A 115,343-nucleotide genomic window follows, 5' to 3' on the forward strand; every position below is an offset into this window, starting at 1 on the left:
ATCGCCGATGGTAGTGTGGGGTTTCCCCATGTGAGAGTAGGTCATCGTCAAGATTGAATTCCGAAACCCCTGTTTGCTAACGCAGACAGGGGTTTTGTCGTTTCAAGGGACACCGGAAATCTGTCTTCAAACCGCTCTGCGTGCCTTGCTGCTCTGACGAGCCCGCCACTTGCGCCACCAGATGTAGACGCCAGTCCCCGACAATCCCGCAATCAGAACACCCAATATCGCGATCATCACTTGTCCAGTGAAGCCTATGATCCGCCCCCCATGTATCGGCAACTGCAACCGATAAAACCGCTCTCCCAACGTCCCTTCTCCTGCAATCTCTTGCCCCAATAATCGTCCGTCCGTACCGTGGAAGAACAACCAGGATTTGCCGTGGGCCTCGGTGTCATGCTGTCCGAACCCCGCACCGTAGAAGTTGTACTCAAAGCTGTAATACAACTCGCCGATCGCTGCTGTCAGCCCCAACCTTTTTCCCTCCTGCTGTGCCCTTTCGTACGCCTGTTGATAACTCAATCGGGTGATCCCCAGATCTTCGGCAGGCATTCGCCCTCGGGCTTCATACACGCTCGGTTCAATCGGAGAAAACAACGACACCACTGGTTTGAAGACCTGGCTCGGCAGGTTCATCGCTACGCTGCTGACGGCGATCGGCAGTAATAACAACCACAGCCACAAGCCCCCCGCCCGATGTAGATCGAAGTTAAGCCGATAGGCATGCCCGCCTTTGATCTTCCAGGCGCTCGACCACTTCTTCCAGAACGGTTTACCCCGCGGCAACGTCAACCAGAGAGCGATGAAGCAATCGATCACCCAGGCGATGGCCACCAACCCCATCAACAGCAAACCCCAGTTACCGGGCAGGGTCAGGTTGTAGTGAAACTCAAGAATGAACGGGACGAAATTCTCACGCTGGAAACAGCACTCGCCCCAGTAACGCTGGCCTTTCTGTTCGCCACTGACCGGGTCGAGGTAGAACACCTGATTGCGTTCTTTAAACGGTTCGCCCGTCGCCGGATCTTTACGTGGAACCGTCGCAAGCATTGCCGTGTGGCCTTCCTCGTTCGGGTACTCCATGTACCAGACTTGCAACTTCGGATGTACCGATTGCACCGTTTCGACCAGCTCACCGGGCGGTAGACGTTCTCCCTTGGCCGACGCCTCGTAAAACTCCGGATTCAACCACTCATCCAGCTCATGATTGAACGCCAGAATGCTCCCGGTGATCCCGGCCAGCAGCAGAAAAACCGCCGTGGCCAACCCGATATACCGGTGCAACAAAACCAGAAACGAACGCATGGAAACTTTCCCCTCAGATACGACAAAGCCAGCCCCTGATTTCAGGGGCTGGCTTTTTTATGCACAAGACAATGGCTTAGAACTGGTAACTGACCGTGGCGGCGACGTTGCGCTCTTCGCCCATGTAGCAGAAGTCGAGACTGGCGCAGGAGGCTACGTAGGATTCGTTGGTCAGATTGTTCGCATTCAGGCGTACGTCGACACCCTTCAGACCGACCTTGCCGAGGTCATAACCGACTGATGCATCGAACAATGTGTAGGACGGCACCTTCATGGTGTTCTCTGCATCCGCCCAGCTATAGCCGACATAACGCACACCGCCGCCCAACCGCAGTCCATCGAGTGCCGCGCTGTCGAATTTGTAGTCGGCCCACAGCGATGCCATGTGCCGCGGAGCCTGAGTTGGCGAGTTGCCCTTGTTCTCGATCACATTGGTCGGTGTGCCCAAGGTGCTGATCATCGACTTCGAGTATTCAATGTCGGTGAAGGTGTAGCTGCCCAGAACTTTCAGGCGATTGGTCAACTGCATGTGCGCTTCCAGTTCCAGGCCCTGAGAGCGGACAGCGCCTACAGCGCGATAGAAGTTTTCCTGCGGCAGTTTGGTCGCCAGGTTCTCCTGATCAATGTGGAACAAGGAGGCGGTGAACAGATTGTCGGTACCCGGCGGCTGATACTTCAGGCCTGCTTCCCACTGTGTACCGTCAGTCGGTGCGAGAGGATTGCCGGCGCTGTCCGCGTAGGAATTCGGATTGAACGACTCGGAATAACTGACGTACGGCGCGAGGCCGTTATCGAACAGATACAGCGCGCCGGCACGGCCAGTGAGCTTGGTGCGTCGATCGTTGATCTCGGTGCCGACCGGACGGCCCGCTTCGGCGATGCGGTTTTCGTCGGAGGTTTCCACCCAGTCCTGACGCAGCCCCAGAGAGAAGCGCCACTTGTCCATCTCGATCAGGTCTTGCAGATAAACGCCGGTCTGCTCCAGTCGCCGCAGATAGCTGGTTTCGCCGTACGGCGTGATAGTGGAATTGCCATACACCGGGTTGAACGCATTGATCGGCGCCAGGCCGCCACTGGTCCAGTCGACCACGGTTTTGCGTCGCTGGTAATCCGCCCCCATCAGCACTGTGTGCTTGGTCGCACCGGTGAAGAATTCGGCCTGGAGCATGTTGTCGACGATGAACGCGTGCAGGCGCTCGTCACCGCCGGTGTAGTAGCGATTCAGTTCGTTGCTGGTCGGCGACGTCCAGCCATAGGCGTACACCTGATCCATATTCACTTTGGAGTCGAGGTAGCGGAAATTCTGCCGCGCGGTGAAGACGTCGTTGAAGCGGTGTTCGAACTGGTAACCGAACGACTGCTGATCACGGGAGTAACCATCGATGCTCGGCTCGCCTTCGAAGAAGTGTGGCGAGATGCGATTGCCGTTGCGCTGATGAATCGTGCCGTCGGCCGGCACGCCACCGTGGTAACCGCCATCCGGGTCATGCTGCAGATACGCTTGCAGGGTCAGGGACGTGTCTTCACTGAAGTCGATGCTGACGGTGGGCGCGAGGGCGAAGCGCTTTTCCTTGTTGTGGTCGAATTGTGTGTCGGACTGATCCGTCAAACCGATCAGACGATAGGCGATGCGCTTGTCGTCATCGACCGGTCCGCTGAAGTCAAAACCGACACCACGTTGGCCCTGAGTACCCACGGTGGCTTGAACCTGGTGATAAGCCTCGTACAGCGGCTTCTTGCTGGTCAGCGCCACCAGACCGCCCGGCGAACTGCGGCCGTAGAGCACCGACGACGGGCCCTTCAGAATATCGACGCGCTCGAGGAAATACGGGTCGACCTGCATCGTACTGTAAGTACCGCTGTCGCCCATCGACTTGAGGCCATCGAGGTAAATGTTATCCACCGAACCATCGTTGAAGCCGCGCATCGCCACATAGTCGTAACGGTGCGTGGCGCCGTAAGGATTGGTCAGCACGCCGGGGGTGTAACGCATGGTCTGGGACACGGTTTGCGAGCCCTGGTCATCCATTTGCTCGCGGGTGACCACGGACACGCTTTGCGAAGTTTCCAGCAGCGCGGTACTGGTCTTGGTGGCGATCTGGCTGTGCGTCGCGTTGTAGCCATCCATGCTGCCCAGCGCGTTGCCGAGGGCGAAGCCTTTGATGTCGGTGGTCGGCAGGGCCAGCGCTTCGGTTTCCGCGATGGTGCGCAACACATAGCTGCTGCCGTCCTGGCTGACCGCCTCCAGACCCGAACCACCGAGCAGATGACTCAGCGCCTGATCGGTCGAATACTCGCCCTGCACGCCGGGTGATTGTCGGCCTTGAGTCTGCTGTGGTGTCATCGACAAGGTGATGCCGGCTTGGCGTGCGAACTGGTTCAGCGCATCGCCCAGCGGTCCGGCGGCAATGTTGTAGCGATGGCTGCCGACCTCGCTGGCATCGGCCGCGAGGCTCAGGCTTGGCAATACGCCAATGCCCAATGCGGTCGAAAACAGCGCCGCCCGAATAGCGTGGCGCAACAGGCCCGATTCGTCAGAGAAATTCAGAGGGTTCTTACAGATAACGCGCGCAGTCATTGTCGGTTTCCGTAGGCAGTCGCGATGGCTGAGTTGAAGTGCTTACTGACTAAGCCGGACTTGCCGCGAAAACCCGCCAAAATAATTTCAGGCCACAGACTCCAGCGTCACCCACCAACGGGTGCGGTAGCGCACTTGCACCGGCAGGGTCTGCGGCAGGATCGCCAGCAGCTTGTCGGTGTCCTCAAGCCGGAACACACCGGACAGGCGCAGATCCGCAATGTCCGACGCACAACTCAGAAAGCCCTGACGATACCGCCCGACTTCGCTGAGAATGTCGCCCAGCCGCATGTTGCGCGTCACGATCAGCCCGTCGACCCAGGCACCGGCGTCCATGTCCAACGGCGACGCGGGACGAATTTGATGTTGATCGACCAGATAGCTCTGACCGGCGATGGCCTCCGTCGAGTTGCCTGCGGAGTGAATTGCGACCCGGCCACTGGTGACGCTCAGGCGCGTGCATCCATCTTCCTGGCGCAGAATGAATCGCGCCTTGAACGGCTCGTAACTGCCATGACGACTCTGCACCCGCAGCGGTCGATCAATCGGCGCACCTTCATCGGCGCCACCGCAGGTGACGATGATTTCGCCACGGGTCAGCCTGATCAGCCGTTGCTGTGCGGTGTAATCGAGATCCACGCTGCTGGCGGTGTTGAGTTCGATCCGCGTGCCGTCCGGCAACTGGAAGCCACGGCGTTCGCCGGTGGCGGTGGCGTAGTCGGCGCTCCACTGTTGCCAGGCGGACGTGTCCCTGGCCAGCCATCCCGCCGAGCCCATCAACAGCGCGCCGGACAACAGCTTCAATGCCTGACGTCGCCCCAGCCCCTGCGCACTGTTTTCCAGCGTGTTGAATGCCACCTGCGCACCGGGCACGGCGCGCAGATTCTGGGTCAGTTCAGCTTGCAGAGACTGCACCCGTTGCCAGGCCAGTTCGTGATCATGGTGCTCGGCGCGCCATTGTTCGCACTGGCGATTCAGGCGCGGGTTGCCGTTGTTATTACGCAGGCGCAGGAGCCAATGGATGGCCTGTCGGACGACTTGCTGCGGTGGCTCGGCGCGTCGGCCAAGCGAGAGGTTATCCACCGGCATCAGCTTTCGTACCGCAACACGTAGCAGTGAAACAGGGCGTCGGCGACGTAGCGTTCCACCGAGCGCAGAGACAGGCCCATCTGCTCGGCGATCTGCTTGTGGGTCAAACCTTCGCACTGAGCCAGCAGAAACGCCTGACGCACTTTCGGCTTCAAGCCTTCAAGCATGCGGGCAATGCTTTCGAGCAGTTCGATCACCAAGGCGCGGGATTCGGCACTCGGGGTTTCGGCTTCAGGCAAATGGGCGATGGTTTCCAGATAGGCGCGTTCAATTTCTTCACGGCGCCAATGATCGATCACCAAGCCCCGAGCAATCGTGCGCAAGAATGCGCGAGGTGCCTTGAGCTCCCGACGCTCGGTGCGCTGCAGCAGGCGCACGAACGTGTCCTGAGCCAGATCCGCCGCATCGGCGGCATTGCCCAGTCGCGCGCGCAACCAGCCGTTGAGCCACCCGTGATGACTACTGTAAAGCGCCTGTACTGCAAACTCAGGTGAGGACATGAATGCGACAGCCCGAACGTCACAAATGATAATTAGTCGCATTGTCATCAAGGGTTGCGGAATTTGCAACCTGCGGTGCAAAACGGTCATCAAAAAGGCCAAGGCGACCGCTCTAATACGCCGTTCGGCGGGAATCTGGCAGAAATGTCGTCCATTTCCCACAAAGCCCTAAGTTTTCTCCTAAGCGTGCCGACAGACTGGTGAGACATGCGTGCACCAAATTAGAGCAGCCGTCAGAACGCTGCCTGCGCTGTACATGGAATGTTGCATCCGGAACGCATCCCCACTTTTCGCATAAGAAGTCCCATGAAATGAATCTCAAGTTCAGCCATAAAATCCTGCTGGCCGCCTCGGGCGTTGTGGTCCTGGCGTTCGCGCTGTTCACTTTGTACAACGACTATCTGCAGCGAAATACGATTCGCCAGAACCTCCAGTCCTCGGTCCAGCAGGCCGGTGACCTGACCGCCAGCAGTGTGCAGAACTGGATGAGCGGGCGGATTCTGGTACTGGAAAACCTCGCACAGAACGTCGCTCATCAAGGCAAGAACGCCGACTTCCCGGGCCTGGTCGATCAACCGGCCTTCACCTCGAACTTCCAGTTCACCTACGTCGGCCAGGCCAACGGTGTGTTCACCCAGCGCCCTGACGCGAAGATGCCGGATGGCTACGACCCGCGTCAGCGCCCGTGGTACAAGCAGGCCGTGGCCGCTGACCAGACCATGCTGACCCCGCCATACATGGCTGCCGTTGGCGGTCTGGTGGTGACCATCGCCATGCCGGTGAAAAAGAACGGCGAACTGCTCGGCGTAGTGGGCGGTGACCTGAGCCTGGAAACCCTTGTAAAGATCATCAACTCGGTGGACTTCGGTGGCCTGGGCCACGCGTTCCTGGTCAGCGGTGACGGTCAGGTAATCGTCAGCCCGGACAAAGACCAGGTGATGAAGAACCTCAAGGACATCTACCCGAACGCTGGTGTGCGCATCGAGAAGGGCAATCAGAACGTGGTGCTCAACGGCCAGGAACGCATCCTGTCGTTCACCCCGGTCACGGGTCTGCCGAATGCCGAGTGGTACATCGGTCTGTCGATCGACCGCGACAAGGCCTACGCCGCACTCAGCCAGTTCCGTACTTCGGCAGTGATCGCGATGTTCGTCGCGGTGGGCGCGATTGCAGTGTTCCTGAGCCTGCTGATCACCGTCCTGATGCGTCCGCTGATCACCATGGGCCGCGCGATGCAGGACATCGCCCAGGGTGAAGGTGACCTGACCCGTCGTCTGGTCGTGGAAAGCAAGGACGAGTTCGGCGAGCTGGGCAGTTCGTTCAACCAGTTCGTGGAGCGGATTCACGCCTCGATTTCCGAAGTGTCTTCCGCGACCCGTCACGTACACGACCTGTCGCAACGGGTGATGGCATCGTCCAACGCCTCGATCATCGGCTCCGACGAGCAAAGCGCACGCACCAACAGCGTGGCTGCGGCGATCAATCAACTGGGTGCCGCCACTCAGGAAATCGCCCGCAACGCCGCCGACGCTTCGCAACACGCCAGTGGCGCGAGCGAGCAGGCCGATGACGGTCGTCAGGTGGTCGAGCAGACGATTCAGGCCATGACCGAGCTGTCACAGAAGATCAGCCTGTCGTGCACCCAGATCGAAACCCTGAATGCGAGCACCGACAACATCGGCCACATTCTCGATGTGATCAAAGGCATCTCCCAGCAGACCAACCTGCTGGCGCTCAACGCGGCCATCGAAGCGGCCCGTGCCGGTGAAGCCGGGCGCGGTTTTGCGGTGGTGGCGGACGAGGTGCGTAACCTTGCTCACCGTACTCAGGAATCGGCGGAAGAAATCCACAAGATGATCACTTCGCTGCAGGTCGGCTCCCGCGAAGCGGTGACCACCATGAACGCCAGTCAGGCGTCCAGCGAGGAAACCGTTGAAGTGGCGAACCAGGCCGGTCTGCGACTGGTCAGCGTGACCCAGCGCATCGGCGAAATCGACGGCATGAACCAGTCGGTGGCAGCGGCCACAGAAGAACAGACTGCGGTGGTGGAAACCCTCAATGTCGACGTCAACCAGATCAACCTGCTGAACCAGCAGAGCGTGGCCAACCTCAATGAAACGTTGAAGGATTGCGATGCGTTGTCGCAGCAGGCCAACCGTTTGAAACAGCTGGTCGACAGCTTCAAGATCTGACATCAAGTCAGACCGCGTTATCGTTCATCGCGGGCAAGCCCGCTCCCACAGGATTTTCGGCGCACACAACATTTGTGATCGATCGGGAACCTGTGGGAGCTGGCTTGCCAGCGATAGCGGTGGCTCAATCACCGCAGAACTGAAGCCTTACACAAACAACTTCAGCACATTGCCCATCGCATCATCGGCGAATCCCTGAACGAAATCCTTGAATCCCGGCAGCGCCTCGGGCCCACCGCTGGCCGGCTCGGCAATGATCGTCCAGGTTGCCCGCGACTTGCCCGCGCCCAGCGATTCCACATTCATCGCCGCCCACAGATTGGCCACGCCCAGGGTGTTGTAGATCGTGGTCCAGGTCATGCTCAGCGCCTGGTCGTCCCGGGAGTTGAGTTGCTCGACCACGACGTTGCCATCCTTGAAGAACTTCTTGCGCAGCGAAGACACGCCTTCGCCGGTCATTTCGATGTGCGACAGGGCCGGAATGAAACGGTCGAAACCGTCGAATTTGCCCACTACTGCCCACACCTGTTTGGCGTCCACCGGTACTTCCACCGAAGACAATACGTGGCAGCCGTGAGGGTTTTTGATCAGGGTGTCGGGTTGCAGATTGCTCATGGTGTTGCTCCTTGGTTGATGAGTCAGATGAAGTTGATTTCTTTCAGGTAGTCGCAGCCGCGACGCAGCAGCGCCGGGGATTTTTCCGGGTAGTGCGCGCCCATCTGCTGCACGCCGGCCTGGGCGTTGGCGTGGCCGATCAGGGAGATGTCGCCGATGTCTTCCTCAAAGCCGTTGAGGTAGAAACCGAGCACGCCGAACAGCGCGTTGTCGGCATCGACCCGGCCCAGTTGTTGTTGCCAGTCGGCGACGCTGACCAGCGAAAACTCGCTGCCGGTTTCGCGGAACGACGCGACGTAGGCATCCCAGCTCAGAGGCTCCGGGTTATGCAGGTTGAACACCGCCCGTTCGGCCGAGTAACGGCTGGCGTGGAAGGCGATGAAACGGGCGAGAAAGTCCACCGGCATCAGGTCGAAATTCAGCGCGAAGGCCGGCACCTGACCGAGCTGGATCGAGCCCTTGAGCATCAGCATCAATCGGTTCTTGTGCGGCTGGCAGACGCCGCTGAGGCTGTTGAAACTGATGTTGCCGGGCCGATACAGATTGACCCGCACCCCACGCTCCCGGGCCCGTTCGAGGATTCGCTCGCCGACCCATTTCGACAGGTTGTAGCCGTTGCGGATGTAGATCGGCGGCGTCGGTGCGGCGGGCAGTTCCAGCACCCGGCCTGCGTCGTCGACGGTGCTGGAGGCCGACAGCGTCGAGACGAAATTGAACACCTTCTTGCTGCGCCCTTCGCACAGCCGCAGCAGTTCGAAAATCGGCTCTACGTTGTCCGCCGCCAACGACTCGTAATCGAGCACGTGATTGACGTTGGCAGCGTTGTGCACCAAGGCGCCGAACTCGCTATCCAGTCGCTCGAAATCGTCATCGGCCAAGCCCAGTTGCGGCCGGCTGATGTCCGCCGAATAGACCCGCACCCGGCTCAGGTCCAGATGCTCCAGCCGGTTCTCGCGCAGCGCTTGGGCAAAGCGCTGCGCCGCGGTTTGCCCGCCGCCATCGCGCACCAGACACGCCACCTCGCTGGCGCCCCATCCCAGTAGCGCTTCGACGATGTGCACACCGACAAAACTGTTGGCGCCGGTGACGATCACCTTGTGCACATCGCCCATGCGGCTGATCGGCAACGGCTCGATGTCCAGCGCTCGTTCGGCGTCGGCCATCGCCTGGGCGCTGAGCACCGCGCTGTCATCGGTGCCGCGCACCAGGGTGGCGAGCTTGGCGATGGTCGGCAGTTCGATGAAGCGATTGATCGAAATGCTGCGACCGAATTCCTCCCGCAGCCGCAGGAGCATGCGCGACAGCAGAATCGAGTGACCGCCGAGATTGAAGAAGCTTTCGTCGGTGGAAATATCGCTGGTCGGCAGTTCCAGCAACTCGCTCCAGATCTCCAGCAGCAGCGCTTCGTCGGCGTTGGCCGGCTGGCATTTCGGGCCGCTGTCCTGCACGCTGACCGGCAGTTCCAGCAAGGCCTTGCGGTCGACTTTGCCGTTGGCGGCGAACGGCATGTTCGGCAGTTCCGTCCATGCCACCGGTTGCATGTAGTCGGGCAAAAACTGCTGCGCGTGAGCTTTCAAAGACTCGCGCGCGGCATCCGATTGCGGCTGGGCGAGGAACGCCAGAATTCGCCGCTGACTGTCGATCACCACCGCGATTTGCCGATACAGCTGACTCTCGCGCAGGCAGCGTTCGATCTCTTCCGGCTCGACCCGGAAACCGCGGATCTTCACCTGATTGTCGCGGCGCCCGCACAGCTCGATGCCATCCTCGCCCCACTTGGCCATGTCGCCGCTGCGGTAGGCGCGCAGACGCTGGCCGTCCGGCAACGCCAGGTCCAGATAGCGCTCGGCGGTCTGCTGCGGATTGTTCAGGTAACCCAGGCACACGCCGGGGCCGACGATGAACAGCTCGCCCACCGTTTGCTCCGGCACCGGTTGCAGGTCGTCATCGAGTATCAACACCTGACTGTTGGCAATCGGCCCGCCGAGGGTGCGATTGCTGTCGCCCGGTTGCAGTTGCCGCGCGGTAATCAGCACCGTGGCTTCGGTCGGGCCGTAGAGGTTGTGCAGCTTGCCTTGGCGGGTCAGTTGCTCGATCACGAACGGCTCGCAGACGTCGCCGCCAGTCATGATTTGCCCGACGCTTTGCAGTTGTTCCAGCGGCAGGATGCTCAACAGCGCCGGCGGCAGGAACGCGTGGGTCAGTTGCCGACGGCGAATCAGCGCCACCAGTTGCAGCGGATCGCGGCGCTGGTTGTCGTCGGGCACCACCAGTTCCGCGCCTTCGAGCAAGGTCGGGAAAATGTCGATCAGCGACGAGTCAAAACTCAGCGACGAGAACTGCAGCACCCGGCTCTCGGCCCGCAGCTGCACATAGTCGGCGTACCACGCGGTGAAGTGCGCGAGGTTCGCCTGGCTCAGCAACACACCCTTCGGATGCCCGGTAGTGCCCGAGGTGTAGAGCGCCATGCACGGCGCGTCGAGCGCCGGTCGCTGGCGCATCAAAGATTGCGACAGGTCGGCGTCAGTGCTGTCGATGCTGCTGACATCCAGCCCCGGCATCGAACCGCTCAGCGGGTGTTCGCCGTCGTGCAGCAACAGCACCGCCCCGGCGTTTTCCAGAATGTACTGCTGGCGCTGAAGCGGATGACTCGGTTCCAGCGGCAAATACACCGCGCCGCTGCCGAGAATTGCCAGGATCGAAGCAAACAGCGCATCGCATTTCGGCAGGCAAATCCCCACCACCCACGGTTGCGGTCGTGTTTCCAGCATTGCCAGCAAGCGTTGCTGGATTGCACGGCTGTGATCATGCAACTGGCGGTAGCTGATCGACTGCTCGGCGAGGTGCAGCGCCGGGCGTTCAGCGTGCTCGATCAGACTCTGTTGCAGCCGCTCGATCACGGGACTCTGCGCCTGTTGCAGCAGCCCCGGATTGGCCGTGGCATTAAGGCGATGGACGTAAGCCAGGCCGTCGAGAAACAGCAGATTTTCCACCTGCTCGAAGTCCGGCGCACGGGCCGCTGTCGCGTGCTGGAAATACTCGGCATCGCGGGAAAAACGACTGACCAGCAGCGCCACTTCGTCCACCACCTGCGCCAGTGTTCGCAGGCGCAGCGCCTGACCGTTGCCGGACGGTTCGTCGGCGATGGGCACGCGGCTCAGCAGTGTCGTGTTGCACACGCACAGCAGATCAAGCACCGGCAAACCGCCGACGCCCGTTGCACCGATACCCAGACGCAAGTTCAGGTGCGGTGTCGGGCCGTGATCCTGCGGCGCAAGACTGCCGTCATCGATCACCAGGTCCACCGACACAGCAATCTCTGTCAGCAATGAATGACCGTGTTGTTCCAGCTCCTGCGCCAGGTCGGTCAAGGCCTGGCTGCGGCCCCTCAGGAAAATGTCGAGACGTCTCATGTCAGCCTCCTTGTCAAACCAGGTAGTCGCGCAGGGCGTGCTGCACGCACGGTGTGTCGAGCAGCGAACTGTTGTGAAAAAACCGCACGATGTTGCCCACCAGCGGGTGGTGGCGATTGATCGGGAAGGCCAGCCCGGCCATCTCGTCTTTCAGTGCGCGGCGGGTGGCGTCGTTGACCGGCAGGGCGTCGATCAGGCGCAGGTCGAAAGACTTCTGGATGTCGTTGGTCAGGTAATGGCCGATGAACACCGGCAGGATCTGCGCGATGCAGTCGCGGTCCGCGTCGCTCGCGGTGTGCCAGTAGATGCGCACCATCCGCGCCCAGAAACTCGAGTGCCGTCCCTCATCGAGCAAGTGATCAGCCATCAGGCCCTTGATCGACGGCTTGACCGTGTCGTCCCGGGCGAACGCCGCGACGTCGCCAGTCACGGTGTTCTCGGCGATGGCCACGCAGATCAGTTCCACGGCGCTGCGCAAGTGTGGCGGGGCCAGTTCGACGGCGGCCGGAATCGCCCGGCTCAGTTCGATTTCATTCGGCAGCTCGATCGGCTCGATGCCGGTCATGGCCACGGTCTGTTGCATGAAATCCATCGCCACCAGCGCGTGGTAATCCTCGTCCACCACCACGGTCATGGCGTCGTAGCGACAGGCGAACGGGAAGGCCACGGCGAAGCGGTTCTTGGCGATGCTGCGGGCGGTCTTGTCGACGATCTCGGTCTCGAAAATCACCACGTCGTTGATGAATTTGTACAGCGTCTGCACCAGGGCGAAATCACGCTGCTGCGGGCATTCGCGCAGGAAGGTTTCGCTGAGCACCAACGGCTGGCGGCTGAGCGGATAGATCAGCCGCGCATCGTCCTCCAGCACGCGGCGTGGCCGGGTGCGGATGGTCGCGCGGCTTTCCCAGGCATCGGCGAAAGACTGATAGTCGGCGGCATTCATTGGGCCACCTCCGCCAGCGGTTCGCGCATGCTCAGGCGCAGGCCGTCCCACAGGGCGATGCGGCTTTCCACGGCGGCGATGGCGCTGGCGTAGACCTCGGCTTCGCGCTGCGGGTCGCCGTCCACCAGTCGGTCCAGCAGTTGCTCTGCGGCCGGGCCGTGGTCTTCGGAGTCGACTTCGATGTGTCGCTCCAGGTAGTAGCGGAAGGTCGGCGCCTGTTCGACGCCGATGCCCCAGGCATCGAGCATGCGCTGGAACATGGTCGGGATCACGCTCTCGCGGCCGTGCAGGAATGCGGCAGCCACGCTGTGCCCCGGCGCATGCAGCGCGGTGTGCAACGTGTCACGGACGAACCGCGCCGCCGCCGGATCGACCTCGACGCTTTGCAGGGCGACGTCGTAACTCACGCCTTCCTGCTGCAGCGTGACGAAGCGTTCCACGGCTGTCGTGTCCGCACCGACTTCGCGCATCGCATCGAGGTACAGTTCGAAGTGACTGTAATGCCCGTGTGACAGCCGATCGTCAGATTCTTCCCCGAGCACGATTTCGTTGATCAGTCGTGCGGCGTGCGAGTCCCGTGGTGGCAACCACGGCAGACGGGTGCAGGTCAGTTCCTGCTGCAGACGCTTGGTCAGTGACATGAAGTCCCAGACGGCAAATACATGGGACTCCATGAACCGGCGCAATGTCGCCAGTGAATCGATTTCAGAGAAGATTGGGTGAACGCTAAGTTCGGCTTTTTTGAGTGTAAGTTGCTCTTTGGTTGGCATGGTTGCGAGACTCTGGCTAATAGGGGAATAGGGATTTTTCAACCATTTGCTAACTACGGTGAACAAGTTTCTCCAGGCGAACGACAGCCTCATTCGGATTCGATGAAAACAGGCAATGTCTGAAGGGCCCGGGACAGCGGAGGACGGTAAAAGCCGTCAAAAACGAGGCCGTACTGCAAGGTTGCGCCGGGTTTGTGATTTCGGATCCAAGCTCGGCGAAGAAAAACTAATACATCGCAAAACAACTTAACAAGTTTATTTTTAATTATTTTTAGTTGGCTGTTTTTGAAGTGTGAGTGGGTCTGATAAAACTTGTAAGTTAAGTTTTATTTGGGCGTAGTTACTCCTTCCGGCGGTTAAGGGCCAAAATTGAACGACAAGAGTGAATGCCTCACTCGAAGTAACTTTTAAATTAATTAATTGAATAGATATGAGGGGATGAAGTCGGGCTGTAACGGCGCCGTTTCTTCCTGTTCCCGTGACAAGGCTCCTTCCGTAGGTTCCTGGTGCGGGGACTGCTGCCGGGGCGGCGCGTCCCCGTTCTATATTGGGTTGGCGATTCAAGGGTGCGCGTAAATCGGCGCCGCGGCTATCGTCGAAAATGACTTCCTTGCGGTGCAAATTCCGGGCTGTTCAAAGCAGAAGGGAGGTTAGAGCGCAGGCGTCGATGTGCCACGGCAAATGACCGCGAGCGGAGGGGGGATTTGTAAGCGGGTTATTCGCCGGGTGAGTGGAGGCTCACCCGGGAGGGAGGATTCAGTGCGCCGCTTTGCGGCTTTGGGCGGCGGAGCTGGCGAGGTAACGGGTGATCACCTCGACGCCGCGATTGAGGTGCTGCTCCAGCAGTGTCACGGCGTGCGTGGTGTCACACTCTTTCACCGCCTGCAATAGCGCGCGGTGATCGTCTTGGGAGAGTTTGCCCAGGCCCATGGCCTCGAGGTTGAAGCGCAGGAAGCGTTCTTCTTCATTCAAGCCGTCTTCCACCAGCCGCAACAGCCGGCCATTGGGCGCCTTGCTGTAGAGCGCCATGTGAAACAGACGGTTTAGCCGACCGATTTCGGTGTAGTCGTGTTCGTTTTCCAGCTCTTCGATGAAGCTGGCGGCGCGCTCGTGGTCGGCCGGGGTCAGCAGCGGGATCGACTGGCGCAGCGCTTCGGACTCCAGCAGGATGCGCAGCTCATAGGTTTCCGTTGCATCGCCCTGGATCAACGGCGCGACCACGGCGCCCTTGTGGGCAGTGACGTTGAGCAGGCCCTGTGCCTCAAGCTGACGCAAGGCTTCGCGCACCGGCATGCGGCTGACACCGAACAGGTCGGCCAGATCCTGCTGGCGCACGGCGGTGCCGCAGGGCAGGCGGCCGTCGAGAATCGCGGCGCGCAGGGTTTCTTCAATGACCGAGCGCGCCAGATGCGCGGGAATCGGGCCGTCGACTTTGATGCTGTGGAGTGGCTTGGGCTTCTGGGTCACAACTGCACACCCTATGACTGCGGATTTGGATCCAAAGGACACTAGTGATTGCTCTACAGGTTGTCAAACCGTGTAGAAGAACCCTGTCACATCTGAAGTTTAGCGCGCCAGCGATGATCTCAGGATGCCATTGTTTTTTGCTGGGCTAACCTTCACCATCAAGCGCTTTCCTCTCTACCCTGGATGCCTTGCATTGGCGGTACGTTTCGCGATCCCACGGATTGCGCGCTGGCTTGCCGGCGCGCTGCTGCTGGCCGGCATTATGCTGGGCGGCCTGCATGCCGATTGGGATTTTTCCGCGATCAGCCGCAAAGCCACGGCGCTATACGGGCCATTGGGCGCCGGGCAACAGCGGATCGACGCCTGGCAGAATCTGTTGGCCACGCAGAAGCAGGTCAGCGAGATGGAAAAGCTCAAGGTGGTGAACCTGTTTTTCAACAAACAGATGCGCTACGTCGAAGACATCGATCTGTGGCACGAGGTCGATTATTGGGAAACCCCCATCGAAGCCTTGTGGAAAGGCGCCGGCGACTGCGAAGACTATGCGATCGCCAAGTATTTCAGCCTGCGCCACCTCGGTGTGGCCAGTGACAAGTTGCGCATCACCTACGTCAAGGCCCTGCGCCAGAACCGCGCGCACATGGTCCTGACTTACTATTCCAGCCCTGACGCCATGCCGCTGGTGCTCGACAGCCTGATCGACCCGATCAAGCCGGCCGCCGAGCGGACCGATTTGCTGCCGGTCTACTCTTTCAATGCCGAAGGGTTGTACCTGCCGGGAGCGAAGGGCAACAAGAAGGTCGGTGACACCAAACGCCTGTCACGCTGGCAGGATGTGTTGAAGAAAATGCAGGCCGAAGGATTTCCGGTCGAGACGACTAACTAGGAGCACGCGCTCAGATGTCTTTGTTCAAACAGCTGTTGATCGCTATCTGTCTGTTCCTGGTGGTCGCCTTCACCGGCAGCTTCATGGTCAGTCTGGAGAGCTCGCGCACCCAGTACGTCAACCAGTTGCGCTCCCACGCCCAGGATGCGGCCACGGCGCTGGCGCTGTCGTTGACGCCGAACATCGATGACCCGGCGATGGTCGAGCTGCTGGTCAGCTCAATCTTCGACAGCGGTTACTACTCGAGCATCCGCGTGGTCGACCTGAAGACCGACCAGACCATCGTCGAGCGCAACGGCATTCCGGCGGTCACCAACGTTCCGGACTGGTTCGTCAAGCTGATCGGCCTGGAGCCGGCCGGTGGCGATGCGCTGGTCAGCCGTGGCTGGGAGCAGGCGGCGCGGGTCGAGGTGGTCAGCCATCCGATGTTCGCCTTGGCCAAGCTCTGGCAGAGCGCACTCGGCAGCCTTGGCTGGCTGCTGGTCTGCGGCGCGGTGAGTGCGGTGCTGGGCGCGCTGTTGCTGCGTCGGCAATTGAAGCCGCTCGATTACATGGTCAAGCAATCCCACGCCATCGCCCGTCGTGAGTTCCTCAGCCTGCCGGACCTGCCGCGTACGCCTGAATTGCGCCGTGTGGTGCTGGCGATGAACCAGATGGTCGAGAAGCTCAAGGCGCTGTTCCAGGAGCAGGCCGAACGCAGTGAAAAACTGCGCACCGAGTCCTATCAGGACAACCTCACCGGGCTGGCCAACCGGCGTTATTTCGAGATGCAACTGAATGCGCGGGTGAGCAACCCGGAGCAGGCCAGTTCCGGTTATCTGCTGCTGTTGCGGGTCAAGGATCTGGCTGGCCTGAACCAGCGCCTTGGTGGTCAGCGCACCGATGAATTGTTGAAAGCGGTCGGCGAGCAGCTGTCCCGCGAGTGCGCCAAATACCCGGAAACCCAGAACCTCGTCACCCGTATCCGTGGTGGTGAATTCGCCGTGCTGGCGCCGGGGCTGACCCGCGAAGAGGCGCTGCAACTGGCGCAGAATCTCGACAGTGCCCTGAGCAGCCTGCACGCGACAGGCGCCACCGACGTGGCCGCCGTGGCTTCTATCGGCCTGGCACCGTTCGCTCACGGCGATTCGCCGCAAGCGGTCCTCAGTCTCGGCGATCAGGCGCTGGCCCAGGCCGAAGGGCAGGGCGAGCAGAACTGGGCGTGCCTCGATCAGAGCCTGGTGGCAGACGTCGGTGACGATCACCACGCCTGGCATCGCTTGCTCGATCAGGCGCTGAACCAGCGGCGTTTCGAGCTGTTCTTCCAGCCGGTGGTGGCGGCGCAGGACACGCAACTGGTGCTGCATTACAAGGTGCTGTCGCGCTTGCTCGACGAGCAGGGCCAGACCATTCCCGCCGGGCGCTTCCTGCCGTGGCTTGAGCGCTTCGGCTGGACCGCGCGACTGGACCGGTTGATGCTCGAGCGGGTGCTGGAGCAGATGGCCGGACATGAAGAATCCCTGGCGCTGAACCTGTCCTCGGCGACCCTGGCTGATCCGCAGGCGTTGAACAAAGTGTTCGAGATTCTGCGGGCACATTCCAACCTCGGTGCACGCCTGACCCTGGAAATCGGCGAGGAACAATTGCCGGAGCAAGCCGTGCTGGAACAGTTGACCCGGCGCCTGCGCGAGCTTGGATTCTCCCTGAGCCTGCAGCGCTTCGGCGGACGCTTCAGCATGATCGGCAACCTGGCGCGGCTGGGGCTGGCGTACCTGAAGATCGACGGCAGCTACATCCGGGCGATCGATCAGGAAAGCGACAAGCGCCTGTTCATCGAAGCGATCCAGCGTGCGGCGCACAGCATCGATCTGCCGCTGATTGCCGAGCGAGTCGAGACGGAAGGGGAATTGTCGGTGATCCGCGAGATGGGGTTGTATGGGGTTCAGGGGCAGCTGTTCGGTGAGCCCAAGCCCTGGAGCTGACTGATCGCTCCCACGCAGAGCGTGGGAACGATCGACTGTAGGCAAATCAGATCAACCCGCCCTCATCCTCATCGATCAACTGACTCAACCCGCCCAGCGCTTCCCGCGCCTGGGTCCGGTCCATCAACTTGGCCTGGGCCGCCGGCGGCAAGTCGGTGACGCGGATCACGCCTTTCTGGGTCAATACCTGAATCAGGTCGTCGAGTACCCGGATCATTTCCAGGTCGCTCTGCTTGAGCTGTTTGAGGCTGTTCTCCACGGCCTCGTTGGCGTACCAGGCCTGGATTTCATGGTGGTCGGCCGGCAGCGTTTCCGTGGCCTCGGCGTAGGCCGCAGCTTCCACGCGAATCAACTGACCCTGCGCATCGCGTTGCACGTAAAACATTGAGCATCCCTCGGAAATGGACCAGCGTCATGCTGTCAGCAGCATAGCCAACTGCACGCGAGTATGCGGTGCGCCGACGCAATCGTCACCGGTTCAAGTGCCGCAAACGTGACGACCGCCCCAGTGGGGCGGCCGTTGTTCACGCATCAGCTGTTGTTGTGGTCGACCTTGATGGTCGGATCGCTGCCGGCAATCAGGTTGTGAATGTTGGCACTCGACCAGTTGTTGCCTTCCAGTTTGATCGTCACGTCCGGTGTCGCGGCTGCGGCATCGCCCGAGTTGAACTTGCCGCCCGAGTTGACTTGCAGCGACGACACGCCGTCGACCGTGGTGATCTTCAGGAAGTTGTCGATGGTGCTGCCGGTCTCGCCCTGCAACAGGTCGCGCAGGTCGATGCGGTCGCCTTCGCTGGCCTTGAAGTCCTTGATCACGTCGTTGCCGGTGTCGCCCGCCTTCCAGACGAAGGTATCCGCACCGGAACCACCGATCAGGATGTCGTTGCCCGGACCGCCGATCAGCGTGTCGTTGCCGGTGCCGCCGAGCAGGATGTCATTGCCCTTGCCGCCGTCGAGCAGGTCGTTGCCGCCCGAGCCGAACAGGATGTCATTGCCCGCGCCACCCAGCAGTGTGTCGTTGCCGTCGTGGGCACCGGACACATCGAACGCCTGATAGTGCTCGGTGATGTACTGGTGCACGTTGCTGGTGGTGACTTTGCTGACGTCGACCCCGGTTTCCTTGGCCACGAACGCCTGCATCGCCTGGTAACCCTCGCCGGCAATGCCGTTGAAGCTCACCAGATCGCCGAACAGGATGTCGTTGCCATCGCCACCGCTGACGGTGTCGTTGCCCGGCATTGTCGCTTCGGTATGACCGATGATCGAGTTGGCCAGGTCCTTCGGATCGATGTTGGTCTGCGGGTTGTGATCGGTATCGTACGGTTTCAGGTCGTTTAGGCTGACACCGCTGTTGATGCCGATGGCTTCCACGTTCGACAAACCGTTGAGCAAGGCGAAACCGCTGCTGGCGTTATCGGTGGTCGTCGTCGTGGTGCTGTTGCCGTTGCCCGCCAGGCTCGAGATCTCGTAGGTACCGTCACCCTGAGCGTGGATGGTACCCAGGCTGTTCCAGCTCCAGCTGCCGTTCTTGTACGTCTGCAATACCACGGCGCCGGCAGTGTTGATGCTCAGGTAGTGGGTGTTGTCGATGTAGGTGCTGAAGCTGTCGCCCAGTTTGTAGTTGCTGGTCTTGACCACGTCATCGAGTTTCACGTTGCCGTACAGCGTCGGGTTGGTCTGCTCGTTGCTCTGGTAGTACGTCGGCTGGCCGTCGGTGATGAAGTACGTGAGGTTCTTCGCCCCGGTGTTGGCCAGCGCTTCGGCGCTCTGGAAGAAGTTCGCCGTGGCCTTGAACACGTCCTCGTAGTTGGTACCGCCGCCGGACGACATCGAGTCCAGCACGGCCTTGAGCAAGGTCAGTGCGTTCGGGTCGTTGAGGTTCACCGATACGGACTTGTTGACCTGGGTATCGAAGTCCACCAGGAAGATGTTCACCGTGCCGGAGTTGCTGCCCAGACTCTGCTTGAGGGTGTTGAATACCGACGTCAGCGAGTCCTTGGCGGCGTTGATCGACGAAGCGCTCATGCTGCCCGAGCTGTCGACCATGAACGCGATGTTGTAGTTGGTGCCCGGCACCACGGTCAGGCCGCCGATGTCGGCGACGATGATGTCGTTGCCGTCGGTGCCGGTGACGGTGTCGTCCGCCGAAGTGGCGACCACCGCGTTGTACACCGCCGGCACCACGGTGACCGGGATGGTCGCGGTGGTGCTGGCCGAGCCGCCTACCTGCTCGGTGGAGGTCGAGGTCACGGTCAGGTTGAACTGGCCGTTGTAGTAGGTCGGCGGGGTCACGGTCAGGGTGCCGAGGTTCCAGCCAGTGACGTTGGCGTCGCCGCTGGTGGCGGTCACGGTGAAGCTGTGGCCTGCGCCGTCGCTGAGCACCGAGCCGACCGGCGCACCGCTGATCTTGATGCTCAGGGTTTCCGAGCCGTCGGTGTCGGTCAGCGCGGTGCTGATCGACGACAGTTTCACGGTGGTGCCTTCGGCGCCGGTGTTGAGCTTGTAGCCGTCGTAATAGCCTTCGCCGTTGCTGCCGTGCAGATCGGAGACGGTCACGCCGGCATTCACCAGATCCTGCACGCCGGTGTAGATCGGCACGCCGGCACTGCTCAGGTCGATCGGCGTGCTGCCGTTGACCGACAGGTTGACGTCGTAGCTGCCCGGGCCGCTCTGGTTGTGGTGGTAGATGTCCAGGGTGTAGTAGCCGCTGGTGGTCGGGGTGAACGAACCGTTGAGGTTGCCGCCCGCGCCCCACGTCGTGGACGCCACGTTCTTGCCACCGATGGTCACCAGCAGGCTGTCATCACCGGTACCGCTGAAGGTGTAGGTCTTGCCGGCTTCCAGATAGATCAGGCCCGAGGTTTTCGACGCGGTGCCGGCGGCCACGCTGCCGTCGGACTGCACGTTGTTCACGGTACCGCTGGTGTTCGGCTTGCCCGCGCCGTCGATCACGTTTTTCAGGGTGGTCGAATTCGCGCCGCTGCCATCAGTGCCAAGGCCCGACAGACCGGTCCAGACTTCCTTGATCAGCCCGGTGGACTTCACGCTGTTGTCGGCGACCGACAGGGTCGGTGCATCCGCCACCGGGGTGATGTCGATCTTGATGGTGCCGGTGTTGCCCAGCAACTGACCATCGGTTGGCTGGAACTTGATCTGCGCGTAGTCAGCCTGGTTGTTGCCCAGGCCGGTGCCACCGTAACCGTTCACGCCCGACTCGTTTGCATCCGGCAGGAAGCGCAGCTTGCCGGCGTCGATGTCGGCCTTGCTGAAAGTCTGGTTGTTAGCGACATCTTTCCAGGTAGAACCGTCCAGGTATTGCAGTTTGCCTTCGCCCGGCAGTTGGGTGATTTTCACGCCCAGGCTGCTGGCCGGGCTGTCGACGTCGCTGACGCCGAAGGTCGACCAGCCGAGGATCAGCGGGGTGTCTTCGGTGCCAGTGACGTTGACCGGTGCAGCGACCGGAGCGTCGTTGACTGCCACTACGTTGACCGTGGTGGTCGCGACGTTGGAGTAGTTGCCGCCATCGGTCACGGTCACGGTGATGATCCGCGGCACGGTGCTCGGGTCTTCACTGCTGTTGGTGAAGCTGATGTTCTTGATGGCCTGCATGTAGTCGGCGAGCGTCGCGTTGCCCGACAGGGTCAGGGTGACGGTGCCGTTGGTGCTGTTGGCATTGATGGTGATGCCGTTGACGCTGTTGCCCAGATTCAGCGCATCGCCTTCCTGACGGTTGGTCAGCACGACGGTGGCGCCGGTCAGCATCGTGCTGTCCGGGTCGGTGATCTTGATATCGGTGTCGGCAATCGACACACCTGCGCCCGGGGTGTTCTCGGTGAAGGTCACCTTGTAGTCGGCACCCGTTGCACCGCTGGAGTTGTTGGCGTCGAGGTCGATGACCGGCGGTGCATCGTTGTCGATGATCGAGGTGCTGACGCTGCCATTGGTGCTGCTGACCGCCAGGTTCTCGAAGTTGCCGCCGGTGGCCGAGTCGATCTTGACCACGAAGTTCTCGGTGCCTTCGGTGATCTTGTCATCGATGGTCGCAACGTTGAACTGCGCACTGCTGGCACCTGCCGGGATCTTCACGGTGTACACGCCGGTGAAGTCCGAACCGTCGGCAGCGGTGCCGCTGTAGACGATTTTCAGGGTGACTTCGGTCTGTGCCGGGTTGGTCAGGCTGACGGTGTAGGTTGCGGTCTGACCTTCAGTCACCGAGGTGCTGCCGGTGATGCTGACGGTGGTGGTGTCGATGGTATCGGTGACGCTGGTCACGGCTGGTGTGTTGCTGGTCACCAGGTTCTCGAAATTGCCACCGGTGGCATTGGTGATCGTGGCCTGCACATTGCCGGCGTCTTTGTAGACGTCGTCAGCTGGCGCAGGAACGGTCACGGTGCCGGTGGTTTTGCCGGCGTCGATGGTGATCACGGCGCCGTTCGACAAGGTCACGGTGACTGGCGAGCCAGCGGCGTTGGTCAGCGTCGCGGTGTAGGTGATCGAGCCGCCTTCGGCCACAGTGCCGGTCGCGCTGAGCGACAGGTTGGTGGTGTCGATGGTGTCGGTGACGGTGGTGCTGACCGGCGTCTTGTCGGCGACCAGGTTTTCGTAGTTGCCGCCGGAAACGTTGGTGATCGAGTTGGTCAGCGGAGCGTGGCCGGTCAACACGTCGTTTGGCGCGGTGGTGGTCACAGTGCCAGTGGTTTTGCCGACTTCGATGGTGATCGACTGACCGTTGGCCAGGGTCACGGTCACAGGCGAGCCCGTCACTGGCGCGCCGACGGTTGCGGTGTAGACAACGTTGCCACCTTCGGCTGCCGTCGTGGTCGCGGTCAGCTTCACGGTGGTGGTGTCGATGGTGTCGGTGACGCTGGTCACGGCTGGTGTGGTGCTGGTGACCAGGTTCTCGAAGTTGCCACCGGTGGCGTTGGTGATCGTGGCCTGCACGTTGCCGGCGTCCTTGTAGACGTCATCGGCTGGCGCAGGAACGGTCACGGTGCCGGTGGTCTTGCCGGCGTCGATGGTGATCACCGCGCCGTTGCTCAGGGTCACGGTGACTGGCGAGCCAGCAGCGTTGGTCAGGGTCGCGGTGTAGACGATGGAACCGCCTTCGGCCACGGTGCCAGTTGCGCTGAGCGTCAGGTTGGTGGTGTCGATGGTGTCGGTGACGGTGGTGCTCACCGGTGTCTTGTCGGCCACGAGGTTTTCGTAGTTGCCGCCGGAAACGTTGGTGATCGAGTTGGTCAACGGAGCGTGGCCGGTCAACGCATCGTTCGGTGCGGTGGTGGTCACAGTGCCGGTGGTTTTGCCGACTTCGATGGTGATCGACTGACCGTTGGCCAGGTTCACGGTGACCGGCGAGCCAGTCACTGGCGCACCCACGGTGGCGGTGTAAGTGACGGTGCCACCCTCGGCCGCTGTTGCGGTCGCGGTCAGCTTCACGGTGGTGGTGTCGATGGTGTCAGTGACGTTGGTCTCGGCCGGTGTGTTGCTGGTCACCAGGTTTTCGAAGTTGCCACCGGTGGCCGACTTGATTGTTGCCTGAACAGTGCCGGCGTCTTTGTAGACGTCGTCGGCAGGTGCTGGAACGGTCACGGTGCCGGTGGTCTTGCCGGCGTCGATGGTGATCACGGCGCCGTTCGACAAGGTCACGGTGACTGGCGAGCCAGCGGCGTTGGTCAGCGTCGCGGTGTAGGTGATCGAGCCGCCTTCGGCCACAGTGCCGGTCGCGCTGAGCGACAGGTTGGTGGTGTCGATGGTGTCGGTGACGGTGGTGCTGACTGGCGTTTTGTCGGCGACGAGGTTCTCGTAGTTGCCGCCGGAAACGTTGGTGATCGAGTTGGTCAGCGGAGCGTGGCCGGTCAACGCGTCGTTCGGCGCGGTGGTGGTCACAGTGCCGGTGGTCTTGCCGACTTCGATGGTGATCGACTGACCGTTGGCCAGATTCACGGTTACCGGCGAGCCAGTTACCGGTGCACCCACGGTGGCGGTGTAAGTGACGGTGCCACCCTCGGCCGCTGTTGCGGTCGCGGTCAGCTTCACGGTGGTGGTGTCGATGGTGTCGGTGACGCTGGTCACTGCTGGTGTGGTGCTGGTGACCAGATTCTCGAAGTTGCCACCGCTGGCGTTGGTGATCGTGGCCTGTACGTTGCCGGCGTCTTTGTAGACGTCGTCGGCAGGTGCAGGAACGGTCACGGTGCCGGTGGTCTTGCCGGCGTCGATGGTGATCACGGCGCCGTTCGACAAGGTCACGGTGACTGGCGAGCCAGCGGCGTTGGTCAGCGTCGCGGTGTAGGTGATCGAGCCGCCTTCGGCCACAGTGCCGGTCGCGCTGAGCGACAGGTTGGTGGTGTCGATGGTGTCGGTGACGGTGGTGCTGACTGGCGTCTTGTCGGCTACCAGGTTTTCGTAGTTGCCGCCCGTTACGTCGGTGATCGCGTTGGTCAGCGGCGCATGGCCGGTCAATACGTCGTTCGGCGCGGCGGTGGTGACGGTGCCGGTGGTCTTGCCGACTTCGATGGTGATCGACTGACCGTTGGACAGGGTCACGGTGACTGGCGAGCCGGTAACCGGTGCGCCAACCGTCGCGGTGTAAGTGACGGTGCCACCTTCAGCCACGCTGGTGGTGGCGGACAGTTTCACGGTGGTGGTGTCGATGGTATCGGTGACGCTGGTTACCGCAGGAGCGGTGCTGGTGACCAGGTTTTCGAAATTGCCGCCGGTGGCATTGGTAATCGTGGCCTGTACGTTGCCGGCGTCTTTGTAGACATCGTCCGCCGGGGCAGGAACGGTCACGGTGCCCGTGGTTTTACCGGCCTCGATGGTGATTACGGCGCCGTTGCTCAGGGTCACGGTTACCGGAGTACCCGCAGCGTTGGTCAGTGTGGCGGTGTAGACGATCGAACCGCCCTCGGCGACCGAGTTGGTAGCGCTGAGGGACAGGTTGGTGGTGTCGACCGTGTCGGTCACGGTCGTGCTGACCGGGGTTTTGTCGGCCACGAGGTTTTCGTAGTTGCCGCCGGAAACGTTGGTGATCGCGTTGGTCAGCGGCGCGTGGCCGTTGAGCGCATCGTTAGGCGCCGTGGTGGTCACGGTGCCAGTGGTTTTACCCACTTCGATGGTGATGCTCTGGCCATTCGACAGGTTCACGGTCACTGGCGAGCCAGTGACTGGGGCGCCCACGGTCGCGGTGTAGGTGACAGTGCCGCCTTCAGCCGCCGACGCGGTCGCGGTGAGTTTCACCGTGGTGGTGTCGATGGTGTCGGTGACCTGGGTCACGGCCGGAGCGGTGCTTGGTACCAGTTTTTCGAAGTTGCCACCGGTGGCATTGGTGATCGTGGCCTGCACGTTGCCGGCGTCCTTGTAGACGTCATCGGCTGGCGCAGGAACGGTCACGGTACCAGTGGTTTTGCCCGCTTCGATGGTGATCACGGCACCGTTCGACAAGGTTACGGTCACTGGCGAGCCAGCGGCGTTGGTCAGTGTCGCGGTGTAGATGATCGAACCGCCCTCGGCGACCGAATTGGTGGCGCTGAGGGTCAGGTTGGTGGTGTCGACGGTGTCGGTGACCGTGGTCGAAACCGGGGTCTTGTCGGCAACGAGGTTCTCGTAATTACCGCCGGTTACGCCGGTGATCGCATTGGTCAGCGGCGCGTGGCCGGTCAACGCATCGTTCGGCGCGGTGGTGGTCACGGTGCCAGTGGTCTTGCCGACTTCGATGGTGATCTGCTGACCGTTGGACAGGCTCACGGTAACCGGAGAACCCGTCACCGGTGCGCCAACAGTAGCGGTGTAGGTGACGGTGCCGCCTTCAGCCGCCGACTCGGTCGCGGTCAGTTTGACCGTGGTGGTGTCGATGGTGTCGGTGACATTGGTTACGGCTGGCGTAGTGCTGGTCACCAGGTTTTCGAAGTTGCCACCGGTCGCGGACTTGATTGTCGCCTCCACGGTGCCGGCGTCCTTGTAGACGTCGTCGGCTGGCGCAGGAACGGTCACGGTGCCGGTGGTTTTGCCGGCCTCGATTGTGATCACCGAGCCGTTGCTCAAGGTCACGGTCACCGGGGTGCCGGCCGGATTGGTCAGGGTCGCGGTGTAGGTGATCTGGCCACCTTCGGCCACGGTGCCGGTCGCACTGAGCGACAGGTTGGTGGTGTCGATGGTGTCGGTGACGGTAGTGCTGACCGGGGTTTTGTCGGCCACGAGGTTTTCGTAGTTGCCGCCGGAAACGTTGGTGATCGCGTTGGTCAGTGGCGCATGGCCGTTCAGCACATCGTTCGGTGCCGTGGTGGTCACGGTGCCGGTGGTTTTACCCACCTCGATGGAGATTTGCTGACCGTTGGCCAGGGTCACGATCACTGGCGAGCCAGTCACCGGCGCGCCCACGGTCGCGGTGTAAGTGACGGTGCCACCTTCAGCCGCGGTTTCGGAAGCGGTCAGCTTCACGGTCGTCGTGTCGATGGTGTCGGTGACTTCTGTTACGGCTGGAACGGTGCTCGGAACCAGGTTCTCGAAGTTGCCACCGGTTGCATCCTTGATGGTGACTTCGACCTTGCCGGCATCCTTGTAGACGTCATCGGCAGGGGCCGGAACGGTTACGGTACCGGTGGTTTTACCGGCTTCGATGGTGATCACGGCGCCGTTCGACAGGGTCACGGTCAGCGGGGTGCCAGCCGGGTTGGTCAGGGTAGCGGTGTAAACGATCGAGCCGCCTTCGGCCACGCTGTCGGTCGCGGTCAGCGACAGATTGGTGGTGTCGACGGTGTCGGTCACGGTGGTGCTGACCGGCGTTTTGTCAGCGACGAGATTTTCGTAGTTACCGCCGCTCACGCCGGTGATCGCGTTGGTCAGTGGCGCATGACCGTTGAGCGCATCGTTTGGCGCAGTGGTGGTGACGGTGCCAGTGGTCTTGCCCACTTCGATGGTGATCGATTGACCATTGGCCAGGGTCACGGTGACCGGCGAGCCAGTCACCGGAGCACCAACGGTGGCGGTGTAAGTAACGGTGCCACCTTCAGCGGCCGTTTCGGAAGCGGTCAGCTTCACGGTCGTCGTGTCGATGGTGTCGGTGACTTCCGTTACGGCTGGAACGGTGCTCGGAACCAGGTTCTCGAAGTTGCCACCGGTGGCGGTCGAAATGGTTGCTTCGACTTTGCCCGCATCTTTGTAGACGTCGTCTTTCGGTGCGTCGACGGTCACGGTGCCGGTGGTTTTACCGGCCTCGATGGTGATCACGGCACCGTTGGACAAGGTCACGGTCACTGGCGTGCCCGCCGGGTTGGTCAGTGTGGCGGTGTAAACTATCGAACCGCCCTCGGCCACGGAGCCAGTGGCGCTCAGGGTCAGGTTGGTGGTGTCGACGGTGTCCGTCACGGTGGTGCTGACCGGCGTCTTGTCGGCCACGAGGTTTTCGTAGTTACCGCCAGTCACGCCAGTGATCGCGTTGGTCAGCGGCGCATGGCCGTTGAGCGCATCGTTCGGCGCAGTGGTGGTCACAGTGCCGGTGGTTTTACCGACCTCGATGGTGATTTGCTGACCATTGGCCAGAGTCACGGTAACCGGAGAACCTGTCACCGGAGCACCAACAGTTGCGGTGTAGGTGACGGTGCCACCTTCAGCAGCGGTTTCGGTCGCCGTGAGTTTCACCGTTGTGGTGTCGATGGTGTCGGTGACGTTGGTGACGGCTGGAACGGTGCTCGGCACCAGGTTCTCGAAACCGCCGCCGGTGACGGTCGAAATGGTCGCTTCGACTTTGCCCGCATCCTTGTAGACGTCATCGGTTGGCGCCGGGACTGTGACGGTGCCCGTAGTCTTGCCGGCTTCGATGGTGATTACTGCACCGTTCGACAGGGTTACGGTCACCGGGGTGCCGGCCGGGTTGGTCAGGGTTGCGGTGTAGACAATCGAACCACCCTCGGCCACCGAATCGGTGGCCGTCAGGTTCAGATTGGTCGTGTCGACGGTGTCCGAAACCGAGGTATTTGCCGGTTTGCTGTCGACCGCCAGGTTTTCGTAGTTGCCACCGGTGGCCTTGTCGATGGTCACGCTCAGCGAGCTGCCGCCCGCCAGCGGGCTGTTCGGTGCGACGAAGTTCACGGTGCCGGTGGTTTCGCCGACGGCGATGGTGATGGTCTGGCCGTTGGACAGATTCACGACGAGCGGCGAACCGGTCACTGGCGCGGTGACGGTCGCGGTATAGACCACGGTTTCGCCTTCGGCGACGTTGGCGGTAGCGGTCAGCGACACGGTGGACGTGTCGATGGTGTCATTGACGGTGGTGACCGCCGGGGTGGTGCTGGTGACCAGGTTTTCGAAGTTGCCACCGGTGGCGGTCGAAATGGTCGTTTCGACTTTGCCGGCGTCCTTGTAGACGTCGTCCTTCGGTGCATCGACGGTCACGGTGCCGGAGGTTTTACCGGCCTCGATGGTGATCACGGCGCCGTTGCTCAAGGTCACGGTCACCGGAGTGCCGGCGGCGTTGGTCAGGGTCGCGGTGTAGGTGATCTGGCCACCTTCGTTGACTTCCGGGGTGGCGCTCAGGGTCAGGTTGGTGGTGTCGACGGTGTCGGTCACGGTGGTGCTGACCGGCGTTTTGTCGGCGACCAGATTCTCGTAGTTGCCACCGCTCACGCCGGTGATCGAGTTGGTCAGCGGTTCGTGACCGTTGAGTGCGTCGTTCGGGGCGGTGGTGGTCACGGTGCCGGTGGTCTTGCCGACTTCGATGGTGATCGACTGACCATTGGCCAGGGTCACGGTCACAGGCGAGCCGGTGACAGGGGCGCCGACCGTGGCGGTGTAGGTAACGGTGCCGCCTTCAGCAGCCGACTCGGTCGCTGTCAGCTTGACCGTGGTGGTATCGATGGTGTCGGTGACTTCGGTGACGGCTGGAACGGTGCTTGGCACCAGGTTCTCGAAGTTGCCACCGGACGCATCCTTGATGGTCACTTCGACCTTGCCGGCATCCTTGTAGACGTCATCGGCAGGAGCCGGAACGGTCACGGTGCCGGTTGTTTTACCAGCGTCGATGGTGATGACCGAGCCATTGCTCAAGGTTACGGTCACCGGCGTGCCGGCCGGGTTGGTCAGAGTTGCGGTGTAAACGATCGAACCGCCCTCGGCTACGGTGCCAGTGGCGCTCAGGGTCAGGTTGGTGGTGTCGGCAACGTCGGTAACCGTGGTCGAAACCGGAGTCTTGTCGGCCACCAGATTTTCGTAATTACCGCCGGAAACGCCGGTGATCGAGTTGGTCAGTGGTGCATTGCCGGTCAACGCATCGTTCGGCGCGGTGGTGGTCACGGTGCCAGTGGTTTTGCCCACTTCGATGGTGATCGACTGACCGTTGGCCAGGGTTACGGTGACTGGCGATCCGGTTACCGGAGCGCCCACAGTTGCGGTGTAGGTGACGGTGCCGCCTTCAGCCGCCGACTCGGTCGCGGTCAGTTTGACCGTGGTGGTATCGATGGTGTCGGTGACTACGGTGACGGCTGGAACGGTGCTTGGCACCAGGTTCTCGAAGTTGCCACCGGACGCATCCTTGATGGTCACTTCGACCTTGCCGGCGTCCTTATAGACGTCATCGGCCGGTGCTGGAACGGTCACAGTGCCGGTGGTTTTGCCCGCTTCGATGGTGATGACGGAGCCGTTCGACAGGGTCACGGTCACCGGCGTGCCGGCCGGGTTGGTCAGGGTCGCGGTATAAACAATCGAACCGCCCTCGGCCACCGAGTCAGTGGCGCTCAGGGTCAGGTTGGTGGTGTCGACGGTGTCGGTGACGGTGGTCGAAACCGGGGTTTTGTCGGCCACGAGATTTTCGTAGTTACCGCCGGACACGCCAGTAATCGAGTTGGTCAGCGGGGTGTGACCGTTCAACGCATCGTTCGGCGCGGTGGTGGTCACGGTACCGGTGGTCTTGCCGACTTCGATGGTGATGGTCTGACCGTTGGCCAGGGTCACGGTGACCGGTGAGCCGGTGACCGGGGCACCAACGGTGGCGGTGTAAGTGACAGTGCCGCCTTCAGCTGCCGCTTCGGTCGCGGTCAGTTTGACCGTGGTGGTGTCGATGGTATCAGTGACTTCCGTTACGGCTGGAACAGTGCTCGGCACCAGATTCTCGAAGTTGCCACCGGTTGCATCCTTGATGGTGACTTCGACCTTGCCGGCGTCCTTGTAGACGTCGTCTTTCGGCGCATCAACGGTCACGGTGCCGGTGGTTTTACCGGCCTCGATGGTGATGACGGAGCCGTTGCTCAACGTCACGGTCACCGGCGTGCCGGCCGGGTTGGTCAGAGTGGCGGTGTAGGTGATCGAACCACCTTCGGCCACGGTGCCAGTCGCAGTCAGCGTCAGGTCGGTGGTGTCGACGGTGTCAGTCACGGTGGTGCTGACCGGAGTCTTGTCGGCCACCAGATTTTCGTAGTTGCCGCCGCTCACGCCAGTGATCGAGTTGCTCAGCGGTGTATGACCGTTGAGCGCATCGTTCGGCGCAGTGGTGGTGACGGTGCCGGTGGTCTTGCCGACTTCGATGGTGATGGTCTGACCATTGGCCAGAGTCACGGTGACCGGCGAACCCGTCACCGGAGCGCCAACAGTGGCGGTGTAGGTGACAGTGCCGCCCTCGGCCACGGACGTATCGGCGCTCAGCTTCACGGTCGAGGTGTCGATGGTGTCAGTGACTTCGGTAACGGCCGGAACAGTGCTCGGTACCAGGTTTTCGAAGTTGCCACCAGTTGCATCCTTGATGGTCACTTCGACCTTGCCGGCGTCTTTGTAGACGTCATCGGCTGGCGCCGGAACGGTGACGGTGCCGGTGGTTTTGCCTGCTTCGATGGTGATCACCGAGCCGTTGCTCAGGGTCACGGTCACCGGAGTACCTGCCGGGTTGGTCAGGGTGGCGGTGTAAACGATCGAACCACCTTCGGCCACAGTACCGGTAGCACTGAGGGTCAGGTTGGTGGTGTCGACAGTGTCGGTGACGGTGGTGCTGACCGGCGTCTTGTCGGCTACGAGATTCTCGTAATTGCCACCGCTCACGCCGGTGATCGCGTTGGTCAGCGGCGTATGGCCGTTCAACGCATCGTTAGGCGCAGTGGTGGTCACGGTACCGGTGGTTTTGCCGACTTCGATGGTGATCGACTGACCGTTGGCCAGGGTCACGGTCACAGGCGAGCCAGTGACCGGGGCACCAACGGTGGCGGTGTAAGTGACGGTGCCGCCTTCAGCAGCGGACTCGGTCGCGGCCAGTTTGACGGTCGAGGTGTCGATGGTGTCGGTGACTTCGGTCACGGCCGGAACAGTACTTGGCACCAGATTCTCGAAGTTGCCGCCAGTGGCGTCCTTGATGCTGACTTCGACTTTGCCGGCGTCTTTGTAGACGTCATCTTTCGGCGCGTCGACGGTCACGGTACCGGTGGTTTTACCCGCTTCGATGGTGATGACGGCGCCGTTGCTCAACGTCACGGTCACTGGAGTGCCGGCCGGATTGGTCAGGGTGGCGGTGTAGGTGATCGAGCCACCTTCGGCCACGGTGTCGGTCGCGGTCAGCGTCAGGTTGGTGGTGTCGACAGTGTCGGTGACGGTAGTAGAAACCGGGGTCTTGTCGGCTACGAGATTCTCGTAATTGCCACCGCTCACGTCGGTGATCGCGTTGGTCAGCGGCGCGTGGCCGTTCAACGCATCGTTCGGCGCGGTGGTGGTCACGGTACCGGTGGTCTTGCCGACTTCGATGATGATCGACTGACCATTGGCCAGGGTCACGGTCACAGGTGAACCCGTCACCGGAGCGCCGACGGTAGCGGTATAAGTGACAGTGCCACCTTCCGCCGCCGACTCGGTCGCGGTGAGTTTCACCGTGGTGGTGTCGATGGTGTCAGTGACTTCGGTAACCGCCGGAACGGTGCTCGGAACGAGATTTTCGAAGTTGCCGCCGGACGCATCCTTGATGGTCACTTCGACTTTGCCGGCATCTTTGTAAACGTCATCGGCAGGTGCTGGAACGGTCACGGTGCCAGTGGTTTTACCCGCTTCAATCGTGATGACGGAGCCGTTGCTCAACGTCACGCTCACCGGCGTACCCGCAGGATTGCTCAGCGTCGCGGTGTAAACGATCGAACCACCCTCCGCCACGGAGCCGGTAGCGCTCAGGGTCAAGTTGGTGGTGTCGACGGTATCGGTAACGGTGGTGGAAACCGGGGTTTTGTCGGCCACGAGGTTTTCGTAGTTGCCGCCGGTAACACCCGTGATCGAGTTGGTCAGCGGCGCCTGTCCGTTCAGCACATCGTTTTGTGCAGTCGTGGTGACGGTGCCGGTGGTTTTGCCGACTTCGATGGTGATCGATTGACCGTTGGCCAAAGTGACAGTCACTGGCGAGCCTGTGACCGGTGCGCCGACCGTGGCGGTATAGGTCACGGTGCCGCCTTCGGCGACCGAAGTATCAGCCGTCAGTTTGACGGTCGACGTGTCGATGGTGTCGGTCACTTCGGTGACGGCCGGAACGGTGCTTGGCACCAGGTTCTCGAAGTTGCCGCCGGTGGCGTCCTTGATGGTCACTTCGACTTTGCCGGCGTCTTTATAGACGTCATCGGCTGGCGCCGGAACGGTCACGCTGCCGGTGGTCTTGCCCGCTTCAATGGTGATGACCGAGCCGTTGCTCAACGTCACGGTCACCGGCGTGCCGGCCGGGTTGGTCAGAGTTGCGGTGTAAACGATCGAACCGCCCTCGGCTACGGTGCCAGTGGCGCTCAGGGTCAGGTTGGTGGTGTCGGCAACGTCGGTAACCGTGGTCGAAACCGGAGTCTTGTCGGCCACCAGATTTTCGTAATTACCGCCGGAAACGCCGGTGATCGAGTTGGTCAGTGGTGTATTGCCGGTCAACGCATCGTTCGGCGCGGTGGTGGTCACGGTGCCAGTGGTTTTGCCCACTTCGATGTTGATCGACTGACCGTTGGCCAGGGTCACGGTGACAGGCGAACCGGTTACCGGAGCGCCAACAGTGGCGGTGTAAGTGACGGTGCCACCTTCAGCAGCGGTTTCGGTCGCTGTCAGTTTGACCGTGGTGGTATCGATGGTGTCGGTGACTTCGGTAACCGCTGGAACAGTACTTGGCACCAGGTTCTCGAAGTTGCCACCGGACGCATCCTTGATGGTCACTTCGACCTTGCCGGCATCCTTGTAGACGTCATCGGCCGGTGCTTGAACGGTCACGGTGCCGGTGGTTTTACCAGCGTCGATGGTGATGACGGAGCCGTTGCTCAACGTCACGGTCACCGGGGTGCCGGCCGGGTTGGTCAGGGTCGCGGTATAAACAATCGAACCGCCTTCGGCCACGGAACCGGTGGCGCTCAGCGACAGGTTGGTGGTGTCGATGGAGTCGGTAACAGTGGTGGTCGCTGGCGTCGTGTTCGGCACCAGGTTCTCGAAATTGCCGCCGGTAGCACCGGTAATCGTGGTGCTGACGGTGCCGCCGTTGTTGTAGACGTCATTCGGCGCGGTCGGCACGTTGACGCTGCCGGTGGTCTGGCCGGCGCCGATGGTGATGGTCGAGCCGTTCGACAGGGTGACGGTCACCGGCGTTTGCGCCGGGTTGGTCAGGGTCGCGGTGTAGGTGATCTGGCCACCTTCGACCACGGTGCCGGTGGCGGTCAGGGTCAGATTGGTGGTGTCGACCGAATCGACAATGTTGGTGACGGCCGGCGTCGGGTTCGGCACCAGGTTTTCGAAGTTGCCGCCCGTGGCACCGGTGATGGTGGTGGTGACGGTGCTGCCATTGTTATAGACGTCATTCGGCGCGGTCGGCACGTTGACGGTGCCGGTTGTCTGGCCGGCGCCGATGGTGATGGTCGAGCCGTTGGACAGGGTGACGGTCACCGGCGTCTGCGCCGGGTTGGTCAGCGTGGCGGTGTAGGTGATCTGGCCACCTTCGGTCACGCTTGGGCCGGCCGTCAGGGTGACGGTGGTGGTGTCGATGGTGTCGGTGACCTGGGTCGTGGCCGGGGTGGTCGGCGGGGTCACGGTGATGCCGTTGCCGCCGGTGGTGCCGGTGACGGTCACGTCGATCTGGGTCGGGTCGTTATAAACAGTGTCGTTCGGTGCCAGTGGCACGTTGACGGTGCCGGTGGTGGAACCGGCCGGAATCACGATCACCGCGCCGTTGGACAGGGTGATGGTCAGGTCGGTCAGCGGCGCCTGGGTCAGGGTCGCGGTGTACACCAGAACGCCGCCTGCTTCGGTGATGCTGGGCGTGGCGCTGAGGCTCAGGGTCGATTCGCGCAGGGCGTTGGCGGTGGTGTCGGTGGTCTGGCCGCCGGTGATGTTCTGTGCAGCCTGGCCGGCAGCGTTGATGCCTGCGGTCGGGAAACCAATGGTCGGGTCGACGCGGCCGGCGGTCGCATCGAGCATCACGAAGCTGTGACCGCCGCCGGCGGCACCACCAGTCCCTGCGGCGCTCGGGCCAGCCGCAGTGGCGTCAAGGGCGGTGGTCGGGTCGACGCCGGCGGCGATGGCTTGTTGCAGCTCTTCTACCGACGGCGCGGCTTGCGCGGTGGCTTCGGCCAGATCAGTGCTGGAGTCCGGAGTGTCGGCGCTCCACTGAGTGTCACGGCCCAGATCGATCGTGCGGCCATCGGCCAGTTCCAGGGACACGGCGCCGGAAACACCGGTGTCGACCTGATCGCCGGCAAACAGCCGGTCGCCTTCAACGAGTACGCGACGGACGCCCTCCGGGGACACCACGAAAACCTGACCGACAATGCTTTTGACGATGGCCACAACACTGCTCATTGAAGACTCTCCGGGTGTCACGTTCAGTTGACTTCCATAGACCTGATGGCGGTCTGCGCCGATTCAGTCTGGACGTACTTTTAGAAAAAGATGAAACAAAGTTGACGCTGCAATTCGTCAATATTTTGGCTAGATTCTTTCGCGATTAACTTTATGCCAAACTATTGACCTTCTGGGTGCCATCCTAAACAATCGTCCCGGTAATGTCACATTGATATTTATGCGGCGACCTGCCCTTCAGCGTGTGATCCAGTTCCGGTTTTAAACTTTCCGACATACGGTCATTCCGGTTGCCATCTTCCGACGCAGCTCAATATTTTGCTGTGATTCAAGACAAGAAGTTCTGGGAAATCTTTACCATGCGTTCGCACTTGTTCAAGGCCTTACCCTTCGCTCTCGCCGCGTCTTTCGTACAAGCACAATCCTTACCAGAAGCCATGCAGCAGGCGCTGGATGTCCATCCGGAAATCCAGGCAGGGGTCAACAGTCGGCTGGCCGCGGATTATCAATTAAAGGCTGCAAAAGGTGGATACCTGCCCAAGGTCGATCTGCTGGGCGGTTATGGCCGTGAAGGCACCGACAGCGTCACCACCCGTGCCAATGGTGGCGGCAATCACTGGGAAACCCTGAACCGCAGCGAGTCAAGTTTACGTCTGTCGCAAATGGTTTTTGACGGTTTTGCGACGTCCAGCGAAGTGGGGCGTCAACAAGCCACCGTCAACTCCCGCGCGTATTCCCTGCTCGGCACTTCCGAACGCACCGCGCTGACCGTGGCCCAGGTTTACCTGGATGTACTGACCCGTCGCGAGTTCGTGCGTCTGGCCGAAGAAAACCTCAAGAGCCACCAGCGCATCTACGACCAGATCCAGCTGCGCACCCAGCGCGGCGTCGGCAGCGGTGCCGACCTTGACCAGGCCGAAGCGCGGATGGCCCAGGCCCGCAACAACCTGATCACCGAGCAGACCAACCTCGCCGACTCGGAAACCAACTTCCTCAGCGCCGTCGGCCAGATGCCCGATCAACTGGAGCGTCCGGCGCCGTTCATGGCGATGATGCCGGCCAACCTGAATGAAGCGCGCCAGCAGATGCTGGAAAACAGCCCGATCCTGCGTTCGGCCGAGTCCGACATCGCTGCGGCCGAGAAGCAATACGAGACCGCCAAGTCGACCTTCTACCCGCGCTTCGACGCCGAGCTGGGCCGCACCGCCGACAACGATCTCGACGGCCAGAACGGTCACAACAACGAATGGCAGGCCATGCTGCGCATGCGCTTCAACCTGTATTCGGGCGGCAGCAACAAGGCAGATCTGGAATCCAAGTCCTACCTGTCGAACCAGGCGCTGGACATCCGCAACAACGCCCTGCGTCAGTTGAACGAAGAACTGGGCCTGGCCTGGAACGCCCTGAACAACGCCAATGCCCAGGTGCCGATCGCTCAGCAGTACGTTGATCACAGCACCTCGGTGCGCACCGCTTACCAGCGTCAGTTCAGCCTCGGTGAACGCACCCTGCTGGATTTGCTCGACAGCGAAAACGAGTTGTTCACCGCTTCGCGGCGTCTGGCTGAAATCAAAAACATTCAGTTATTTACTCAGTACCGAATCAAGGCGACCATGGGCGAATTGCTCAAGAGCCAGGGAGTGGTCGCACCCTTGGCATCCGTTGTGCAGAACGACGTGAAGCCCAAGGTCCAGCTGCCTGGGATGAATTGAGTTGTCCCTTTTCAACTGCTAAAGAGTGTCGAGCGTGGAATCAGAAGTCAGTCGAGTTCATCTCAGTCATGATCCACGCGCGTTGCACGACGATCCGTTACTGGATGGTCTGCTCGCTCTCTGCATGCTGCATCAGAAACCCGCCAGCGCGGCAATGCTGACCACCGGCCTGCCGCTGCCCAAACAACGCCTGAGTGTCGAGCTGCTACCCCGTGCAGCGGCGCGCGCCGGGCTGCAAGGGCGGGTGCTGCAGCGCAAGCTCGAAGAGATTCCGGCGATTGCCATGCCGGCGCTGTTGCTGCTCAAGGATGGCCGCAGTGCCGTCCTGCTCGGCTGGCAGGGTGAGAGCGACGCGCGGGTGCTGCTCAGCGAAAGCGACGGCGGCGAATCCCTGGTGAGCCGCGAGCTGCTGGCCGACGACTACACCGGCAAAGTGTTTTTCGCCCAGCCCCAGCACAAATTCGACGTCAACCACGGCACGCTGATCCCGCGTGCGCGCTCGTGGTTTCGCGACACCCTCAAGCGTTCGCGCTGGCTCTACGCCGACGCCATCGCCGCCAGTTTCCTGATCAACATCATCGCCATGGCCGCGCCGCTGTTCGTGATGAACGTCTACGACCGCGTGGTGCCGAACCAGGCCGAAGCGACCCTGTGGGTGCTCGCGCTGGGCATCACTGGCGCCTATCTGTTCGACCTGATCCTCAAGAGCCTGCGCAGCCTGTGCCTGGATCTGGCCGGCAAGAAAACCGACCTGATCATCTCCGCCACGCTGTTCGAACGCATCGTCGGCATGGCCATGAAATACCGCCCGGCGCGGGTCGGCAGCTTTGCCCAGAACATCCACGAGTTCCAGAGTCTGCGCGACTTCCTCGCCTCGCTGACCCTGACCAGCCTGATCGACCTGCCGTTCACCCTCCTGATCTTCATCGTCATCGCCATTCTCGGCGGGCATCTGGTGTGGATTCCGGTGCTGGCCTTCCCGATTGCGCTGCTGATCGGCTACGCATTGCAGAAGCCGCTGGTGGCAACCATGGAACGCACCATGGCCCTCGGCGCCGAGCGTCAGTCGAGCCTGATCGAAACCCTCGCCGGCCTCGACGCGGTGAAGGTCAACAACGCCGAAAGCGAACGCCAATATCAGTGGGAGCAAACCATCGGCACCCTCAGCCGCCTCGAGCTGCGGGTGAAAATGCTTTCCGGTCTGGCGATGAACATCACCCTGCTGATCCAGCAGCTGGCCGGGGTGATCATGATCGTCTTCGGCGTGTACCAGATCATCGCCGGCAACCTGAGCATGGGCGGCCTGATCGCCTGCTACATGCTCAGTGGCCGCGCCCTCAGCCCGCTGGCCTCGCTGTCCGGTCTGTTGACCCGTTACCAGCAGGCGCGGGTGACCATGACCTCGGTCGACCAGATGATGGAGTTGCCGCAAGAGCGCAATTTCGAAGAACGCCCGCTGAGCCGCAAGGTTCTGCAAGGCGCCATCGAATGCCGCCAGCTCAGCTTCACCTACCCGGAGCAACAGAATCCGGCGCTGAAGAACATCAACCTGGTGATCCGTCCCGGCGAGAAGATCGGCATTATCGGCCGCAGTGGCTCGGGCAAAAGCTCATTGGCGAAATTGCTGGTCGGCCTGTATCAGCCGGACGACGGTGCGTTGCTGGTGGACGGCGTCGACATCCGCCAGATCGACGTCAGCGAGCTGCGCTACAACATTGGCTACGTGCCGCAGGACATCCAGCTGCTGGCCGGCACCCTGCGCGACAACCTGATTTCCGGCGCCCGCTACGTCGAGGACGAGCTGGTCCTGCAGGCCGCTGAACTGGCCGGCGTCCACGAATTCGCCCGCCTGCACCCGCAGGGTTATGAGCTGCAAGTCGGCGAGCGCGGGCAGAACCTGTCCGGCGGTCAGCGCCAGAACGTCGCCCTGGCCCGGGCGCTGTTGCTCAATCCGCCGATCCTGCTGCTCGACGAACCGACCAGCGCCATGGACAACACCGGCGAAGAACGTCTCAAGCAACGCCTCGCAGCAGTGGTGGAAAACAAGACCGTGGTGCTGGTGACGCACCGGGCATCGCTGCTTTCGCTGGTCGATCGCCTGCTGGTGGTCGACCGAGGGCAGATTCTCGCCGATGGCCCGAAAGCGGCCGTGATGGAAGCGTTGAAGAAGGGGCAGATCAGTGTTGCTTAAGTCGGGTTTCAAGGATTCGATCCGCCGCTACTTCAAGGGCTCGGCATCGCTGCAGGGCCAGCCGCTGCCGGAGGTCAACAAGGCTTTGATCGAAGACGCGCCACGAGTGGTGCGGCTGACGATCTGGGCGATCATCGGTTTCTTCGTGTTCCTGATGCTGTGGGCCAACTTCGCCGTCATCGACGAAGTGACCAAGGGCGACGGCAAGGCGATTCCGTCGTCGAAGATCCAGAAAATCCAGAACCTCGAGGGCGGTATCGTCTCCGAGCTGTTCGTCAAGGAAGGCCAGATCGTCGAGGCCGGCGCACCGCTGGTGCGGCTGGATGACACGCGTTTTGCCTCCAACGTCGGTGAAACCGAAGCTGATCGGCTGTCGATGTTGCTGCGGGTCGAGCGCCTGAGCGCCGAGGTCGAGGACCGTCCGCTGAATTTCCCTGAGGACGTGCTCAAAGCCGTGCCGGGTCAGGCGAAAAGTGAAGAATCGTTGTACATCAGCCGTCGTCAGCAACTGCACGACGAGGTCGGTGGCCTGCAGGAACAGTTGATCCAGCGTCAGCAGGAACTGCGCGAATTCACCTCGAAGCAGGCGCAATATCGCCAGCAACTCGGCCTGCAACGCCAGGAAATCAACATGTCCGAGCCGCTGGTGGCCCAGGGCGCGGTATCGCCGGTGGAAGTGCTGCGACTCAAGCGTGCCGAAGTGGAAACCCGTGGTCAGCTCGACGCTACCACCCTGGCGATCCCGCGTGCCGAATCGGCGATCAAGGAAGTGCAGCGCAAGATCGACGAGACCCGCGGCAAATTCCGCAGCGAAGCCCTGACTCAGCTCAACGAGGCGCGCACTGATCTGAACAAGGCCCAGGCCACCGGCAAGGCGCTGGAAGATCGGGTCAGCCGGACGCTCGTCACCTCGCCGGTGCGGGGTATTGTCAACAAGATGCTGGTCAACACCATCGGCGGCGTGATCCAGCCAGGCAGTGACTTGCTGGAAATCGTGCCGCTGGACGACACGTTGCTGGTCGAAGCCAAGATCCGCCCGCAGGACATCGCGTTTCTGCATCCGGGCCAGGAAGCCACGGTGAAATTCACCGCGTATGACTACACCATCTACGGCGGTCTGAAGGCGAAGCTGGAACAGATCGGCGCCGACACCATCACCGACGAAGACAAGAAAACCACCTACTACGTGATCAAGCTGCGCACCGAGCGCAGCCATCTCGGCACTGACGAGAAGCCGCTGCTGATCATCCCGGGGATGGTGGCGTCGGTGGACATCATCACCGGCAAGAAGACCGTGTTGAGCTATCTGCTCAAGCCGATCATCCGGGCGCGGGCCGAGGCGTTGCACGAGCGGTAAATCTTCATTGGCCTTTCGGGCCCCATCGCTGGCAAGCCAGCTCCCACAAGTTCCGCGGTGAACACACAAACGTGGTCCACTCTAGGTCCCTGTGGGAGCTGGCTTGCCAGCGATGGCGTCAGCTCGAACACCACATCCCTGTCAGTAAGTGACACAAATGGTCACTCACCATCCAGTCCATTCCTAAGCAATCGCCATATCGTTATTCGTTAACGGTATTTAATTTCCAATTCTTATATCTATAAAGTCAGCCTCCTGCGTACCTGCCGACCAATCGGCGCGCCGCACGACACGAACCAACACGCAATCCAGCGTGAGTTTCTGATCGACGCGCGCGCCCTTGAGCGCGCCGTGCGTGGGAGATTGATTGATGTCCGCAGCTACTGCTACCCCAAGCGCCGCGACTGCCGCGCCGCAAACCTTCGAGATTCGCCCGTTCAGCGGAGCCGTCGGCGCCGAAATCATCGGCCTCGATCTGACCCGTCCGGTCAACGATGAAGACTTCGCCCGCATTCACCGCGCGCACCTCGATCACCATGTCGTGGTGTTCCGCGACCAGCGCATCACCCCGCAACAGCAGATCGATTTCAGCCGCCGCTTCGGCGTGTTGCAGATCCACGTGCTCAAGCAGTTCCTGCTGGCCAATCACCCGGAAATCCTCATCGTTTCCAACATCGTCGAAAACGGCCAGAACATCGGCCTCGGTGATGCCGGAAAATTCTGGCACTCGGATCTCTCCTATAAAGAACTGCCGAGCCTCGGCTCGATGCTGCACGCCCAGGAGCTGCCGTCCGAAGGCGGCGACACCCTGTTCGCCGACATGCACAAAGCCTGGGACAGCCTGCCCGACGCGCTGCGCAAAGCGGTCGAAGGCCGTTCGGCTGCGCATTCCTACACCGCGCGTTACAGCGAAACCAAATTCGAAGGCAACTGGCGCCCGACCCTGACCCCGGAGCAATTGGCTCAAGTCGCCGAGGTCGTGCATCCGGTGGTCCGCACCCATCCGGAAAACGGCCGCAAGGCGTTGTTCGTCAGCGAAGGTTTCACCACCCGCATCGTCGGCCTGCCGGAAGACGAGAGCAAACAACTGCTCGATGAGCTCTACGCCCACAGCGTGCTGCCGCAGAACATCTATCGCCATCAATGGCAGCCCCACGACCTGGTGTTCTGGGACAACCGCTCGCTGATCCACCTTGCCGCCGGTTGCCCTGCGCACCTGCGCCGCAAGCTGTATCGCACCACCATCCAGGGCGACGCGCCTTTCTGATTCGCCGGAGATCCGATCATGTCCAAACGTCTTCCATTCGCGCCGCTGGCGGCGGCCATCGGCCTCGGTTTCAGCCTGATCACCGGTAGCCTGGTGGCGCCGACCGTGGCCCACGCCGAAGGTGAAATCCGCATCGCCGAACAGTTCGGCATTGTCTATTTATTGCTCAACGTGGTGCGCGATCAGGGACTGATCGAGAAGTACGGCAAGCAGGAAGGCCTCGACATCAAGGTCGACTGGACCCAGTTGTCCGGCGGCGCGGCGGTCAACGATGCGCTGCTCTCCGGTTCCATCGACATTGCCGGCGCCGGCGTCGGGCCGTTGCTGACCATCTGGGATCGCACCCACGGCAAGCAGAACGTCAAAGCCGTGGCCTCGCTGGGCAACTTCCCGTACTACCTGGTCAGCAACAATCCCAAGGTCAAAACCATCGCCGACTTCACCGAGAAGGACCGTATCGCGGTGCCGGCGGTTGGCGTTTCCGTGCAGTCGCGTTTCCTGCAATACGCGGCGGCCAAGCAGTGGGGCGACAAGGAATTCAATCGCCTCGACAAGTACACCATCGCCGTTCCGCACCCCGACGCCACCGCTGCGTTGATCGCCGGCGGCACCGAGCTGACCGGGCACTTCTCCAACCCGCCGTTCCAGGATCAGGCGCTGGAAAATCCGAACGTGCACGTGGTGCTCAATTCCTATGACGTGCTCGGGCCGAACTCGCCGACCGTGCTGTTCGCCACCGAGAAATTCCGCAACGAGAACCCGAAAACCTACAAGGCGTTTGTCGAAGCCCTGACCGAAGCCGCGCAATTTGCGCAGAACGATAAAGGCGCGGCGGCGGACACTTACATCCGCGTGACCAAGGCCAAGATCGACCGCGCCGCGTTGCTGAAAATCATCGACAACCCGCAATTCGAATTCAGCGTCACGCCGAAAAACACCTACCCGCTCGCCGAATTCCTCTACCGCGTCGGCGCGATCAAGAACAAACCTGAATCGTGGAAGGACTACTTCTTCCAGGATGCCAAACCGCTGCAAGGGAGCTGATCGCCATGAACGCCCCTTTGCAAGGCCACGCGGCCAGCAACCCGATTGCCACGGTGCAGGCGCTGCTGGCGGTCGATCAGGTCAGCCTCGAATACCGCACGCCGCAGCGCGTCGTGCGGGCCACCCATCAGGTCAGTTTCGAAGTCGATCAACAGGATCGCTTCGTGCTGCTCGGTCCTTCCGGCTGCGGTAAATCCACCTTGCTCAAAGCCGTCGCCGGGTTCATCGCGCCGTGCGAGGGCGAGATCCGTCTGCAAGGCCAGCGCGTCGATGCGCCGGGGCCGGACCGGATCGTGGTGTTTCAGGAGTTCGATCAACTGCCACCGTGGAAAACCGTCAAACAGAACGTGATGTTTCCGCTGCTGGCTTCGCGCACGCTGAAGAAAAAGGAAGCCGAAGAGCGCGCGCTGCATTATCTGGAAAAAGTCGGTCTGGCGGCGTTCGCCGATGCCTATCCGCACACCTTGTCCGGCGGCATGAAGGCGCGGGTGGCGATTGCCCGGGCGCTGGCGATGCAGCCGAAAATCCTGCTCATGGACGAGCCGTTCGCCGCGCTGGACGCCCTGACCCGGCGCAAGATGCAGGAGGAATTGCTGCTGCTCTGGGAGGAGGTGCGTTTCACTTTGTTGTTCGTCACCCACTCGATTGAAGAAGCGCTGGTGGTCGGCAATCGGATCCTGCTGTTGTCGCCGCATCCGGGGCGGGTGAGGGCGGAAGTGCACAGTCATCAATACGATTTGCACAGCCTCGGCGGTGTGGCGTTTCAGGAATCGGCGCGGCGCATTCACCGTTTGCTGTTCGATGAAGGGCAGTCGCCGGAAACCGAGCGCGAACTGGATTTCACTGATATCCGCATCGCTTATTGAGCCGCCTGGAGGATTGCCCGATGAGCCATTCATCATCCGTACGTCAAGCATTCGAAAACGATCTGCAACCGCTGACCAGCGTCCCGGTGGAGCGCGAGCTGCCGCTGGGCCAGCGCCTGTGGCAACAGGGCTGGCTGCGCAAAAGCGTGATCCTGATTCTGCTCGCTGTGCTCTGGGAAGTGGTGGCCCGGGTGCAGAACAACGATTTGCTGTTGCCGAGTTTCTTGCAGACCAGTCATGCGCTGTATGACGGCCTGCTCAGCGGCGAACTGCTGGGCAAGGTGTGGATCTCGCTGGTGGTGCTGATCAAGGGTTACCTGATCGGCATCGTCCTCGCCTTCGCCCTGACCACGCTGGCGGTCTCGACACAGTTAGGCCGGGATTTGCTGAGTACGCTGACCTCGATGTTCAACCCACTGCCGGCGATTGCGCTGTTGCCGCTGGCGTTGCTGTGGTTCGGCCTGGGCCAGAACAGCCTGATTTTCGTGCTGGTGCATTCGGTGCTGTGGGCGTTGGCGCTGAACACTTACGCCGGGTTTCTCGGCGTCTCGGAAACCCTGCGCATGGCCGGGCGCAACTACGGCTTGAAGGGCATGCGCTTCGTGTTGTTCATCCTGATTCCGGCGGCGCTACCATCGATCCTTGCCGGGCTGAAAATCGGTTGGGCTTTCGCCTGGCGCACCTTGATCGCCGCCGAACTGGTGTTCGGTGCCACCAGCGGAAAGGGTGGCCTGGGCTGGTACATCTTCCAGAATCGCAATGAGTTGTACACCGACAAGGTGTTTGCTGGTCTGGCGGTGGTGATCCTCATCGGCTTGCTGGTGGAAAACCTGGTGTTCGACACGCTGGAGCGGGTGACGGTGAAACGCTGGGGGATGCAGCGCTGATTTTCTGATCTGCTAGCATTGCATGCGAATCAATCCTGATCGGTCACGAGTGCTCAGCATGCAACTCCCGGACATGAACCTGTTGGTCGCCCTCGACGCCTTGCTTGACGAGGGCAGCGTGGTCGGCGCCGCGCGGCGGATGAACCTCAGCCCGGCGGCCATGAGCCGCACGTTGACGCGGATCCGCGAAGCCATTGGCGATCCGATTCTGGTGCGTGCCGGTCGCGGTCTGGTGCCGACGCCCAAGGCGATGGAGCTGCGCGAGCAGGTACGGGATGTGGTCGAGCAGGCGGCGCTGCTGTTTCGCTCGGCCGATGCGGTGGAACTGGGCACGTTGCGCCGGCGCTTCAGCATTCGCGCCAACGATTTTTTCGTCGGCGTGTACGGCGGCAAGCTGTTCGACACCCTCGATCAACTGGCGCCGCACTGTGAGTTGCGTTTCGTTCCCGAGGGGGATGGCGACGATGAAGCGCTGCGCGAAGGGCGCATCGACCTGAGTGTCAGCAATACGCGCCCGGTGACGCCGGAAGTCAAAGTGCAGAACCTGTTTTCCACCCACTTCGTCGGTCTGGTGCGCGAGGATCATCCGCTGCTGGACGGCGAGATCACGGCCGAACGCTATGCCGGGTTTTCCCACATCAGCATGTCCCGCCGGGGCATCGCCCGTGGCCCCATCGACACCGCTTTGAATGCCCTGGGGTTGGAGCGGCGGGTGGCAGTGATTGCGCCGAGTTTCCACGCGGCGATGTTCGCCCTGCCGGACTCCGACCTGATCCTGCCGGTGCCCAAGGAAGCGCTGCTCAGCGTGCGGCGGCTGGGCTTGAAGCTGCGCTCGTTCGACCTGCCGATCCCGCTGCCGACGCTGATGCTGACCCAGGCCTGGCACCCGCGTTTTGACAAGGACCCGGCCCACCGCTGGCTGCGGGAAACCCTCAAGACCTGCTGCGACGAAACCTGGCTGGCGGCACAGCCCTGACAATTGCGTCCGGTGCACTTATAAACTGCCAAGAAGTCAATTTTCGTCAGCACTAAGCCCTACTACCATGCTCCGGTATTTTTCCCTCCGGAGTTTGCCTGCATGACATCCCTGACGGTCACGGCGCCGATTGCCGCTGCCGCTCCGATGGCCGCCGCGCCACCGGTGTTCGGGGCGCGGATCATCATCGGTCTGGTCGGTGTGCTGCTGGCGGTGCTGGTGTCGGGTCTCAACGAGATGGTGACCAAGGTCGCCCTGGCCGACATTCGCGGCGCCCTGAGCATCGGTTACGACGAAGGCACCTGGCTGGTCGCCAGCTACACCGCGACCTCGGTGGCGGCCATGGCATTCGCGCCGTGGTGCTCGGTGACCTTTTCCCTGCGTCGCTTCACCCTCTGCGCCATCGGCGCTTTCACCCTGCTCGGGGTGCTCTGCCCGTTCGCCCCGAGCTACGAAAGCCTGCTGCTGATGCGCATCCTGCAAGGCCTGGCTGGCGGTGCGTTGCCGCCGATGCTGATGACCGTTGCGCTGCGATTCCTGCCGGCCAACATCAAGCTTTACGGCCTCGCCGGTTACGCCCTGACCGCGACTTTCGGTCCTGGTCTCGGCACGCCGCTGGCCGGGTTGTGGACCGAATACGTCGGCTGGCAGTGGACGTTCTGGCAAATCATCGTGCCGTGCCTGATTGCCATGGCGATGGTTGCCTGGGGCATTCCACAGGATCCGCTGCGTCTGGAACGCCTCAATTCGTTCAACTGGAAAGGCCTGCTGCTGGGCTTTCCGGCGATCTGCATGCTGGTGATCGGCCTGTTGCAGGGCAATCGCCTGGACTGGTTCGAGTCGAACCTGATCTGCGCTTTGCTCGGCGCCGGTTCGCTGTTGCTGGTGGCGTTTCTGATCAATGAATGGTCGCAGCCGATTCCGTTTTTCAAGTTGCAGATGCTCGGCATCCGCAACCTGTCGTTCGCGCTGATGACGCTGGCCGGGGTGCTGGTGGTGCTGCTGGCGGTGGTGCTGATTCCATCGAGTTACCTGGCTCAGGTTCAGGGTTACCGGCCGGTACAGACTGCGCCGATCATGCTGATCGCGGCATTGCCGCAACTGCTCGCGCTGCCGCTGGTGGCGGCGTTGTGCAACCTGCGCAGGGTCGATTGTCGCTGGGTGCTCGGCATCGGCTTGGGCATGTTGACGCTCTCGTGTCTGGGCGGATCGCAGCTGACCTCGGAATGGATTCGCGACGATTTCTATGTCCTGCAATGGCTGCAGATTATCGGCCAGCCGATGGCGGTGCTGCCGTTGCTGATGCTGTCGACCGGCAGCATCCAGCCACAGGACGGGCCTTTCGCCTCGGCGTGGTTCAACACCGTAAAAGGTCTGGCGGCGGTGGTCGCCACCGGCGTGATCGAGGCGCTGACCACTTCGCGCCTGCATTTTCATTCGACGATGCTGGTCGATCGCCTCGGCAACTCACCGCTGGCCGCAAGCAATGACCCCGGCCTCGCCCATCGTCTGCACGAACAGGCGGTGGTGCTGACTTCTTCGGATCTTTATCTGTGCATGGCCGGCGTCGCGGTGGCGCTGATCCTGCTGATTTTCTGGCTGCCGACGCGGATCTATCCGCCTCGCGCGCCAACCTGACTGGAACAGAAGGTTTTTTATGACGACTCAAGCAAAGCAAAAACTCGCGGTGGCTGTGGCCGCTGCGCTGGCGGTCGGTGTGCTGGTGTATCTGGCGATGCCCGGCCTGTTCGGCAAGCGCACTCAGCAGAACACCAACGACGCGTTCGTCTCCGCCGATTTCACCCTGGTGGTGCCGCGTGTGGCGGGGTTCATCAAAGAGGTGCTGGTGGAAGATAACCAGCAGGTCAAGGCCGGGCAGTTGCTGGCGCTGATCGATGACCGCGACTTGCGCGCCGCTGCCGAAGCCGCCGATGCGCAAACCCTCGTCGCCCGCGCGCAGTTGCAGAACGCCAAGGCCACCCTTGAGCGCCAGTCCTCGGTGATCGCACAGGCGCAGGCGTCGGTGGTGTCGGCCAAGGCTGAAATGGCTTTCGCCCAGCAGGAATTGAACCGCTATAACCACTTGGCTGGCGTCGGTGCAGGCACCGTGCAGAACGCGCAACAGGCGCGCACCCGGATCGATCAGGCCTCTGCGCGGCTGGACACGGCCACCGCGAAACTGGCAGCGGAACGCAAGCAGGTGGAAATCCTCACGGCGCAGCGCGATGCCGCCGAAGGCAGTTTGAAACACGCGCAGGCCGCGCTGGAAATCGCCAGTTTCGAGCTGTCCTACACGCGCATCACCGCGCCCCAGGACGGCATGATCGGCGAGCGTGCCGTACGAGTCGGCGCCTACGTGACACCGGGCAGCAAGCTGCTGGCGGTGGTGCCGTTGAAGCAGGCCTATGTGGTCGCCAACTTCCAGGAAACCCAGCTCACCGACGTGCAGCCGGGGCAGGACGTTGTGGTGCGGGTCGACAGCCTCGGCGGCGAAGCCCTCACCGGCCGCGTCGAGAGCATTGCCCCGGCCACCGGCGTGACCTTCGCGGCGGTCAAACCGGACAACGCCACCGGCAACTTCACCAAAGTCGTGCAGCGGATTCCGGTGAAGGTCCTGCTGGATCCGGGTCAGCCGCTGGCCGAGCGCTTGCGGGTGGGGATGTCGGTGGAGGCGAGCATTGATACCAACAGTTCGGCGACGTCGGTGCGTGAGGTGACGCAGCGATGAAACGCTTTCAGTCCCTGACAGTGGTCCTGAGTCTGTCGGCATTGGCGGCCTGCACCGTCGGCCCGGACTTCCAGAAACCCCAAGCCACGCAGATTGCCGAGTGGGCCAAACCGTCAAAAAGCGCCGTCAGCCAGGCCGTCAGCGAACCCTTGAACGAGCGCTGGTGGGAGGTCTTTCACGACGCACAACTCTCGGCCCTGACCCAGCGCGCCTTGCGCAGCAACCTCGACCTGCAACTGGCCAGCAGCCGCCTGCAACAAAGCCGCGCCGCCCGTCAGGTGATCAGCGCCGACCGTTATCCAACGACCGCCGCCACCGGCAGCTACGCCCGCAAACGCAACAGCGGCGAAGGCTTGAACGACCCGTCCGGGCACAACGGCGATTCCGCCTTCAACCTGTGGGATGCCGGTTTCTCGGCCTCCTGGGAGCTGGATTTCTGGGGCCGCGTGCGCCGGGAGACCGAAGCCGCCGACGCCAATCTCGAAGTCGCGGAAAACGACCGTCGTGGTGTGCTGTTGGCGGTACTCGCGGACACCGCGCAGAACTACATCCAGCTGCGCGGCGTGCAGAACACCCGCGCGGTCACCGAGCAGAACCTCGACGTGGCGCGGCACAGCCTGAAGCTCTCGCAACTGCGCCTCAACGATGGCGTGGCCACCGATCTCGACGTCGCCGAAGCGGCCGCGCAAGTGGCGGCCATCGAATCGCGGTTGCCAGCACTGGAGCAACGTCAGGCACAACTGATCAATGCCATCAGCCTGTTGATGGGTGAACCACCGCAGGCCCTGACCAAAGAGTTATCCACAGATGCCCCGGTGCCACAGTCGCCGCTGACCGTCGCCATCGGCCTGCCGTCGCAACTGGCCGAGCGCCGCCCGGACATCCGCCAGGCCGAAGCCCGTCTGCATGCCGCCACCGCCAACATCGGCGTGGCCAAGGGCGATTTCTATCCGCGCATCACCCTGTCCGGCAACCTCGGCTCGCAAGCCATGCAACTCAGCGATTTCGGTTCCTGGGGCTCACGGGCCTTCGGCATCGGCCCGCAATTCAGCCTGCCGCTGTTCGACGGCGGCCGCTTGCGCGGCGTGCTGCAACTGCGCGAAGCCCAACAGCAGGAAGCGGCGATCGGTTATCAACAGACCGTCCTGCGTGCCTGGCACGAAATCGACGACCAGCTGACCGCCTACAACGCCAGCCAGCGCCGCCGCGACAGCCTCGCCGAAGCCGTACGCCAGAACCAGATCGCCCTGCGCACCGCGCAACAGCAATACGTCGAAGGCGTGGTCGACTTCGTCAACGTCCTCACCGTGCAAGGCGCACTGCTCGCCACCCAGGAACAATGGGTGGACAGCTCCACTGGCGTTTCGCTGGCGATGGTCGGGTTGTACCGGGCGTTGGGTGGGGGATGGGAATCGGTGTATCCGGTGGGGGAGATGGCGCAGCGTTGATTCTCGCACCCGAATGATGGCCTTTAGCTTGACGCTAATCGCCGCTGTCGTAGACTCCGAGCATCCGTCAGGGAGTAACGGTTATGCGGCGTTTTCGTGGTTGGGTTGTCGGATTGACCTTTGTAACGTGTGCAGTTCAGGCTCAAACGCCCGCGCCAGACGATCCGCTGCTGGATAACGGCGGGGCGGCGAATGCGTCGGCCAGCAGTGAGGCGCGCGGTGTGTTGCGGGCGCGGGATCAGGCGACGCTGGCCAGCGAGTTGTCCGGGCGGATCGTCGAGTTGCCGTTCAGCGAGGGCGAGTCGTTCAAGAAGGGCGATACCCTGGCAAAGTTCGACTGTTCGGCCTATCAGGCCCAGTTGAATGCCGCGCAAGCCGCCAGCCGTGGTGCCGGCGAAGAGCTGGCGCACAACCGGCAACTGGCGGCGCTCAATTCCGTCGGGCGTTTCGAGGTGGCCCGGGCCGAGGCCAAGGTCAGCGAAACCCAGGCGCAATCTCAGGTTTATCAAGTCCAGGTCAAACGCTGCAACGTGGTTGCGCCGTTCGACGGGCAAGTGGTCGAGCGCAAGGTGCAACGCTACGAAAGCGTGTCGGCCGGGGCTCCGCTGCTCGATGTGGTCGACAACCGCACCCTGGAAATCCATCTGCTGGTGCCGTCGCGCTGGATGGCGAAGCTCAAGCCTGGCCAGACTTTCAGCTTCGTACCCGATGAAACCGGTCAGCCGATCGACGCCACGGTCAAACGCCTTGGCGCGCGGATCGATGAAGGCAGCCAGACCCTGTTGCTGGTCGCAACACTCCCCGAAGCCAAGGGCTTGCTCGCCGGCATGAGCGGCACCGCGCGTTTCCCGGAGCTTAAGTGAACGCCCCGGTGAGCGGCGCCGCCGAACAGGTGTTCGCGCGGTTTCTCGATCTCGAACGGCAGACCCGCGCTGCCCATGACATTTCGCAACTGGCCTACAGCCTGGTCAATGACGGTCAGTCTCTGTTCGGCTTTCGCCATGCGGCGCTGTTGATCGCTGGCAAGGTGCAGGCGGTGACCGGGGTCAGCGCGGTGGAGCCGAATGCGCCGTTCGTGGCATTCGTCGAGCAGGCCGTGGCGCAGTTGTTCAAGCAGGCTGTGCTGAAACAGGCGCGGGTGATCACGCCGGAAATGGTCGGCGAATCGATTCAGGCCGACTGGCGCAGTCTGTCGGCCATGCAAGTGTTCTGGCTGCCCTTGATCGACCGACAGGGCCAAGTGTTCGGCGGTTTGTGGCTGGCCCGTGATCTGCCGTGGAACCCTTCCGAACAAGTGCTGCTGTCGCAACTGGGCGACACCTACAGCCATGCCTGGCTGGCGTTGCAACCGCGCAAGCCGTGGCGCCTGCGCTGGACTCGCAAACGCCAGGTGGCGCTGGTCGCCGTGTTGTTGCTCGGGCTGTTGATCCCGGTGCGCCAGTCGGTGCTGGCGCCCGCCGAAGTGGTGCCCCAGGGCGGGCGGGTTGTCGCCGCACCGCTGGACGGGGTGATCGCCGAGTTTCTGGTCAAACCCAACCAGAGTGTGAAAACCGGCGACCTGTTGCTGCGTTTTGAAAGTACGACGCTGAAGGCTCAGGCCGATGTCGCCGAGCGTGCGCTCGGGGTCGCCGAAGCTGAACTCAAAGCCAACTCCCAACGTTCGTTCGTTGATGCCGAATCCAGCTCCCGGGTCGACCTGCTGGCCGCCCGCGCCGAACAGAAACGCGCCGAACGCGACTACGCCCGCGAACTGCTCAACCGCAGCGAAGTGCGCGCCGAGCGCGACGGCATTGCGGTGTTCGCCGATGCCGAGCGCTGGACCGGCAAACCGGTGCAGACCGGCGAGCGGCTGATGGAAATCGCCGACCCGAGCCAGGCCGAACTGCGTATCGAACTGGCGGTGGGCGACGCGATCTCGCTGGAGCCGGGCGCCGAAGTCGCGCTGTTTCTCGACAGCGACCCGTTGCAACGCCACCTCGCCACCCTCGAACGTTCGGCCTACGAGGCGCAGCCCACCGCCGGCGGCCAATTGGCCTATCGATTGGACGCCAATTTCGCCGACGCCCCGCCGCGTATCGGCCTGCGTGGCACTGCGAAAATATTCGGCGACCGCGCACCACTGGCCTTGTACCTGCTGCGGCGTCCGCTCGCCGGGCTGCGCCAGAGCGTAGGCCTGTAAATGACCCTGCCGAGCCTGCGTGCCGACCTGCAATTGTCGCCCGCGGCGCCAGCCCTGGACGGTTCGCCGCGCTGGACCCTGGCCGACCCGGTGCGCGGGCGCTACTTCAAGCTCGGCGCGGCGGCCATGCGCCTGTTGCGTCACTGGTCGCTGGGCGATCCCGAGCAAGTGCTGCGTGCCGCCAACCGCGAACCGGGTTTGCCGCTGGACGGCGTCGAGCTGGAGCAACTACTGACGTTCCTGCGCGGGCATGACCTGATCAGCGCCCTCGACGATCAGCAACGCGCCAGTTACTCACTCAAGGCCCTCGCGCAACGTCAGAGCCTGTGGAAAATCCTGCTCCATCAATATTTGTTTTTCCGCATTCCGTTGTGGCGGCCGGATGCCTTTCTCAATCGGGCGTGGCCGTGGCTGGAGCGCTTCGGGCCAAGGGTTTTGCGCTACGGTCTGCCGGCGACCCTGGCGCTCGGGGTGTTTCTGGTGTCGCGGGACTGGCAGCGCTTCGTCGGCACCTTTCCGCATCTGTTCAGCCTCGGCGGCGCGATCGCGTTCGGCATCGCGCTGTTTTTTGCCAAGCTCTGTCACGAATTCGGTCATGCATTCATGGCCAAGCGCGCCGGGTGTCGCGTGCAAAGCATGGGCGTGGCGTTCATGGTTTTGCTGCCGATGTTCTACACCGATGTCAGCGATGCCTGGCGGGTCAATGATCGACGTGCGCGACTGCTGATCGGTGCCGGCGGGGTGCTGGCGGAGTTGCTGTTGGCGAGCATCGCGCTGCTGGTCTGGTCGTTCCTGCCGGACGGGCCCGGTCGCACGGCGGCGTTCATGCTCGCCAGCGCGACCTGGATCACCACGCTGGTGGTCAATCTCAACCCGTTCATGCGATTTGATGGCTACTTTCTGCTCAGCGATTTGTGGGAGGTCGACAACCTTCAGGGCCGCGCCTTTGCCTTTTGCCGCTGGCGCCTGCGTGAGTTCTTGTTCGGCTATGGCGCGCCGGCGCCGGAGCCTTGGTCGCCGACGATGCAGCGGCGTTTGCTGATCTGGGGGTATGGCTCGTGGTTATGGCGTGCGGCGTTGTTTTTCGGGATCGCGCTGGCGGTCTATCACCTGTTCTTCAAGGTGTTGGGGATCTTCCTGATGCTGGTGGAACTGGTGTGGTTTATTTTCCTGCCAATCATGAGTGAGTGGCGCCAGTGGTGGAGCCGCCGCGAACAGGCTCACGGCCCCCGCGTGGTGCTCAGCAGCCTGGCGGTACTTGGCCTGTTGCTGGTGCTGATCGTGCCGTGGCGCAGCTCGGTCGAGTTGCCGACGATGCTCGAGGGCGGTCGCGCCAGTGCCTTGCACGCACCGACGGCGGCGCGGGTCAAAGCCGTGAGGGTGGCGGATGGTCAGACCGTGGCTCAGGGCGGCGTGCTGATCGAATTGGAATCGCCGGACCTCGATTCGCGACAGGCCATCGTCCGCCGGGAAATCCGCATTCAGCAATTGCTGATGCGCCGTCAGGCCGGCCGCAGTGAAACCGCTGCCGACGCCGGAATCGTCGAGCAGCGTCTCGCCGAAGCGGTGGCGGAATACCGTGGCCTGACTGCTCAACGTGAACGCCTGCTGTTGCGCGCACCTCATGCGGGCACCGTGCGTGATCTGCTGCCGAACCTGACGCCGGGCCGCTGGCTGTCGAGCAAGGACGCGCTGGCGCGGGTGGTCGAAGACGGCACGCGCCTGCGCGGTTATCTGGCCGAGGCCGAACTGTGGCGAGTCAAGCCCGGCGCCACCGGGCGGTTTATCGCCGATGACCCGATGCATGCCGCCCTCTCGGTGCAACTCAATGAAATCGACACCAACGGTGTGGCCTATGTCGATCAGGAAGCGCTGACTTCCGATCACCACGGGCCGATTGCCGTGCGCCGCGATCAGCAGCAACGGGCGGAACCGGTGCAGGCGCAATACGGCGTGCGTTTGACTACGCTGGATCAGGCACCGACCCCGGTGCAGCCGCTGCGCGGCGTGGTGGTGTTGCAGGGCAGCGGCGAATCGGTGCTCGGCGTGGCCTGGCGCCGGATGGCGGCGCTGGGGGTCAGGGAAAGCGGTTTCTAGGGAGCGTGAAGATGACGGAAAACCTGGCGGCGGACGGATTGGTGGTGCGGCCTTCGCGGGCGTCGGACGGGCCGTTTCTGCAAAGCTTGTATCAATCGGCGCGCCCGGATCTGCAATGGATCGATGGCGAGCAGGAACAGGTGCAGCAAATTGTCGCCCAGCAATTTCAGGTGCAGGAGCAGGGCATGGGGGAAAACCATCCCAACGCCATGCACTACATCGTGGAAAAACTCGGCACGGCCATCGGCGCACTCAGCACTGATTTCGGGGCCAATGAAATTCGTGTGTTGTACCTCGCCTTCATTCCCCAGGCCCGAGGCAAGGGCTACGGGCGAACCGTGCTGCAAGGCGTGCAAAAAGCCGCGCAGCAAGTGCGCTGCCCGGTGGCGACGGTGGTCTGGGCCAACAACCCCCATGCGCGCCAGCACTACCTGGCGCTGGGGTTTGCGGTGGAGGAGCGCAACCCGGCGGCGGAGCGGCTGGTGTGGTATCCACAGGCTTGAGTCAGATGATCGAGTCAATGTCGAAAGTGTGGGGCGCGCCGATTCTGTGGCCGTAGAGCGTTACCAGCAGCGGGTCATCCTCGGCGGCTTCCGGTGCCATGGCGAGCTGTTCTTCTGCCTGGTTTTCCCGGTGCAGCTGCCAGCGCGGCAGGCTTTCGGCCAGACGTTCCGGTTGTTCTGCCAGCGATCCATAAACATCCGTGGTCGTCAGGCGCCGGTGCCGCAGACTGGCCAGCCGTTCGCGGGTCGTGCGGATTTTCTCGATTTCATGATTGAGCGCTTCGACGATGTTTTGCCTGCTGCGTACATAGCTGTCCGGCCTTCCCGGCAAATTGTTGCGCTGGCGGCGCAACTGATCGGTGATGCGCTGCAGGGCCGACTCAACCAATGCGAATTCTCGCTCGGTAACCAGCGTGCGGTTTGACTCCTGTGCCTCCTGCCAACGCCGCAACACCGCCCAGCACGCCGGGATGTAGGCCCCGGTCATCGAATGGTGCCCGGCGTCGAAGATCTGCTTGAGCAACGTCGGCCGATCCGGCAGGCCGTGCCGCTGCCGGATCGCCACGTCGCAGGCTGCGTGCTGGGTGATGGTGTCGCAGCCCGGCTCCCAGAGAATTGACGATACCTGCTGGCGGCCGAACTGCACCGGCATGGCGTGTCGCAAACGGCCGTGGTGGTCGTAGGCTTCCCCGGTCAAGTTGGTGATGCCCGCGACGAACACCGACAGACCGAGCGGGACATTCACGAAGGTCAGCGCTGCCCCGGTGCCGTAGATATCGGCCTTGGTGTTCATCCAGCTGCCGGGCACGCTGGGCACCGGGTCGTTGTGGTTGACCATGCGGTGATGCACGAGATCGGCTGCGCCCTTGACGAAATCCGCGTCGCCGGCGCGGGGGGCGCCGTAGGTGTAGAGCTGGATGTTGTAGTTGAACCCGGCTCTTCGGCGAAGCATTTCCGAGAGCAGTAATGTGATAGCACCTCCGAGGCTGTGGCCGCAGATCAGGAGTGTTTGGCCGGTGTAGAACTTTTCGAGGTATTTGACGGCGAAGTCATAGGCTTTTTGCGCGGCTTCGTAAAAACCCCGATGTACCTTGCCGTCGCCTTCCTCGAACGGCACTTGAAGGGCGTCTGCATCACGTAAACCGTCGGCGATTATCTCGGCGGTGCCGCGAACGGCGATCAGGATCAGTTCGTCGTTGTGGGTGATGAAAGCTTGGGTGTCTGTACTGTCTTTACTACCGATGTCGTCGAGGAAGTGAACGCTGGCCGGGTGCTCAGGATCACGTTCTGGCGTATGTCTGTTGACTGCATAGAGGTTCGGGTCAAACGGGATGATTTCCAATCTTGCAGAATACGGAACATCTTCGTAGAGCGGGTAATAGGCTTTGGTCTGGGCGCTGTCGACTTTCCACAGTTCTTCCCCCTTGGGCAGTGCATCGCCGAACCAGTTGCCGACGCTGGGTTGCAGTGGGAACTTAACGGATCTGGATTCGACGGAAGGGACTTTGGGTTTCTGGCCGAAAGGGCAGTAACTCAGGGTTGCCATCAATGCGAGCTGGTACAGGTTGAGTGCACAGAATGCCGGAGCTGTGGATAACATCGGACGCAACGCACGTAACGGTCGCACTTCCAGAATGGTGTGACGTTGCGGCATCAGGGCGACCCCGAGTTTGCCGTGTTCGCGCATGATGGCTGCGCACCCGGAATCGAGGGGGTAATCGCGATAAACCTCCGGTGGAAGGTGGGAGGCATGTCTGACCAGGTGACGGACTTCGACTTGAAAGTAATCCCCACCGTCTGCGATTTCGGGGCGCTCACGCGTGCGAGTGGCACCCAGATTCAGGTAGCGGGTTTTCTCGGCTCGTACTTGGAGTTCGGTGATTTTGAGAGGGTAATACTGCCTTTCAATCATGCGCAGATATACCTCTTCGTCCCCTTCGTAAGCTTGCTCGAAGAGTAGAGAAATCGGTCCGGCAAAATGGTTATCTACTTTTCCAATTCCTTTGGTATCCAGGCAGCCGGCGTATTTGTATCCCTCCGAGTCGGTTACAACATAGGCTAAACCGGCATAGGGTTCGCCTGAGCAATGCTCATCGACCAGCTGAAAACTTGTCCATTTTCCACCTGCGGGGCAAGTCAACATCCGGCTGCCCAAAGGTGATTCCAAATCCTTTTCCAATAATGTCATGGCGCGATCTCCTTATTCTGTGCAGCCCGAATAGATGGTGCAGATACGGCCATCCGGCATGGTGAAAGTGCTGAAATCGGTGTAGTTACCGCGGCAGAAAGCATCTTGGTCTTCAAACCTTTTGCCCATGCACCGTTTCCAGCCATTTGGAAACTTGACCCATGTGTCTCTGAAGTAGGGCTGTTCTTCCCTCGCCAGCTTGATCTTCATCCTCACCGTCTTGCCCGGCAGTTGATCTAGCCCATAAGCGGCGTAGGTCTTTCCTTTCCCACGCTCTCCTTGGGCATCAGATGTCTTGCAATCAAGGATCTTGACGATGCGGCGTTGTGCGCCAGCTGTCCGGAACCACCATTCACATTGACCGTAAAAAGTACTTTCACCTGCCTCATTGAAAGTGCCTTTGTACTGCTCCTCTATATCGTTCCCCAAAAAGACCATGCCTTCGTCACCCCCAAAATCTCCCCGTGCTTTGTAGTAACTCGCGTTGATCTCCAGCGCGATCCTGCTGATTACCAACGGACACCCCTTAACAATCTTGCGAATCGTGATCTCGGCATCAGGCTTGTAGTCCGTTCGCCACTTGCTGTTGAACACCGGCGCAAGGTTGTCGCGTCTGTCGAGGGTGCAGGTCTTACCTTTCTCGGGTACGTAATAAACCGCTGCGACGTAGGCAAACCCCGGTGGTAGATCGGCTGTGAATTTGAAGGTGTTGGGCGGTTCGGTCTTACAGCTTGCGATCAAGACAAGGCAGCAGCCCAAAGTTGCAACACGCCGCGTGAGTCTGGTTTTCAGGGCAGTCAGCGCTGGTGATTGCAGATCCTTTTCAAATGAAGTCATGGCGAAATCTCCTTATTCCGTGCAACCCGGATAAATGGTGCAGACTTGGCCATCCGGCATGGTGAAAGTGCTGAAATCGGTGTAGTTGCCGTAACAAAAGGCGTACTGATCCTCAAAGTTGTCGCCCATACAGCGTTTCCAGCCGTTAGGGACCTTGACCCAGGTGTCCTTGATGGCCGGTCGCTCTTCTGCTGCTAAGGTGATCTTCATCCTCACGGTTTTGCCCGGAAGTTGATCGTGGGTGTATGCCGCAAACGGGCGGCCCGGCTCTGGCTTACCCAGAGCATCAGTTTCTTTACAGTCGAGTAGTTTTCTTAGAATTCGTGGCTTGCCTGAAGTACGAAAAAGCCACTGACATTCGCCGTAGAAAACGCTTAAACCCTGATCGTTGAAAGTGCCTTTGTAGCGATCCTCCAATTCAGGCCGTATAACAACAGCGGCACTCTCAGCGCTGATGTCGCTCCAGTCCTTCCCATAGGCGGCTCTGATATCCAGATCAATTCGACGTATTACCATCGGGCAACCATTGATGGTCTTTCGGATGACAATTTCGGAAACAGGCTCGTACTTTTCTCGCCAGTTTCTGTTGAATCTGTTGGCTGTTTTGCGAATTTCTATGGCTCTGCAGGTTTCACTACTATTGATCGGTTCATACTCTGCGAGGGCTTCATAGGCGAACCCTGGCGGTAGCTCTGCCGTGAATGTGAATGTATTTGGCGGTTCGGTTTTGCAGCCGGTCGTGAGGGCAAGACAGCAGAGCAAAGTCGCACTGCGCAGTGCGAGTCTGATCATCGGTGAGGTCAATGTTGGAGATTGCAGATCCGTTTCAGGTGATGTCATGGCGAAATTTCCTTATTCCGTGCAACTTGGATAAATGGTGCAGACTCGGCCATCCGGCATGGTGAAAGTGCTGAAGTCGGTGTAGTTGCCGTAACAAAAGGCGTACTGATCCTCAAAGTTGTCACCCATGCACCGTTTCCAGCCATTTCGAATTTTTACCCAGGTATCCCTGATGGCCGGTTGCTCCTCCGCTGCCAATTTGATCTGCATCTTTATGGTTTTACCCGGTAGTTGATCTAGCCCATAAGCGGCGTAGGTCTTTCTTTTCCCACGCTCTCCTTGGGCATCAGATGTCTTGCAATCAAGGATCTTGACGATGCGGCGTTGTGCGCCAGCTGTCCGGAACCACCATTCACATTGACCGTAAAAAGTACTTTCACCTGCCTCATTGAAAGTGCCTTTGTACTGCTCCTCTATATCGTTCCCCAAAAAGACCATGCCTTCGTCACCCCCAAAATCTCCCCGTGCTTTGTAGTAACTCGCGTTGATCTCCAGCGCGATCCTGCTGATTACCAACGAACACCCCTTAACAATCTTGCGAATCGTGATCTCGGCATCCGGCTTGTACTCCGTGCGCCACTTGCTGTTGAACACCGGCGCAAGGTTGTCGCGTCTGTCGAGGGTGCAGGTCTGGCCTTTTTCGGGTACGTAATGAACCACTGCGACGTAGGCAAACCCCGGTGGTAGATCGGCTGTTAATTTGAAGGTGTTGGGCGGTTTTCCCTGGCAGCCCCCCAGTGCCGCGAAGGCGCTGATCAGGACGATGCTCTTGAGCTGAATCTTCATGAAGGCATCTCCCCGCTCCAGCTCTTCGAAAGCAGGTAAACCCGATCAAAGTGTTCATCCGGCGTTTCGTCCGGTCGGGGTTGCCAGTGAGGCGCAAGGGTCGGGGTGTGCAGGCTCTGGATCAGCAGAAATTCCAGCCGCTCCGGCGCCAGCCAGCCCCAGGCCTGGGCCTGAGCCAGTCGCTCACGTAGCCAGATGTGCGGATCCTGCGAGCCCGCCAATCCGGCGTAGGCCTGCACATGCTCGGCCAGCAGAAAGCGGTGGGCGTTGGCCAGCCGGATTTCCATGGTTTGCTCGTCGGGCATCGGCTGGTGCAGCCAGGGCGGCGAGTCCGGCAGCGGGTAAGTGCCGGGCGCAGGATTGTCAGTGCTCTGCCAGTGCGAACCCTGCCAGTAACACACGCTGATCGCCGGCCCGAGATACGCCGGTAGCGCCTCGGGCGGCAGATGCTCCAGCGCTCGGGCCAGTACCCGGTTGTCGTGAAAGCGGTACAGCGCCTGATGCGGACGGGTGCCGACGAGCAGCCGCTCCTGCCAGTGCCTGACCCATGCCTTCAGTTCGCCCTGGCCCAGGCTGGCGAGCCAGCCCCAATGGCTGTCGGGCCTGTCGAGCAGGGCGTCGAGGCGACGGTCGTCGGGCTGGTCGAAGGTGAACAGGAACGGGCCGGTGTCCGCCAGTTCGGCGACCACGGTTTCACCGTAGACACTGGCGTACTGCTCGTAACGGCTGCTCTTCAGCCAGCGCTGGCGCATGTCGCGTTCGTTCTGCGAGTCGAGCACCAGGCACAGGAGACGATCGGCATGGTGCTGTTCAAACAGCCAGCGTTGTACAACCGGGTCGGTCATGCAGCGGCCTCCGCAATGGCGCACTCGCCCGCGCGGCAGGCTTCGCAGATCGGGCAGAAATCCGCGCCCAGGTTTTTGCTCGCGGCCATCAATGCCTGTTGTGAGGGCGCCACCAGTGGCGGCAAGGGCGCGGGCGCCGACAAGTCTTCAATGCCTTCGGGCTGCAACAATCGGGCGCGCAGGAACGGTATGGGCACGCCGCCGATCAGCAGGTCGCTGCTCCCGAAAAGACCGCCGTGATCCAGCACGAAATGCTCGCCACCGACTTTCAGGCTGATGCTCTTTCCAGCCTCCAGCACCAAATGATCCCCGGCACTGAAACAGAGCTGCCGCCCTACTTCCATCGTCAGTGATTGCCCGATCCGGGTGTGACTGCTGTCGCTGACGTGCAGATGATCGCTGGCCTTGAGATGGGTCTTGCGATGACCGGTGAGGGTGCGGTGTTCTTCTGCGTGCAGCAGGCTGACGCTATTGCCACGGATGCTTTCCCGACGTTCGTTGCCGACCTCCAGGTGACTGTCGTGCTCGATCTTCTGCTGCAGATCGCGCTGGGCGCGCAGATAGATCAGTTCCTGACCGGCGCGGTCTTCGATCATCAGTTCATTGAAGCCATTGCTGTCGGGCGTGCTGCGGGACCGGAACACGCTGCGGGTCTTGTGCGCCGGCAATTCATAGGGCACCGGGTTGGCGCTGTTGGCCAGGCAACCGCTGATCACCGGATGGTCGGGATCACCGTTGAGAAACGTCACCAGCACCTCCATGCCCACGCGCGGAATGATCACGCTGCCATGGGCGTTGCCGGCCCAGTTCGTGGTGGTCCGCAACCAGCAACTGCTCTTGTCGTTGTGCCGGCCTTCGCGGTCCCAGAAAAACTGTACCTTGACCCGGCCATAGGCGTCGCAATGGATATCTTCGCCTTCCGGGCCGGTAACCACGGCAGTCTGAGTACAGCCGATGGAAGGTTTGTCGTAGCGCAATGACGGGCGATAGATCGCATCCCATGGCGTGACTTCGAAATGGTTCCGATAGCCCTGGACGAAGTCGCTTTGATCCTTCACGGCGATGTCGCTACCGCTTTCTTCAAGTACTTGAGGCTGTTTGCCTTCGTGACGGATTCCGGTCAGCAGCCAGAGGTCATCCAACGCGGGGTCGGGATGTTCTGACAGCGACAGAAAATGCCCCGACACCAGCGCGGGTTCGTCGCTGTCGCCTTCGCCCGTGAGCTCATCGCTGCGATGGCGTTCCAGAGCCCGCCGGCTCAGCAGTTTGCCGTGCTCACGGTTGAGGACCCGGTGCGGATACAGGTAGTCCTCCAGATCAGGCTGGCGGGGTTCGTTCGGTATTCGCGCCTCGGACTCCAGCACGAGGTGCGCCTTTTTGAAATCGTAGGCGCGCCGACGGGTGCGATTGGTGCGGGTATTTCGCCCACACTCGAAACGGTGAATCACCGGCCTGTCAGCCACCATCGCGTTGCGCTTTTTGAATGGTGTCGGCCGGGCCAGTCTGGGAAATACGGTCTGATCATCGCCAAATACCAGCAGGTGCCTGTCGAGGCTGTGGCGAAAGTGATAGTGCAGGCCGTCCTCCTGGCACAGGCGCTGGATGAAATGCAGATCGGACTCGTTGTATTGCACGCAATATTCGCGATCCGGCAGGGCCTGGCCGATCTGAAACAGATAGCCATCTGCGTGGATGCCATGTTCCCGAAGAATTTGCCCGATGATTTGCGCAATGCTCAGGTTCTGAAAAATCCGCTGATTGAAACGATGGCCCAGGTTCGCCAGGCATGGCGCGAGGGTCAGGTGGTATTGGGTCAACCGGTGCCCGATATCGCCCCGGCCAATGTGCTGGATCTGTCCATGGACGCCATGCCCGTTGTCATCGAAGGCCAGAAAGGCCTGCCGGTGCATGAGGTCGGGAAGATCGATGTCCGGTCTCGAGCTGACCAGTTTGACGTTGAAGCAATATGGCTGGCTGATGGATTCGGTGCCGGTGAAGGACAGCACCTGCAGATCGTGATCGAGGTCGTCGGTATTGAGGCGCAAACGAGCATTGGCATTGAACATCCGTTGTTCCTTGTCCTGTGACAGATTCGGAACAACGCTAACAAGATGGCCAGCGAATTTATGTCGGACGTTTCCCAAGCAAATGGGTTTAAAAACACGGCCTACAAGGGCTGCGGCTTAATCCTACTGACATGTCCTACGTGGTTTTACACTTTGTCGAATCAGTTGAAGGAAATGCAGAAATAGCCCAACTGCGGATCCCGTCCCAGCGCCGGCACCCGCGACACGAAGATGTCCTCTACCCGACCGAGTTCCGGCAAGTCCAGCGCGCATAAACCGTCGACAAACTCGGTCGGCACCAGGCTGTTGAATTCCAGGCAGAAGGGCATGCGTTCGCTGTAGCGGGTTTTCGCCGCGGGAACCTCATCAAGGTATTCGATCCGAATCGGCAAGGCCGTGCCATCGGGCAGGTAAAGCGTGCGTTGCTGTCCCAGCAACGGCTGGACATGTTGGATCTGCACCGCTTGCAGCATGGTTTGACTCCATTGAAAAAAGAACGGCCGGGGGCCATCAAGCCCCCGGCGTTTACTCAGTTGCGCGACGGGAACAGACCGTTCAGGGCAATGCTGAAGTTAAGGACCAGGGCCGGGTTCAAGACCTGCATTGGCTGACTGCCGCCAGTGGAGGAAATGTCTCCGGTAACGGTGGTGGTCACACCCTTGAGCGGTACCGGTGTGGCACCTTGGGCGTCGGAATAGATATTCGCCGAACCAGGGCCGCCGCTGGACGCGCCGATGTACGAATTGGTGGCGGTCGGCACAGTCGCCGGATTGCTGGCGGGTACTGCCAGCGAAAGGGCCGTGTTGGCCGTCAGGCCGGTCATGGCGTGGGTGTGATTGGGCATGTTGGCGATGGTGGCGGTGACGCTTTCCGTGCCGTACACCTGACCGATGACGCGCGGTGTCAGGCCCAGGCCGGTGCCTTGTGCGACGGGCACGCGACCTTGCAGGTTGGGCAGTTGAAAGTTGGTCGTGCCATTGCCGCCGTAGAAAGTGCCCAGTAAGGCGAACAGCGCCTGGTATTGCGAGATGCCCAGGATTTGCCCGTTGCACAAGGCCCAGCCACTCGGGGCGAAGTTGAAGGCAAACGGTTGAATCGTACCCATAAAGACTTCCATGGTTCCTCATCCTTCTGTTGTGTGGTCGGCGCGCCGCGCGGTCGCCCTTGTTGCCGGGCCGGTCGAAACGTTGTGCTGACTCCTTCCTTTTGCGCGGGCAGGTCACGCCACGCCGTAGCGTAGACCCGGATCGACGGACTTGCCGGACGTCGTCGTGGCCGCGCGTCGACTTCGGTGCTGGCCTACAGTGTTGGCAGTTGATGACGCAATTGTGTTCGCAAAAACGCTGAGGGGAGGTTGATGGAGGTCCTTCGCGAGACACCGCTGGGAGATACTCAGGATCCGTTCGCTGCACCGAATGCCGGTGTCCGGCGCCTGTTGCGCTGGGCGCGCGAGCACTGGTTGATACCGATCCTGCTGCTGGCCACGGTGGTGCGCTTTTATGATCTGACCGCTGCCGCGATCTGGGGCGATGAAGGTTCGAGCCTGCTGCTGGCGCGCTATTCGCCGGGCGGGATCTGGACGCATGCCGCGTTCGATGTGCATCCGCCGCTGTACTTCATGTTGCTGCACGGCTGGATCGGGCTGTTCGGCGACGGCCTCCTGGCCATTCGCAGTTTCAGTGCGCTGGCCGGCATCGCCACGGTCGGGCTCGGCGTGAGCCTGGTCGACCGCCTGGCTACTCGCCGCGCGGCGATCATCGCGGGGGTGTTGCTGGCGCTGCTGCCGACGGCGGTGCGCTACAGCCAGGAAGTGCGCATGTACGCGTTGCTTGGCTTGCTGCTGATCGGTGCGACGCTGGTGCTGGTCAAGTGGATCCGGCGCCCGCAGCGTCACCGCTACCTGCTGATCTATGCGCTGCTGATGACGGCGGCGTTGTACACCCACTATTTCGCCGTGCTGGCGGCGCTGAGCCATTGGCTGTATCTGGGGTTGATCCGCCTGTTGCCGGGTTATCGCCTGAAGCATCTCCAGCGCAAGGATTGGTGGCTGGCCAATCTCGCCATCGTCGTGCTCTACCTGCCGTGGCTACCGAACCTGATCGACCTGCTGCAACACATGGACGCGCTCAAGGCCGGCGGCGATGTGGGCTGGGAAGATCCGGTGACCCTGTCTTCGCTGCCGTCGATGATCTGGCTCTGGTTGATTCAGGACGAGGGCGAACATCTCCCGTTGCTGCTGTTCGGCGGTGTGCCCCTAGCTTTGCTGGTGCTGGCGGCTGTCGCTGTCGCCCGGGATCGCAGCGTGAACCATGGCAGCGTACTGCTGGCGGTCTACACCGGCGTGCCGTTGTTGCTGGTGTTCGCCGTGTCTTTCATTACGCCGATGTTCATCGAGCGTTACCTGACTGCCTACGCGCTGGGACTGCCGATGCTGGCGGCGCTGGCCATCGACCGTCTCTACAGCAGCGTGCGCGTGCTGGCGATGGCGGTGCTGCTGTCGCTGGTCGGGGTCGAGATGATCGGGGTGAACAACAACGCCACGGTCGACCGCAACGACCAGTTCAACGTCATGGTCGATTACGTCAACCGCCACTTCGCCAGCGGCGACCGGATCGTCACCAGCGACATGCTCTGGTACCTCAGTTACGTCTATTACAACCGCACTGAGGCTCAAGTCCGGCTGTTTACGCCGCCCACAGCCGAAGGGCGCTCGACCCGTCCGAACCGCTACGGCTTCGGCACGCTGGTGTCCGATGAGGTCTACCTTGATCGGTTGGGAGACCTGCCGAAGGACAGTGCCCGGGTCTGGTTGATCGGTGATCTGGACGTGGAAGTCCCCGATCCATTTCTGCCCTTGCCTGCGACCTGGCAGCTACGGGATCAGGTGCACGCGGGCGGGGCGAAAGCGCGCCTTTTTTCGCTGCAGACGCCCGATGGATCGGGAGAGAACTGACTTAAACGCTTCACCATTTTATTCGCGATAAAGGCTGAGTTTTTAAGTCCGTTTTGCTCTGTTTTGATATCAAAACACTACTAGTCGAATGGGTATTGTTGGATTACGCTCATCAGACAAAAGGACTTACAAATACGGTGAAGGGATTGCAGCAGTTCCACTTTATCTCCGGCTTGCCGCGCTCAGGTTCTACCCTCCTTTCTGCGATCCTTCTGCAGAACCCGCGCTTTCATGCCGGCATGACCAGTCCGGTCGGCGCGCTGTTCTCCGGTGTCCTTGAACAATGCAGTGCCGGCAGCGAATTCGGCGCGGTGATTGATACCGACATGCGCCGCCGCCTGTTACGCGGCCTGTTCGACTCCTACTACGCCGACAAGGCCGACAAACCGGTGGTGTTTGACACCAACCGCCAGTGGTCTGCGCGACTGCCGGCCATCAACGATTTGTTCCCGCAAGCCAAAGTCATCGCCTGTGTGCGCAACGTCGCCTGGGTGATGGACAGCCTGGAGCGGCTGTACCGCGCCAATCCTTTCGAAAACACCAAGCTGTTCGGCGATGCGGTCGAGCGCAACACCGTCTACAGCCGCTGCGAAACCCTGGCCCAGCGCAATCGCCTGGTGGGTTTTGCCTGGGCGGCGCTCAAGGAAGCCTATTACGGCGAGCACGCCGATTCGCTGTTGATCGTCGATTACGACCTGCTGACCCAGGCCCCGGAACGGGTGCTGCGGCTGGTCTACGACTTCATCGGCGAACCCTGGTTCGAGCACGATTTCGAGCACCTGGCCTACGACGCGCCAGAGTTCGACCAGGCCCTCGGTGTGGCTGGCCTGCACAAGGTCAAACCCAAGGTCGCCCTGCAGTCCCGGCGCACGATTCTGCCGCCGGACCTGTTCAAGCAATACGCCGATCTGTCCTTTTGGCTCGATGGCTCAGCCAGCGCTGCCAATGTCATTCGTATGAAGTCCGACGCCGCGATCAGCTGATCGCGGCGTTTTTCATTGATGCGTCAACAACTGTGTTCGAGTCCGGGTGAGCAACATGTGGTGGAGCAAGCAAAAGTCGCGGGTTACCGAAGGCCAACGGACGCTGGTGGCGCCCATGATCATGTCGCTGGAGCCGCGCATGCTGTTCGACGGCGCTGTCGCGGCCACCGTCGCCGACACCGCCGCCCAGGCTGACAGCCATGCCACCGCCGACGCCGCGAAAGCGCCGGCCGCCGACCACCCGAGCGCCAGCAAGGACACCCATGGTCAAGCCGATGCCACGCCCGCCGCCAGCCCGGTAGCCGTGCCGGGGCAGAGCGTGGTGTTCGTCGATTCCAGGGTCAAGGATGCCGACAGCCTGCTCAAGGGCGTGGCCCCCGGCACGCAAGTGGTCAAGCTCGATGCCGGCAAGGACGGTTTGCAGCAGATCGCCGATTATCTCGATCAGCATCAGGGCGTGAGCTCGGTGCAGATCATTGCCCACGGCAATGCCGGCGACCTGTGGCTGGGCAACAGTTATCTGTCGGCCGACAACGTTGCCCAGCGCAGCGCGATCCTGGCGGAAATCGGCAAGGACATGAACGCTGGCGGCGACATCCTGATTTACGGTTGCTACACCGCCGAAGGTGATCGTGGCCTGAGCTTCGTCGACTCGCTGGCGCAGCTGACCGGCCGCGACGTGGCCGCCTCCAGCAACCGCACGGGCTTGGGCGGCGACTGGGATCTGGAGATCGCCACCGGCACCATCGAAAGTGCCAACGTGTTGTCGACCCAGGCGATGAGCGAATACCAGTGGGGCCTGGCCACCTGGACCGCCACCAACAATGCCAACACCGGGGTCGGCTCGCTGCGCGCAGCGCTGGCGTCGGCGCAGAACGGCGACATCGTGACCTTCAGCTCCGGGATGACGGTGCAGCTCACCTCGGAATTGCTGATCAACAAGAACATCACCGTTGATGGTGACCTGAACAACGACGGGGTTGCCGACGTCACGCTCGATGGCCAATACCGGACCCGAGTGGTGGAAATCACCTCCGGCAGCACGGTGACCCTGGATGGTCTGGTCATTACCCGGGGCCTGGTCTCGGGCAACGGGGGCAATGGCGGCTATGGCGCAACCGGCGCCATGGGCGGGGGGATTTTCAACGCCGGCATCCTCACCCTGAACAACGTCTCGGTCACCGGCAACGCGGCGGCCGGTGGCGGCGGTGGCGGGGGTGTCACCGGTGCGTTCTACGGCGGTGCCGGTGGTGGTGGCGGTGGTCTTGGCGGTCAGGGCGGCGGCCATGGCGGTACTGCCGGGCCAGGCACCGGTACGCTGGGGGGCCAGGCCGGCAGCGGTGGTGTCGGCGGTTACGGTGGCGGCTACGACGCGACGCACATGGGCGGGCGCGGCGGCTCCACCACGGGCGGCGCCGGTGGTGTCGGCGTGTCCTATTACAGTAACGGCGGCAACGGCGGCACAGCCAACAACGGCACCATTTCCATTGGCGGTGGCGGTGGCGGCGCTGGCTGGGACAAGGTCGGCGGCGCAGGCGGCAATGCAGCCGGCGGCATTTACAACGCTTCCACCGGCACGCTGAAAATCGTCGGCACCTCGGTCATCAGCAACAACATCGGCGCGGGCGGCGGTGGCGGTGGCGGCAGTGGTCAGGGCAGCAATAACTTGAACGGCGGCGACGGCGGACGAGGTGTCGGCGCGATCTGGAACCAGGGCGGCACGGTACTGATCACCGCTGCCAACTTCAGCGCCATCAGCGGCAACGCGGCCGGCAGCGGTTCCGGCGGCGCGGAACTGGGCGGCGGCGTGACGGGCTCTGTCCCGCTGGCCTTCGCGGCGATCTACAACAACGGGGGCACGCTCAACACCGCCTACGTGGAACCTCCGACCGCGACTATCGTGATGGCCGACACGGCCCTGAAAATCGGCGAAACCTCGCTGGTGACCATCACCTTCAGCCGGGCGGTGACCGGGTTCACCAACGCTGACCTTACGATTGCCAACGGCACGCTGACATCAGTGAGCAGCAGCGACGGCGGCCTGACCTGGACGGCGACCTTCACGCCGACCAACAACATTACCGACAGCACCAACCTGATCACCCTCGACAACACCGGGGTGACCGCGATCAACGACGGCGTGGCGGGTGTCGGTACGACCAATTCCGTCAACTACGCCATCGACACCGCGCGGCCGACCGTGAACATCGTGATGTCCGACACGGCGTTGAAGATCGGCGATACGTCGCTGGTGACTTTCACCTTCAGTGAAGCGGTGACCGGTTTCACCAACGCCGATCTGTCTATCGCCAACGGTACGTTGAGCGCAGTGAGCAGCAGCGACGGCGGTATCACCTGGACCGGAACGTTCACCCCGACCGCCAGCATCAGCGATACCACCAACCTGATTACCCTGGACAACACCGGTATCGCCGACCTTGCCGGTAACGCCGGTACCGGCACCACCGATTCGGTCAATTATGCGATCGATACCGTGCGGCCGACGGCAACCATTGTGGTGGCCGACACCAACCTGGCGGCCGGTGAAACCTCGCTGGTGACCATCACCTTCAGCGAAGCGGTCAGCGGCTTCACCACCGCCGACCTGACCGTGGCCAACGGCACCCTGACCGGCCTGAGCAGCAGTGACGGCGGCATTACCTGGACCGCCACCCTGACGCCGACCAACAGCATCACCGACACCACCAACCTGATAACCCTGGATAACACCGGGGTCGTCGATCTGGCCGGCAACGCCGGCAGTGGCACCACCAACTCCAACAACTATGCGATCGACACCGCGCGTCCGACCGCGACCATTGTGGTCGCAGACACCGCGCTGAAAATCGGCGAAACCTCGCTGGTGACCATCACCTTCAGCGAAGCGGTGACCGGTTTCACCAACGCCGACCTGACCATCGCCAACGGCACGCTGACTGCCGTGAGCAGCAGCGACGGCGGCATTACCTGGACCGCGACGTTCACGCCGACCGCCAGCGTCACCGACGCGACCAACCTGATCACGCTGAACAACACCGGCATCGCTGATCTGAACGGCAACGCCGGCACCGGGACCACCGACTCCAACAACTACGCCATCGATACCGTGCGCCCGACCGCGACCATCGTGGTAGCCGACAACAACCTGCGGATCGGTGAAACCTCGCTGGTGACCATCACCTTCAGCGAAGCAGTCAGCGGTTTCACCAATGCCGATCTGACGATTGCCAACGGCACCTTGAGCGCAGTCAGCAGCAGCGACGGCGGCATCACCTGGACGGCGACGTTCACCCCGAGCGCCAGCATCACCGATACCACCAACCTGATCACCCTGGACAACACCGGCATCGTCGACCTGGCGGGCAACGCCGGTAGCGGCACCACCGATTCGAACAATTATGCGATCGATACGGTGCGGCCAACCGCGACCATCGTGGTGGCCGACAGCAATCTCACTGCCGGTGAAACCTCGCTGGTGACCATCACCTTCAGCGAAGCAGTCAGCGGTTTCACCAACGCCGACCTGACGATTGCCAACGGTACACTGACCGCCGTGAGCAGCAGTGACGGCGGCATCACCTGGACGGCGACGTTCACGCCGAACGTGGGCGTCAATGACGCGACCAACCTGATCACCCTGGCCAATACCGGCATCGCCGACCTTTCGGGCAACACCGGCAGCGGCACGACCAACTCCAACAACTACACCATCGACACCGTGGTGCCGACCGCGACCATCATCGTGGCGGACTCCAGCCTGAAAATCGGCGAAACCTCGCTGGTGACCATCACCTTCAGTGAGGCCGTGACCGGTTTCACCAACGCCGACCTGACCATCGCCAACGGCACGCTCAGCGCGGTCAGCAGCAGCGACGGCGGCATTACCTGGACAGCGACCTTCACGCCGACCACCAACATCACCGACGCCACCAACCTGATCACGCTGGACAACACTGGCGTGCAGAACCTGTCGGGCAATGCCGGCAGCGGCACCACCGATTCGAACAACTATTCAATCGACACGGTGCGTCCAACCGCCACCATCGTGGTCGCCGACACGGCGCTCGGCGTCGGCCAGACCAGCCTGGTGACCATCACCTTCAGCGAAGCCGTGACCGGTTTCACCAACGCCGACCTGACGATCGCCAACGGAACGCTGAGCGCAGTGAGCAGCAGCGACGGCGGCATCACCTGGACGGCCACTTTCACCCCGGCGGCAGGCATCACCGACACCTCCAACCTGATCACCCTCGACAATACCGGCATCGCCGATCTGGCGGGCAACGCCGGCAGCGGCACCACCGACTCCAACAACTATGCGGTCGACAGTCAGCGTCCGACGGCGACCATCGTCATGACCGACAGTGACCTGCGTCCCGGCGAAACTGCACTGGTGACTATCACCTTCAGCGAGGCCGTGACCGGATTCGACAATTCCGACCTGAGCGTTGCCAACGGCACACTGAGCAACGTTTCGTCGAGCGACGGCGGCATTACATGGACGGCCACGTTCACGCCGAATATCGGCATCACCGACCTGACCAACCTGATTGTCCTGAACAACACCGGCATCACCGACCTGGCCGGCAACACCGGTACCGGCACCACCAGTTCGGCCAACTATCAGATCCAAACCCAAGTGCCGACCGCCACCATCGTGGTCGCCGACACTTCGCTCAAGGCCGGGGAAACCTCGCTGGTGACCATCACTTTCAGCGAAGCGGTCAGCGGGTTCGACAACAGTGACCTGACCATCGCCAACGGCACGCTGAGCAACGTCAGCAGCAGTGACGGCGGCATCACCTGGACCGCGACGTTCACCCCGACTGCCAATGTCACTGACGCCACCAACCTGATCAGCCTGAACAATGCCGGAGTGACCAACGTCTCAGGCAACAGCGGTATCGGCACCACCGATTCCAACAACTTCGCCATCGACACCGCGCGGCCAACCGCCACCATTGTGGTTGCCGATAACCGCCTCGGTATCGGTGAAACCACCACCGTGACCTTCACCTTCAACGAAGCGGTGATCGGGTTCGATCTGGGAGACATCAGCGTCGCCAACGGTTCGTTGTCAAACCTGACCAGCAGCGACGGCGGCGTGACCTGGACCGCAACCTTCACGCCGACAGCCAACGTCAACGATCCGACCAACCTGATCCTGATCGACACCGGCGGCGTCCAGGACCTGGCGGGCAACCTCGGGGCGAGCATCGCCATCTCCAACAACTACATCCTCGACGCGACCCGTCCGACGGTGAACATCGTGGTCGCCAATCCGAATCTGGGCATCGGCCAGAGCACCACGGTGACCTTCACTTTCAGCGAGGCGGTGAGCAATTTCGACCTGTCCGACCTTAGCGTGACCAACGGTGACCTCAGCAACCTGACCAGCAGTGACGGCGGCAAGACCTGGACCGCGACTTTCACGCCGACCGCGAATGTCACCGACCCGAGCAACTTCATCGCGCTGGACACCAGCAACGTCACCGACCTTGCGGGCAACGCCGGCAGCACGGTGGCGGTGTCGAACAACTACGCCCTCGACAGCGAACGGCCGACCGCCACGGTGGTGATCGCCAATCCGAACCTGGGCGTCGGTCAGACTTCGCAGGTGACCATCACCTTCAACGAAGCGGTCAGCGGTTTCGACCTGTCGGACCTCAGCGTGGCCAACGGCACCTTGTCCAACCTGAGCAGCAGCGACGGTGGCAAGACCTGGACCGCGACCCTGACGCCGAACGCCAACGTCAACAGCGCCAGCAATGCGATCAGCATCAACACCGCCGGGGTCAGCGACCTGTCGGGCAACAGCGGCAGCAGCGTCAGCAGTTCCGGCAATTACGTGATCAACACGGTGCCTGTGCCTCCTGTGACACCGACTACTCCGTTGATCGTGGTGACACCGGATCCGGAGTTCCGCAGCAGCGATCCGGTCGCGCCGCCGCCACCGCCGAACGTTCCGCTGCAACCGATCGTCTTCACCGCGCCCACCGGCGACCTCGGTTCACCGCTGACTTTCGCGCCGTTGTTCGAGCAACGGGTGATCGGCAACGGCATCCGTCCACTGGGGGATATTTTCATCAATCGCGGTGCGCTGAGCCCGAGCTTCATTGCCCAGGTGTTCACCAGCAGTGACAACGGCGGTGACGGCTCCGGTCATGGCTTCCTCGGGTTTGGCGGTGGCGATGGCGGGGTGTTCGGCAGCACCACGCTGTCGAGTCTGTTCAATCAGGACAGCAGCGCCGAGCGCGCTTCGCTGAATGCCTTCGGCAGCCAGTCGATCAAGGGCGGCGATATTTCCCAAGGGCTGCGCGGTGTGTTCGGCGCGCCGACCCTTGGCCAGCAACTGCAACAGATCAAGGACAGCGAGCAGCACCGGGTCGACAACCTGGCCGCTGCACTGCAACAGGTCGGCATCAGCGAAATGCCGGCCTGACAACACACAACAACTCACATATGTGCGGGACCTAGGGGCGATCCAGGGATGAAGAAAAGTCAGAAGTTGTTCGGCGCCAGCCTGCTGGCGCTGGCGATCAGCGGATGTGCAGTGACCAGTGAACCGATCGAACGCAGCGTCAGCGAGCAACGGGCCAGAGCTGACCTGCAGAGCATGTACAAGGGCCAGGAACCGCTGAGCGGTCCGCTGACCCTGCACCAGGCGATGGCCCGCGCGGTGAAATACAACCTCGAAGGCCGCTTGAAAATCATGGAGGAAGCGCTGGCCAAGCGGCAGCTCGACCTCGCCAGTTTCGACATGCTGCCGCGCATGGCGCTGGACGCCGGTTACGTCGGACGCAACAACGTCAGCGCCTCCAGCAGCCAGAGTGTGCGTACCGGCACTCAGTCTCTGGAACCGTCGACCTCCCAGGATCGCGACCGCGACGTCGCCGATCTGACCATGGTCTGGAACGTCCTCGATTTCGGCGTCAGCTACATCAGCGCCAAGCAGCAGGGCGACCAGCGCCTGATCGTTCAGGAGCGCCGGCGCAAGGTGATCAACACCATCGTTCAGGACGTGCGCTCGGCCTATTGGCGGGCGATGGCCGCCGAACGCCTGCTCAAGCAGATCGACAGCCTGATGGCGCGGGTCGACACGGCTCGCCGTAACAGCGAAAGCATGAGCGAACAGCGCATCGGCGATCCGGTGCAGTCCCTCGGCTACCAGCGTTCACTGATCGAGGCGACCCGACAACTGGAAGAACAGCGCCGCGCGCTGTCGCTGGCGAAAACCGAACTGGCGACCCTGATCAACCTGCCGCTGGGCACCAACCTGACCCTGGCCACCGATGACGGTTATCGGATCCCGGAACTCAAGGTCGATCTGAGCAAACTCGAACAGGAAGCCCTGACCAGCCGCCCGGAACTGCGCGAGCAGGATTACCAGACCCGGATCAGCGCCGCCGAAACCCGCAAGGCCATGCTGCGTCTGCTGCCGGGTCTGGAGTTCTCCGCCGGCGGGCATTACGACAGCAACTCGTTCCTGGTCGAACAGGGCTGGGCCGACTACGGCGTGAAGGTCACCTGGAACCTGTTTAACGTGATCTCGGCCCCGGCGGCCATCGACGTGGCCAAGGCCGGTGAAGAAGTTGCCACCGCGCGGCGTCAGGCGATGTCGATTGCAGTGCTGGCGCAGCTCTACGTGGCCAACGCCAACTATCAGGAGGCGCTGCGCCAGTTCAAGACCAACCAGCAACTGTCGGACATCGACGGGCAAATCGTCGGTCAGTTGCGCAACCGTCGTCAGGCCGACGGCATTGGTGAGCTGGACCTGATTCAGGGCGAGCTCAACACCTTGCAGGCCGATCTGCGTCGCGACCTGTCCTACGCCGATCTGCGCAATGCTTACGGCCAGATCTTCGCCAGCGCCGGCCTCGATCCGCTGCCGGATCAGGTGCAGTCGACCGAAGTGCAGTCGATCGCCACTGCGCTGGCCAACCGCGAAGCCGCGTGGGCGTCAGGGGATATTTCGCTGCCGGTGGCCCATGCCTCCGCGCAGTGACGTATTGGCGCCGACCGCCAGCATCAGCCGTGCCCAACGCGAGGCCCGCAACGGCCATCGCGGCACGGCAATGCTGCTGACCGGCTTGCCGGCGGCGGGCAAATCGACCCTTGCCCAGGCGTTGCATGCCGAGTTGTTCAGTCGCGGTCTGCAAAGTGTGGTGCTCGATGGCGACGGCTTGCGGGTCGGGCTCAACCGCGACCTCGGTTTTACTGATGCCGACCGCCTGGAAAACATCCGCCGTGCCAGTGAGCTGGCGGCGTTGCTGGTGGAGAACGGGCAGATCGTGATTCTGGCGATGATCGCGCCGCTGGCGGAACTGCGCGAGGTGTTTGCCCGCCGTTTGGGCGAGGACTATCGCGAGGTCTGGTGCAGCGCCGCACTGACGGTCTGCGAGCAGCGTGATCCGAAAGGACATTACGCCCGGGCACGACGCGGTGAGCTCGCCGGGTTCACCGGCGTGTCGGCGCCTTACGAGGCGCCGGCCCAGGCTTCGCTGGTGCTCGACACCGGCACGCTGACGGTCGAAGCCTGTCTGGACCGGTTGCTGACCTGGCTCGGCGAATCCGCGGTGTTGCCCAAGGCATGAGCCGGCCGGCGTTCTCGCGATTGCCGCTGAGCGCGGATCTGCCATTGTTGTTGCAGGCGTTGGCGGCGATTGACGACGCTGCCTGGCGCGGTCATTTCAATACCGCTTATTTCGCCGGCGACTGGAGCGGCGTGGCGCTGATTTCTGCCGCCGATGCGCTGACCGAACTGTCCCCCGGCAGCGCCGAACCCGTAGAGCGCAATCCTTGGCTGAATGACCGTCGCTGGCAGCAGGCCCTGCGGGATCTGCCACTGGACATCGTCAGTGCGCGGCTGCTGCGACTGGGGCCGGGCGGGCAGATTCATGAACATCGCGACTACGACCTTGAGGGCGCGGACGCCGATTTGCGCCTGCATATTCCGCTGCTCAGTCCGCCTGCCGTGGACTTCTGGCTCGACGGCCAGCGGATGCCGATGAGGGCCGGGGAATGCTGGTTTCTTGATCTTGCCCGGCCGCATCGGGTCGACAATCGCGACCGCACGGCACGGGTTCATCTGGTGCTCGATTGCCGCCCCTCGCCCTGGCTGGAGCAGATGATTGCCAACGGTTTGCCGAGCACTCCGCTGCCTGATGCCACGGAAACAGCGCTTCAGCGCTTTCAACGATTGCTTGTCACTGAACCGCTGTTGTCCGCCGCGTTGCAGGCATTGCAGGACCGCGAAGCATTCACCGACCAGACACTGACGCTGGCTGCTGAACGCGGTCTGCATTTTTCCCGGGAAGAACTGCTGGCGGCGATGCGCAACGGTCGTCGGTCATGGAACGAACAATGGCGCCTGTGAATTTCGACGGCTGGTTGCCGATCCGCGTCTGGAAAACCGCCGGGCAATGGCAGGTCGACTGGTGCTGGTTTGGCGACACGCCGCTGCATCAGCCGTTTTTTCGTGAGGCTGTCGAAGACGCGTTGCACCTGCCGTTCAATCAGGCGTTTCGCCGGCAAACACCCTTGTCGGCGCTCATGCATTGGCAAACGCTCAGTCCGGGGCTGCTGCCGAGCGCGTTCATCCTGCACGCCTCGCGGTGTGGCTCGACGCTGATCAGCCAGATGCTCGCCCGGCTCGATGATCACATCGTGGTCTCGGAGCCGCCGCCCCTTGATGCCTTGTTGCGCAGCGATCTGCCGGACGAAGAGCGCCGCGCGGCCATCGTCGCACTGCTCTCGGCGTACGGTCAGCGTCGGCGCGGCACAGAGCAGCGACTGGTCATCAAGCTCGACGCCTGGAACATCGGCGAATGGCCGCTGCTGCGCGAGTGTTTTGCCGATACGCCGTGGCTGTTTGTCTATCGCGATCCACTGGAAATCGCCGTCTCGCACCTGCGCCGTCCCGGCCTGCACATGGTGCCGGGGGCGCTCGGCGAATGTGTGCTGGACGATGATTTGCCGTTCGAGGGCCGCGAGGACTTCATCGCCCGGCGCCTGGGGCGTCTGCTGGAGGCCGGGTGCGTGCATTGTCGTGAGTCTGCCGGGCTGGCGGTCAATTACAGCGAATTGCCCGACGCGATGAGCGGGCGGCTGGCGCGGTTTTTCGGGCTCAGCGCCACGCAGTGTGAACAGGCGCTGACAGCAACGGCGCAGCACGCGAAGCAGCCGTCACAACCCTTTGTCGTCGATGGCGAACACAAACGCCGCGAGGCATCGGCGCTGTTGCAGGCACGGATCGAAGATTGCGCCCGTGCGCCCTATGCCGCGCTGGAACGCTTGCGCGCGCTTACGATTTCGCCGACAGATCCGCCATCCCCTTGAGCAATTCGATCGGCAACGGAAAGACGATGGTCGAGCTCTTGTCTCCGGCAATCGAACTCAAGGTCTGCATGTAGCGCAGTTGCATGGCGCCGGGCTGGCGACCAAGCATTTCGGCGGCCTGCATAAGTTTTTCCGAGGCCTGCAATTCGCCTTCGGCGTGGATCACCTTGGCTCGCCGTTCCCGTTCGGCTTCGGCCTGTTTGGCGATGGCGCGCACCATCGATTCGTTGAGGTCGACGTGCTTGATTTCGACGTTGGCGACCTTGATCCCCCAGGCGTCGGTCTGGGCGTCGAGCACTTGCTGGATGTCGATGTTCAGGCGTTCGCGTTCGGCCAGCAGTTCGTCCAGCTCATGTTTGCCGAGCACCGCGCGCAGGGTGGTCTGGGCCAGTTGGCTGGTGGCCATGAGGAAATCCTCGACCTGGATGATCGCTTTCTGTGGATCGAGTACGCGGAAGTACAGCACCGCGTTGACCTTCACCGATACGTTGTCGCGGGTGATCACATCCTGCGGCGGTACATCGAGGACGATGGTGCGCAGGTCGACCCGGACCATTTGCTGCACCACCGGGATCAGCAGGATCAGCCCCGGCCCCTTGACCTGCCAGAAGCGTCCGAGCTGGAACACCACCCCGCGTTCGTATTCGCGCAGGATGCGGAACGTCGAGCCAGCCAGGGCGATCAGCAACAGCAGCAGCGCGACAAAACCGATTTGCAGACCCATGATCACTCTCCGAGCGGTGCCGCGTCAGTCGCGGCCACTTGCAGCAACAGACCCTTGCGCCCGACCACCCGCACCGGTTGCCCGGTGTGCAGCGGCGTGGCGCTCAGCACCTGCCAGCGTTCTCCCTGCAACTGCACCCAGCCGTTGCGGCTGTCTTCCGGTTGCACCACGGTCACCGCCGTGACACTGCCGAGCAGGCCGGCATCGCCGCTGACCGGGTGGCGCGGTCGGGTTTTCAGGGCACGGATCAGCAGTGCGATCAGCAACAGCGCGCTGACCAGCCCGAGGCCGATCATCATCGGTACCGGCAGTTCGGCGTTGCTCAGGATCAGCGCGCCGATCACGAACATGACGATGCCGCCGAGGCCGATCACCCCGTAGTTGGGCAGCGCGGCTTCGGCGATCAGAAACGTGATGCCCAGGATGATCAGCCACAGACCGACCGGGCTGGCGGCGGTAAACGGGTTGTCCGCCGCAATCACCGATCCACTCAGCAGCAACAGGGCAAGCGCACAGCAACGGATGTTCACGTGACCCTCCGCGAGAGTCAGGACTGGTTCTTACAGTCTAGTTGAGGCTGCGGCTGGATGATTTTCGATCAATTCTCCCGCCCCGCCAGTGGGCGGATTTCCCGGTGCTCGTGACTTGCCGGACTAGACTTTCAAGGACAGTCGCAGCGTTTCATTACCGTCCGCCGCACAGCGTCGGCGGGCACCGAGGTGCATCATGCGTATGGCCAGGAAAGTGCAGAGCAGCCTCAACCGGGCGCAATGCGAATATGACATCGTCACCCACCCGCACTCGTCCAGCAGCCTGGAAACGGCGCGGGTCTCCGGGATCGCCGCAGAGCGGGTGGCCAAATCGGTGATCCTGGACGACCGTCACGGGCATTACCTGATGGCGGTGCTGCCCGCCAGCCGCCACCTGGACTTGAGCAAGGTGCGCAGCAGCGGCGAATGGCAAATCACCCGCGAAAGCAATCTGGCGCACATTTTCGACGACTGCGAACGCGGCGCCGTACCGCCACTGGGCGATTCCTACGGCCTGGACATGGTCATCGACCCGCTGCTGACCCGGCAGAAAGACATCTACCTGGAAGCCGGCAACCATAACAACCTGCTGCACATGAGCATGCCCGAATTCCTGAAAATGGTGCCGCATGCGCAGGTGCGGGAGTTGAGTCAGTAGCTTTTTTAGCGTCTATGTCGTCGCCAATCGCGAGCAAGCTCGCTCCCGCAGGTTCTGCGCTAGACCTGTGGGAGCGGGCCTGCTCGCAAAAAATCTTTCACACCCTATAAATCTCGCAGGAGTTTCGACATGGAAAACCCGACGCACAGCCTCCCATCCCTGTTCAAGCAACTCGGCCTGGACAGCGACCCGGTCAGCATCGACCAGTTCATCGCCACCCATTCCCCGCTCAAACCCGAACTGCACCTGTGCGACGCGTTTTTCTGGAGCAAGAGCCAGGCGGATTTCCTGCGTGACGAGATTCTCGATGATGCGGATTGGGCGGAGGTGGTGGATCAGTTGGATGTGATGTTGAGGAAGGGGCGGGCGGGGTAAAGACCGGACCTAGTCCTTGGCAGTCATAGCTCTCAAGGAAGAGAACGTCGCTTCAACTTCAAGATTGGATAAACCGAATCCGCAGGCCATTGACTCACGAGCGATTCTTACTTTTTGCTCTACAAATGTCGCGTACGCAGATGTGTCGGGCAGACGTTCAATCGGATGTTGTCCGGAATTCGTGTTCTCGGTCGTGAATTTCTTCGTCATGGTTCAGTGCTCTCGGAGGTCGGTGTTGGCGTAGTTTCAGCGAGGGACATTTCTTGTGCTGAAAGCAATTTGTTTCAAAACTTGACTGAATTTCCCCACCAATGCGATATTGATAGTTAGCAAACTAACAGTGTGTGCATTCCCTCGTGCCGAATAACCTCGACGCTCTCCAGATGAATATCAGCAGTGCCATGGTGGTGGCCGCCAGGCATTGGCGGAAGATCTGCCAGACCACGCTGGTCAACTATGGAATTTCCGAAGCCTGCGCCGTCCCGTTGTTGATGATCGGGCGGCTGGGCGAGGGTGTGCGCCAGGTGCAGGTGGCGCAGGCGGCGGGGATGGAGTCGCCGTCGCTGGTGCGCCTGCTCGATCAGTTGTGTCACGCCGGATTTGTCTGCCGCACCGAAGATGCCCAGGACCGTCGCGCCAAATGCCTGAGCCTGACCGACACCGGCCGTGAGCTGGTGCAAGCGGTGGAGGCGCAACTGGTGCGTCTGCGTCATGAAGTGCTCGAAGGCATCGACCAGCGCGATCTGGAGGCTACGCTTCGGGTACTGAGAGCTTTTGAGGCGGCCACTCCGCCATCGGTGATCAATCCGTGAACGGGTTCTTTTCCGGCATGCCCCCCGCGCGGGACTGGTTCTACGGGGTCCGCACGTTCGCGGCCTCGATGACCGCGCTGTACATCGCTTTGCTCATGCAGATGCCGCGTCCTTATTGGGCGATGGCCACGGTGTACATCGTTTCCAGCCCGTTCCTCGGCCCGACCAGTTCCAAGGCGCTGTATCGCGCGATCGGCACGTTTCTCGGTGCAGCGGCGGCGGTGCTGTTCGTGCCAATGTTCGTCCAGAGCCCTTATGTGCTGGTGGTGGTCATCGCCCTGTGGACGGGGATTCTGCTGTTCCTGTCCCTGCACCTGCGCACCGCCAACAACTACGCGCTGATGCTGGCCGGCTACACCTTGCCGCTGATCGCCCTGCCGGTGGTGGATAACCCGCTGGCGGTGTGGGACGTGGCTGAGTCGCGGACAGAAGAGATCTTTCTCGGCATCGCCGTGGCGGCGGTGGTCGGCGCGATGTTCTGGCCACGGCGCCTGGCACCGGTGTTCAACGATGCCGTGGGCAAGTGGTTCGCCGACGCCACAACTTACAGTCTGAAATTCCTCAGCCGCGACGTGCAGCCCGAAGAGGTCGCAGCCCTGCGCATGGCGATGGTCGGCAGTTTCAACAGCCTGGAATTGATGATCGGTCAGTTGCCGCACGAAGGTGCGCGGCCGCAAACCGTACGCAACACCAAGGAACTGCGCGGCCGGATGATTCACCTGCTGCCGGTGATCGATGCCCTTGAAGATTCGCTTTACGCCCTCGAACGGCGCACGCCGGAGCTGGTGGAAAAGTTCGCGCCGCTGCTCACGGCGACCCGCGAATGGCTCGCCCACGAAGACGCCGATCTCGGCCGCTGGCAAGCCCTGCGGGATCAACTCGAAGCGCTGCAACCGAGCGCAGAAGCCCTCGAAGATCGCAAACAGTTGCTGTTTTCCAACGCGCTGTACCGCCTCGGCGAATTCATCGATCTGTGGCAGGACTGCCGCAGTCTGCAGGACGCGATCCTGTGCGAGCGCCAGGACAGCTGGCGCGCGGTCTATCGCCACTGGCGCCTGGGTCGCCTGACGCCATTCCTGGATCGTGGGCTGATGCTGTATTCGGTGGCCTCGACCATTCTGGCGATCATCGTCGCTTCGGTACTGTGGATCCTGCTGGGCTGGACCGACGGTGGCAGCGCGGTGATTCTGGCGGCGGTCTCGTGCAGCTTCTTCGCCTCGATGGACGACCCGGCGCCGCAGATCTACCGGTTCTTTTTCTGGACCGGGATGTCGGTGCTGTTCGCCAGCCTGTACCTGTTTCTGGTGCTGCCGAACCTGCATGACTTTCCGATGCTGGTGCTGGCGTTCGCAGTGCCGTTCGTCTGTGTCGGCACCCTGACGGTGCAGCCACGCTTCTACCTCGGCATGCTGCTGACGCTGGTCAACACCTCGTCGTTCATCAGCATTTCCGGTGCTTACGACGCGGACTTCTTTGCCTTCGTCAATTCCAACCTGGCGGGCCCGATTGGGTTGTTGTTCGCGTTTATCTGGACCCTGATCGCCCGGCCGTTCGGCGCCGAGCTGGCGGCCAAGCGTCTGACTCGTTTCAGCTGGAAAGACATCGTCAACATGACCGAACCGGCGAACCTCGCCGAGCACCGGCAATTGGGCGTGCAACTGCTCGACCGCCTGATGCAGCACCTGCCGCGTCTGGCGTTGACGGGACAGGACACCGGCATCGCCATGCGCGAAGTGCGCGTGGGGCTGAACCTGCTCGACCTGCTCGCCTACACGCCGCGAGTGACGGGCGCGCCGAATGCGTTGCTCAAACAAGTGGTGGCAGAGGTCGGCGAATATTTCCGGGCCTGCCTCAAGGCCGGCGAACGCCTGCCGGCGCCAAGCGCCTTGCTGATGACCATGGATCGCACCCGCCGTGCGCTCAATGGCCACGGCGATGAAGAAACCCGACTCAACCTGTTGCACGCCTTGAGCGGCTTGCGCCTGGCGCTGTTGCCCGGCGTGGAATTCGTTTCCAACGCAGAGCCCGAAGAACCGCTGCCCGAAGGAGCGCCCCTATGATCGGTGATCTGGATATCAGCGGCATTTTCCTGCCGACCCTGCTGGTGTTGATGGGCATCACTTATGTGCTGTTTGTGTTGGTACACGGCGTGCTCACACGCCTGCATTTCTACCGTCTGGTCTGGCACCGGGCATTGTTCAACGTGGCTCTCTACGCCGTGATGCTGTACGGCGTGGATTCACTCAGTCGATACCTGATGACATGAAAAAACCGTTTCTGACCCTCGGTCGCGTCGTCCTGACGCTGTTGATCGTGACTTTCGCCGTCGTCGTGGTCTGGCGCATGGTGATGTATTACATGTTCGCGCCCTGGACCCGCGACGGCCACATTCGCGCCGACATCGTGCAGATCGCCCCGGACGTGTCCGGGTTGATCCAGCAGGTCGAAGTGAAGGACAACCAGTTGGTGAAGCGCGGCCAGGTGCTGTTCAGCATCGACCAGGACCGTTTCAAACTGGCGTTGCGCCAGGCCAAGGCCGCGGTAGCCGATCGCGAAGAAACCCTCGCCCAGGCGCAGCGTGAAGCCAAGCGTAACCGTGGTCTGGGCAATCTGGTGCCGGCCGAACAGCTGGAAGAAAGCCTGTCGAAAGTGGCCCGCGCGCAATCGGCCCTGGCCGAAGCGCTGGTGGCGGTGGACAGTGCTCAGCTCAACCTCGACCGCTCGGTGATCCGCAGTCCGGTGGACGGCTACGTCAATGACCGTGCGCCACGCTCGCAGGAATTCGTCACCGCCGGGCGTCCGGTGTTGTCGGTGGTCGACAGCAATTCGTTCCACATCGACGGTTATTTCGAAGAGACCAAACTCGACGGTATCCACATCGGTCAGTCAGTGGATATCCGCGTGATTGGCGACCGCGCTCGCTTGCGCGGGCATGTCGAAAGCATCGTTGCCGGTATCGAAGACCGTGACCGTTCGAGCGGCAGCAACCTGCTGCCCAACGTCAATCCGGCGTTCAGCTGGGTGCGTCTGGCGCAGCGGATTCCGGTGCGCATTGCCTTCGACGACGTGCCGGATGACTTCCGCATGATCGCCGGGCGTACCGCCACCGTGTCGATCACCGACGATCAACCGCAGGAGCCCGCGCAATGAACAGGGCCCTGATGGTCGCCGGGCTGGGCATGATGCTGTCGGCCTGCTCGATGGTCGGGCCGGACTACCACGTGCCCGAAGACGCGGCGATCCAGCGCAAGGATTTCCAGGGCGACCTGGCGGTGGCCGGCAAACCGGTGGTGTCGGCCCCGGTGCCGGCGGACTGGTGGCGGCTGTATCAGGAGCCGCGTCTGGATCAACTGGTTCAGCAGGCCATGGCGTCCAACACCGATCTGCGGGTGGCGGCGGCGAACCTGTCGCGGGCCCGTGCGCAGGTCGATGAGGCCGAGGCGGCCGGTGGCTGGAGCGGCGGCGTGAAAATGGGCGCCCAGCGCTTGCAGGAATCCGGCGAGGCATTCCTGCTGCCGGAAAAAGTGCCGGTGGCCAACATTGGCGATATCGGTATCAGCGCGTCCTACCAATTCGACCTGTGGGGCACGCTGCAACGCGGGATCGAAGCGGCGAAGGCCAACGCCGACGCGACCCAGGCCGCTGCCGACACCGCGCGCATCACTCTGGTCGCCGACGTGGTTCGGGCCTACACCCAGGTCTGCGCGGCGAACGAGGAGCGGGAAATCGCCCAACATTCCCTCGACCTGCAATCCCAGAGCACCACCCTGATCCAGCGCCTGCGCGACGCCGGGCGCGGCGACGAAACCCAGGTCACCCGCTCGCAGACCCAATTCAAATCCTTGCGCGCCGACATGCCGCGCTATGAAGCGGCGCGTCAGGCCGGGTTGTTCCGTCTGTCGATGCTCCTGGCCAAGCCTGTCGATCAACTTCCGGCCGGCACCGCGACCTGTGCCGAGCTACCGAAAATCGCCCAACTGGTGCCAGTCGGTGACGGCGCCGCGCTGCTCAAGCGTCGGCCGGACATCCGCCAGGCCGAGCGGCGTCTGGCGGCCGCGACCGCCGGGATCGGCATCGCCACCGGCGAGCTGTACCCGGACATCAGTTTCGGCGCGACCATCGGCACCGTCGGTATTCTGGATAACCTTGGCAAACCGTCCACCAACCGCTGGGGCTTCGGCCCGTCGCTGAGCTGGAGTGTGCCGACCAACGGCGCCCGGGCCCGGATCCGCGAGGCTGAAGCAACGACTCAGGGTGCGCTGGCGCATTTCGACGGCGTGGTGCTCAACGCCATCCGCGAAACCCAGACCGGCCTGTCCCAGTATTCCGCACTGCTGCAACGCCGCGATGCGCTGGCCGATGCCGAGCAGTCGGCGAAACTGGCGGCGGACCAGACGCACCGCTTCTTCCAGGCCGGCCGCGAGTCGTTCCTCGCCGACCTGCAGGCCACCCGCACCTACACCGACGTCACCGCGCAACTGGCCGCCGCCAACACCCAGGTTGCCATGAGCCAGATCGATTTGTTCCTCGCCCTGGGCGGCGGTTGGGAAAGCGGACGAACGCAAGCCTCGAGCGCCAGCAAACCCTGAGGCCGTTGCTATGCTTTGAAGTATTGAAAGGGCGCCCCGAACCAGGCGCCTTTTCAGTGCACATCGCTAGCGCAGGTCTAGGGGAAACCAATAATGAAAAACCCTTACGCTCTCGGCTTCTGGTGCGCCCTCGTAGCCCTGGTGCTGCTGTCGGCCACCTATTTCTACGGCATCATGCTGGCTCATCAGATCGACAAGGCAATGGTCTTCCTCGACAGTACCGTGGCGCTGATCGCGGTCATGGCGATCGTGGTCGTGGCGTCGGCCCTGGTGCAGACCCAACGACTCAAGAAACGCCAGCTCGAGCAAAGCAAGACGCTGCTGCTGATCTGGGATACCAAAGTCGCGCTGCGCAAAGTCGAAACCGTGTTCGACCGCTATTTCTGGGGCGGCTACTGGCAGCCGGGGCGCACCTTCGCCGAAGTCATGGGCGAACTCACCGGCACGCCGCTGGAAAAAAGCCTCGAAGCCCTGAAAAAGCAGTGCCTGGCCCTCGACCGGCAAGTCGCCGACGACGGCTGGCACTGGCTCAACAATGCCCGTGAACTCTCGGACGTCGCCACGGCCATGGCCCGCGAGCGTTATCAGCTGGATTTCTGCGACCCGCGCAGCGACGGGCCGGGCGGGGCGGTGATCGACCGGGATTTCGAAGTGCTGGTGTACACCTGGACCGCACGGCTGAAAAGCTTCGACCATCAGCTGGACGAGATCGAGGTTCAATACTCCTGAGCCCGAAAAGATCGCCGAACCCGGCGATCTTTTTGTTTGTCCATGTCATGTCGACACTCTTTAACCTTTAAACATTGGGCCGCGTTGCACTGCCAGTGCTAATCTCCACCGCTAAATTCAGCGGAGTCGCGCCACGGCCCGGTCACGGGTTCAGGGAAGACGACCACACTTTCAGCCACGGAAATCGATCAGGTCATTCATGAATAAATCAGCAGGCGTGCTTCTCGGAATTGTTGTGGCCATTGGCGCCATCAGCGTAGGCGGGGCCTGGTACACCGGCACCAAAATCGAAGGCGTGCTGAACAATGCCGTCGCCAATGCCAACAGCGAGTTGCAGACCGCCATGGCCGGCTCCAACGGCAGTGCATCGCTGGAGCTGGTATCGCTTGAGCGCAACACCTTCAGCAGCACCGCGCACTATCGCCTCAAGGGCGAGGGCGAAATGTTCGGCGAAGCACCGGTCGAGCTGCTGTTCGTCGACCACATCGAACACGGCCCGCTGCCGTTCTCGCGTCTGGTGTCGCTGAAATGGCTGCCGGTCATGGCCACCAGTCACTTCGAGCTGGAAAAGACCCCGATCACCGAAAAATGGTTTGCCGCCACCAAGGGCGCCGCGCCGCTCAAAGGCGTGGTCAACATCGGCTACGACCAGTCCACCACCGGCAACCTCGAACTGCTGCCACTGGAAACTGCGCTGGATGACAAGTCGAACCTGAAGTTTTCCGGCCTGAACATGGACATTTCCGCCAGTGCCCAGGCACAGAAGGTCAAAGCCAACGGTTACATGGACAGCCTGCACCTGAGCACGGTCGCCGAAGACCAGACGCCGGTGCAGATCGAACTCAATGGCCTGACCCTGGCCAGCAATCTCGCCAAAAGCACCTACGGCTACTACACCGGCGAGAACACCCTGGAACTGACCAGCAGCAAGACCACCTTCGGCGCCAAGCAGTCGGTGCTGGGTGTGAAGAACTTCGAAATGAAGAATCGTACCGAAGAGAACGGCAGCAACGCCTCCGGCCGTGCCGACTACAAGGTCGCTGAAGTGACCCTCAACGACAAGAAGATCGGTTCGGCCAACCTGGCCATGAGCCTGAAAAACCTCGACATTCCGTCGGCCATGTCGCTGATGCAGATCTACCAGACCAAACTGCAGCCTTACGAGAAAGCCGCCGCCGAAGCTGCCGCCGCCGGCCAGCCGGCACCGGAGCTGAACCTGACCGAGGCCGAGTCCACCCAGGTCAAGGCCGACCTGCAGAAACTGCTGGCAGCCGGGCCGCAACTGGCGCTGGAAGACCTGTCGCTGAAAACCGCCAACGGCGAAAGCCGGGCGAATCTGGTGCTCGACCTGACCAAGCCGGCTTCGATGGACCTGCCACCGGATCAACTGGGCAAACAGTTGATCGCGCTGCTGGACATCAATGTGCTGGTGTCCAAGCCGATGCTGGTCGATCTGCTCAGTGTGCAGGCGCAAATCGATGGTCAGACCGATGCCAAGGCCATCGTTGACCAGGCCAGCGCGGGTGCCGACATGTTCGCCGGCATGGCCGTCGGTTCGCAGCTGGCGACCCTGGATGGCACCAACGTTGTCACCAAGCTGCATTACGCCGCCAATCAGGTCGAATTCAACGGCCAGAAGATGACCGTCGAGCAGTTCGTGGGCTTCCTGATGAGCAAGTTCGGCAGTATCGAACAGCCTCAGTAAACGCCCCGCGCTTCACCGAAACGCCCGGCCTCTGCACCCGCAGACGCCGGGCGTTTTGCTGCCTGGCATCCGGCTGAACGGTTAGCCGGGGCCCGTCATCCTCACGAATCTGAACAATTATTGTGTTCTGAATATTGATCTACACATGCGTGCAAGACTGCTTGGATAGCTTGGCCAGGTGAGTCGACCTGGCCTCCGTTACGAATTTGGCAAAGGGGGCACTGCTACCCGGCTGGCCATGTAAGGATGCTGACGAATGCCGCGTATTGATGTTCCTGTATTACATCGTGGTTTACGCCCATTGTTTCGAGTCGCGTTGTGCAGCCAGTTGCTCTGGCCCGTGCTCGCGTTCGGCGACACAGCCTACGATCAAATGGTGCTCGACGCCCGGGCCGGGCATTACACCCCTGCGTTGACGGTGCTGCGTCAGGTGCCTGCGGCCCAGGCCACCACCGGGCAGGTCAGCGATCACCTGCAAATCGCCGGTTGGGCCGGGCTCGACGCCGAAGTGGTTCAGGTCTACGAAGCTCAGGGCCGTAACCGGGTGCTACCCGTTCAGGCGCTGACCGCCACCGCCCGGGCCTATCGCAACCTCAAGCGCTGGGATCAGGCGATCCAGGTCTACAACAAGGCCCTGGCGCTGGAGCCGGACAACGCCGACCTGCAACTCGGTCTGGCGCTGACCCAGGCCGACTCCAGCAAGCCCGACGAAGGGGTGATCCGCGCCCGCTCCTTGGTCGCCGCCAAACCCGATGACCCTTCCCGCCGACTGGCGCTGGGCTACGCCCTGAATCGCGCCGGCAAGCCCTACGACGCGTTGTTCGAATACGACCAGGCCTTTATTCGCGCCGGCAACAAACCGGAAGTGGCCCGCGAATACGTGGTCGCCCTGCAAAAGGCGCGTCTGCCGGAGCCGGCGCTGCGTCTGGCGAAGCAGCGTCCGGGGCTGATCGATCCCGTCACCTTGCGGCGTCTGGAAGGCGATCTGGCCGCCGAACGCGTGCGCCTCGCCGAACTGGCCACCCGCAGTGAAAAAGAACGCTACGTGATCGCCGACCGCGCCCTGGCTGACTACGATCAGTTGCTCGCCACCTGGACCCCGGACGCCAGCGCCCACGATGACGTGACCCGCTGGCGCATCGACCGCATGGGCGCACTCAAGGCCCGGGCGCGTACCGCCGAAGTGATAAGCGAATACCAGAAACTGCAAGGTGAAGGCGTAAAGATCCCGACCTATGCCCTGCGCTGGGTGGCGGCGTCCTATCTGGATCAGCGCCAGCCGGAAATCGCCACCGATCTTTACCGTCAGGTACTGGCGGCACCGGACGCCGATGTCGGCGACCGACTCGAAGACACCACGGCGCTGTATTACTCGTTGCTGGAAAGCGATCGCGCCGAAGAGGCGCGCAAGGTCGCCGAAGATCAGGCCAAGGCGCAGAAGCCGCGTGTCGAACTCAAGGGCTTGCCGATCGGCAACCCCAATGACGAATGGATGGACGCCCAGCAACTGTCGGCACAGGCCGGCACCTATGGCTCCGACCTGCCTCACGGCGAAGAGCGTTTGCAGACTCTGGTGGATCAGGCGCCGGGCAACATCGGCCTGCGCCTGGCCCAGGCCGATCTGTACCTGGCCCGCAACTGGCCGCGCCGCGCGGAAAACCAGCTCAAGGAAACCGAGAGCATCGCGCCGCGCGACATGGGCCTGGAAGTCGCGCAGGCCCGCACCGCGATGGACTTGCAGGAATGGCGGCAAATGGATGCGCTGACCGATGATGTGGTGGCGCGCTTCCCCGACAACCGTCAGGTCCAGCGTCTGGCCCGCGAGCGCGAAGTGCACGACATGTCCGAGCTGCGCGTCGAAGCCTACGGCGGCAAGGCCAACGGCGGCAGCGGTGGCGATGCCGGCGCGGTCTCCGGCAGCCGCGATTTCGGGATCCAGACCACCCTTTACAGCCCGCCGATCGATGAGGACTGGCGAGTGTTCGCCGGAGCCGGATACGCCACTGGCGATTTCGCCGAAGGCACCGGCCACCACCGTTTCCAGCGTGTCGGTCTGGAGCGTCGTACCCGCGACATGACCCTTGAAGCCGAGGTGTCGAATCATTCCTATGGTTTCGGCGACAAACAGGGCGCGCGTCTGGCGATTGCCCGCGATATCAACGACCACTGGCAATACGGCGGCAGCCTTGAATACCTCTCGGCCGAGACCCCGCTGCGGGCACTGAACAGCGACATCAAGGCCAACGGCGGCAGCGGTTTCATCCGCTGGCGCGCCAACGAGAGCCGCGAGTGGCGGCTGGCGGTCAGCCCGTCGCACTTCAGCGACGGCAACAACCGCGTCGAAGCCTTGCTGACCGGCAAAGAGGGCGTCTACAGCGCGCCGAACCTGCAAGTCGATGCGGGCCTGGAAGTGGGCACCAGCCACAACTCCAAGTCCGATGACGTGCCGTACTTCAACCCGAAGTCGGACTTCAGCGTCATGCCGTTGCTCAACGTCAATCACGTGCTGTACCACCGCTACGAAACGGTCTGGAGCCAGCAATTCCAGGCCGGCGCGGGGACTTACAGCCAGCGTGATCACGGCACCGGCGGCATGGCATTGCTCGGTTACGGCCAGCGCTACGCGTGGAACGACGTGTTCGAGGTGGGCGGTTTGTTCAGCGTGATCAACCGGCCCTACGACGGGGACCGGGAAACCGATCTGCGTCTGCTCGTCGACCTCACTTTCCGCTTCTAGAAGAGTTTGAAGATGCCTTTGATTTCGCGTTTCATCCTCCTGCTGGGAGTGCTGCTGGTCAGCGCCTGCGCCCAGCAAGCCCCGGCCTTCGTGCCGCCGTCCGAGCGACCGCTGGCAGCCAATGAAAAGCCCTGGCCGAAAAACCACGTGCTGGGCATTGCCTACCACGACGTCGAAGACCGTGATCCCGATCAGGCGGTGGTGGCGGTGCGCACCGAGCGCCTGCTTGAGCAACTCGCCTGGCTGCGGGAGAACAACTACAAACCGGTGACGGTCGATCAGATCATGGCCGCGCGCAAAGGCGGGCCGGAACTGCCGCCCAAGGCGATCCTGCTCAGCTTCGACGACGGTTACTCAAGCTTCTACACACGTGTGCTGCCGGTGTTGCGCGCCTACAACTGGCATGCGCTGCTGGCGCCGGTCGGCACCTGGATCGATACCCCGCTGAACCAACCGGTGGACTTCGCTGGCACGCCGCGTCCGCGCTCGGACTTCCTGACCTGGGCTCAGGTGCGGGAAATCTCGCAATCGGGACTGGTGGAAATCGCCGCGCACACCGACGCCAGCCACAAAGGCATCCTCGCCAACCCGCAAGGCAACCTGCAGCCGGCGGCCGCGACCCGACGCTACGATCCAGTGAGCAAGCGCTACGAATCCGAAGCCGATTTCCAGGCGCGGATCCGCGCCGACGTGCAGGCGATCTCGGAGAAGATCCGCAAGAACACCGGGAAGAAACCGCGCGTTTGGGTCTGGCCTTACGGCACGGCGGACGGCACGTCGCTGACCGTGGTGAGCGAGGAAGGCTATGAAATGGCCCTGACCCTCGATGACGGCCTCGATGCTCTCGACAACCTGATGAGCGGGCCGCGTTTCCTGGTGGCTTCCGACCCTGACGGCGAGCACTTCGCCAACAGCGTGGTCGGCGTGCAATCGGATTTCACCATGCGCGTGGTGCACGTGGATCTGGACAACGTCTACGACCCGGACCCGGCGCAGCAGGAAATCAACCTTGGCAAACTGATCCAGCGCATGGCCGACATGGGCGCCAACACCGTGTTCCTGCAAGCCTTCGCCGATCCGAAGGGCGATGGTCTGGTGCATTCGCTGTACTTCCCCAACCGTCATCTGCCGATGCGCGCCGACCTGTTCGACCGCGTCGCCTGGCAATTGCGCACCCGGGCTCATGTGAAGGTCTTTGCCTGGATGCCGGTGCTGAGTTTCGAACTGGATTCGAAGCTGCCACGGGTGACGCGCTGGGATCCGAAGACCGGCACGACTGCGATCGACCAGGATCAATACAAACGCCTTTCGCCGTTTGATCCCGAAGTGCGGCGGATCATCGGCGAGATCTACGAAGACGTGGCGCGCCTGACCTCGGTCGACGGCATTCTCTACCACGACGACGCGGTGCTCTCGGACTTCGAAGACGCCGGCCCTCAAGCGCTGAAGGCCTATGCCGCCAACGGCCTGCCGGGCTCGATCGCTGCCCTGCGTGACGATCCGGCGGTGATGCAGCGCTGGACGCGCTTCAAGAGCCGTTACCTGATCGACTTCACCAACGAACTGACCGCCAGGGTGCGCGCGATTCGTGGCCCGCAAGTGCTCACCGCACGCAACATCTTCGCCGAGCCGGTGCTCAATCCGCACAGCGAAGCGTGGTTTGCGCAGAACCTCGACGACTTCCTCGGGACTTACGACTGGACGGCGCCGATGGCCATGCCACTCATGGAAAAACAGACCCGTGCGCAATCCGGCCCCTGGCTTGAAGCGCTGGTGGCGAAAATCAAACAGCGCCCCGGTGCGCTGGAGCGCACGGTGTTCGAACTGCAGGCCCGGGACTGGACGAAAAAGGACCAGGCCGACATCGACGGCGCGCAACTGGCCGACTGGATGAGCCGCCTCAAACGTCAGGGCGCCACCAGCTTTGGCTACTACCCGGACAACTTTCTCGAGAACCTGCCTGACCTGAAAACGGTACGGCCTGCGCTCTCCAACAAATGGAACCCATGACATGCTGGATAGATTGCTGGCCCTGCTGGTTCTGGCGCTCGTCCTCGGCGTTCCGCTGGGGCTGATCTTCTTGGTCACCGGGCAATTTCTGATGGACTTCGTGTTCTTCTACCCGCTGTTCATGTCCGGGTTGTGGATTTCCGGTGGCCTGTATTTCTGGCTGCACTGGGAACGGCACTGGCCGTGGAAGGACGACACCCTGCCGCCACCGCTGGAAGGCGAACCGCTGATTTCGATTCTGATTCCTTGCTACAACGAGGGCGATAACGCCGCCGACACCATTCACGCGGCGCTGGCGCAGCACTACCCGAACATCGAAGTCATCGCGATCAACGACGGCTCCAGAGACAACACCGCCGAAGTGCTGGATGCGCTGGCCAAGGAAGATCCACGGCTGCGGGTGCTGCACCTGGCGGAAAACCAGGGCAAGGCCGTGGCCCTGCGCATGGGCGCCATCGCAGCGCGCAGCGAATATCTGGTGTGCATCGACGGTGATGCGCTGCTGGCGCCGAATACCGCCGCTTACCTCGTCGCGCCGATGCTCGACAACGCACGACTGGGTGCGGTGACCGGCAACCCGCGGATCCGCACGCGCTCGACCCTGGTCGGGCGGGTTCAGGTCGGCGAGTTCTCGTCGATCATCGGGCTGATCAAGCGCACCCAACGGGTGTTCGGGCGGATCTTCACGGTGTCGGGGGTGATCGTCGCGTTCCGCCGCACGGCGCTGAACCGGGTCGGCTACTGGAGCCCGGACATGATCACCGAAGACATCGACATCAGCTGGAAGCTGCAACTGGATCACTGGAGCATCTTCTACGAGCCCCGTGCCCTGTGCTGGATCCTGATGCCGGAAACCCTGCGCGGTCTGTGGAAGCAGCGCCTGCGCTGGGCCCAGGGCGGTGCCGAGGTGCTGTTCAAGAACATTCGCGGGATCTGGCAGTACCGTCACCGTTACCTGTGGCCGCTGCTGTTCGAATACTGCCTGTCGACCGGCTGGGCGTTCACGTTCCTGTTGTCGGTGATCTTCTGGGCCGTCGGCAAGTTCGTGGTCATGCCTGAGGCGATTGCCGTCGATCACCTGATGCCGCCAGCCTTCACCGGTTTGCTGCTGGCCTTTGTCTGCCTGGTGCAGTTCGCGGTCAGCATCGTCATCGACCGGCGTTATGAGCCGGGACTGGGCAGGACCATGTTCTGGGTGGTGTGGTACCCGATCGCGTTCTGGCTCGTCAGCCTGCTGACCACGCTGGTCAGTTTCCCCAAAGTCTTGTTCGGCCAACACCAGAAACGTGCGCGCTGGGTCAGTCCCGACCGGGGTATCAAGCCGCTCGGGGACGATGAAGAGGAGGTTATCAAATGAAAATTATCCGGACCCGGCAACGACCGCTTCTGGTGCTGCTCGATGCGTTCTTCACCGTGCTGGCCTGGATCGGCCTGCTGTATCTGCTGGTACGCGGTCTGTGGCCGCTGATTGATACTCACGAAGGTGGGCCACGCCTCGACAACTCGGCGTTCGAAGCCCTCGGCACCTTGCAGATTTATCTGTGGGTGGCGGTGGTCAACGCGGTGATCCTGGTCGGCTGGGCGCGTTATCAGCAACGCAAGAGCCGAAGCTTCGCCCAGCGCCGGTTGCCCTCCCCGGTGGTCGACGATGAGGGACTGAGCCGCAGCTTCAAACTGAATGACGACCGCTTTCAGAAGCTGCGCGGGCCGGGCGTGATGACCATCCACAACGACCAGGACGGCGATGTCAGTCATGTGGTGCCGCATCTGTGGCCGGCTCAGCCGCAAGTGCTGCCGCCACCGCTGGCGCCGCTGGAGCATCCTCGGGTGATCTTTCTGGGCGCCGAGGACGACGACAACCGCGAGCCGCTGAACCGGATCACCTGACGGCGCGAATCAGCCGCCAGGCTTCATCCATCGGCAGGGGTTGTTTCATGCGTTCGGCCAGCAGCGCCATCGCCCGCTCCTGCTCACAGGCGATCGCCGCCACCACCACGCCCTTGCTCCCGAACAGCCCGATAAACGGCGGCTGTTCGGGTTCGCCGATAAATTCGACTTCGTCCCACCGCTCGGCGTGACCGAGGTAGTCGTAGTTACGGCCGAAATGCCAGGTCCAGAAATACGGCACATCGAGGTAATGCTCATCGCCACCGAGCAGGTTGGCGGCGGCGATCCGCGCGTGCTGCTGGGCCAGGCGCCAGTGCTCGATGCGCTGCGCCTGGCCGTTCAACGGAAAGGTGGCGATGTCGCCAATCGCCCACAGACTGTCGGCGGCACGCAGGCCGGCATCGACTCGCAAGGATTGATCCTTCTCGCGCGGCAGGTCGCCAAAGGCCTCGGTGGCCGGATGCACGCCGATTCCGGCCAACACCAGATCCGCCGACAGGCGCAGGCCATTGTCGAGCAACACCGCCTCGACTTTGCCGTCGCCGGTGATCTCCCGGGCTTGGTGTTCGCTGATGAATTTCACGCCGTGCTCTTCATGCAGCGCCCGGATCGCCTTGCCGACGGCTTCTCCGAACTGCGCCGCGAACGGAATTGCGTGACGCGCCAGCACCGTCACCTCAAGACCGTGCTGGCGCAGGGCCGAAGCGCATTCAAGGGCAATGAAGCTGTCACCGATGATCACCGCACGCTGTCCCGGTTGAGCAGTGTCCATGATGGATTGCGCCTGGGCTTTGCAGCGCAGGACAAACACCTGGGGCAGCTCTGCGCCGGGCAGTTCCAGCGTGTTGGGCGTTGCGCCGGTGGCCAGCACCGCCGCGTCGTAATGCAGTGTGCGGCCATCGCTCAGGTGAAGGGTTTTGGCTTCGGTATCGAGCCCGGTGACCTCGCCAGAAACCCGGTTGATGTGCTGCTCGCGGTAAAAGTCTTCATCGCGCAGCGGCGGGGTTTCCGCCGCCGGCATTTCCCCGGACAGCACGAATTTGCTCAGCACCGTGCGGTCGTAGCCGGCGCCGGGCTCGCGGTCGATCAGCACGATCCGCCCGCCGAAGCCTTTTTCCCGCAGGGCGGCGGCACAGGCCGTTCCCCCGGCACCGGCGCCGACGATGACAAAGGTGCGCGGATCGTCCTGCGGCGGGGTGTGCGGATCCGGCAGCGGCTGGTCATCGACCCACACCTCGTCACCGCGCAGTTCCAGCGGATAGCGCTTGAGGCTGTCCAGTGCCGGAGGCTCGCACAAGGCGCCATCTTCGGTGCGAAAGGCTGCCTTGTGCCACGGGCAGATCAGCCGGCCGTGGCACAACGCGCCTTCCGCCAGCGGCGCGCCGGCGTGCGGGCATTGCCCCTGAAAGGCGCGCAATTGGCCGGCAACGCGCAGCAGAACAATCTTGCAGTCGCCGATTTTTACCTCCAGGCCACGGTCTTCAGGCACATCGGCGAAACGGGCGACACGGTGCAGGGTCATGGTCGTGCTCCTCACAGGCATTTCTCTTACGAGTTTGGGCTGCATTGCGAGGTTCAGCCATTTGCCACTGCCACGGCACGAACGGTACGGCTATAGTTTGCAGGCCGACGAAGGCCCAACTGCACAAGGTGCTCCCGGAATGACCCGATTGACCTCTCTCAACCCTTGGCTGGCGGCCGTTGCCGTCGCCCTTTGCGTGCAGTTTCCGGCGCAGGCCCAGGAGCGTTTCACCCTCAGCATTCCCGGCGTGTCGGATAACCGCCTGTTCACCTCGGCGGCGGCCAGCGATGCGGCCGGTTGCGGCGGCAAGAACCAGTCGCCGGCCCTGAGCTGGAATGCCGGCCCGGCCGGAACCCTGAGCTACGCCATCGTCATGCACGATCCGGACGGCCAGAAAGGCTCGGGCGTCGATCACTGGATTCACTACGGGATCAAGGCCACGACCCGGCAGATTGCGGCCGGTGTCGGCGCCAAATCGGCCCTCGAAGGCGTCGGTGGCACCAACAGCAAAGGCACCACCAGCTACATCGGCCCATGCCCACCGGTGGGCGACAGCGCGCACCACTACATCATCCAGATCTACGCCCTGGATCTGGCCCCGGACGCCTTGCCCGCCGGCCTGACCCGCGCCCAGCTGATGGAAAAGATCAAAGGCCACGTGCTGCGCAACAGCAGTGCGGTGCGGCGTTATCACCGCTGAAAAAAAATTCGGCGAGGTTTAACCCGAACTGAAAGGGCTGCCCGTCTCAGGGGATGAATGGATCAATTCTTCCCCGAGGTCAGCCCCCATGTCCCTTCCTTCCACGCTTCTGCGCCCCCTTGCTGCCAGTGTGTTGCTGGTGGTTGCCGGTTGCGGCGTTTCCTCCAGCCCGGAAACCACCGTCGCGCCGTGTCCAGCGCAGGCCGAGCTGAAATCCTCCGTGCAGCCCGAAGCGGTCATGGCCGATAGCGCGATGGCCAAGCGCAGTGCACTGGCCGCGCCGATGGCCAGTTTTGCACCGATGCCGGCCGGTGAAAGTTATCCACAAGGCTATCGCGACGAACAGCGCGAACAGTACGCCAACCTGGCCGACAACCCGATCCACAGCGTCGCCGAAACTCCTGTCTCGACCTTCAGTGCCGACGTCGACACCGGCGCTTACGCCAATGTGCGGAGGCTGCTCAACCAGGGTCGCCTGCCGCCGGAAGGCGCGGTGCGGCTGGAAGAGATGGTCAATTACTTTCCCTACGACTACGCGCTGCCGAGCGATGGCTCGCCCTTCGGCGTGACCACCGAACTGGCCGCTTCACCGTGGAACCCGCACACCCGTTTGCTGCGCATCGGCATCAAGGCCTCCGACCGTGCGGTGGCGGAGCTGGCCCCGGCGAACCTGGTGTTTCTGGTGGATGTGTCCGGCTCTATGGACCGCCCCGAAGGCTTGCCGCGTGTCAAAAGCACCCTGAAATTGCTGGTCGATCAATTGCGCGAGCAGGATCGGGTGTCGCTGGTGGTGTATGCCGGCGAATCCAGCGTGGTGCTGGAGCCGACTTCCGGACGGGAAAAAGCGAAAATTCGCACAGCCATCGAGCAATTGACCGCCGGCGGCTCGACTGCGGGCGCTTCAGGTATCGAACTGGCTTATCAGATGGCGCAGCAGGCTTTCATCCCCAAAGGCATCAACCGCATCCTGTTGGCCACCGATGGCGACTTCAACGTCGGCATCAGTGACTTCGACAGCCTGAAACAAATGGCTGTGGATAAACGCAAGACCGGGATTTCCCTGACCACCCTGGGTTTCGGTGTGGATAACTACAATGAACACCTGATGGAACAACTGGCCGATGCCGGTGACGGCAACTACGCCTACATCGACAACCTGCGCGAAGCGCGCAAGGTGCTGGTGGATCAACTCGGTTCGACCCTCGCCGTGGTGGCGAAAAACGTCAAGTTGCAGGTCGAGTTCAACCCGGCGCAGGTCAGCGAATACCGCCTGCTCGGCTATGAAAATCGCGCGTTGAAGCGTGAGGATTTCAGCAATGACAAGGTCGATGCCGGTGAAATCGGTGCAGGCCACACGGTGACGGCGTTGTATGAAATCGTACCGACTGGCGAGAAGGGCTGGCTGGAACCGCTGCGTTACGGAAAAACCGATGCAGTGGTTTCCGAGAAGAAAGGAGAATTGGCCATGCTGCGCGTGCGATATCAAAAGCCTGAGGGTGGGAAAAGTCTGCTGATCGAGCGGCCGATTGCCAGTCAGGTGGCGCCGGCCAGTGAGGACCTGCGTTTTGCTGCCGCCGTCGCTGCGTTTTCCCAGCAACTCAAGGACGGCCGCTACACCGGCGATTTCAGCCTCAAGGACACCGAAGCCCTGGCCCGCGGTGCCCGCGGCGATGACCGCTTCGGCTTGCGCAACGAGTTCGTGCAACTGGTGGCGCTGGCGCAGAGCCTGCGTACCTCCACCGCCTCCAACGGAATGTCCACTGAGCGACGGATTGAATAGTGAGCCGCCTCAAAGGCTTCATCACACAGCTGTTTGCTTCCGCCGACAGCCTTGAGGCCAGCAGCGACGAATCGCTGCTGGCCCGTTATCGCGAGGGTGACGGCAAGGCGTTCGAGATCCTGTACGCCCGCCATCGGCAGAGTCTTTACCGGTTTCTGCTCGGTTTGAGCGGCAAACCGGAACTGGCCGACGAGGTGTTCCAGGAGACCTGGCTGAGCCTGATCCGCAGTGCCAGTCAGCCACAGGGCCGGGCGACCTTTCGTACATGGTTGTTCCAGATTGCCCGCAATCGCCTGATTGACCACTGGCGCAAGCACGGCGCCCGACAACCGCTGCATGACAGCTACGACGAGCAATTCCACGCCGTCAGCGACGATGCCTCGGATCCCGAACAACTGCTCAACCTCAGCCGCGACAGCGAGCGCCTGGAGAGCGCCCTGCAATCCTTGCCCGCCGACCAGCGCGAAGTGTTTCTGCTTCGTGCCCACGGCGACCTCGACCTGGCGCAAATCGCCAGCCTCACCGAAACACCGCTGGAAACCGTCAAGAGCCGCTTGCGCTACGCCCAGCAAAAACTGCGTCGGCTGCTGGCCGAGGAGGTACTGACATGACGGACGCCCGCCCGACACCCGAAGAGCAAATGCTCAAGCACGTGCGCGAACAGCACAACGCCGAACCGCCGGCGCATCTCGACGCACTGATCCTCAACGTCGCCCGCCGTGAAACCCCGGCGCCACGGCAGAGTCTGTGGCAACGATGGCTCAAGGCCTGCCAGCAACCGCGCTACCAGGTGGCTTTTGCCAGTCTGGTCGGCATCGCGCTGATGCTGTCGCTGGTGCAACGCGCGCCGGAGCCCGTGGCTGAATACGATTTCGCCCCTGCTGCCAAACCGGCCGCGCCTGTGGTCCGTCAGGAGGCCCGATCATTGTCGGCGCCCGCCGGCGCACTTTCCGCGCCTGCACCCGCAATGGCTCCCGCGCCAATCGCGGAAATGGCCGCACCGATGCAGAGCGAATCGATCAGCGCCGACACGGCGGACGACGCCAAGGTCAGCAAGCGCGCCGCCGCCCCGGTCAACGGTCTTGACGCGCAACTGCGTGAAGTCCTGCGCCTGCGCGAGTCCGGCCAGTCGCAAGCGGCCGACAGCCTGTTCAACAACCTGCACAAGCGCTACCCGAACGTGAATCTCGACCTGCGACTGGAAAAAATCCGCAAGAACTGACCGTATCAGCCATCCGCCATTTGGCATTGACCCGCAAAAACGCGCACTATCGGGTCATTGCCGATGCGCTGGAGGATGCCGTGGCCCAAAAAATCGACCGCATCGCCCAAATGCTCAACTGCCCGGTCAAGGGCGAGGAACTGCGGCGGGCAGTGACGGAGAGTCGCAAGGAGTTTCTTCTGGCCAAACAGGCCGAAGAGGATCTGGAAGACGACGTTCTCGATGATGACTTGATCGAGGACGAAGAAGACGATGATGAATATGACGAGTTTGACTGGACGACGGAGTGAGTCGCCAGCCAGCAGACACAAAAAAGCCCCGGACCATCACAGTCCGGGGCTTTCTCGTTTAAATCGATGGCGCACCAGGCGGGATTCGAACCCACGACCCCTGCCTTCGGAGGGCAGTACTCTATCCAGCTGAGCTACTGGTGCAGCGGGCGACATCATACCTAGGTCGGCTCGGGGCGTCCATGCCGGGTTTTGGTGCGTATTGTCAGTGCGCGTGTCGGTTGAAAAGCACTGCATTCCATAAAGCTGTAACGTCCTGCAAAAGGCTCGCTTGGCGCTTTGGGGAGGCTGTTCTATGGTTTCCCTGCGACCCGAGCTGTTGGTACGTTGATCTGAAATGTTCAGCAATTGCGGCGTTTTTGTTCTTTTTTTCGAACGCCCTATTGTCCTTCAACCCCTTTGAACCTAGGATTCGTTTGAGATTTCAAACGCTCCTGATCCAGGTGCTGAGCCGCACGCGTTTTGAGTCGTGCGCTATTTATGTGCCAGCCCGGTAAATGATTTCCCTGACGGCAGCCTTGCGAGGCGCCTTTCTACAATCATAATTTTGCTCCGCGCCTTGCGCGGTGCTGTTAAGGAAAGCCGACATGCAGCTTAAAGACACCCAGTTGTTCCGCCAGCAAGCCTTCATCGATGGCGCATGGGTCGACGCGGACAGCGGTCAGACGATCAAGGTCAACAACCCGGCCACCGGCGAGATTCTGGGCACTGTGCCGAAGATGGGCGCAGCCGAAACCCGCCGTGCCATCGAAGCCGCCGACAAGGCGTTGCCGGCCTGGCGTGCACTGACCGCCAAGGAGCGTGCAGGCAAACTGCGTCGCTGGTTCGAACTGATGATCGAGAACCAGGACGATCTCGCTCGCCTGATGACCCTCGAGCAGGGCAAACCACTGGCCGAAGCCAAGGGCGAAATCGTTTACGCCGCTTCGTTCATCGAGTGGTTCGCCGAAGAAGCCAAGCGCATTTACGGCGACGTGATTCCGGGCCATCAGCCGGACAAGCGCCTGATCGTGATCAAGCAACCGATCGGCGTGACCGCTGCCATCACCCCGTGGAACTTCCCGGCGGCGATGATCACTCGTAAAGCAGGTCCTGCGCTTGCCGCCGGTTGCACCATGGTGCTCAAGCCTGCTTCGCAAACCCCGTTCTCTGCATTTGCCCTGGCCGAACTGGCCCAGCGCGCCGGCATTCCCAAAGGTGTGTTCAGCGTGGTGTCCGGCAGCGCCGGCGACATCGGCAGCGAGCTGACCAGCAACCCGATCGTGCGCAAACTGTCCTTCACCGGCTCGACCGAAATCGGCCGTCAGCTGATGTCGGAATGCGCCAAGGACATCAAGAAAGTCTCCCTGGAACTGGGCGGCAACGCGCCATTCATCGTGTTCGACGACGCGGATCTGGATAAGGCCGTCGAAGGCGCGATCATTTCCAAGTACCGCAACAACGGCCAGACCTGCGTCTGCGCCAACCGACTGTACATTCAGGATTCGGTCTACGACGCGTTCGCCGAGAAGCTGAAAGTGGCAGTCGCCAAGCTGAAGATCGGCAACGGTCTGGAAGAAGGCACCACCACGGGGCCGCTGATCGACGAGAAAGCTGTGGCCAAGGTGCAAGAGCATATCGCTGACGCGGTGAGCAAAGGCGCGACCGTTCTGGCCGGCGGCAAGCCGATGGAAGGCAACTTCTTCGAGCCGACCATCCTGACCAACGTGCCGAAAGACGCTGCGGTGGCCAAGGAAGAAACCTTCGGTCCGCTGGCGCCGCTGTTCCGTTTCAAAGACGAAGCCGACGTGATCGCGATGTCGAACGACACCGAGTTCGGTCTGGCTTCCTACTTCTACGCTCGTGACCTGGGCCGTGTGTTCCGTGTGGCTGAAGCTCTGGAGTACGGCATGGTCGGCGTCAACACCGGGCTGATCTCCAACGAAGTCGCGCCGTTCGGCGGCATAAAGGCCTCGGGCCTGGGCCGTGAAGGCTCCAAGTACGGCATCGAAGATTACCTGGAAATCAAATACCTCTGCCTGGGCATCTAAGCCGAGAAAGAGATCGCTGCAAACGCAAAGGGCACGAGAGCGCTGTCCCTTTGCGTCGTTTCAAACCGGAATTTTCTCTGCGGCCGGGAACGCCGTGGCAGTCGATCATCGCATGCTGCCACCGCCGATTCCTCCCGCTTAATCCTTGAACCACGCCGCCCGATGAGCGGTGAATGAGGACTGTAATGAGCAAGACTAACGCTGAACTGATGGCCCGTCGTACCGCAGCTGTTCCACGTGGTGTTGGCCAGATTCACCCGATCTTCGCCGAGTCCGCGAAGAACGCGACTGTGACCGACGTTGAAGGTCGCGAATTCATCGACTTCGCTGGCGGTATCGCTGTACTGAACACCGGCCACGTGCACCCGAAAATCATCGCCGCCGTGACCGAGCAGTTGAACAAGCTGACTCACACCTGCTTCCAGGTTCTGGCTTATGAGCCGTACGTTGAGCTGTGCGAGAAAATCAACGCTCGCGTACCGGGCGACTTCGCCAAGAAAACCCTGCTGGTGACCACCGGTTCCGAAGCCGTTGAAAACGCCGTGAAAATCGCTCGTGCCGCCACCGGCCGCGCTGGCGTCATCGCCTTCACCGGCGCTTACCACGGTCGCACCATGATGACCCTGGGCCTGACCGGTAAAGTCGTGCCTTACTCGGCCGGCATGGGCCTGATGCCAGGCGGCATCTTCCGCGCGCTGTACCCGAACGAACTGCACGGCGTGAGCATCGACGACTCGATCGCTTCCATCGAACGCATCTTCAAGAACGATGCCGAGCCGAAAGACATCGCCGCGATCATCATCGAGCCAGTACAGGGTGAAGGTGGTTTCTACGTCGCGCCTCAAGCATTCATGAAGCGCCTGCGCGCCCTGTGCGACCAGCACGGCATCCTGCTGATCGCTGACGAAGTGCAGACCGGCGCTGGCCGTACCGGCACTTTCTTCGCCATGGAGCAGATGGGCGTTGCTGCCGACCTGACCACTTTCGCCAAATCCATCGCTGGCGGCTTCCCGCTGGCCGGTGTGTGCGGCAAGGCCGAATACATGGACGCCATCGCGCCAGGCGGCCTGGGCGGCACCTACGCCGGTAGCCCGATCGCTTGCGCTGCGGCCCTGGCCGTGATGGAAGTGTTCGAAGAAGAAAAACTGCTGGACCGCTGCAAGGCTGTTGGTGAGCGTCTGGTCACTGGCCTGAAAGCCATCCAGGCCAAGTACCCGGTGATCGGCGAAGTCCGTGCCCTGGGCGCGATGATCGCGGTCGAGCTGTTCGAAAACGGCGACAGCCACAAGCCAAACCCGACCGCCGTTGCGGCTGTCGTGGCCAAGGCGCGTGACAAGGGCCTGATCCTGCTGTCCTGCGGCACCTACGGCAACGTTCTGCGCGTCCTGGTACCGCTGACCTCGCCGGACGAGCAACTGGACAAAGGTCTGGCGATCATCGAAGAGTGCTTCTCGGAGCTGTAATCCGTAGCACCGTGTGATCGGATCGACAAAAAACCCGCTTCGGCGGGTTTTTTCATGCCCGGGAAACACCTGCGCGGTTTTCAGGTTGTACCGAAACGCCAGCATTGGCTAAGGTTCAAGCATTGCAAGGGAGGGCGAGCATGACGGCCGTCGATTTACCCGCTGTACCGAGAGTCCTGATTGCCGAGGCCGACCCGTGGTCTCGTGACCTGCTCAAACAAGTGCTGCTGAATGTGCGCTGCGATGCGCGGCTGGACTTGTGCGCCGATGGCCAGGAGGCAATGACGCTGCTCAGCGAAGTGCCCTATGACCTGGCGATCGTCGACTGGGAGTTGCCCGGCGTCGATGGCTTGAGCGTGTTGCGCAGCGTCCGCCAGCGTAAACGCAATCCGCCACTGCCGTTCATTCTGATGAGCAGCCGCAACGACAGCGCCAGCGTGCGCGAAGCCTTGCCGCTGGCGCCGACCGCCTACCTGGCCAAACCCCTGAACATGGAAAGCCTGACCGAGCGTTTGCAGGGGCTGTTGCTCAATGCCGGCGAAGAAGTGTTCTGTGAAGTACCCGCACTGGCGCCGGGCATGACGCTGTCGGTATTTCTCGAACGTCGCCGCGAACAGGCCGACGGCGCACCGTTGATGACCGACGTGCAGGTGGCGGTCAAGCGCAGCCTCAACCCCAATGGCCTGGACCTGAAGCTGCTGGAGGAGGAAATCCGCACTGATCCGCAAATCACCGCCGTGTTGATTGCCGCCGCCAACAGTGCCGCCCAGCACCACGGTTCGCCGGTGCAGACCCTGGCGCAGGCGCTGCATCGCCTGGGCACCGGGCAAAGCATGAACCTGATTCTTGGCCTGGCACTCAAGCGCAGTGCCCGACTGAGCGACCCATGCCTGGCCGACTACGCCGAGCGCTATTGGGGCCTGTCACTGCACACCGCCGAGTACGCCCGCACCTTGGCGCGGTTGCTCGATCTGGATCAGGAGCGCTGCTACTGCGCCGGCATGCTCCATCGCCTCGGCGATCTGGCGTTGCTGCGTTGTCTTCAAGAGTGGAAGCAGGCCGGCGGCGAGTTGGACGAGCTGGAGGAAGTCGGCGATGCACTGGCCGAATTCGGTGCGGCCTATGGTTCGGCGTTGCGTACTCGCTGGCGTTTGCCGCTGGAGTTGCGCGAGCTGATTGCCTCGGTCTACCAGCTCGGGGGCGGGGTGTACTCCCGCGAGGCGCTGGTGATGAACATGGCGGCGCAAATGGCCCGGCTGACCGAGCATGAAGGCGTCGAGGAACTGGCCAAGAGCCGTACGGCGCGCTTGCTCAAGATCGGCTTGCCGGAGCTGATGCGGATGCGCAAATAGCGGCTTGATTGCGCATCCGGTCTGGAATCAGGCGGAAATGATCCGGTTCTTGCCCTGCCGCTTGGCCTCGTACATTGCCGCGTCCGCACGGGCGAACAGGGTGTCGAGGCTTTCGTCTTCCGGGGTGAGGCTGGTCAGGCCCTGGCTGACGGTGATGCCGAACGTTTGTTCACCGTAATTGAAACTCAGCCGCTGAATTTCCCGTTGCAGCCGCTCGGCCACCTGCATGGCCATGTCCGGCGCACAGCCCGGGAAAACCGCAGCAAACTCCTCACCGCCAATCCGCCCGAACAGGTCGCCCCGGCGTAATGAGGCACGACCGCATTCGGCGATTCGTTGCAGCACGTTGTCGCCTTCGGGGTGGCCGTAGGTGTCGTTGATCACTTTGAAGTCATCGATGTCCAGCAGCAGGAACGCCAGTGGAGCGCCTTGCAGGCGGGCGTTTTCGAATTCGCGGTGGGCGCATTCGAAAAAGTGCCGGCGATTGCTGCTCTGGGTCAGCACGTCGGTGGTGGCCAGGCGTTGCAGCTCGGTTTCCATTTGCTTCTTGTCGGTGATGTCTTCGGCGATGCCGACGATGATCACCGGTTGCCCCGGTTCGTCCTGACGGTTGATGAAGCACTTGTCGCTGATCCAGCGTATCTGGCCGTCGGCGGCGATGATCCGGTATTCGCGGTCTTCCACAGCGCCTTTGTGCAGCACTTCGGCGAGGCTGCGTTCGGCGTATTCCAGATCGTCCGGGTAGATGCTGTCGCGCCACTGGTTGTGGTCGGCCAACAGCAGGGCGGCGGAGCGGCCGAAGATCCGCTCGTAAGCAGGGCTGACGTAAAGCACCTGCCGGGTTTCCCAGTTGAAGGCCCAAAGCACGGCATTGACGCTGACCAGCAGCGAGCTGAACAGCTGCTCGCGTTCGCTCAGGCGGGCGACTTCGCCCTGGGCATGCATCAATGCCATCAGGGTTTGCGCGGCCTCGGGCCACTGGGGAGGGGATGATTGATTTTGATTGTTGTTGACCATCGACACGAATCTCAAAGGGCGTGTCGATCTATCGACAACGGCCACGGGAAAACCCGCCGGGGGTGGCGAAGTGTCTTTGAGATAGGGGATCGAGGGTGAAGTTCCGAAGGGTGCGCCCCGGGAACCGGGCGCACCGATCAACGGCACTCAGGCGGCGACAGGGCGCAGCGAGTAGGTTTTCAACTGGTCAGCGAATTCGCGCAGGGACTGGATGCCGCTGGCCTCGGCCTCGTGGACCCATTCCTTGATGGCGGCGAGCATGTCGTGGCCATTCGCGCTGGTCTTGACCCAGATCTGCTGCAGGGCCAGGCGCTTCTCGTAGATTACCTTCAGCGCCTGGCTGTGCTCGAGCATGTTCTGGATGCGCGCGTGGTGGCGATCTTCCAACAGGCTGGTTTCCCGCGAAAGCAGACGTTTGGCCCGGTGGAACTGGTGGCGTACCGAATGATCGACCTTGGCCAGTTCCTGCTTGACCAGCGGGCCGATCACCAGCTTGCGGTACTGGGCCATGATCTGGAAGCGGTTGTTGAGGATCGCCATGGCAGTGTCCATGTCCAGGCTGCCCTTGCCTTCGACGCGGTGGGCGATCGGGGCGACTCGTTGGACCTTGGCCAGACGCAGGAAGCTGAAGACCTGGATCCACGCCCAGCCGAGGTCGAACTCCCACTTCTTGACCGACAGCTTGGCCGAGTTGGGGTAGGTGTGATGGTTGTTGTGCAGTTCTTCGCCGCCGATCAGGATGCCCCAAGGCACCAGATTGGTCGCCGCGTCGCGGCATTCGAAGTTGCGGTAGCCGACGGCATGGCCGAGGCCGTTGACCACACCGGCCGCCCAGACCGGGATCCACATCATCTGGATCGCCCAGATGGTGATGCCGATGGTGCCGAACAGCAGCAGATCGACGACCGCCATGATCGCCACGCCCAGCAACCGGTAGCGGCTGTAGAGGTTGCGCTCGATCCAGTCTTCGGGGCAGTTCTTGCCGTAGATGCGCAGGGTTTCCGCGTTCTGCGCTTCTTCGCGGTACAGCTCGGCGCCTTTGCGCAGGACGGTGGACAGACCCTTGACGACCGGACTGTGCGGGTCGTCTTCGGTTTCGCATTTGGCGTGGTGTTTGCGGTGGATGGCAGTCCACTCGCGGGTGTTCTGTGCCGTGGTCAGCCACAGCCAGAAACGGAAGAAATGCTTCAGGCCGGCATTCAGCTCCAGGGAGCGATGGGCCGAGTAGCGGTGCAAGTAGACCGTGACGGCAACGATTGTCACGTGGGTCATCACCAGGGTGACGGCGACCAGCGACCAGGCCGACAAGCCAAGAAAACCTTCGTACCACATAGGCTATAGGGCCCTCGATAAAGAAAAAACAGCCGTTGCATTATCACCAAGCACACAGATAAAACCAGTCGCCCTTTCAGATAAGAGATGGCTGGATGTTTCTTGACCTATAATCCCGACATTTTTGTAGGGACATGGATGACCGAATGTCTGCCACTTATCGCGATGCCTTGCGTGCAGCGCTGCTTTACCTGGTCCTTGCCGTGGTCTGGCTGCAAGGCACTGGTTATTTATTGAACAGTTTCTTCGATAGCTCTGACGAGTTGCTGCGCTGGCAACTGATCAACGGCTACCTGTTCGTAGCGCTCAGCGCCGGGTTGATCTTCCTCGCCCGGGCGCGGCTGTTCGAATGCCTGGGGATCGGTGCCCGCTTGCGTGAGCGCCAGGCGGATCGCGAACGCCTCCGTCAGGCCGCTGCGGTATTCGATTGCACCCGCGAAGGCGTGCTGGTCACGGACTTGCAGGGGCTGATCGTGCACGTCAATCGCGCATTCATGGAAATCACCGGTTATCAGCGTGAAGAAGTGATGGGTCAGCAGCCCAGCCTGTTCAAGTCCGGGCACCACCCGCCGGGGTTCTATCAGGCGATGTTCGCTTCTTTACAGGCGCGGGACGAATGGAGCGGCGAGATCTGGAACCGGCGCAAGAGTGGTGAAATCTACCCGCAATGGCAGACGATCCGGGTCATTCGTGACGATGACAACCGGCTCAGCCATTACGTCGCGGTGTTTTCCGACATCAGCGCGATCAAGGATTCCGAGCACGAACTCAAGCACCTGGCCCACCACGATCCGCTGACCGACCTGCCCAACCGCCTGCTGTTCAGCGACCGCGCCGAACAGGCGCTGGCATCGGCGCAGACCCACAAGCGCGGTTGCGCGCTGCTGATGATCGATCTGGACCATTTCAAACTGATCAACGACAGCCTTGGCCACACTATCGGTGACCGTTTGCTCAAGGCGGTCGCTGCGCGTTTGCAGGCGTTGTTCGGGCCGGGCATCACCCTGGCGCGGCTGGGCGGCGACGAGTTCGCGGTCTTGCTGGAAAGTTGTCCACAGCCGGCGCAGGCGGCAGCATTGGCTCAGCGCATTCTCGATGCGCTTAAAGAGCCGTTCTGCCTCGACGGCCATGAACTGTTCATCAACGCCAGCCTCGGCATCAGCTTGTTTCCCAGCGATGCGCTGAGCGCCGAACAACTGTTGCGCAACGCCGATGCGGCGCTGTTCAAGGCCAAGAGCAGTGGCCGCAACGGTTACGCGCTGTACACCGAAGAACTCACGGCCCACGCCCAGCAACGGGTCGAGATCGCCTTCGAGTTGCGCCGCGCACTGGAGCAGCAGGAACTGCGGGTCTACTACCAACCGGTGCACGACCTGCAAACCAGTCGCCTGATCGGCGTCGAGGCGCTAGTGCGCTGGGAGCATCCGCAGCGAGGCCTGGTTTCGCCGGCGGAGTTCATCCCGATTGCCGAGCGCACCGGGCTGATCTCGGAAATCGACGCCTGGGTCATGCAGCAGGCCTGTCGGCAGATGTGCCAATGGCAGCAGGCCGGGGTGGTTCTGTCGTTTGTCGCGGTCAACGTGTCCTCGCGGTTATTCGCTCGCCGCGAGTTGTATCAGCAGGTGGCGCAGGTGCTGCACGAGACCGGCCTGGATCCGGCCTATCTGGAACTGGAGGTCACCGAAAGCGCGGTGATGGACGATCCGGAAGTCGCGCTGGAACAAATGCATCGTCTGCGCGAGCTGGGGATACGTCTGGCCATCGATGACTTCGGTACCGGGTATTCGTCGCTGCTGCGGCTCAAACGCCTGCCGGTGCAGAAGCTCAAGATCGATCAGGGTTTCGTCGCCGGCCTGCCGTGGGACGAGGACGATGCGGCGATCGTCCGGGTGATCATCGCCCTGGCGCGCAGCATGGGCATGCAGGTGCATGCCGAGGGCATCGAGCAGGTGGAACAGGCGGCGTTCCTGCTGGGCCAGGGCTGTGATCTGGGGCAAGGCTACTGGTTTGGGCGGCCGGTCCCGGAAGCACAAATCGACTGGAATTGGGCGCCCTTGATCGGTTGAGGGCGGCCTAAGGCGGGTTTGCCGACTAGCCAATCCGCCGCAAACCCTTGCTGCATCACATAATGTTTTCCAGTTATATAAACATTCTTAAATAGTCTTTTTAAGAATATCCGCGCCTCTCTTATATTGCTCCCACGCCGAACGCAGTACCGCCCACTGCCAGGCATATCCCATACAAAGGAGCAGCACCATGAGCGCATCCCTGCGTAGCGTTGACGGTCAGGACGAAAGCACCATCCTGCGCGAAATCCAGAGCGCCTTGCGCGACCTGCGGTTCGGCGCGGTGGAAATCACTGTGCATAACGCCCAGGTGGTCCAGATCGAACGCAAAGAGAAATTCCGCTTGCAGCAACCGGGCAACAAACCGGCCTGATTCGTAGTCTGCGGCAGCTCCTGCGGGGAGCTGTTGGCAGAAGCTGCCACAGGCTGCGGTCAATGAATGAGCAACCCGATTCCAGCAATCCATAAGAAAAAGCCACCACCCAGAATTCCAGGAGCTTTCACCATGTCGTCGATTCGCCGTTACGCTTTGGCCGCCCTGGCCAGCGCTGTGTTTGCCGGTTCCGCGGTTGCCAAGGATTACGAACTGCTCAACGTGTCGTATGACCCGACGCGCGAGCTGTATCAGGATTACAACGCCGAATTCGTGAAGTACTGGCAGTCGGAGCACGCCGGCGACACCGTGAAAATCCAGCAATCCCACGGCGGTTCGGGCAAGCAGGGCCGTGCGGTGATCGACGGTCTGCGCGCCGACGTCGTGACCCTGGCCCTGGCCGGCGACATCGATGAAATCGCCAAGCTCGGCAAGACCCTGCCGGCCGACTGGCAGAAACGTCTGCCGGAAGCCAGCACTCCGTACACTTCGACCATCGTGTTCCTGGTGCGCAAGGGCAACCCGAAAGGCATCAAGGACTGGGGCGACCTGGTCAAGAACGACGTTTCGGTCATCACCCCGAACCCGAAAACCTCCGGCGGTGCGCGCTGGAACTTCCTCGCGGCGTGGGCCTACGGCCTGAAAGCCAACGGCGGCAACGAAGCCAAAGCCAAGGAATACGTACAGACCCTGTTCAAGCATGTTCCGGTTCTGGACACCGGCGCCCGTGGCTCGACCATCACCTTCGTCAACAACGGTCAGGGCGACGTGTTGCTGGCCTGGGAAAACGAAGCGTTTCTGGCGCTGAAAGAAGACGGCGGCAAGGACAAGTTCGACATCGTCGTGCCTTCGCTGTCGATCCTCGCCGAACCACCGGTGGCGGTGGTCGACAAGAACGCCGAGAAGAAGGGCAACGAGCAGATCGCCGAAGCCTACCTCAAGCACCTGTACAGCCCGGCCGGCCAGGAAATCGCGGCGAAGAACTTCTACCGTCCGCGTGACAAGGACGTGGCCGCCAAGTACGCCCAGCAGTTCCCGAAACTGGAACTGGTGACCATCGACAAGGACTTCGGCGGCTGGAAAACCGCACAGCCGAAATTCTTCAACGACGGTGGCGTGTTCGACCAGATCTATCAGGCGCAGTAATCTGAAATAGGTCATAAACGAGCCCCGATTTAACCATCGGGGCTTTGTGCGTTCTCAAACCAAGGACTTTTATGTCGCGTCGTATCTCCCCCGTCATACCCGGCTTCGGGCTGACGCTGGGCTACACCTTGGTGTACCTCAGCCTGATTGTGCTCATCCCGCTGGCGGCGATGTTCGTCCACGCCGCCCAACTCACCTGGGATCAGTTCTGGACGATCATCTCCGCGCCCCGCGTTCTCGCCGCACTGAAGCTGAGCTTCGGCACCGCGCTGTGCGCCGCGATCATCAACGGCATCATCGGCACGCTGCTGGCCTGGGTGCTGGTGCGCTACACGTTCCCGGGGCGCAAGGTGATCGACGCGATGATCGATCTGCCGTTCGCCCTGCCGACCGCGGTGGCCGGTATTGCGCTGACGGCGCTGTACACGCCGACCGGGCTGGTCGGGCAGTTCGCCGCCGACCTCGGTTTCAAGATCGCCTACACCCCGCTCGGGATTACCTTGGCGCTGACTTTCGTGACGTTGCCGTTCGTGGTGCGCACGGTGCAGCCGGTGCTGGCCGACATCCCGCGTGAAGTCGAAGAAGCGGCGGCGTGCCTGGGTGCCAAACCGTTGCAGGTGTTCCGTCACATTCTGTTGCCGGCGCTGTTGCCGGCCTGGCTGACCGGTTTTGCCCTGGCGTTTGCCCGGGGCGTTGGCGAGTACGGTTCGGTGATTTTCATCGCCGGCAACATGCCGATGAAAACCGAGATCCTGCCGCTGCTGATCATGGTCAAGCTCGACCAGTACGATTACACCGGCGCTACCTCCATCGGCGTGTTGATGCTGGTGGTTTCCTTCGTCCTGTTGCTGCTGATCAACCTGCTGCAGCGGCGCATCGAAACCCCATAAGGAGGCGCGAACCATGTCCCAATCGTCTATTGCGGCCGCGTCCTCGGCCAACGCCGCCCGCCGTGGCAGCGCGACTTCGCGCAGAGTCCTGATCGGCCTCGGCTGGCTGATTTTCTTTCTGTTTCTGCTGCTGCCGCTGTTCATCGTGGTGTCGCAGGGTTTGAAGAACGGCCTCGGCGCGTTCTTCACCGCGATCTTTGAACCGGATGCCTTGTCGGCCCTGAAACTCACCGTGATTGCGGTGCTGATTTCGGTGCCGCTGAACCTGGTGTTCGGTGTCAGCGCCGCGTGGTGCGTGAGCAAATACTCGTTCCGCGGCAAGAGTATGCTGGTGACGCTGATCGACCTGCCGTTCTCGGTGTCGCCGGTGATCGCTGGTCTGGTCTACGTGTTGATGTTCGGTGCCCAGGGCCTGTTCGGGCCGTGGCTGCAGGATCACGACATCCAGATCGTCTTCGCCCTGCCGGGCATCGTGCTGGCGACGATCTTCGTCACCGTGCCATTCGTGGCCCGTGAGCTGATCCCGCTGATGCAGGAACAAGGCACTCAGGAAGAGGAAGCCGCGCGCCTGCTCGGCGCCAACGGCTGGCAGATGTTCTGGCACGTGACCGTCCCCAACATCAAATGGGGCCTGATCTATGGCGTGGTGCTGTGTACCGCGCGGGCGATGGGTGAGTTCGGTGCGGTGTCGGTGGTCTCCGGGCACATTCGCGGGGTGACCAACACCTTGCCGCTGCACGTCGAGATCCTCTACAACGAATACAACCACGTGGCCGCGTTCGCCGTGGCGAGCCTGTTGCTGATCCTGGCGCTCTTCATCCTGCTGCTCAAGCAGTGGAGCGAAAACCGTATCAACCGCCTGCGCGCCAGCGCCGCGGAGGAATAATTCATGTCGATCGAAGTGCGTAACGTCAGCAAGAATTTCAATGCGTTCAAGGCGCTGGACAACATCAGCCTGGACATCCACAGCGGTGAACTGGTGGCATTGCTCGGCCCGTCCGGCTGTGGCAAGACCACCCTGCTACGGATCATTGCCGGTCTGGAAACCCCGGATAACGGCAACATCGTGTTCCACGGTGAAGACGTGTCCGGCCACGACGTGCGGGATCGCAACGTCGGTTTCGTGTTCCAGCACTACGCGCTGTTCCGCCACATGACGGTGTTCGACAACGTCGCGTTCGGCCTGCGCATGAAGCCGAAAAACCAGCGCCCGACTGAAAGCCAGATCGCGACCAAGGTTCACGAGCTGCTGAACATGGTGCAACTGGACTGGCTGTCGGATCGTTATCCGGAACAACTGTCCGGCGGCCAGCGTCAGCGGATCGCCCTGGCCCGCGCCCTGGCCGTGGAGCCGAAAGTGCTGCTGCTCGACGAGCCGTTCGGCGCCCTCGACGCCAAGGTGCGTAAGGAGCTGCGCCGCTGGCTGGCGCGCCTGCACGAAGACATCAACCTGACCTCGGTGTTCGTGACCCACGACCAGGAAGAGGCGATGGAAGTGGCCGACCGCATCGTGGTGATGAACAAGGGTGTGATCGAGCAGATCGGCTCACCGGGCGACGTCTACGAAAATCCGGCCAGCGATTTCGTCTATCACTTCCTCGGCGATTCGAACCGCCTGCATCTGGGCGATGACAACCACGTGCTGTTCCGCCCGCACGAAGTGTCGCTGTCGCGGCATGAGCTGGAGGATCACCACGCCGCTGAAGTCCGCGATATCCGGCCGCTGGGCGCGACCACGCGGGTGACGCTGAAGGTTGAGGGGCAGACTGATCTGATCGAGGCGGAAGTGGTGAAAGACCACGACAGCCTGACCGGGCTGGCCAAGGGTGAGACGCTGTTCTTCAAACCGAAGGTCTGGCAGAAAGTCGCCAACGTTTGATCTCGCTCGTTCCCACGCTCAGCGTGGGAACGCCGCTATGGACGCTCCGCGTCCACTATGACGCGGAGCGTCACGGAATGCATTCCCACGCAGAGCGTGGGAACGAGCGAATCAGCCTGTGGTTCAGACAGTCGCGCGATTCGGATTGACCCGCACCACGCCCGCCCGCGCCTCGATCTGCTCTTTCAGCTCATGGCGCATCCCGAGCATGAACGCCAACTCGGCCACGACAAACAGCGGCCCGACAATCAACCCGCTCAAGTCATCGACAAACGCCGGTTTGCGCCCTTCATAGTGGTGCCCGACAAACTGGATCGCCCAGCCAATCACGAACATCGCCAGACCGCTGCTGAGCCAGACCATGGTGCTCTGCTGCGCCAGAACATGCCCGGCCCAGACCGACAGGCCCATCAACAGTGTCATCAGAACACCCAGCTTCAGTTCCAGGCGCAGGTAAAACCACGCCGAAGCGAGGGCGACAATCACCGCCGGGGAAATCCACAATCCACCCACCGACCATTCCGGCCGCGACAACAGCACGGCCACCGCCACCACAATCAGCGGAATCCCGATAAAGTGGCTGGCGATGTTGCGCGGGTCACGGTGGTAAGCGGCGTATTGACTCAAATGATCGACGAGGCTTTTCATTGTTGTTCCTCCTGTAGGGTGATCGAATCATGCCCCGGGTTCACGGCTCGCTCTGTCAGGCAGGCGACAATCTTTCGGAGAACGCATGGATAAGGTCTGGCGCGAGCGCCTGCTGACCGGGCAATGGTTCAGTCATCTGCCTTCGTCCTTTCAGGATAGTCTGCTGGCGGCGGCAAAGGAGCGGCGGCTGGCGGCGGGGCAGCGGCTGTTCCAGCGCGGTGATGCGCCGTGTGGTCTGTACGCGGTGCTCGATGGCGCAGTGCGCATCGGCGCGGTCAGCGAGCAGGGCAAGGAAGCGTTGCTGAGCCTGGTGGAAGCGCCGCACTGGTTTGGCGAAATCTGCCTGTTCGACGGCCAGCCCCGTACCCACGATGCCTACGCGGTCGGGCCTTGTACCTTGCTGAACATTCCCCAGGCCACGCTGCTGAAAATGCTCGACGAGCAACCCGTCTACTGGCGGCATCTGGCCCTGTTGATGAGCCACAAACTGCGCCTGACCTTCATCAATCTCGAACAGCTGAGCCTGCTGCCGGCCCCGGCGCGTCTGGCTCATCGCTTACTGATGATCGCTGAAGGCTACGGCGAACTCGACCCGCCGCGCCGGGTGCTGCAACTGCCTCAGGAACAGCTGGCGTCGATGCTGTCGCTGTCGCGGCAGACCACCAACCAGATCCTCAAGGAGTTGCAGGGGCAGGGGATTATCGGACTGAGTTATGGCGAGATCGAAATCCTCGACGCCGCGCGATTGCGCGCGCTCGCCACACTTTAGTGCTCCCACAGGGGAATTGTATGTGGCCTACGAACCGCGATAGGTCGAGAAGCCATACGGGCTCAGCAGCAACGGAATGTGGTAATGCTGATCCGTCTGCTTCACTTTAAAAATCACCGGAATCTCCGGAAAAAACGTCTCGTGCTTGGCCTTCTCGAAATACTCGCCGGTCTTGAACACCACCCGATATTCACCTGCCTCGAACGGTTTGTTCGCCGGGAACAGCTCGGCGATCCGTCCCTGTTCATTGGTGGTGCCCTGCGCCAGCGGCTGCCAGTTCTGGCCGACATGACGTTCCAGCGTCACGTTGATGCCCGGCGACGGCAGGCCGTTTTCCAGATTGAGCACGTGTACGCTCAGCGGGTTGCCGGCGGCCAGCGCCAGGCTCGAAAAAGCGCTCAGGCCGAGCGCGGCGAAAGTGATGCGCAGTGGGGTCATGGTGATGCTCCTGGGTTCAAGTACGGTTGATGGACAGGCCGACGATTTCGGCAGCTTTGATCGCGCAGTTTTCGTCCTGCTCGCCGCCGCCGGAACCGGCCACACCCATGGCGCCGACCAGTTCCTTGGCAGCGAACAGCGGGATGCCGCCGCCGAGTAACAGCAATTCATCGAGGGTGTTGAGGTTGGCGGTTTCCGGGCTGTTGCGGGCGCGCTCGGCGAACAATCGAGTCGGGGTTTTCGTCGATAGTGCGGTGTAGGCCTTGCGTTGGCTGGCGGCGGTGTTGTGCGGGCCGATACCGTCGCCGCGCAAGGTCACCAACAGGTTGCCGCCACGGTCGAGCACCGACACCGTGGCGGTGCAGTTTTCCAGCGCCGCGTCGGCCAGCAGCCGTGCGGTTTTCAGATCGAGATCGGCGTGACGGGGCAGCTCAGGCGCGGCGTGCGCCGCGCCGCTGAGGCCGATCGCGAGGCTGGCAAGCAGGTATTTGACGGACATGGGCAGGCTCCAAAAGCGAAGGCCATCACCTTATCCGCCGGTCCCCGTCGAAACCTCGTCAGTCGGATTACAAGTTTGTAATGGGCAATATCGCCGAAGGGGCCTAGCCTGTGTCTCTGATCAATCGAGGTGTGCCATGCGTTTGCTGGTCGTAGAAGATGAAGCCAAAACCGCGAACTTCATCGCCAAAGGGCTGGGTGAGTCGGGTTTTGCCGTGGACGTGGCGCTGAATGGCCTCGACGGTCGCTACTTTATTGAGCAGCAGGCATATGACCTGATCATCCTCGACGTGATGCTGCCGGGCCTCAACGGCTGGCAATTGCTGCAACTGATCCGCCAGCGCGGCGCCACGCCGGTGCTGTTCCTGACGGCGAAGGATGCGATCGAAGACCGCGTACGCGGCCTCGAGCTGGGGGCCGATGACTATTTGCTCAAGCCGTTCGCCTTCGCTGAGTTGCTGGCGCGGGTGCGCACGTTGTTGCGGCGCGGGCCGATGCGCGAAGCCGAGTCGTACAGCATCGCCGATCTGGAAATCGACGTGCTGCGCCGCCGGGTCAGCCGTGGTGGCCAGCGCATCGCCCTGACCAACAAGGAATTCGCCCTGCTGCATCTGCTCGCCAGCCGACAGGGTGAAGTGCTGTCGCGCACGCTGATCGCTTCGCAGGTGTGGAACCTGAATTTCGACAGCGACACCAACATGGTCGAAGTCGCGGTGCGCCGGCTGCGTTCGAAAGTCGATGATCCGTACATGCCCAAACTGATCCACACCGTGCGCGGGGTCGGCTATCAACTCGAAGCGCCCGACGATGCGCACTAGATCCATCGCCTGGCGCCTGGCCCTGGCGTTCGCCGCCGTCAGCGCGTTGGTACTCAGTGCGATCGGCGTGTTCCTGTATCGCTCGCTGGCCTCGGAAATCGCCTGGCGCGACGACATGGCGTTGCTCGGTCGCCTTGAACAGGTGCGCGCGCTGCTCGCCGACAGCGACAGCCTCGACGCCTTGCAGGCGCGGCCACGGTTGTACCAGAACATGCTGGGCAATCTCGACAGTCTGCTGCTGGTGCAACGCGCGGACGGCTCGAATGTCATCACGATCAACCCTCGCCAGCGCGAACTGCCGTCCGTACAGCCCATTGCGCGAGAGCAACCGCCGCAACGCAGCGATGTGCTGACCTGGCAGGCGGCGGACGGTGTCGAGCTGGCGCTGTTGTCAGGTCAGGCTCAAGGCCCGAACGGTGAAGCGCTGACCGTGATCGCCGGCAAGGTGTTGAGCGAGCGCGAGCAGATGCTCGGCAGCTATCGCCTGCGCTTGTATCTGGCCGTCGGCCTCGGAGCGTTGCTCGCCTTCACGCTGGGCCTGGTGCTGTTGCGCCGTGGTTTGCGGCCTCTGCGCAAGCTGAGTGAAGCGCTGCGCGGCATCGACCTGCGCAGCCTCGACCAACGCGTTCCCACCGCCGGCACGCCGGCGGAATTGCTGGAGCCGGTACACGCGCTGAACGGCATGCTGGTGCGGCTGGACGACGGTTTCCAGCGCCTCTCACAGTTTTCCGCCGACCTCGCCCATGAAATCCGCACGCCTCTGCACACCTTGCTCGCCAG

82 protein-coding genes and 1 tRNA gene (1 of these 83 running past the window's edge) are annotated in these 115,343 nt (G+C 62.0%); 55 read left to right on the forward strand and 28 right to left on the reverse strand.

Going from position 1 to position 115,343, the window contains the following annotated elements:
• Nucleotides 1–126 precede the first annotated feature (126 nt).
• From QLG12_RS25660 to QLG12_RS25675, 4 genes are all read right to left on the reverse strand, one after another.
• Nucleotides 127–1,305, reverse strand: a complete 1,179-nt coding sequence (locus QLG12_RS25660; protein WP_282475436.1) for a PepSY domain-containing protein — start codon at nt 1,303–1,305, stop codon at nt 127–129.
• A gap of 76 nt (nt 1,306–1,381) precedes the next feature.
• Nucleotides 1,382–3,883, reverse strand: coding sequence for a TonB-dependent siderophore receptor (locus tag QLG12_RS25665; RefSeq protein WP_282475437.1), 2,502 nt, complete (start codon nt 3,881–3,883; stop codon nt 1,382–1,384).
• Between the two features lie 87 nt (nt 3,884–3,970).
• Nucleotides 3,971–4,972 carry a FecR family protein gene (locus tag QLG12_RS25670; protein WP_282475438.1) on the reverse strand — a complete coding sequence of 334 codons (1,002 nt, stop codon included), beginning with the start codon at nt 4,970–4,972 and terminating at the stop codon, nt 3,971–3,973.
• The gene (locus tag QLG12_RS25675; RefSeq protein ID WP_282475439.1) at nt 4,972–5,472 is read right to left on the reverse strand and encodes a sigma-70 family RNA polymerase sigma factor; all 501 of its coding nucleotides are present in this window, start codon (nt 5,470–5,472) and stop codon (nt 4,972–4,974) included. Before QLG12_RS25675 ends, QLG12_RS25670 begins: the two co-directional genes overlap by 1 nt.
• Nucleotides 5,473–5,783: 311 nt before the next feature.
• On the opposite strand from QLG12_RS25675, the gene QLG12_RS25680 reads away from it, so the two are divergent.
• Nucleotides 5,784–7,664, forward strand: a complete 1,881-nt coding sequence (locus tag QLG12_RS25680) for a methyl-accepting chemotaxis protein (protein ID WP_282475440.1) — start codon at nt 5,784–5,786, stop codon at nt 7,662–7,664.
• A 147-nt stretch (nt 7,665–7,811) separates the two neighbouring features.
• Here the strand turns inward: QLG12_RS25680 and QLG12_RS25685 are convergent, their stop codons facing one another.
• The 5 genes from QLG12_RS25685 to QLG12_RS25705 form a co-directional block, all read right to left on the reverse strand.
• Nucleotides 7,812–8,279, reverse strand: a complete 468-nt coding sequence (locus QLG12_RS25685) for an SRPBCC family protein (RefSeq protein WP_197871799.1) — start codon at nt 8,277–8,279, stop codon at nt 7,812–7,814.
• A gap of 23 nt (nt 8,280–8,302) precedes the next feature.
• Complete coding sequence (locus tag QLG12_RS25690; RefSeq protein WP_282475441.1) at nt 8,303–11,692, reverse strand: amino acid adenylation domain-containing protein; 3,390 nt, start codon at nt 11,690–11,692, stop codon at nt 8,303–8,305.
• A 13-nt stretch (nt 11,693–11,705) separates the two neighbouring features.
• Nucleotides 11,706–12,635, reverse strand: a complete 930-nt coding sequence (locus QLG12_RS25695; RefSeq protein ID WP_197871803.1) for a diiron oxygenase — start codon at nt 12,633–12,635, stop codon at nt 11,706–11,708.
• Nucleotides 12,632–13,405 (reverse strand): DUF3050 domain-containing protein, encoded by a 774-nt coding sequence (locus QLG12_RS25700; RefSeq protein WP_197871804.1) that lies wholly within the window; start codon nt 13,403–13,405, stop codon nt 12,632–12,634. The genes QLG12_RS25695 and QLG12_RS25700 overlap by 4 nt, the downstream gene beginning before the upstream one ends.
• 756 nt (nt 13,406–14,161) lie before the next feature.
• Entirely contained in the window at nt 14,162–14,872 is a 711-nt protein-coding gene (locus tag QLG12_RS25705) for a GntR family transcriptional regulator (protein ID WP_197871805.1), read from the reverse strand.
• Between the two features lie 193 nt (nt 14,873–15,065).
• Between QLG12_RS25705 and lapG the strand changes: the two genes are divergently transcribed.
• Both lapG and lapD read left to right on the forward strand, forming a co-directional pair.
• Nucleotides 15,066–15,758, forward strand: coding sequence for a cysteine protease LapG (gene lapG, locus QLG12_RS25710; RefSeq protein ID WP_064382647.1), 693 nt, complete (start codon nt 15,066–15,068; stop codon nt 15,756–15,758).
• A gap of 14 nt (nt 15,759–15,772) precedes the next feature.
• On the forward strand, nt 15,773–17,719 hold the full coding sequence (gene lapD / locus QLG12_RS25715; RefSeq protein ID WP_197871806.1) for a cyclic di-GMP receptor LapD: 1,947 nt from the start codon (nt 15,773–15,775) through the stop codon (nt 17,717–17,719).
• Between the two features lie 46 nt (nt 17,720–17,765).
• Here lapD and QLG12_RS25720 read toward each other — a convergent pair whose 3' ends face one another.
• Both QLG12_RS25720 and QLG12_RS25725 read right to left on the reverse strand, forming a co-directional pair.
• A complete protein-coding gene (locus tag QLG12_RS25720) occupies nt 17,766–18,104 on the reverse strand; it encodes a hypothetical protein (RefSeq protein ID WP_039773037.1) in 339 nt (112 codons plus the stop codon).
• A gap of 146 nt (nt 18,105–18,250) precedes the next feature.
• A complete protein-coding gene (locus QLG12_RS25725) occupies nt 18,251–34,483 on the reverse strand; it encodes a LapA family giant adhesin (protein ID WP_282475442.1) in 16,233 nt (5,410 codons plus the stop codon).
• A gap of 359 nt (nt 34,484–34,842) precedes the next feature.
• Between QLG12_RS25725 and QLG12_RS25730 the strand changes: the two genes are divergently transcribed.
• From QLG12_RS25730 to QLG12_RS25800, 15 genes are all read left to right on the forward strand, one after another.
• Complete coding sequence (locus tag QLG12_RS25730; RefSeq protein WP_011331849.1) at nt 34,843–36,195, forward strand: TolC family outer membrane protein; 1,353 nt, start codon at nt 34,843–34,845, stop codon at nt 36,193–36,195.
• Nucleotides 36,196–36,229: 34 nt separating this feature from the next.
• On the forward strand, nt 36,230–38,386 hold the full coding sequence (locus QLG12_RS25735; protein ID WP_197870318.1) for a type I secretion system permease/ATPase: 2,157 nt from the start codon (nt 36,230–36,232) through the stop codon (nt 38,384–38,386).
• Nucleotides 38,376–39,743, forward strand: coding sequence for an HlyD family type I secretion periplasmic adaptor subunit (locus QLG12_RS25740; RefSeq protein WP_108558974.1), 1,368 nt, complete (start codon nt 38,376–38,378; stop codon nt 39,741–39,743). Before QLG12_RS25735 ends, QLG12_RS25740 begins: the two co-directional genes overlap by 11 nt.
• A gap of 370 nt (nt 39,744–40,113) precedes the next feature.
• Nucleotides 40,114–41,010, forward strand: a complete 897-nt coding sequence (locus QLG12_RS25745; RefSeq protein WP_064382651.1) for a TauD/TfdA family dioxygenase — start codon at nt 40,114–40,116, stop codon at nt 41,008–41,010.
• An 18-nt stretch (nt 41,011–41,028) separates the two neighbouring features.
• Complete coding sequence (locus QLG12_RS25750) at nt 41,029–42,054, forward strand: ABC transporter substrate-binding protein (RefSeq protein ID WP_282475443.1); 1,026 nt, start codon at nt 41,029–41,031, stop codon at nt 42,052–42,054.
• A 5-nt stretch (nt 42,055–42,059) separates the two neighbouring features.
• Nucleotides 42,060–42,920, forward strand: a complete 861-nt coding sequence (locus tag QLG12_RS25755; protein ID WP_282475444.1) for an ABC transporter ATP-binding protein — start codon at nt 42,060–42,062, stop codon at nt 42,918–42,920.
• A 20-nt stretch (nt 42,921–42,940) separates the two neighbouring features.
• Nucleotides 42,941–43,807 (forward strand): ABC transporter permease, encoded by an 867-nt coding sequence (locus tag QLG12_RS25760; RefSeq protein ID WP_197870312.1) that lies wholly within the window; start codon nt 42,941–42,943, stop codon nt 43,805–43,807.
• A 58-nt stretch (nt 43,808–43,865) separates the two neighbouring features.
• On the forward strand, nt 43,866–44,783 hold the full coding sequence (locus QLG12_RS25765; protein ID WP_201818034.1) for a LysR family transcriptional regulator: 918 nt from the start codon (nt 43,866–43,868) through the stop codon (nt 44,781–44,783).
• A 102-nt stretch (nt 44,784–44,885) separates the two neighbouring features.
• Complete coding sequence (locus tag QLG12_RS25770) at nt 44,886–46,421, forward strand: MFS transporter (RefSeq protein WP_282475445.1); 1,536 nt, start codon at nt 44,886–44,888, stop codon at nt 46,419–46,421.
• Nucleotides 46,422–46,440: 19 nt separating this feature from the next.
• A complete protein-coding gene (locus QLG12_RS25775) occupies nt 46,441–47,511 on the forward strand; it encodes an HlyD family secretion protein (RefSeq protein ID WP_282475446.1) in 1,071 nt (356 codons plus the stop codon).
• Nucleotides 47,508–48,959, forward strand: coding sequence for an efflux transporter outer membrane subunit (locus tag QLG12_RS25780; RefSeq protein WP_282475447.1), 1,452 nt, complete (start codon nt 47,508–47,510; stop codon nt 48,957–48,959). The genes QLG12_RS25775 and QLG12_RS25780 overlap by 4 nt, the downstream gene beginning before the upstream one ends.
• A gap of 83 nt (nt 48,960–49,042) precedes the next feature.
• Nucleotides 49,043–49,822, forward strand: a complete 780-nt coding sequence (locus QLG12_RS25785) for an efflux RND transporter periplasmic adaptor subunit (RefSeq protein WP_282475448.1) — start codon at nt 49,043–49,045, stop codon at nt 49,820–49,822.
• The gene (locus QLG12_RS25790) at nt 49,819–51,138 is read left to right on the forward strand and encodes an HlyD family efflux transporter periplasmic adaptor subunit (RefSeq protein WP_197870300.1); all 1,320 of its coding nucleotides are present in this window, start codon (nt 49,819–49,821) and stop codon (nt 51,136–51,138) included. Before QLG12_RS25785 ends, QLG12_RS25790 begins: the two co-directional genes overlap by 4 nt.
• Nucleotides 51,139–53,235 (forward strand): biotin/lipoyl-binding protein, encoded by a 2,097-nt coding sequence (locus tag QLG12_RS25795; RefSeq protein WP_282475449.1) that lies wholly within the window; start codon nt 51,139–51,141, stop codon nt 53,233–53,235.
• Between the two features lie 5 nt (nt 53,236–53,240).
• Nucleotides 53,241–53,738, forward strand: a complete 498-nt coding sequence (locus QLG12_RS25800) for a GNAT family N-acetyltransferase (RefSeq protein WP_086776355.1) — start codon at nt 53,241–53,243, stop codon at nt 53,736–53,738.
• A 1-nt stretch (nt 53,739) separates the two neighbouring features.
• On the opposite strand, the gene QLG12_RS25805 is transcribed toward QLG12_RS25800, so the two are convergent.
• The 8 genes from QLG12_RS25805 to QLG12_RS25840 all read right to left on the reverse strand — a co-directional run bounded on the left by QLG12_RS25805 (nt 53,740) and on the right by QLG12_RS25840 (nt 62,417).
• Nucleotides 53,740–55,926 carry a lipase family protein gene (locus QLG12_RS25805; protein ID WP_282475450.1) on the reverse strand — a complete coding sequence of 729 codons (2,187 nt, stop codon included), beginning with the start codon at nt 55,924–55,926 and terminating at the stop codon, nt 53,740–53,742.
• 12 nt (nt 55,927–55,938) lie between these two features.
• Nucleotides 55,939–56,763 (reverse strand): hypothetical protein, encoded by an 825-nt coding sequence (locus QLG12_RS25810; protein WP_282475451.1) that lies wholly within the window; start codon nt 56,761–56,763, stop codon nt 55,939–55,941.
• A gap of 12 nt (nt 56,764–56,775) precedes the next feature.
• Entirely contained in the window at nt 56,776–57,603 is an 828-nt protein-coding gene (locus tag QLG12_RS25815; protein ID WP_282475452.1) for a hypothetical protein, read from the reverse strand.
• Between the two features lie 12 nt (nt 57,604–57,615).
• On the reverse strand, nt 57,616–58,389 hold the full coding sequence (locus QLG12_RS25820) for a hypothetical protein (protein WP_282475453.1): 774 nt from the start codon (nt 58,387–58,389) through the stop codon (nt 57,616–57,618).
• Complete coding sequence (locus QLG12_RS25825; protein ID WP_282475454.1) at nt 58,386–59,234, reverse strand: DUF4123 domain-containing protein; 849 nt, start codon at nt 59,232–59,234, stop codon at nt 58,386–58,388. Before QLG12_RS25825 ends, QLG12_RS25820 begins: the two co-directional genes overlap by 4 nt.
• On the reverse strand, nt 59,231–61,300 hold the full coding sequence (locus QLG12_RS25830; protein WP_282475455.1) for a type VI secretion system tip protein VgrG: 2,070 nt from the start codon (nt 61,298–61,300) through the stop codon (nt 59,231–59,233). The genes QLG12_RS25825 and QLG12_RS25830 overlap by 4 nt, the downstream gene beginning before the upstream one ends.
• A gap of 161 nt (nt 61,301–61,461) precedes the next feature.
• Entirely contained in the window at nt 61,462–61,773 is a 312-nt protein-coding gene (locus QLG12_RS25835; RefSeq protein ID WP_011331869.1) for a hypothetical protein, read from the reverse strand.
• A gap of 56 nt (nt 61,774–61,829) precedes the next feature.
• Nucleotides 61,830–62,417 (reverse strand): tail fiber protein, encoded by a 588-nt coding sequence (locus QLG12_RS25840; RefSeq protein ID WP_197870284.1) that lies wholly within the window; start codon nt 62,415–62,417, stop codon nt 61,830–61,832.
• Between the two features lie 240 nt (nt 62,418–62,657).
• On the opposite strand from QLG12_RS25840, the gene QLG12_RS25845 reads away from it, so the two are divergent.
• The 7 genes from QLG12_RS25845 (at nt 62,658) to QLG12_RS25875 (ending at nt 75,574) form a co-directional block, all read left to right on the forward strand.
• A complete protein-coding gene (locus tag QLG12_RS25845; protein WP_282475456.1) occupies nt 62,658–64,253 on the forward strand; it encodes a glycosyltransferase family 39 protein in 1,596 nt (531 codons plus the stop codon).
• A 137-nt stretch (nt 64,254–64,390) separates the two neighbouring features.
• The gene (locus QLG12_RS25850) at nt 64,391–65,236 is read left to right on the forward strand and encodes a sulfotransferase (protein ID WP_011331872.1); all 846 of its coding nucleotides are present in this window, start codon (nt 64,391–64,393) and stop codon (nt 65,234–65,236) included.
• Between the two features lie 55 nt (nt 65,237–65,291).
• Nucleotides 65,292–71,678 (forward strand): Ig-like domain-containing protein, encoded by a 6,387-nt coding sequence (locus QLG12_RS25855; RefSeq protein ID WP_282475457.1) that lies wholly within the window; start codon nt 65,292–65,294, stop codon nt 71,676–71,678.
• 48 nt (nt 71,679–71,726) lie between these two features.
• A complete protein-coding gene (locus tag QLG12_RS25860) occupies nt 71,727–73,241 on the forward strand; it encodes a TolC family protein (protein ID WP_064382670.1) in 1,515 nt (504 codons plus the stop codon).
• Nucleotides 73,225–73,830: an adenylyl-sulfate kinase gene (gene cysC, locus QLG12_RS25865; RefSeq protein WP_282475458.1), complete on the forward strand. Its 606-nt coding sequence runs from the start codon at nt 73,225–73,227 to the stop codon at nt 73,828–73,830. Before QLG12_RS25860 ends, cysC begins: the two co-directional genes overlap by 17 nt.
• Nucleotides 73,827–74,612: an aspartyl/asparaginyl beta-hydroxylase domain-containing protein gene (locus QLG12_RS25870; RefSeq protein WP_282475459.1), complete on the forward strand. Its 786-nt coding sequence runs from the start codon at nt 73,827–73,829 to the stop codon at nt 74,610–74,612. Before cysC ends, QLG12_RS25870 begins: the two co-directional genes overlap by 4 nt.
• Complete coding sequence (locus tag QLG12_RS25875) at nt 74,600–75,574, forward strand: sulfotransferase family protein (RefSeq protein WP_197870274.1); 975 nt, start codon at nt 74,600–74,602, stop codon at nt 75,572–75,574. The genes QLG12_RS25870 and QLG12_RS25875 overlap by 13 nt, the downstream gene beginning before the upstream one ends.
• On the opposite strand, the gene QLG12_RS25880 is transcribed toward QLG12_RS25875, so the two are convergent.
• Together QLG12_RS25880 and QLG12_RS25885 are read right to left on the reverse strand one after the other, a co-directional pair.
• On the reverse strand, nt 75,540–76,298 hold the full coding sequence (locus QLG12_RS25880; RefSeq protein ID WP_007957673.1) for a slipin family protein: 759 nt from the start codon (nt 76,296–76,298) through the stop codon (nt 75,540–75,542). The genes QLG12_RS25875 and QLG12_RS25880 overlap by 35 nt on opposite strands.
• Nucleotides 76,299–76,300: 2 nt before the next feature.
• Complete coding sequence (locus QLG12_RS25885) at nt 76,301–76,828, reverse strand: NfeD family protein (RefSeq protein ID WP_197870272.1); 528 nt, start codon at nt 76,826–76,828, stop codon at nt 76,301–76,303.
• 196 nt (nt 76,829–77,024) lie between these two features.
• Between QLG12_RS25885 and QLG12_RS25890 the strand changes: the two genes are divergently transcribed.
• From QLG12_RS25890 to pgaD, 13 genes are all read left to right on the forward strand, one after another.
• Nucleotides 77,025–77,486 carry a YbaK/EbsC family protein gene (locus tag QLG12_RS25890; protein WP_282475460.1) on the forward strand — a complete coding sequence of 154 codons (462 nt, stop codon included), beginning with the start codon at nt 77,025–77,027 and terminating at the stop codon, nt 77,484–77,486.
• Between the two features lie 129 nt (nt 77,487–77,615).
• On the forward strand, nt 77,616–77,861 hold the full coding sequence (locus QLG12_RS25895) for a DUF2789 domain-containing protein (RefSeq protein WP_282475461.1): 246 nt from the start codon (nt 77,616–77,618) through the stop codon (nt 77,859–77,861).
• Nucleotides 77,862–78,244: 383 nt separating this feature from the next.
• Nucleotides 78,245–78,673 (forward strand): MarR family transcriptional regulator, encoded by a 429-nt coding sequence (locus tag QLG12_RS25900; protein ID WP_197870266.1) that lies wholly within the window; start codon nt 78,245–78,247, stop codon nt 78,671–78,673.
• Nucleotides 78,670–80,733, forward strand: a complete 2,064-nt coding sequence (locus tag QLG12_RS25905; RefSeq protein ID WP_282475462.1) for an FUSC family protein — start codon at nt 78,670–78,672, stop codon at nt 80,731–80,733. Before QLG12_RS25900 ends, QLG12_RS25905 begins: the two co-directional genes overlap by 4 nt.
• Nucleotides 80,730–80,939 (forward strand): DUF1656 domain-containing protein, encoded by a 210-nt coding sequence (locus QLG12_RS25910; RefSeq protein WP_007957657.1) that lies wholly within the window; start codon nt 80,730–80,732, stop codon nt 80,937–80,939. The genes QLG12_RS25905 and QLG12_RS25910 overlap by 4 nt, the downstream gene beginning before the upstream one ends.
• Nucleotides 80,936–81,823, forward strand: a complete 888-nt coding sequence (locus QLG12_RS25915; RefSeq protein WP_282475463.1) for an HlyD family secretion protein — start codon at nt 80,936–80,938, stop codon at nt 81,821–81,823. The genes QLG12_RS25910 and QLG12_RS25915 overlap by 4 nt, the downstream gene beginning before the upstream one ends.
• Complete coding sequence (locus tag QLG12_RS25920) at nt 81,820–83,262, forward strand: TolC family protein (RefSeq protein ID WP_282475464.1); 1,443 nt, start codon at nt 81,820–81,822, stop codon at nt 83,260–83,262. The genes QLG12_RS25915 and QLG12_RS25920 overlap by 4 nt, the downstream gene beginning before the upstream one ends.
• Nucleotides 83,263–83,355: 93 nt before the next feature.
• The gene (locus QLG12_RS25925; RefSeq protein ID WP_064382680.1) at nt 83,356–83,991 is read left to right on the forward strand and encodes a hypothetical protein; all 636 of its coding nucleotides are present in this window, start codon (nt 83,356–83,358) and stop codon (nt 83,989–83,991) included.
• 199 nt (nt 83,992–84,190) lie between these two features.
• Nucleotides 84,191–85,696 carry a YdgA family protein gene (locus QLG12_RS25930; RefSeq protein WP_197870260.1) on the forward strand — a complete coding sequence of 502 codons (1,506 nt, stop codon included), beginning with the start codon at nt 84,191–84,193 and terminating at the stop codon, nt 85,694–85,696.
• 256 nt (nt 85,697–85,952) lie between these two features.
• On the forward strand, nt 85,953–88,433 hold the full coding sequence (pgaA, locus tag QLG12_RS25935; protein WP_282475465.1) for a poly-beta-1,6 N-acetyl-D-glucosamine export porin PgaA: 2,481 nt from the start codon (nt 85,953–85,955) through the stop codon (nt 88,431–88,433).
• 12 nt (nt 88,434–88,445) lie between these two features.
• Nucleotides 88,446–90,443, forward strand: a complete 1,998-nt coding sequence (gene pgaB, locus QLG12_RS25940) for a poly-beta-1,6-N-acetyl-D-glucosamine N-deacetylase PgaB (RefSeq protein ID WP_282475466.1) — start codon at nt 88,446–88,448, stop codon at nt 90,441–90,443.
• 1 nt (nt 90,444) lies between these two features.
• Entirely contained in the window at nt 90,445–91,800 is a 1,356-nt protein-coding gene (gene pgaC, locus QLG12_RS25945; protein WP_197870248.1) for a poly-beta-1,6-N-acetyl-D-glucosamine synthase, read from the forward strand.
• Nucleotides 91,797–92,330 (forward strand): poly-beta-1,6-N-acetyl-D-glucosamine biosynthesis protein PgaD, encoded by a 534-nt coding sequence (gene pgaD, locus QLG12_RS25950; protein ID WP_282475467.1) that lies wholly within the window; start codon nt 91,797–91,799, stop codon nt 92,328–92,330. The genes pgaC and pgaD overlap by 4 nt, the downstream gene beginning before the upstream one ends.
• Here the strand turns inward: pgaD and QLG12_RS25955 are convergent.
• The gene (locus QLG12_RS25955; protein ID WP_282475468.1) at nt 92,323–93,852 is read right to left on the reverse strand and encodes an FAD-dependent oxidoreductase; all 1,530 of its coding nucleotides are present in this window, start codon (nt 93,850–93,852) and stop codon (nt 92,323–92,325) included. The genes pgaD and QLG12_RS25955 overlap by 8 nt on opposite strands.
• Before the next feature lie 139 nt (nt 93,853–93,991).
• On the opposite strand from QLG12_RS25955, the gene QLG12_RS25960 reads away from it, so the two are divergent.
• From QLG12_RS25960 to QLG12_RS25980, 5 genes are all read left to right on the forward strand, one after another.
• Nucleotides 93,992–94,552, forward strand: a complete 561-nt coding sequence (locus tag QLG12_RS25960; protein ID WP_064382687.1) for a YbhB/YbcL family Raf kinase inhibitor-like protein — start codon at nt 93,992–93,994, stop codon at nt 94,550–94,552.
• A gap of 88 nt (nt 94,553–94,640) precedes the next feature.
• Nucleotides 94,641–96,332 (forward strand): VWA domain-containing protein, encoded by a 1,692-nt coding sequence (locus QLG12_RS25965; protein ID WP_282475469.1) that lies wholly within the window; start codon nt 94,641–94,643, stop codon nt 96,330–96,332.
• 29 nt (nt 96,333–96,361) lie between these two features.
• Entirely contained in the window at nt 96,362–96,943 is a 582-nt protein-coding gene (locus tag QLG12_RS25970) for an RNA polymerase sigma factor (protein ID WP_232253891.1), read from the forward strand.
• Complete coding sequence (locus QLG12_RS25975; RefSeq protein WP_197870238.1) at nt 96,940–97,554, forward strand: hypothetical protein; 615 nt, start codon at nt 96,940–96,942, stop codon at nt 97,552–97,554. Before QLG12_RS25970 ends, QLG12_RS25975 begins: the two co-directional genes overlap by 4 nt.
• A 20-nt stretch (nt 97,555–97,574) precedes the next feature.
• Nucleotides 97,575–97,844, forward strand: a complete 270-nt coding sequence (locus QLG12_RS25980) for a hypothetical protein (protein WP_232253888.1) — start codon at nt 97,575–97,577, stop codon at nt 97,842–97,844.
• 67 nt (nt 97,845–97,911) lie between these two features.
• Here the strand turns inward: QLG12_RS25980 and QLG12_RS25985 are convergent.
• Nucleotides 97,912–97,988: transfer RNA gene (locus QLG12_RS25985), tRNA-Arg, on the reverse strand.
• A 443-nt stretch (nt 97,989–98,431) separates the two neighbouring features.
• On the opposite strand from QLG12_RS25985, the gene gabD reads away from it, so the two are divergent.
• From gabD to QLG12_RS26000, 3 genes are all read left to right on the forward strand, one after another.
• Entirely contained in the window at nt 98,432–99,874 is a 1,443-nt protein-coding gene (gene gabD, locus QLG12_RS25990; RefSeq protein ID WP_282475470.1) for an NADP-dependent succinate-semialdehyde dehydrogenase, read from the forward strand.
• A gap of 185 nt (nt 99,875–100,059) precedes the next feature.
• Nucleotides 100,060–101,337, forward strand: coding sequence for a 4-aminobutyrate--2-oxoglutarate transaminase (gabT, locus tag QLG12_RS25995; RefSeq protein ID WP_282475471.1), 1,278 nt, complete (start codon nt 100,060–100,062; stop codon nt 101,335–101,337).
• 140 nt (nt 101,338–101,477) lie between these two features.
• Nucleotides 101,478–102,689, forward strand: a complete 1,212-nt coding sequence (locus QLG12_RS26000) for a response regulator (RefSeq protein ID WP_282475472.1) — start codon at nt 101,478–101,480, stop codon at nt 102,687–102,689.
• Nucleotides 102,690–102,716: 27 nt separating this feature from the next.
• Here QLG12_RS26000 and QLG12_RS26005 read toward each other — a convergent pair whose 3' ends face one another.
• Nucleotides 102,717–103,706 (reverse strand): sensor domain-containing diguanylate cyclase, encoded by a 990-nt coding sequence (locus QLG12_RS26005; protein ID WP_197870234.1) that lies wholly within the window; start codon nt 103,704–103,706, stop codon nt 102,717–102,719.
• Nucleotides 103,707–103,853: 147 nt separating this feature from the next.
• On the reverse strand, nt 103,854–105,038 hold the full coding sequence (gene desA / locus QLG12_RS26010; RefSeq protein ID WP_282475473.1) for a delta-9 fatty acid desaturase DesA: 1,185 nt from the start codon (nt 105,036–105,038) through the stop codon (nt 103,854–103,856).
• A 146-nt stretch (nt 105,039–105,184) separates the two neighbouring features.
• Here desA and dibA point away from each other — a divergent pair, with 146 nt between their 5' ends.
• From dibA to QLG12_RS26040, 6 genes are all read left to right on the forward strand, one after another.
• Nucleotides 105,185–107,104, forward strand: a complete 1,920-nt coding sequence (dibA, locus tag QLG12_RS26015) for a phosphodiesterase DibA (protein ID WP_197870230.1) — start codon at nt 105,185–105,187, stop codon at nt 107,102–107,104.
• A 190-nt stretch (nt 107,105–107,294) separates the two neighbouring features.
• On the forward strand, nt 107,295–107,477 hold the full coding sequence (oscA, locus tag QLG12_RS26020; RefSeq protein ID WP_007952821.1) for a sulfur starvation response protein OscA: 183 nt from the start codon (nt 107,295–107,297) through the stop codon (nt 107,475–107,477).
• 132 nt (nt 107,478–107,609) lie between these two features.
• Nucleotides 107,610–108,623, forward strand: a complete 1,014-nt coding sequence (locus QLG12_RS26025; protein WP_007952819.1) for a sulfate ABC transporter substrate-binding protein — start codon at nt 107,610–107,612, stop codon at nt 108,621–108,623.
• A 71-nt stretch (nt 108,624–108,694) separates the two neighbouring features.
• A complete protein-coding gene (gene cysT / locus QLG12_RS26030) occupies nt 108,695–109,513 on the forward strand; it encodes a sulfate ABC transporter permease subunit CysT (RefSeq protein WP_007952818.1) in 819 nt (272 codons plus the stop codon).
• Nucleotides 109,514–109,526: 13 nt separating this feature from the next.
• On the forward strand, nt 109,527–110,399 hold the full coding sequence (cysW, locus tag QLG12_RS26035) for a sulfate ABC transporter permease subunit CysW (RefSeq protein ID WP_085733385.1): 873 nt from the start codon (nt 109,527–109,529) through the stop codon (nt 110,397–110,399).
• A gap of 3 nt (nt 110,400–110,402) precedes the next feature.
• Nucleotides 110,403–111,392 (forward strand): sulfate ABC transporter ATP-binding protein, encoded by a 990-nt coding sequence (locus QLG12_RS26040; RefSeq protein WP_064382696.1) that lies wholly within the window; start codon nt 110,403–110,405, stop codon nt 111,390–111,392.
• Nucleotides 111,393–111,515: 123 nt separating this feature from the next.
• Here the strand turns inward: QLG12_RS26040 and QLG12_RS26045 are convergent, their stop codons facing one another.
• A complete protein-coding gene (locus QLG12_RS26045) occupies nt 111,516–112,040 on the reverse strand; it encodes an Mpo1-like protein (protein ID WP_282475474.1) in 525 nt (174 codons plus the stop codon).
• A gap of 85 nt (nt 112,041–112,125) precedes the next feature.
• On the opposite strand from QLG12_RS26045, the gene QLG12_RS26050 reads away from it, so the two are divergent.
• Entirely contained in the window at nt 112,126–112,809 is a 684-nt protein-coding gene (locus QLG12_RS26050) for a Crp/Fnr family transcriptional regulator (RefSeq protein WP_197870226.1), read from the forward strand.
• A gap of 27 nt (nt 112,810–112,836) precedes the next feature.
• On the opposite strand, the gene uraH is transcribed toward QLG12_RS26050, so the two are convergent.
• Together uraH and QLG12_RS26060 are read right to left on the reverse strand one after the other, a co-directional pair.
• On the reverse strand, nt 112,837–113,247 hold the full coding sequence (gene uraH / locus QLG12_RS26055) for a hydroxyisourate hydrolase (RefSeq protein WP_197870224.1): 411 nt from the start codon (nt 113,245–113,247) through the stop codon (nt 112,837–112,839).
• Between the two features lie 16 nt (nt 113,248–113,263).
• Nucleotides 113,264–113,746: a heme-binding protein gene (locus tag QLG12_RS26060; RefSeq protein WP_197870215.1), complete on the reverse strand. Its 483-nt coding sequence runs from the start codon at nt 113,744–113,746 to the stop codon at nt 113,264–113,266.
• A 136-nt stretch (nt 113,747–113,882) separates the two neighbouring features.
• On the opposite strand from QLG12_RS26060, the gene QLG12_RS26065 reads away from it, so the two are divergent.
• Complete coding sequence (locus QLG12_RS26065) at nt 113,883–114,563, forward strand: heavy metal response regulator transcription factor (RefSeq protein WP_197870213.1); 681 nt, start codon at nt 113,883–113,885, stop codon at nt 114,561–114,563.
• Nucleotides 114,553–115,343, forward strand: the 5' portion of a protein-coding gene (locus QLG12_RS26070) for a heavy metal sensor histidine kinase (protein WP_282475475.1). The gene runs 595 nt beyond the window's last position; only the first 791 of its 1,386 coding nucleotides appear in the window; its start codon is at nt 114,553–114,555; its stop codon lies beyond the right edge, outside the window. The genes QLG12_RS26065 and QLG12_RS26070 overlap by 11 nt, the downstream gene beginning before the upstream one ends.

The sequence above is a fragment of the Pseudomonas sp. V88_4 genome (genome assembly GCF_029967985.1).
GTDB lineage: Bacteria > Pseudomonadota > Gammaproteobacteria > Pseudomonadales > Pseudomonadaceae > Aquipseudomonas > Aquipseudomonas glycinae.

What these genes read in the sequence shown, in the direction of transcription:
- cysT (WP_007952818.1), top strand. Translation starts at nt 108,695, where the DNA reads ATGTCGCGTCGTATCTCCCCCGTCATACCCGGCTTCGGGCTGACGCTG.
- gabD (WP_282475470.1), top strand. Translation starts at nt 98,432, where the DNA reads ATGCAGCTTAAAGACACCCAGTTGTTCCGCCAGCAAGCCTTCATCGAT.
- QLG12_RS25675 (WP_282475439.1), bottom strand. Translation starts at nt 5,472, where the DNA reads ATGTCCTCACCTGAGTTTGCAGTACAGGCGCTTTACAGTAGTCATCAC.
- QLG12_RS25665 (WP_282475437.1), bottom strand. Translation starts at nt 3,883, where the DNA reads ATGACTGCGCGCGTTATCTGTAAGAACCCTCTGAATTTCTCTGACGAA.
- QLG12_RS25870 (WP_282475459.1), top strand. Translation starts at nt 73,827, where the DNA reads ATGAGCCGGCCGGCGTTCTCGCGATTGCCGCTGAGCGCGGATCTGCCA.
- QLG12_RS25685 (WP_197871799.1), bottom strand. Translation starts at nt 8,279, where the DNA reads ATGAGCAATCTGCAACCCGACACCCTGATCAAAAACCCTCACGGCTGC.
- QLG12_RS26065 (WP_197870213.1), top strand. Translation starts at nt 113,883, where the DNA reads ATGCGTTTGCTGGTCGTAGAAGATGAAGCCAAAACCGCGAACTTCATC.
- QLG12_RS25910 (WP_007957657.1), top strand. Translation starts at nt 80,730, where the DNA reads ATGATCGGTGATCTGGATATCAGCGGCATTTTCCTGCCGACCCTGCTG.
- pgaB (WP_282475466.1), top strand. Translation starts at nt 88,446, where the DNA reads ATGCCTTTGATTTCGCGTTTCATCCTCCTGCTGGGAGTGCTGCTGGTC.
- QLG12_RS25810 (WP_282475451.1), bottom strand. Translation starts at nt 56,763, where the DNA reads ATGACTTCATTTGAAAAGGATCTGCAATCACCAGCGCTGACTGCCCTG.
- QLG12_RS25975 (WP_197870238.1), top strand. Translation starts at nt 96,940, where the DNA reads ATGACGGACGCCCGCCCGACACCCGAAGAGCAAATGCTCAAGCACGTG.
- cysW (WP_085733385.1), top strand. Translation starts at nt 109,527, where the DNA reads ATGTCCCAATCGTCTATTGCGGCCGCGTCCTCGGCCAACGCCGCCCGC.
- QLG12_RS25915 (WP_282475463.1), top strand. Translation starts at nt 80,936, where the DNA reads ATGAAAAAACCGTTTCTGACCCTCGGTCGCGTCGTCCTGACGCTGTTG.
- QLG12_RS25965 (WP_282475469.1), top strand. Translation starts at nt 94,641, where the DNA reads ATGTCCCTTCCTTCCACGCTTCTGCGCCCCCTTGCTGCCAGTGTGTTG.
- QLG12_RS25785 (WP_282475448.1), top strand. Translation starts at nt 49,043, where the DNA reads ATGCGGCGTTTTCGTGGTTGGGTTGTCGGATTGACCTTTGTAACGTGT.
- QLG12_RS25895 (WP_282475461.1), top strand. Translation starts at nt 77,616, where the DNA reads ATGGAAAACCCGACGCACAGCCTCCCATCCCTGTTCAAGCAACTCGGC.
- QLG12_RS25780 (WP_282475447.1), top strand. Translation starts at nt 47,508, where the DNA reads ATGAAACGCTTTCAGTCCCTGACAGTGGTCCTGAGTCTGTCGGCATTG.
- desA (WP_282475473.1), bottom strand. Translation starts at nt 105,038, where the DNA reads ATGTGGTACGAAGGTTTTCTTGGCTTGTCGGCCTGGTCGCTGGTCGCC.
- QLG12_RS25900 (WP_197870266.1), top strand. Translation starts at nt 78,245, where the DNA reads ATGAATATCAGCAGTGCCATGGTGGTGGCCGCCAGGCATTGGCGGAAG.
- QLG12_RS25745 (WP_064382651.1), top strand. Translation starts at nt 40,114, where the DNA reads ATGTCCGCAGCTACTGCTACCCCAAGCGCCGCGACTGCCGCGCCGCAA.
- QLG12_RS25925 (WP_064382680.1), top strand. Translation starts at nt 83,356, where the DNA reads ATGAAAAACCCTTACGCTCTCGGCTTCTGGTGCGCCCTCGTAGCCCTG.
- QLG12_RS25760 (WP_197870312.1), top strand. Translation starts at nt 42,941, where the DNA reads ATGAGCCATTCATCATCCGTACGTCAAGCATTCGAAAACGATCTGCAA.
- QLG12_RS25820 (WP_282475453.1), bottom strand. Translation starts at nt 58,389, where the DNA reads ATGAAGATTCAGCTCAAGAGCATCGTCCTGATCAGCGCCTTCGCGGCA.
- QLG12_RS25670 (WP_282475438.1), bottom strand. Translation starts at nt 4,972, where the DNA reads ATGCCGGTGGATAACCTCTCGCTTGGCCGACGCGCCGAGCCACCGCAG.
- QLG12_RS26025 (WP_007952819.1), top strand. Translation starts at nt 107,610, where the DNA reads ATGTCGTCGATTCGCCGTTACGCTTTGGCCGCCCTGGCCAGCGCTGTG.
- QLG12_RS25955 (WP_282475468.1), bottom strand. Translation starts at nt 93,852, where the DNA reads ATGACCCTGCACCGTGTCGCCCGTTTCGCCGATGTGCCTGAAGACCGT.
- QLG12_RS25795 (WP_282475449.1), top strand. Translation starts at nt 51,139, where the DNA reads ATGACCCTGCCGAGCCTGCGTGCCGACCTGCAATTGTCGCCCGCGGCG.
- QLG12_RS25960 (WP_064382687.1), top strand. Translation starts at nt 93,992, where the DNA reads ATGACCCGATTGACCTCTCTCAACCCTTGGCTGGCGGCCGTTGCCGTC.
- QLG12_RS26040 (WP_064382696.1), top strand. Translation starts at nt 110,403, where the DNA reads ATGTCGATCGAAGTGCGTAACGTCAGCAAGAATTTCAATGCGTTCAAG.
- QLG12_RS25890 (WP_282475460.1), top strand. Translation starts at nt 77,025, where the DNA reads ATGCGTATGGCCAGGAAAGTGCAGAGCAGCCTCAACCGGGCGCAATGC.
- QLG12_RS25805 (WP_282475450.1), bottom strand. Translation starts at nt 55,926, where the DNA reads ATGACATTATTGGAAAAGGATTTGGAATCACCTTTGGGCAGCCGGATG.
- QLG12_RS26045 (WP_282475474.1), bottom strand. Translation starts at nt 112,040, where the DNA reads ATGAAAAGCCTCGTCGATCATTTGAGTCAATACGCCGCTTACCACCGT.
- QLG12_RS25875 (WP_197870274.1), top strand. Translation starts at nt 74,600, where the DNA reads ATGGCGCCTGTGAATTTCGACGGCTGGTTGCCGATCCGCGTCTGGAAA.
- QLG12_RS25825 (WP_282475454.1), bottom strand. Translation starts at nt 59,234, where the DNA reads ATGACCGACCCGGTTGTACAACGCTGGCTGTTTGAACAGCACCATGCC.
- QLG12_RS26000 (WP_282475472.1), top strand. Translation starts at nt 101,478, where the DNA reads ATGACGGCCGTCGATTTACCCGCTGTACCGAGAGTCCTGATTGCCGAG.
- QLG12_RS25830 (WP_282475455.1), bottom strand. Translation starts at nt 61,300, where the DNA reads ATGTTCAATGCCAATGCTCGTTTGCGCCTCAATACCGACGACCTCGAT.
- pgaA (WP_282475465.1), top strand. Translation starts at nt 85,953, where the DNA reads ATGCCGCGTATTGATGTTCCTGTATTACATCGTGGTTTACGCCCATTG.
- QLG12_RS25840 (WP_197870284.1), bottom strand. Translation starts at nt 62,417, where the DNA reads ATGGAAGTCTTTATGGGTACGATTCAACCGTTTGCCTTCAACTTCGCC.
- uraH (WP_197870224.1), bottom strand. Translation starts at nt 113,247, where the DNA reads ATGACCCCACTGCGCATCACTTTCGCCGCGCTCGGCCTGAGCGCTTTT.
- QLG12_RS25880 (WP_007957673.1), bottom strand. Translation starts at nt 76,298, where the DNA reads ATGGGTCTGCAAATCGGTTTTGTCGCGCTGCTGCTGTTGCTGATCGCC.
- QLG12_RS25700 (WP_197871804.1), bottom strand. Translation starts at nt 13,405, where the DNA reads ATGCCAACCAAAGAGCAACTTACACTCAAAAAAGCCGAACTTAGCGTT.
- QLG12_RS25765 (WP_201818034.1), top strand. Translation starts at nt 43,866, where the DNA reads ATGCAACTCCCGGACATGAACCTGTTGGTCGCCCTCGACGCCTTGCTT.
- QLG12_RS25835 (WP_011331869.1), bottom strand. Translation starts at nt 61,773, where the DNA reads ATGCTGCAAGCGGTGCAGATCCAACATGTCCAGCCGTTGCTGGGACAG.
- QLG12_RS25680 (WP_282475440.1), top strand. Translation starts at nt 5,784, where the DNA reads ATGAATCTCAAGTTCAGCCATAAAATCCTGCTGGCCGCCTCGGGCGTT.
- QLG12_RS26005 (WP_197870234.1), bottom strand. Translation starts at nt 103,706, where the DNA reads ATGGTCAACAACAATCAAAATCAATCATCCCCTCCCCAGTGGCCCGAG.
- QLG12_RS26060 (WP_197870215.1), bottom strand. Translation starts at nt 113,746, where the DNA reads ATGTCCGTCAAATACCTGCTTGCCAGCCTCGCGATCGGCCTCAGCGGC.
- QLG12_RS25855 (WP_282475457.1), top strand. Translation starts at nt 65,292, where the DNA reads ATGTGGTGGAGCAAGCAAAAGTCGCGGGTTACCGAAGGCCAACGGACG.
- QLG12_RS25775 (WP_282475446.1), top strand. Translation starts at nt 46,441, where the DNA reads ATGACGACTCAAGCAAAGCAAAAACTCGCGGTGGCTGTGGCCGCTGCG.
- oscA (WP_007952821.1), top strand. Translation starts at nt 107,295, where the DNA reads ATGAGCGCATCCCTGCGTAGCGTTGACGGTCAGGACGAAAGCACCATC.
- QLG12_RS25930 (WP_197870260.1), top strand. Translation starts at nt 84,191, where the DNA reads ATGAATAAATCAGCAGGCGTGCTTCTCGGAATTGTTGTGGCCATTGGC.
- lapD (WP_197871806.1), top strand. Translation starts at nt 15,773, where the DNA reads ATGTCTTTGTTCAAACAGCTGTTGATCGCTATCTGTCTGTTCCTGGTG.
- QLG12_RS25815 (WP_282475452.1), bottom strand. Translation starts at nt 57,603, where the DNA reads ATGACATCACCTGAAACGGATCTGCAATCTCCAACATTGACCTCACCG.
- QLG12_RS25725 (WP_282475442.1), bottom strand. Translation starts at nt 34,483, where the DNA reads ATGAGCAGTGTTGTGGCCATCGTCAAAAGCATTGTCGGTCAGGTTTTC.
- QLG12_RS25695 (WP_197871803.1), bottom strand. Translation starts at nt 12,635, where the DNA reads ATGAATGCCGCCGACTATCAGTCTTTCGCCGATGCCTGGGAAAGCCGC.
- dibA (WP_197870230.1), top strand. Translation starts at nt 105,185, where the DNA reads ATGTCTGCCACTTATCGCGATGCCTTGCGTGCAGCGCTGCTTTACCTG.
- QLG12_RS25720 (WP_039773037.1), bottom strand. Translation starts at nt 18,104, where the DNA reads ATGTTTTACGTGCAACGCGATGCGCAGGGTCAGTTGATTCGCGTGGAA.
- QLG12_RS25860 (WP_064382670.1), top strand. Translation starts at nt 71,727, where the DNA reads ATGAAGAAAAGTCAGAAGTTGTTCGGCGCCAGCCTGCTGGCGCTGGCG.
- QLG12_RS25920 (WP_282475464.1), top strand. Translation starts at nt 81,820, where the DNA reads ATGAACAGGGCCCTGATGGTCGCCGGGCTGGGCATGATGCTGTCGGCC.
- QLG12_RS25845 (WP_282475456.1), top strand. Translation starts at nt 62,658, where the DNA reads ATGGAGGTCCTTCGCGAGACACCGCTGGGAGATACTCAGGATCCGTTC.
- QLG12_RS25660 (WP_282475436.1), bottom strand. Translation starts at nt 1,305, where the DNA reads ATGCGTTCGTTTCTGGTTTTGTTGCACCGGTATATCGGGTTGGCCACG.
- QLG12_RS25690 (WP_282475441.1), bottom strand. Translation starts at nt 11,692, where the DNA reads ATGAGACGTCTCGACATTTTCCTGAGGGGCCGCAGCCAGGCCTTGACC.
- cysC (WP_282475458.1), top strand. Translation starts at nt 73,225, where the DNA reads ATGCCTCCGCGCAGTGACGTATTGGCGCCGACCGCCAGCATCAGCCGT.
- QLG12_RS26050 (WP_197870226.1), top strand. Translation starts at nt 112,126, where the DNA reads ATGGATAAGGTCTGGCGCGAGCGCCTGCTGACCGGGCAATGGTTCAGT.
- gabT (WP_282475471.1), top strand. Translation starts at nt 100,060, where the DNA reads ATGAGCAAGACTAACGCTGAACTGATGGCCCGTCGTACCGCAGCTGTT.
- QLG12_RS25730 (WP_011331849.1), top strand. Translation starts at nt 34,843, where the DNA reads ATGCGTTCGCACTTGTTCAAGGCCTTACCCTTCGCTCTCGCCGCGTCT.
- QLG12_RS25755 (WP_282475444.1), top strand. Translation starts at nt 42,060, where the DNA reads ATGAACGCCCCTTTGCAAGGCCACGCGGCCAGCAACCCGATTGCCACG.
- pgaD (WP_282475467.1), top strand. Translation starts at nt 91,797, where the DNA reads ATGAAAATTATCCGGACCCGGCAACGACCGCTTCTGGTGCTGCTCGAT.
- QLG12_RS25770 (WP_282475445.1), top strand. Translation starts at nt 44,886, where the DNA reads ATGACATCCCTGACGGTCACGGCGCCGATTGCCGCTGCCGCTCCGATG.
- pgaC (WP_197870248.1), top strand. Translation starts at nt 90,445, where the DNA reads ATGCTGGATAGATTGCTGGCCCTGCTGGTTCTGGCGCTCGTCCTCGGC.
- QLG12_RS25750 (WP_282475443.1), top strand. Translation starts at nt 41,029, where the DNA reads ATGTCCAAACGTCTTCCATTCGCGCCGCTGGCGGCGGCCATCGGCCTC.